The organism is Ochrobactrum sp. SSR (assembly GCF_030067775.1).
Classification (GTDB): domain Bacteria; phylum Pseudomonadota; class Alphaproteobacteria; order Rhizobiales; family Rhizobiaceae; genus Brucella; species Brucella teleogrylli.
Genome location: NZ_CP125970.1, coordinates 1,085,343 through 1,200,685, shown reverse-complemented (window position 1 = coordinate 1,200,685; position 115,343 = coordinate 1,085,343). Strand labels below are relative to the sequence as shown.

Here is a 115,343-nt window from a genome sequence, read left to right as displayed (position 1 = left end):
TCTTGGAGGACGCCGCGCGCTGTTCGCGCCACTCGCCATCCCAGATCTTGGAACCGCGCAGAACTGCATCCGGATTGACCACATTGACGCGGATACCGGCATCGGCACCTTCCAGCGCCAGACAGCGGGCCAGATGGATTTCAGCAGCCTTGGCCGTGCAATAGGCGGACGCATTGGGCGATGCGGCCAGACCATTCTTGGAGGCGACGAACACCACATTGCCGCCGATCTTCTGGCGGCGGAACAGACGGAACGCCTCCCGCGAAACGAGGAAATAGCCGGTCGCCAGAATGTCGATATTGCGGTTCCACATCGACAATTCGGTCGCTTCGACAGGAGCCGATGACGCAATGCCTGCATTGGAGACCAGAATGTCGATGCCGCCGAGTTCAACGCTGGCCTCGACAAAGGCGTTTGCGACGCCCTTTTCGTCGGTCACGTTCAGTTCGACGCTGCGCACCTGATCAGCGCCAAAACGCTTCGATAGATTGGCGTGAGCGGATTTGAGCGATTCTGCGTCAATATCCGCCAGAACCACGCAAGCGCCCTCGCCCGCCAGCCGCTCGGCGGTGGCATAGCCGATGCCGCCAGCGCCACCCGTGATAAGCGCAATGCGCCCGGCAAGGCTTTTCGGCTTCGGCATGCGTTGCAGCTTGGCTTCCTCAAGCAGCCAATATTCGATGTCGAAGGCTTCCTGTTCCGGCAGTCCCTGATATTCGGACACGGCAGATGCGCCGCGCATGACATTGATCGCATTGACATAGAACTCGCCGGCGATACGCGCTGTCGCCTTGTCGCGGGCAAAGGACAGCATGCCGACGCCGGGGATCAGGAAAATCACCGGATTGGGATCGCGCATTTTGGGCGAATTGTCGTGTTTGCAGGTCTCATAATAGCGCTTGTAATCGGCGCGATAGGCTTCGAGCGCATCCTCAAGCCCGGCAACGATGGCGTCCACATCCGGCTTGGCCGGATCGAAATTGACGACCAGCGGGCGGATTTTGGTGCGCAAAAAATGATCCGGGCAGGATGTGCCCAAAGCGGCCAGCGGGCGCAGTTCCTTCGCATTCACGAATTCCAGCACCGCATCCTGATCGTCGAAGTGACCGAGCTTACGCTCTTCCTTGCCGATAAGACCGCGAATTTCCGGCATCAGTCGCGCTGCAATGGCGCGGCGCTCGGAGGCCGCGAGACTTTGTGTGACAGCACCGCCGAAAGCGGGTTTGCCTGCCATCTTCTGGTCCAGCCATTCAATGGCTTTGTTGATGATGGCGAGCGTGGTTTCGTAACAGGTCTTCGCATCATTGGCCCAGGTGAAAAGCCCATGACTTTCAAGAACAACGCCTTTGGCCTTTGGATGCGCCTTGACGAAAGCCTCAAGATCGAGACCGAGCTGGAAGCCCGGGCGACGCCACGGCAGCCAGCCAATATCGTCACCGAAAATCTCGGCCGTCAGCTCGCGGGAATTCCTGGAGGCAGCAATCGCGATGATCGCATCGGGATGCATGTGATCGACATGGCTGAAAGCGACAAAACCATGCAGCGGCGTATCGATGGATGCGGCCCTCGGATTGAGGTTGAAGGTGCAATGCGGCAGGAAGCCGACCATGCGGTCCTCATCCTCGACGCCCTTATAGATGCCTTTCAGCGCATCGAGCTTGTCCTGATAAAGCGTGGCGAAACCGTCGAGCTTGATGGTGCCCACATCGCCGCCCGAACCCTTGACCCAGAGAACTTGAACCTTTTCGCCGGTCAACGGATCGATTTCCTCGACCTTGGCAGAGGTGTTGCCGCCGCCATAATTGGTGATGCGCTTGTCTGACCCGAGCAGATTGGAGCGGTAAAGCAGCTTTCCCGGCTCATCCAGCGTTGCCGCCTTGGCGTCGTCCCAGCGATTATCGAGCAGCCGATTGCTGTCCACCATGTCATCCTCCCAAGTCTGTATGGCCAATCGCGTCGCGCACCTTCCCATGCGCGAGCGATCATGTTGGCGGCAGATATGACGCATGAAACGAAATACTGTCAATCACAAACAATCATAACCGATCAAATATTTCACGCATGTGCGAATTATTGATTGTTTGTGATTGACATGCGCCACCAATTTGAGAATAGATGGAAGCAGGAGGAGCCATGCACGAAAGAGAGCGCCACCGCATCATCCTGAGCGCTGTTCAGGAAAAGCCGGTGATCACCATTCAGGATCTGGTGGAATTGACGGAGGCGTCGGAAGCGACCCTTCGGCGCGATATCGCATCGTTGCATATGCAGGGCCGCATCAAGCGTGTGCGCGGTGGAGCGGAAGCCATCCATCCGCCGCAGTTCGGCAGTCTGGCCGGGCGTCCCTTCAAGGTTTCGGAATCCGAAAATGGCGACCGCAAGCGCGCCATCGCCCGTGAAGCCGTGGCGCTTTGCGATGAAGGCGACAGCATCATTATCAATGGCGGCTCCACGACATTCCAGATGGTGCATTATCTGACGGCGCGCCGCCTTCAGGTGCTGACGAATTCCTTCGCCATTGCCGAACATCTGTTGCGGCAGTCGAAAAGCACGGTGATCGTGCCCGGTGGCGCGATCTATCGCGACCAGAGCCTGATCCTTTCGCCTTTCGACAATGACGTCATCCGTAATTTTTACGGTCGGCGCATGTTCATGGGCTGTCAGGGTATCAGCCCGCTCGGCGTGATGGAATCCGACGCACTGATCATCCAGAGCGAACAGAAACTGATGGGCCAGGCGGACGAGCTCGTCCTGATGGTCGATTCATCGAAATTCACCCGCCGTTCCAGCCTCATCCTTTGCCCGCTCGACCGTGTCAGCACGCTGATCACCGATGACGGCATTTCCGATGAGGCGCGGCGGATGGTGGAAAATGCGGGTATCCGGCTGATTGTAGCGCAGGCTTCCGCAAATGCCGGCAAGGGTGGCGAACAGGGGGATTCCGCCGAGGTTGCCTGAGCCAACTCTATTATCATCCCGGCCAATGCCGGGATCGTTGTGAAAATATGTCTTTATACTGGGAGGAATGAGACATGAAACTTTTCAAGAAACTCGCACTCGGTACTGCGCTGGCCGTCGCCTTCATGGCCGCCCAAGCACAGGCCGCCGACATCAAGATCGCGCTCGTCGCGAAGTCGCTCGGCAACGGCTTCTTTGAAGCCGCCAACAAGGGTGCGCAGGAAGCCGCCAAGGAACTGGGCGGCGTTGAGGTCATCTATACCGGCCCGACCACCACGACCGCCGAAGGCCAGATTGAAGTCATCAATTCGCTGATCGCCCAGGGCGTCAACGCCATCGCCATTTCCGCCAACGACCCGGATGCGGTCGTACCGGCGCTGAAAAAGGCCGCCCAGCGCGGCATCAAGGTGATTTCGTGGGATTCCGGCGTGGCTCCGGCTGGCCGTATCGTGCATTTGAACCCATCGTCCAACGAGCTGATTGGCAAGATGTGCCTGAAGCTTGTTGCCGACCACCTGCCAGACGGCAAGGGTGATTTTGCGATCCTGTCGGCCACCACCACCTCGACCAACCAGAATATCTGGATCGGCGAGATGAAGAAGCAACTGAAGGACTTCCCCGGCCTCAATCTGGTCACGACCGTCTATGGCGACGATCTTGCCGACAAGAGCTATCGTGAAGCACAAGGCCTCCTGAAGTCGAACCCGAACGTCAAGGTCATCGTGGCGCCGACCACCGTGGGCGTTCTGGCTGCTTCGCAGGCCGTGAAGGATGCGGGCAAGATCGGTGATGTCTATGTGACGGGCCTTGGCCTGCCGTCTGAAATGGCTGGCGCCATCAAGTCGGGCGCGACCAAGGAATTCGCCATCTGGAATCCGATTGATCTCGGCTATTCCGCAACCCAGATCGCCTATCACCTCGTCAAGGGTGATGCCGATGGCAAGCCGGGTTCCGAAATCGATGCCGGACGCATGGGCAAGATCAAGATCGGCGAAAACGGCGAAGCCGCGATGAGCGATCCTTTCGTCTATGACGAAAAGAACATCGACCAGTTCTCCAAGGTCTTCTGATCGGAAAGCGCATCCCGAAAGGATGCGCATTCATGAAAAGAGGCGGCATTCGCTGAACGGATGCCGCCTCCCATTCCCCGGATTCGATTTCAGGTGTCTGCAATGAATGCAGCTTTTCTCTCAAGCGGTGATTCCAGCGGTGAGCAGACGGTGCTTGCCCCGACGGATCAGCCCATTCTGGAAATGCGCGGCATTGCCAAGACATTTCCCGGTGTGCGTGCGCTCGATGACGTCAATATCGCGCTCTATCCCGGTAAGGTAACGGCATTGATCGGCGAGAACGGCGCGGGCAAGTCCACGCTCGTGAAAATCCTCACCGGCATTTATCAGCCCGATGAAGGCGAAATCCTCATCGACGGCAATCCGGTGCATCTGGCGACCGCACAGGATGCGACCGATCACGGCGTAACGGCCATTCATCAGGAAACCGTGCTCTTTGACGAATTGTCGGTGGGCGAAAACATCTATCTCGGCCATGCGCCGCGCACGAAACTCGGCTTCGTCAACTGGAAGGCCGTCTATGCCCGTTCGCAGGCGCTGCTTTCCTCGCTGGAAACGACGGTCGATGCCCGGATAAAGCTCAAGGAACTTTCCATCGCCCAGCGCCATCTGGTCGCCATTGCTCGCGCGCTGTCGGTGGATTCGCGCATCGTCATCATGGACGAGCCGACCGCGGCCCTGTCGCGCAAGGAAGTGGACGACCTGTTTCGCATCGTGGCGCGGCTGAAAGCGCAGGGCAAAGCCATCCTGTTCATCAGCCACAAATTCGATGAAGTCTACGAAATCGCCGATAATTATGCGGTTTTCCGCGACGGACACGCCGTCGGCCACGGTACGCTTGCCGATACGCGGCAGAACGATATCGTGCGTATGATGGTCGGGCGGTCTGTCGATCAGGCCTTCCCCAAGCAGAATGTCACCATCGGCAAGCCGGTGTTGAAGGTTGAAAACTATTCGCACCCGACCGAGTTTCGCGACATTTCCTTTGAGCTGCGCAAGGGGGAAATTCTCGGCGTTTACGGCCTTGTCGGCGCGGGACGCTCGGAATTCGCACAATCGCTGTTCGGTATCACCAAGCCATCGCGTGGCCGTGTGACGCTTGAAGATCGCGAGATCAGCATCCGCCGCCCCGGCGACGCGGTGGCGCATGGCATTGTCTATGTGCCGGAAGAGCGCGGACGCCACGGCGCGGTGCTGCAACTACCGATCTTTCAGAATGTTTCGCTGCCGTCGCTCGCCCGCACCTCGCGCAATGGTTTTTTGCGCATGGCCGAAGAACTGGCGCTGGCGCGTAAATATGCCGAGCGCTTCGACCTGCGCGCCGCCGCCCTTTCCGTCCCGGTCGGAACGCTGTCTGGCGGCAATCAGCAGAAGGTCGTCATCGGCAAGTGGCTCGCCACAAATCCGAAGGTCATCATTCTCGACGAACCGACCAAGGGCATCGATATCGGTTCCAAGGCCGCGGTTCACGCCTTCATCAGCGAACTCGCCGCCGAGGGTCTCAGCATCATCATGATCTCGTCGGAACTGCCGGAAATCATCGGCATGTCGGACCGCGTGATGGTCATGCGCGAGGGCCTGATGGAAGGCGTCTTCGAACGCGCAAGCCTCGACGCGGAAGTGCTGGTGCGCGCCGCCACGGGCAATGCCGAGGAGGCTGCGGAGTAGATCATGAAACAATTGCCGAAACAGCGGGAACTCCTGCTCCTCGTCATCATCGCGCTTCTGGTGGGCCTGTTCGCCAGCCGCGCGCCGGGCTTTGCCAGCGTCGGCAATCTGGCGGGCATCTTCAACGACACGTCGATCCTGATCATCATCGCGCTCGGCCAGATGGCGGTTATCCTGACCAAGTCGATCGATTTGTCGGTTGCTGCCAATCTCGCCTTTACCGGCATGGCCGTGGCGATGCTGAACGCGACCTATCCCGGTCTGCCGCTGGTGCTGCTGATCGTGCTTGCCATCGGCATTGGCGCTGTTCTGGGCGCGATCAACGGCATTCTCGTCTGGAAGCTCAACATTCCGGCGATTGTCGTCACGCTTGGCACGCTCACCATCTATCGCGGCATGGCCTTTGTGCTGTCCGGCGGCGCATGGGTGAATGCGCACCAGATGACAGCGCCCTTTCTCAACACGCCACGCACGCCTTTTCTCGGCCTGCCGCTCCTCGGCTGGACGGCAATCCTGATCGTCGCGCTCGTCTATGTGCTGCTGACGCGGACATTTTTCGGACGCGCCCTTTATGCGTCCGGCGGCAATCCGACCGCCGCCGTCTATACCGGCATCGATGTGGGTCGCACGCGCTTCTTTGCCTTCGTGTTGTCGGGGGCCCTCGCCGGACTATGCGGTTATCTCTGGGTGTCGCGCTATGCCGTCGCCTATGTGGATGTGGCCGCCGGTTTCGAACTCGACAGCGTTGCGGCCTGCGTCATCGGCGGCATCTCGACGCTTGGCGGCATCGGCACGGTAGCCGGTGCGGTTCTGGGCGCGCTGTTTCTCGGTGTCATCAAAAACGCTTTGCCGGTTATCGACATTTCACCCTTCTGGCAGATGGCGATTTCCGGTTCCGTCATCATTCTGGCGGTGATTTTCAATGCGCGGCAGGAAAAGCGGCGCGGACGCATCATCCTGCGCGATAAGGCCGCGAAGACTTATGAGGAGGTTGCGGCATGAGCGAGACCGATACCAACGACCAGCGCCGTCACATTCCAGACCGCCTAGGCACGCCCTTCTCGCGCATCTTCGCCAGCTGGGAAATGCTGCTGCTTGGCGTGGCGATTGCGATCTTCATCGCGAATTCCTTCGCCTCGCCCTATTTTCTCGATGCCTGGAACCTCTCCGACGCCACGTTCAACTTCACGGAAAAGGCGCTGATTGCCTTTGCGATGACGCTTCTGATCATTTCCGGTGAAATCGACCTCTCGGTCGCCGCGATCATCGCGCTTTCCTCGACGGCCATGGGCGCGGCCGCGCAGGCGGGCGTCGGCACGCCGGGTCTGGTCGCCATCGGCATCGGCACGGGCCTTGTCTGCGGCGCGATCAATGGCGGGCTGGTGGCCGGGCTGAAACTGCCATCCATCGTCGTGACCATCGGCACGATGAGCCTTTTCCGCGGTATTTCCTATATCGTGCTCGGCGATCAGGCCTTTGGCGGCTATCCGGAAAGCTTTGCCTATTTCGGACAGGGCTATGTCTTCTGGGTGATCTCGTTCGAATTTGCGCTGTTCGTTCTGTTCGCTGTGCTGTTTGGCGTTCTGCTGCATGCCACCAGCTTCGGACGCCGCGTCTATGCCATCGGCAACAATGAATTCGCGGCGCGCTTTTCTGGTATTCCGGTTGAAAAAACCAAATTCGTGCTGTTCCTGATGACCGGCGTGATGAGCGGTATCGCTGCCGTCTGCCTGACCTCGCGCCTCGGCTCCACACGCCCGTCCATCGCGCAAGGCTGGGAGCTGGAAATCGTCACCATGGTCGTGCTGGGCGGCGTTTCGATCCTCGGCGGATCAGGCACCATTGTCGGCGTGGTGATTGCCGCTTTCGTGATGGGCCTCGTGACCTTCGGGCTAGGCCTTCTCAATGTGCCGGGCATCGTCATGTCGATCTTCATCGGCCTTCTGCTGATTATCACCATTTCGCTGCCGATCCTGATCCGACAGTTCAGAGCGAGGCGCACGGCATGACGACGGAACGCTATGCATTTCGCATGACGCTCAATCCCGGCATGGAGGCCGAATATCGCCGCCGCCATGACGAAATCTGGCCGGAACTGGTAGAACTTCTGCACACGGCAGGCGTGTCGGACTATGCCATCTATCTCGATGAAGAAACCAATAGCCTGTTTGGCGTGCTGACGCGCAGCGCCGGACACGGCATGGCCGCCCTGCCCGACCATCCAGTGATGAAAAAATGGTGGGCGCATATGGCCGATATCATGGCGACGAACCCTGATAATTCGCCAGTTTCCGTCGATCTCAAGCCAGTGTTTCACATGTCATGAAGCGCATCGCCATTCTCGATATCGGCAAGACCAATGCCAAAGTCGTCATACTCGATGCGGCAGGCGGCGAGGAAATTGCCGCGCGCCGCATGCCGAACACTGTACTTCGCGACGGCCCCTATCCGCATTATGATATCGAGGCGCTATGGCGCTTCTTTCTGGCAAGTCTCTCGGAATTTGCGCTGGAGCCGGGTTTCGATGCCATTTCCATCACCACGCATGGCGCATCGGCGGCCCTCGTTGCTGAAGACGGCACGCTGGCAATGCCGGTACTCGACTATGAGCTTGAATATCCAGCCGAGATTCGTGCCGCCTATGCAGCCATAAAACCGGACTTTCGCGATACTTTTTCGCCGACCCTGTCGCTTGGCCTTAATCTCGGTGCGCAGCTTCACTATCTGAAAACGGCCTTCCCCGCCGATTTTGCGCGCACGCATTTCATATTCACCTATCCGCAATATTGGGCCTGGCGTCTGACCGGCATTGCCGCGTCAGAAGTCACGTCGCTTGGCTGTCACACGGATTTGTGGCTACCGAAGCAATCTGCTTTTTCGGCGCTTGTCGACCGTCTGGACATTCGCGAAAAATTCCCGCCGCTGCGCTCCGCCTTCGACGCGCTTGGGCCGCTGATGCCAGCGATCGCGATGGAAATAGGACTGCCCTTGCCCGTTACGGTACATTGCGGCATTCACGATTCCAATGCTTCGCTGCTCGCCCATCTGATGGATCGCGAAGGCGCGTTTTCGGTGGTTTCGACGGGCACTTGGGTGGTGAGCTTCGCCGTGGGCGGCAATCTCGACGGGCTAGACCCAAAACGCGACACGCTGGCCAATGTCGATGCCTATGGCTGTACCGTGCCTTCGGCGCGTTATATGGGCGGGCGCGAATTCGATCTGATGACCGAAGGGCTGCAAAGACCCTCCCCCACCGAATACGATGCCCTTGCCGCGCAGATTCTGCATCACGGGATCATGGCTCTGCCTTCCGCCGTTCCGAACTGTGGCCCTTTCCCCAACACGCATCTGCGTTGGCGCAATGCGGATCAGGCGAGCGATGCCGAACGTTATGCTGCCGCGTGCGTCTATGCCGCGCTGATGACGGAAAGCTGCCTTGGCCTGCTGGGTGCTAGGGGGCCTATTGTGGTCGAAGGCCCTTTTTCCGATAATGCTATTTATCTGAAAGCATTGGCGAATTTCTCGGGACGCGAGGTTGAAGCCATTGCCGGATCGACGGGAACGGCCACCGGTGCCGGGCTTCTGGCGGGTGCGACGCCGAAGGAAAAGCACGGCAGAACCTATCAGCCGGATAATGACGCTTCCGGCAATGTCTATGCCGCTTATCGCGCGCAATGGCTGGAAGCCGTCACGCCGCAACCAGCGCACTGACCGGCAACGCCCACTCCCAAAAAGTTGTCACGTGATTGTGAAATCGCGGGCCGCCGCCTGCGATCCAATTCGCTTGCCATATTCAAGACACTTGTCATAAGCTACAAATAATAAGGTAGCTTATAAATAAGTGGGCATACAAGTGGCGGACACCCGCGTTCTCGGTTTTCTGTTGCATGATGTGGCCCGCCTTCTTCGCAAACGTTTTGAGCAGCGCGCACGCGGAACTGGCCTGACACGGGCCCAGTGGCAAACGCTCGCTTTCCTCTCGAAGAATGACGGGATCATGCAACGCAGTCTGGCTGATCTGCTGGACGTGGAGGCTATAACTCTCACGCGCATTCTCGACCGGCTCGTTGAACAGGGATTTGTCGAAAGACGACCCCACCCGACCGATCGGCGTGCGCATCTGATTTTCATATGCGAGGCGGCTATGCCCCTTCTGGAAGATATGCGCGAACTCGGCGGCCAGACGCGGGCCGAGGCGCTTGAAGGTGTTTCGCAGGCGGAACAGGAGCAGTTGATCCAGACCCTCCTGTCGATGAAAGACAATCTCTCCCGGGCTTGCCGGACTCCCGTAAGTCCTGAAATCGTCAACGAAGATACAGATCATGACTGACACGTCCAATATCGTAAAGCATCCCGCCACTATCGAACGGGATGAGCCTGAAGCACGTCGGGAAACCCGCGCTGAAAGCACGGGTCCGACCGCACAGCCGCAAGCGGCCACCGACGCGTCCCAAAAGCCCGCCGCAAGCGAGATTGCCACTCGCCGCCGGTTAAAGCGCCGCCGCATGATGTTTTCTCTTCTGCCGCTGGCGCTTGTTGTCGGCGGCTATTTCTACGTTACCGGCGGGCGCTATGTTTCGACGGATAATGCCTATGTGCAGGCCGATATGGTGGGCATTTCGACCGATGTTTCGGGCCTTGTCGCTGGTATTGACGTGCATGAAAACGAGCTGGTCAAAGCCGGACAGGTGTTGTTTCGCCTGAAGCCGGATTCCTTTGCCATTGCGCTTGAAGGCGCTCAGGCCGAACTCGGCCATGTGCGCAATCAGATTCTTGCGCTTCAGGCCAGCTATCAGCAATCGCTTGCTGAAATCACGCAGGCCGAGGCCGATCTGCCCTTCTATCAGGCGACCTTCAAGCGGCAGCAGGATCTCGTGGCGACCAGCGCGTCATCGCGCGCGACTTTCGATCAGGCGAAACACGACCTCGATGCCGCCAAGCAGAAGGTTGCCGTGGCGAAGGCGCAGGCCCAGTCGGCGCTGGCTGAGCTCGGCGGCAATGCGGACCAACCGGTGGAGCAAAACCCGCTTTTTCTACAGGCCAAGGCCAAGCTCGATGAAGCCCAGCGCCAGCTTGATGACGCGACAGTTCGTGCGCCCTTCGACGGCATCGTCACCAATGTGAACAGCTTGCAGGTCGGCTCCTATCTGCAAGCCGCGCAACAGGCTTTTTCGCTCGTTTCATCCGATCATCTCTGGATCACCGCCAATCCGAAGGAAACCGAACTGACCGGGATCGAACCCGGCCAGCCGGTGACGATCTCGGTCGATACCTATCCCGATGCCCGCTGGGAGGGCAAAGTCGCCAGCATCAGCCCGGCTTCGGGTTCCAGCTTCTCGCTGCTGCCGGCGCAAAACACGTCCGGCAACTGGGTCAAGGTCGTGCAGCGCATCCCCATGCGCGTCAGCATCGACAATAAGAATGGCCAACCGCCGCTACGTGTCGGCATGAGCGTGAATGTGGAGGTCGATACCGGCCATTCGCGCGGTCTGCCGCGCTTCATTACCAATCTCTTCGGTGGCGGAAACCATGTCTAACGTCGCCATTTCCGGCGCGTCCATCGTCGCGCATCGCGGCGCGATCACCGCTTGCGTCATTCTCGCGGTCATCATGCAGGCGCTGGATACGACGATTGCCAATGTCGCACTGCCCTATATTCAGGGCAGCGTTTCGGCAAGCGCCGACCAGATCAACTGGGTGCTGACCTCTTATATCGTGGCGGCTGCGATCATGACGCCGCCGTCCGGCTTTCTGGCCGCCAAATTCGGTCGCAAGCGCGTGTTGCTGGCGGCTATTGCGGGCTTCGTGCTGGCCTCCGTCTTGTGCGGGCTTGCACAATCCCTGCCGCAGATTGTCGGTTTCCGGCTGTTGCAGGGCCTGTTCGGCGCTTCGCTGGTGCCGCTGTCGCAAGGCATTCTGCTCGATATCTATACGCTGGAAGAACGTGGCTCCGCCATGGCGCTTTTCGGCGTTTCGGTGATGGTCGGCCCGGTTTTGGGGCCTGTCATCGGCGGCTGGCTGACTGACAATATGAGCTGGCGCTGGGTTTTCTACATCAATGTGCCGATTGGTGCGCTGGCTTTCGGTGGCATCATGGTCTTTGTGTCTGAAACCAGGATAGACCGGACGGCGCGTCTCGACTGGACCGGCTTCGGCCTGCTCAGTCTCGCCATTGCCTCACTGCAATTGTTTCTCGACCGCAGCGAGCAGATGGACTGGTTTTCATCGAGCGAAATCGTCATCGAGTCGCTGGTTTGCGCGGCAGCCCTTTACCTGCTTGTGGTGCACACATTCACGGCAGAAAATTCTTTCGTCAAACCGCAGCTGTTTCTCGACCGCAATTTTGCGGTGAGCATGCTCTTCATCTTCATCATCGGCGTGACCTATCTGGCATCGCTGGCGCTGATGACGCCTTATCTCCAGACCTTGATGGGCTATCCAGTGACCACAGCCGGTATCGTGATGGGACCGCGCGGCATGGGCACCATGGCTTGCATGTTTCTGGTCGGCAAGCTGATTGGCCGCGTGGATTCACGTTATCTGCTTTTGACCGGTCTCGGACTGACGGCCTGGGCCATGTATGAAATGACGGGCTGGACGCCTGATGTTTCGCAATGGACCATTGTGCGGGTTGGCTTCATTCAGGGTGCAGGTCTGGGCTTCCTGTTCGTGCCCTTGACCACGATTGCCTTTTCCACCCTCCCCGCGCATCTGCGCGGCGACGGCACCGGCCTGTATAATCTGTCCCGCAACATCGGATCGAGCGTCGGCATATCGATTGTTGCAGCGCTGCTGACGGAAAATGTGCAGGCCAACCACGCCGCTATCAGCGCCTATGTCACGCCATTCAATCATAATTTCGATGGCGCTGTCGTTTCACAATATCTCAATCCGACAACAGCTGCCGGACGCGCGCTTCTGGACAATATCATCACCGAACAGGCGACAATCATTTCCTATATCGATGATTTCAAGCTGTTGATGCTGATGTCGCTTCTGGCGATGCCGCTCGTTCTTTTGCTCCGCAAGCCAAAGGTTGCGCAGGAAGTCGATCACAGCATCGCCATGGAATGAGATGAACGCTTACAGCTTGGCGAACTCGATATAGAAATCGTGAACGCCGGAGGCCAGAAACTGCACGGCAATGCAGGTCAGGAGAAAGCCCATGATCTTGGTGATCGCCTGCATGCCGTGATCGCCGAGCATTCTTTCGAGGAACGTTGCCGATGACAGCGCCGCATAAGCGATGCTGACCGTCAGCAGAATGGCCACGATCACGATAATATGGCCGATGATGGTGTGTTCGGCGGGAATTTGCGAACCAAAACTCATCACCACGGCAATCGACCCCGGACCCGCAAGGCTGGGCATGGCAAGTGGCGAAAACGAATAATCGATTTCCGCCTTCTTGATCTCGGAAGGCTCGACATTGACCTCCGACGAGGTGTCTTCACCAGAGAAGATCATTCGCAGCGCCAGGATCATGATGATGATGCCGCCTGCGACTCGGATGCCCGGAAGCGATATATTGAACAGCGCGATGATCCCCTGCCCCAGCAGCAGAAATGCCGTCAGGATCGAGAACGCGTAGATGCAGGCTTTGACAGCCTGTTTGCGCTTGTTCTCTACGCTCATCCGCTTGGTCAAAGCCATATAGAGCGGAATTGTCGTGAGCGGGTTCATGATCGGCAGAAGACCGATGAAAACAATAGAAACATATTTGATGAAATCGATAGTCAAGTTCACTGCACGGATACTCCGTTCTTAAATATTACGGTTGTCGGATGAGAGCCCTTACTTGGCTATTTGACCTACTCGTCAGGGGCCAGTCTTGGAATAAAGCGCGGCGTTTTCTGGTTTTGTAACGCGACTGTCAGGACCTGAAATAGAACCGCTGTAGACCAGCCGAAGAGCAAAACGCCATTCATTGCGGTCATCGGACCCATGAGATGCCAGCGTGCGAGCGGAACTATATCTCCATATCCGAGCGAGGTAAAATTCACGAAAGCAAAATAGAGCGCGTCTGCCCCGGCGGGTATGGCGAGAACCATGGTATAGGACGCCGACCATATTATGATTTCGATGACCTGTGTTGCCAGCAAAACCGACGCGGCAACCGACATTGTCGATATCAGCGCCAACATAGCGTATTTCCGCAGGGATTTATGGAGAAGTCGCGTCGTCCTGATAACCAGGATTGTTGCTAAAGCATGCAGAACAACATTGATCAGACCTATGGTGCTTCCAAATGCAAGTTGTTGAAATATTAGGAACATATAATATCTTCCTTTGTTTCCTTGTCTTGCGTAGCACTAAGCACTTTCGGTATCGATTACTCTCCTTTTTCGCCTCTTAGAAACGTTATATTTGATAAATTTGCTGTTACTGCCTATTGGGCGCGGCGTCGTGCATTCAGCGCGGCGAGCATCATCGGCTTGATCGAAAAACCACTATCCGCAGCCTTTTCCGTCAATATCCGCAGATAACCGCCTGCCGATCGAATCTGATCATAACGCTGGAGAATATAGGCAATTGCGATGGCCGTATTATAGTTTCCAAGCGTCTTTTTAGCCAAATCATAGAGTTTGGCGTCAATCCCGATGAAACTGCGTACTGTCTCTGCGGCATTCATCAGTCCATGCCATTGCCGGATAGGGCTGGATGAATAGGCTTCAATCTCCGGACAGGCGCGCAAAACCATATCGAGCGAGACCGTCGGTTCTGGCTGTGCCTTGTCGGTTATCATCTGGCACTGGTCGATTTGCGAAACGCTGTCCTTTTCAAAATAGGAATCTGGATTTGATTCAATTTGCTGCCGCTCATTTTGAGACTCATTGCCGCTCAAATTTTCGATATTTTGATGAATATTCAACAACTTATCGACTTCGACCAAAAGTGCCTCCATTGCGGCGACCAACAGAGCCAGTTCATCGCGTTCGGCACGACGTGGAATCGTATCAACAATGGCCCGAAAGCGCTGGTTGATTGCTGACCAATCACCGGAAAGCTTCTCGACCATAGCAAATTCAATCAGCTTGGCGATATCGCGACGCAGCAAGGTTAAGCGTTCACGCTGCTCGCGTAATCCAGCCTTCTCGGCCCTCACCTGTTCAGCGGAGGTTTCGAGTTCTTCGGCGCGCAACAGCAAAGGAGCGAGCGAAAAGCCAAATGCAATCTGCAACTCGCCGCCTTTGGCCCGACGTGCATAACGCTTGCCGTTCGGACTGTCCTGACGCGTGATGAAACCGGCATCGACCAGCGCGCTAAGATGACGCCGCAATGTAGCGTCCGCCATGCCATGGGCACGCAACGCCAATTGCTTGTTGGATGGAAAGACGACCAGTCCTTCATTGGCTTTGAGATGATTGTCCGGATGAAAGGACAGCAATGCTGACAGAACCGCCAGTGAGCGATCATTCAACCCATAAATCGTCTTTGCTTCGCACAGCCAGCGATGCATCTGCCACTTATCGACGGCAAGGTCTTGCGGCATTTGTCGGGCATTGCGTTGCGCTGCCAACAAGGCAGCCGTCATCGGTCGACTGCCAAACGGCGTCGAAGCCAAATGCATCTCCATTTTCTTTCACCTTCCACAAGGCAAAAGAAATCCACCCGCCGAAAAGACGCTTAAGACACTTGACAGTGATTCGTGGATTTGCGATTCTCTAGCTGCTAAACCAATGAGAAGGGCTTCCACGCGGCGACGTTTGGGGGCCTTTTTCTTTTGCTATCTCGTTCCTTTTCGCTTGAGCGATTTTCCAACCGGATTGTTGGCTACCACTCATCTCTTCAATTTAACGCCTGCATGACCCGCAAAACCGTTTCAGAGTTTCGCTGGAAATGCTCTTGATCGTCTCGATACAGATACGCAGATAATCGTACTCAGACACTGGACCGGGCTGCGGAAACCGCTTTCCAATCCGAAAGCTTGTTACTTCTCGTCGTTCTGGAAGGACGCATAAAGCGTATCCAGATTACGCGAGATCCATTCGGCAAAGCGAGGCCCATTGGCTGCACCAAGAGCCAGCGTTGTCGATTTGCCGTTCTGTTTGATTGTGGCGCTGACGGACTTGTCCGAAGCGGTCCATGTCGCACCGGGGCGCAAAGCGGCCTTGGTGACGGACTTCTTCTGACGGGCGCCCTTCAGATAACCGTAAAGCTGTTCGAAGCGATCAGCCGACGTTGCTGCCTTGAATGCAGCGGTCGCCATTAGTTCTTCTGCAGCGTCTTGTTTGCCGGGAATTTCGATCAGCTTACGCAGTTCAAGCCAGCGATCACGACCAATACCTTTGGCAGGGCCGATAGCCAGAAGAATGGCTTCTGGTATCGCCTTCGGAATGGTCAGCATCTTCGACAGGGTTTGATAGTCGATGGTCAAAGCGGCCTGAATAGCCTCACGCTCAAAGCCAAGCGCTTCCAGACGTGCCGCAAACAAAACCCGCTCGATGAAGCTGAGATTAGCGCGCGCCGAGTTTTCCTGACCCTGACTCAGAATATGTTCCAGATCGGCAAGCGGCTTGATGACGGCTTTGACCTTGAGGCCCAGTTCGCGTGCAACACGGGCACGGCGATGGCCAAAGACGATCATATAACGGTCGCTGGTCTCAGGATGCGGACGCACCAGAATAGGGCTGTCCTGGCCACGCTCGCGAATGGCTTCGAGAAGCTCCTGATATTCCTGATCGTCGGCTTCAGGCAGACGGTCGGCAACAAAGGACGCATCAAGATTGTTGGGATCAAGCTCAACGACAGTTTCGCCATCCAGCCTTTGTGAAGCCTGCTTGGCGAGTTCATCAATCGAAGCGGAAAGCGATTTGGCAGCGCCGAACCGGCGCGATATGGCATCGACCGGCTGGGAAGGCTGTTCCGCCGCCGGTTCGTTCCGCATCACGCTGTCAAATATGTTCTTCCGGGCCATTCTCTATTCCTCAAACCGGTCAGAGACCTGATTTTATTGCGTATTTGCCGTTTTAGACGGCAGTCTAACGCCCCCATGCTTCGTGGATAAGCCCGCAGATCTCCGAATTGACCGCTTCCATGGCTTCCATCGCGCGATCATAGGTGCCGCGGTTCATGGATGAACGTTCGACTTCGTAAAGCGTTTGCTTGGTCAGGCCGGCATCCGAAATCGCCGTCGATTTCAGCATCTGATGCTTGAGCATGTGAGAGGCCAGCATGCTCTGCATGAAACCGACCATCTGGGCCTGCGGCACGTCGGTCGGTTCATAACGGGTAATCAGATAGCGGAACCAGTCGAGTTGCACCGCCCCGCCTGCCTGTCGCACGGTCTTGAGAATATCGCCGAGCATCAGAAGGAACTGCGACATCGACATAAGGTCGAGCATCTGCGGATGAACGGTGATTAGCACCGATGTTGCAGCGGACAGCGCCGTCAGCGTCAGATAGCCAAGCTGGGGAGGGCAGTCGATAACGACCACATCGTAGGAATCATCGACTTCGGCCAGAGCCGTCGCGATGCGGTTCCAGAACATCTTGCCCTCGCCGCCATTCTGCATGGCCAAAGGCGTGTCATATTCATATTCCTGCAGCTCCAGCATGGCCGGAATAATATCGAGACCGGGAAAGTTCGTCCGGCGAATGACATCGCGGATGGGCTTCTTTTCGGAATCGTAACGAATGGCTTCGTAAAGCGACGGGAATTCATCCAGCTCTGGCTGGATACCGTGCAGTGCCGATAAAGAGGCCTGCGGATCGAGATCGATGGCAAGCACACGATGACCGGTCAAGGCGAGATGCTGCGCCAGATGCGCGGCAGTCGTGGTCTTGCCGGAGCCGCCCTTGAAATTCACAACGCCGATGACCTGAAGCTTTTCATGGCCACGGCGATGCGGAACATAACGCTTCACTTCGGCGCGACCATTCTGGTCAAGCCACAAACGCAGTTCATGCAGTTGGTCCACGCTATAGGCGCGGCGTCCACCTGTCAGTATAGTCGGCTCGACGCCTTTGCCCTCAAGGTGTAGCTTCTTCAGATTGCTGGGGGAGACGCCAAGGAAATATGCAGCTTCGGCCATAGAAAACTGACGCAGATTTTTCCGCGCATCCGGTGGGAAGTTTTCATGGCGCAGCAGATTGAGCTTGCGAGAGATTTCTCTCCCCTGCGTCAATATCATGTCGTCAAACGACACTGCTGCTGTTGAATTTGCGATATTCATTGACTTGGGATCCCTAGTGACGGCATCGGAACTAATACCGCCTAAATACCGTCATTATGTCCGATTCTTCTTGTATCGCAAGAGCTGCCCGAATTAACAAAGGGTTAGCAGGCAATTAAAAATTACGAAGAATTTTATCCTTCCGAATCGAATTGCTTTATCGAATTGTTTTTAAAGACTTTTATTGGAATTAGACGGCAGTCTATCATTGCAAGCGGCATGCTGGCGACCGCAGGTGGAGTCATTTATTGTCATCGTCCACGCTTTTAGGCGGGGATGGATGCCCGAATCGTCAAGTGCGCCTTGGCGTCCGATTGTCCGGTTCATATCCGGCAGGACGCGCCCCGCACAACGGTGTGGAAATGAAGTGACCAGCGCAAAAAGGGCAGGGCGCGTCAGCCAAATTGCTCCTGCAACGGGAACTGGATTTTTTCTCGGAAAAGCTGTTCAACTGTTCCGATGCACGATTCGAGTTTCCAGTCGAGTTTCACTGGCCCTTTCGAAAGGAACGATGATTTTTGTGCTTTTTGGTTAAGCGCTGTAGATTTTTTAACTTCTTCGCGCTACCATCCGAAGCGTTGCTATAGAGATCCTTTTTACAGCGCCCAGCTCGTCTCAACGGCAAATTTTCCCCTCATAGATCGGGTTTTGAACTAGTCGCGCTAGGAAAACCTAACGCGGAATTAGCTTTCATATGCGATAAAATCTTGTTTATTCTCATTGCATTGAAATTTTCCATTCCGCGGACGAAACGACCGGTTTTTTAACCGCTTTTGCCACGCCGTCGAAGCGGGCCTTTGTGGGCCTCCGATCACAAATGCAAAACCGTTATATGCGCGTCATCTAGCTTGCTTATGGAAACCTGACACTTTGTAGGAAGGGATTTCCAACATGCGCAAGCTTTTGCTCGCTCTCGCGTCCGCAACAATTTTGAGCGGCGCCGCCAATGCCGCCGATATCTATCCGCTCGACAGGGCCACGATTCTGGTCGGCTCGCCATTCGATTTCAAAGTGGAACTCGACAAGGTGGTGAAGCCGGAAGAGGTCAAGGTGACCGTCAACGGCAAGGATTACGAAACAGTGTTTGGCGCCAAAGCAGAATTCGTTGCGGAAGAAAAGGGGAGCGAGGACAAGGTTCTCGGCTCAGCCCTCATTCTGCGCGATCTGAAAATTGCAGAGCCGGGCGCCTATAAGGTTGAAATCTCGGCTGGCGACGAGACGAAGGCCGTCACCTGGGATGTGTACCCGACCGCGACAGAAGCGAAAGCCAAGAACATCATCTTCCTGGTGGCCGATGGTCTTTCGGTCGCGCATCGCACCGGCGCGCGCATCATGTCCAAGGGCATGGCGGGTGGCAAGGCCAATGGCCGTCTCAATATGGATGATGTTCCGCCGGTTGCCTTTATCGGCACGTCATCGACCCATTCGATTGCGACCGACAGCGCCAACACCATGTCGGCTTACATGACCGGCCACAAAGCGCGGGTGAACGCGCTTGGCGTTTATGCTGACCGCACTCCGGCGAGTCAGGATGACCCGAAGGTCGAAACAATCGGCGAAGCGCTACGCCGCCAGACGAAAAAATCCATCGGCATCGTTTCCACGTCAGAAGTCGAAGATGCAACGCCTGCCGCGCTGGTTTCCCACACGCGCAAGCGTTCCGACAAGGCAGACATTGTCGGCATGTTCTACGATGTGAGGCCCGATGTGCTTCTGGGCGGCGGTTCGGCCTATTTCCTGAGTAAGGATGTTCCGGGCTCCAAGCGCAAGGACGACAAGGATTATATCCAGCTGTTCCGTGACGCAGGTTATGCCATCGTTACCGACAAGAACGAGCTGGCCGCTTCCGGGCAGTCCAACCAGCAGAACCTGCTTGGCCTGTTTCACACCGGCAATATGGATGTGACGCTGGATCGCGACTTTCTGAAGAAGGGCACTGTCGACAAGTTCCCGAACCAGCCGGGCCTGGTCGACATGACCAAGGCGGCACTCGACAAGCTCTCCAAGAACCCGGACGGCTTCTTCCTGATGGTGGAAGGCGCTTCGATCGACAAGATGAGCCATCCGCTCGATTGGGAGCGGGCGCTGGTCGACACGATCGAGTTCGACAAGGCTGTCGGTGTGGCGCAGGAATTCGCCAAGAACAACCCGGATACGCTGATCGTCGTGACCGGCGACCACACTCATGGCGTGGCAATTATCGGTACGGTCGATGATGACAAGCCGGGCGATGAAATGCGCGCCAAGGTTGGCACCTATGATGCGGCTGGTTTCCCGAACTATGAGGACAAGGACGGAGACGGCTATCCGGATCGCGTGGACGTTTCGCGCCGCCTGTTCATGGCTGCCAATAACGGCCCGGATCATTATGAAACCTTCCGGCCGAAGCTGGATGATCCGTTCGTTCCGGCCATCAAGAACGAAAAGGGCGAGTATGTCGCCAATGAAGCCTATAAGGATGTGCCGGGCGCGGTCTTCGTGCAGGGCAACATCCCGAAAGACGAGGATACCGGCGTTCACGCGGTAGACGATATCGTCCTTCAGGCGACGGGTCCGGGTTCTGAAGGGCTGCGCGGCTATATGGAACAGAGCGATGTGTATCGCGTCCTTGCCGATGCTTTTGCTCTTGGCAAGCCGAAGTCCGAATAGGAAGGCTTATCCTGAAACAGGGCAGGCGGCTCGCGCCGCTTGTCCGCAATTGATGGAGCGTCCGATGTTCAACCGGAACCATCTTAGCCGCCGACAAGTGATGCTTGGCGCACTGGCCATGCCGCTGGCGACAGCTATCCCGCAGGCGCGGGCTGCCGAGCAACTCGGCTTCAACAATCTCTATAAGAGTTTCGGCGTGCTGGGCCTTGAGTTTTCTGATCAGGTCAAACAGTCCGCTGGAAAGCAGGTTGCCATCAGCGGCTTCATGGCGCCGCCCTTGAAGGCGGAAGCCAATTTCTTTGTGCTAACCGAGATACCAATGTCGATCTGCCCGTTCTGCTCGTCGGATTCCGACTGGCCGGACAATATCGTCGTGGTCTATCTCGCGGCGAAGCAGACTTTCGTGCAGTTCAACGCGCCGATCCTCACGCGCGGCACGCTGGAATATGGGTCGTGGACCGATCCTGAAACAGGATTTGTTAGCCAGCTACGCATGCGCGATGCTTCCTTCACAACGGTCTGACATGCCGACTGACCATGGTTCCGGCCTTTCGCTGGATATTTCCGCGCTGGAAGTGCGTTTTCCCGGCCTCCGTGAGCCAGCGCTTGCCATTGAGAATTTCCATTTGCCGCAAGGCGAGCATCTTTCAATCGCAGGCGCGTCGGGGTCTGGCAAAAGCACGCTGATCAACGCGATCACCGGGCTTGAGGCCGTCAAAACGGGGAAGGTGATGTGGGACGGCGCGGCATTCTGCAGCCTGTCGGCTTTTCAGCGTGACGCGTTCCGGGCTCGCAATATCGGGCTCGTCATGCAGGATTTTCATCTCTTTCCGGGCTTGTCGGCCATTGCCAATGTCCTGCTGCCCGCGAAACTGAGCCGGGTAGTCAAGCCGGTGCGGCGCGAACGGGCGCTGGAGCTTCTGGAAACAGTTGGCATTAAACGGCCCGACCAGCATATCGAAACGCTTTCCCGTGGCGAGATGCAGCGTGTCGCCATTGCACGTGCGCTGTTTCCCGCGCCGCGGGTCATCATTGCCGACGAGCCGACCGCCAGTCTCGATCAGAAGACCGGCGCGGAAATCGCAGAACTTCTGGTGCAGCTCGCGAGCGCCCAGGGGGCGACGCTGATTGCCGTCACGCATGATCCGCAATTGATGAAGCGCCTGCGGCGGCAGATTTTTCTGGAGGGTGGCCGCATAACGAAAGACGCTGCGGGGCAGGGCACGACATGATCGCTTTCATCCTTGCCGATCTGCGCCGGTTCTGGAGCGGAGCCATTGCGGTGATTATCCTGCTGGCGCTGTCCGTTGCCCTGAGCACGGTGGTGACATTGCAGGAGCGGGCTGTGCGTCTCGGCACGGCGCGCGCGTCGGAGAAATTCGATCTGGTCGTGGGGGCGGCTGGAAGCGACACCCAGCTGACCTTGTCATCGGTGTTCCTGCAACCATCGCCCTTGCCGCTGATGTCGGGCGCGATGCTTGGCAAGCTTACTGCTGATCCGCGTGTCGCTTTCGCTGCGCCGATTGGCTTTGGCGATAGCGCGATGGGCTTTCCCATTGTCGGGACAACGACGCAATTGATTGCAGCCCTGTCGCCCGTACTGGCGGAAGGCGCTATTTTTGCCCGGCTGGGTGAGGCGGTTATCGGGTCTGCGGTGGATTTGCCGATCGGCGGTCGGGTTAATCCGATGCACGGCACGGTGGAAACGGGCGGTCACGCCCATGCGGAATTGAGCTATCACGTCAGCGGAAAGATGGCTCCGACGGGAACCGCGTGGGATCGCGCGATCCTCGTTCCCATTCGTGCGGTGTGGCAATTGCACGGCATGGGCGGTCATGATGACGACCACGAAGATGCGGCTGTGAAGAACGCGCAAGGCTCGCTCGCGGTGATCGGGCCGAACGATACCCATATTCACGATGCCCGGATCGATGTCGATGCGCCGCTCGATGAACAGTTCGATGCCAGCAGCCCCGGCATTCCGGCGGTTCTGGTCAAGCCGAAGACGATTGCTGATGCCTATCGCCTTCGGCAGGAATATAGGTCCGATACGACATTATCGATCTTTCCGGCGGAAGTGCTGACGCGGCTCTATTCTACGCTGGGCGATGCGCGCAAACTTTTGCTCGGAATTGCCATCGGCACGCAGGTGATTGTCGTTTTCGCGCTGCTGCTGGTTGCGGTCATGCATATCGGTGCGCGCAAGCGCCAGATTGGTGCCTTGCGGGCATTTGGTGCGCCGGTCAGTGCGGTGGTGGCGATTGTCTGGGGTGAGCTGTTCTTCCTGCTGGTGCTCGGCATCGTGCTGGGCGTCGCTGTCGGCTACGCTGCCGCGCATGTCATCACAGCATGGCTGACGGCGGCAACGGCTGTGAGAATGCCTGTCGAATTTTCAGTGGATGACCTTTACGGCGCTGGTGGCTTTATTCTCGTTGCAGCCATCGTGTCTCTGGTTCCGGCACTTCTCACACTGCGCACGAGCCCGGCCTCGGCGCTGCGTTCGTGATTATCAAATAGAAAAGCCCCCACCCGGATGACCCGGATGAGGGCTTTTTCAGTCAGCGCTCGCTGATGATCTTACGAGCGGGGAGGAAGGATCGGCAGAGGCTCTGCACGACCGACGATGAATGCATAGGAGCATGCACCGACAACGGCCATGATGGCGGCCATCAGGAAGGACGGCGTATAGCTGCCGTTGAACTGATCCAGCAGGAAGCCGAACAGGAACGGGCTGATGATGCCCGCGATGTTCGAAGCAAAGTTCTGGATGCCGCCGATGGAAGCCACATGGCGCGAGCTTGGTGCAACGTCGGCTGGCAGGGACCAGATCGCGGTCGCTGCAATGGCAAGGCTGCTATAGGAAATCGCCAGGAAGAACAAAGCTGCATACAGCGATTCAACCAGCGCTGCCGGAAGAATGGCGGCACCGCCCAGCATGCCGCCCACCATGACGATCTTGCGAACCGTGGTGACATTGGCGCCGTTGCGGATGGCGCGGTCGGCCAGAAGGCCGGCGATCCAGGCAGTGACGACGGCGGCAAGGCCGGGGATCATGCCATAGAGGCCAAGTTCAGCGAGGTTCAGGCCGCGTGCGGTCTTCAGATAGGTCGGGAACCAGGTCAGGAAGAAGTAGATGACGAAGTTCAGGCAGAAGAAGCCGAGCATCATGCCCCAGACGGTGCGATAGCGGAACAGATCGGCCCAACGGATCTTCTGTGCTTCTGCGCTGTCATTATCATCGGTGCGGGCACCGTTCTGGATGATGTACTGGCGCTCCAGATCATTGGCGCGCGGATGTTCAGAAGGATCGCGATAGGTGACGTACCAGAAGAACGCCCACACGATACCGACAGCACCCAGAATGACGAAGGAATAATGCCAGGTCGCAAAAGCGATGATCGAGGTCACGATCGGCAGGGCGAGAACCGTGCCGACGCGCGAACCGGAATCGATCACAGCGGTTGCGAAAGCGCGTTCGCTTCTCGGGAACCAGCGCGAAGCCGCCTTGGTCGCTGCCGGATAGGCAGGGGCTTCACCCGCGCCGAGGAAGAAACGGACGGTGAAGAAGGTCCAGAAGCTGTTGGCAAGCGGCGTGACGGCGGTGAAGACCGACCACCAGACGGCGGCGAGCGAAAAGCTCTTGCGCGCGCCCAGCTTGTCGGTGATCCAGCCTGCAAACAGCATCATGCCGTCATAGGCCCAGAAGAAGGCACCAAGGATGAGGCCCTTCTGCGTGTTGGTCAGGTTGAGGCCCAATTCGGAATCGATGAAGGGCAGCGCCACGCTCATATTGGCGCGATCGAGATAGTTGATCGCGATGCCGATAAAGCACATGAAAAGTATGAAATACCGGAAGCGGCTGGCGCCGAATGGCGCCTTGTTTGATGTGTTCATTCCCAATATCCTCCCGGGATACGTCTTCGCAGTTCGAATGATGGTCAGAGCGTTTGCAGTGCTGTAACCGCCCTGACGGTTTGGTTTTGCGCTTATGACCGGCTGGGTCAGGCGGGCAAGGTCACGCCGTATTTTTCAGCCATTTCACCGAATGACTGCCATGTCACCGGATCGATGGTTACACCGCTTTTTTCGCGCTCTTCGGCAACGCGCCATTCGCGGTCGCCGGGAGCCATGACGGTGCAGCCTTCGCGGGCTGGTGAATTGCGCAATGTTTCGAGATAACGGGTCATGCCCGCATCGAAGACATCGCGTTCGATAAAGGCTTCCGGCTTGATCGCCAGAACGAAAGCCCCCATGCCGCGCGGCGTGGAGAAATCGGGGCCGCCCATAGGGGCAATATCGAAGCTGAGTTTCATGCCGGTCAGAACGGCACTGAGAATTTCCGCAAAACCGGCCAATGCTGCGCCCTTGAAGCCGAATTCGCCGCCAAGGGGCGCCAGCATTTCAACCGCTTCCGCATCGCGCGTATCCACACCGTTGAGATCGGAGGCGGTGCCCTGCGGCAGCTCAACACCGAGGCTGCGATAGAGCAGCACGCGGTTATAGGGGATCGAGCTTGTGGCCATATCCAGAAGCCACGGATTTTCGTCGGTGGTGGGTACGCCGACCGAAATCGGGTTGGTGCCGTGGAACCGCATTGCACCATCATGAAGGCGCACGAAACTGTCGGAATTGCAGACGGCGATACCAATGCGGCCCTGTCGCGCCGCTTCCAGCGCATAGGCTCCGGCGGCAGCGAAATGCGAGCTGTTGCGAATGGCAACAGCGCCGATGCCAAACTGATCGGAGAGTGCGATGGCGCGATCCATGGCGGTATAAGCTGCCAGCGCGCCATGGGCATCGTCGGCGTCGAGCGTTTCAATGGCGCCGAAACTGCGCACTGCCTTGAGATTGGGCGTCTTGTTGACGCGACCGCCCACGAGAGCGGTCACATAATGCGCGAGCAGGCGGACGCCGTGGCTATCCACGCCGTAGCGCGTGCCGTGCATCATCGCGCGCGTCGCCGCGTCAGCGGTTGCATCATTGGCACCGCATGCGGAAAAAACCTCGCGGCAGAACCGTTCAAGTGAGGCGAGCGAGAACGCCGCCTGGTCAACTGCCTGTTGCACTATGAAACTCCTCCGGCCATAATGTATTGTGCATGCACTATACGAATTTTTTGGGAGACGCAATCCGAGATATATTAGGGAGGAAAACCGGCATTTATGGGCGCGTCCACGGGACGTTCAGGGGGATAAACATCAGTCCGCAAATCATATTGGACTCAATGGGTTGCATGTGGGCTCATCGATCCCGACATAGGAGGCACCATGCCTGTGGGTATCGGGATAAACCGGACAAAATAACAAGAAGCCGGACGCATTCAGGGGAGGAAAAATGACATGATGCGTAACATCGCACCTAAACTTTACCAGCGCGCGCGTGACAGTCTCGCGGCGGATATCGCCAATGGCGCCATTCCAACGACCAAGCGACTGACGGAAAGCTGGGTCGCGGAATTGTTCGGCATCAGCCGGGTTCCGGCGCGGCAGGCGCTGGCGGAACTGGAACAGCGCGGCCTCATTCGCAAGGCGGAGGGGCGCGGTTATGCCATTGCCGAAGAAGCGGCGAACAGATCGCGCCAGTCTGGCAGTTCGAACGGCGACCCGCTTGTCAGGAAAAGCGCCGACAGCCGCATGCAGTTCATGCCCAGCTGGCAGCTCATCTATACCGAAATCGAAAGCGAGATTTTCGCCCGCACATCGCTGGCCGACTGGCGCGTCAACGCGCTGGCCTTGGCCAAGCATTATGGCGTCAGCCGTACTGTGGCGCAGGACGTCATGGCCCGGTTACAGCAGCGCGGCGTCATCCAGAAGGACGAGCGCGGGCGCTGGTTCGCACCGGCGCTCACCGACAAGCACATCCACGATCTGTTCGAACTGCGATGGGTGCTGGAGCCGCTGGCGCTCGAAAAGGCGCTGCCGCGTCTGCCCGAGGGATTTCTGGCGCGGGTTCGCCGCAATCTGGACGAAGCGGTCACCGCTCCGCTGGTCGCGGGCGAAACGCTGGACCGGCTGGAACAGGAACTGCATGTCGAGCTTCTCGGCCATTGCGACAGCGCGTCCTTGCTCGAGGCGGTCCGGCTGCCACAGACGCTGCTCGTCGCGCATCATTTCCTGTATCAGTGGACATCGGGGCTTTTTGCGTCCGAGCCGTTTCTGCCGGAACATCTTGAAATCGTGACGTGTCTACAGTCCGACAATCTGGCGGGGGCACAGCGCGCGCTGGTGCATCATCTGCAAATCTCGCACGAACGCGCCATGCTGCGCATCAATACGCTGGCCAGCACGATCCGGCCGCGTGAACTGCCCTATCTGGAACGGCAATCTTAGAGCCTGTTCCAAAAGTCGTCCTGTGTGGCTGCAAATGGCAATTTGAGATTTGCTTTCGCATAATCTGAACCGAAAAATCTGCAACTTTTCGGGATTATGCGAGGCTTCCGGTGCTCACGTACCTTTAAGTACGCTCCGCTCCGGTCCTCGAAAATCACCATTTTCGCACACACATGCTGCTTTTTGATTCAGGCTCTTAAGCTTTGGAGCGGTTCCAACCGAAACATCGGAACCGCTCTCTTATTCATTGCTTGCTGGAAGCTTTAGCCCTGAACAAGCGCCAATGCGCGCACGGGCGATCCCGTACCAGCGACGAATTTCAAAGGCGCGGCTATCAGGATCGCACCCTTTGCCGGCAGCTGGTCGAGATTGCTGAGGCTTGCAAGGCCATAGCGATTGGCTTCATGCAGCAGGTGATGCGCCGGGAAGGGCGGGGTCATGCCGCCTGCCGAACCGGCATCGGTGCCGATGGTTTCCTGACCCCAGCCGATGATCCCCTTGGAGAGCAGATAGCGGATCGCTTCCGCAGTCGGGCCGGGCGAATGCGGGCCATTCTCGTCGGCATTCAGGAATGTCTCGGTGGAGCCGTTGCGCTTGTACCAGTCGGTGCGCAGGATTACCCACGATCCCGCTTCAATCTCGCCATGCTCGGCTTCCCATTCCTGGATGCTTTCCACCGTCAGGAGATAATCCGGGTTGGCCGTTGCTTCCGCAGAGCGGTCGATCACATTGACCGGCGCGACGAAGTTCTGCGGCGGGATGGTGTCGGTCGTGTTGTTCGCGTGGTCCTTGCCCGTGACCCAATGGCAGGGAGCATCAAAATGCGTTCCCGTATGTTCGCCAAGTTCGATCCAGTTCCACGCCCAGAACGGACCGTCCTGATTGTATTTGCTGATCTCGTGGATCTTCACATTCGGAGTGTTTTTGCCGAATTGCGGCGGCAGATAAAGCACTGGCGTATCGGGCCCGAGCGGCGCGGTAATATCCACGACCTTGATCGATTGCGATACCAATGCGGATGCAAGTCCGGTGAGAACGGATGTCTCTTTCATAGTTTCCCTCGTCTTTGCCGCTCTCGACCCAGTGTGGGTGGAGCTGCGGATTTGTGCAATGGCTTCTTTGAGCCTTGAGGAGAAGGCTATGCAATATCATATGACTTTGCAAGTATTTAAGCGGTTCTCATGCGCCGATAAACATCACAAATTGCCGTGAAATCTTTTTTTAAGCGGGCTTTCCTTGCGGCGCCGGAATGGGGCGCCACAACAAGAAATATATGCATTTAGAAATAATTTGGCAGTGAGGTCGTTTTCTGCCCGGAGAAAAGGACGTTTCGCGGTCTTTCGCAGAGCTTTTGGACAATTTATTTAAGGCTTGAAATATTTTCCGGCAAACGCGATTCTTAGAGCACGGATTTTGGCTCGATTCCTGAGCCTGACCAGCGTGCTTTGAATAAAGGAAATGGGCGTGTCGGTGGATTTCGAGATCATAGTCAGCGACGATCATGAAAGCGAAAAGCCGGAACTGCGTCTCTGGCTGCGCATGCTGTCCACCACCAAGCTGGTCTCGCAGGAAATCCGGCGGCGTCTGCGCAATGAATTCGGCGCGACACTGCCGCAATTCGATTTGCTGGCGCAGCTCTATCGCGAGCCGGAAGGCTTGCGGCTGGGGGAACTGTCACGCCGCACGATGGTAACCAATGGCAATGTCACCGGTCTGGTGGAACGGCTGGAAACCGAAGGTCTGGTGAAACGTGAGACGCCGGGCGCCGATCGTCGCGTCACGGTGGCCCGTCTGACGGATCAGGGCATTTCGGTGTTCAGCCAGATGGCCAAAGCCCATGAAGGCTGGTTGCGGGAAATGATGGCCGATGTCGATCACGATATCATCCAGACCCTGCTGGCCGATCTCGATCCGCTGAAGAAGTCGGTGCGAAACCATCTTTCCGGAGCGGAAGACGAATAAGCCGTCTCCCGCCTGCCGGTTTTTATTTTGCCTGATCACTTGTTGCAAACATGGGTCCGCCCTTGATCGACGGGAAGCCATAGCCGTTGACCAGAACCAGATCGATATCGTCGGAATGGCGCGCAATGCCTTCTTCAAGCAGGGCTTGCCCTTCATGCGCCATGGCGGCGAGCAGACGCTGCATGATCGCCTCATCGCTGAAATTGCGAGGAATAATGGCGTTGCGCGCACGGTAATCATCGATCAATGCGTGGACGTCCGGATCGTTTGTGCGAACACCATCCGCATAGCGATACCAGCCGAGGCCAGCCTTGCGGCCAAAACGCCCGGCTTCGCATAATTTGTCGGCAACGTCGAAATAGGGAAGCTTCGGATCACGGCTTGCCGCCGCTCTCTTGCGCCGCGCCCAGGCGATTTCCAGCCCGGCCATGTCGTAAACCGCGAAAAGCCCCATCGGAAAACCGTAGGCTTCCATGGCGCGATCGATATCTTCGGGATAGGCGCCTTCGGCCAGCATTTTCTCGGCTTCCGTGCGATAGGCCGAAAACATCCGGTTGCCGATGAAGCCTTCGCAGACACCGGTGACGATGGGCAGCTTCTTGATCTTGCGGGCAAAAGCGATGCCGGTTGCAAGCGTCTCATCGGACGTTTCCGCGCAGCGCACCACTTCCAGAAGCCGCATGATATTGGCTGGCGAGAAGAAATGGAGCCCCAGCACCCGGTCGGTGCGGTTGGTGACGGCGGCCAGCTCATCCGGATTGAGATAGCTCGTATTGGTCGCCAGAATGGTTGCCGCAGGCAGCAACGCGTCAAGCTCGCGGAACAGCGAGGCCTTGACGGTGAAATCATCGAAGACGGCTTCGATGACGAGATCGGCATCGGCCAGTGCGGACATGTCGGCGCTGACGGACAGCTTCGCGCGTTGGGCGTCAGCGGCCTCAGCGGAAAGCCTGCCGGTATCGACAGCCTTCTGAATCATATCGCTGATCCGCGCATGGCCCTTGGCGGCGGCTTCTGCAGTCGTTTCATAGCCGATGACCTTGTAACCAGCAGCAAGACAGGTGACGGCGATGCCCGATCCCATCAGGCCGGTTCCGGCGATGCCGATACTGGAAAGAACACGAGGCTTTGCCTCCATGCCGTCCACTTTTCCAGCGGCGCGTTCGGCAAAGAACAGATGCCGCAAGGCGGCAGCCTCTTCGCTGTCGCGCAGGCGGATGAAGGTTGCGCGTTCTTCGGCCAGACCTTCGGCAATAGAGGCCGTTGTGGAAAGCTGCACCAGCCGCGCGGCTTCGCCGGGAGCCGTAGCGCCGCGTGCCTTTTTCAGGATTTTGGCCTTGGCTTGTTCAAAGGCTGTAGCATCCGGCGCGGTAACCGACAGATCGCCGGTCCGACGCAACGGCTTGCCGATCAGCGCATTGGCGAGCGCGATGGCGTCGGCCACAAGGTCGCCGACCGATATCTGGTCAATGAGGCCCAATTGCTGCGCTTCGTCCGGGGCGATCTGGCGTCCGGTGGCGATCATGTCGAGCGCTGCCAGCGGTCCGATCAATCGGGGCAGGCGCTGCGTGCCGCCAGCGCCGGGCACGATCCCGAGCTTGACCTCCGGCAGGGCAAAGGATGCGCTGGTCGATGCGATCCGCGCGTGAGCGGCAAGTGCAACCTCCAGTCCGCCGCCCAAAGCGGGACCGTTGATTGCGGCCACCACGGGCTTGTCAGCGCTTTCGATGAGCGTGATGACATCCGGCAATGTCGGTTCGACCGGCGGCTTGCCGAATTCGCGAATATCCGCCCCGCCGATGAAGATCTTGCCAGCGCCGCTCAGCACGGTAGCGCGGATCGCCGCGTCTTCTGACGCATGGCGAATGGCTGCGGCAAAACCTTTGCGCACCTCGGCGGAGGTGGCATTGACCGGCGGGTTATCGACCGTGACGACAAGAATGCCATCGACAACCGTGCCTGTCACAGCGGCGGAGAATTCGCTTCTATCGGTCATGGCGGTCTCAGTCCGGTATAACGGCAAAAGCCTGTATTTCGATCTTGGCCCGGTCTTCGACCAGCGCGACAACCTGCACCGCCGCCATGGCGGGGAAGTGCTTGCCGATCACATCACGATAGGCGCGACCGATGCCTTTCAGATTGGCGGTATATTCAGCCTTGTCGGTGAAATACCAGGTCATGGAGGCGATATGCTCCGGCCTGCCGCCAGCTTCCGCCAGAATGGCGACAATGTTTTTCAATGTCTGCTCGGTCTGCTCGACGAAATCGTCGGTCTCGAACTGTTGCTGTTCGTTCCAGCCGATCTGGCCGCCGATATAGACGGTGCGCCCACGCGCTTCAACGCCATTGGCATATCCGATGGGGCGGGCCCAGCCTTGCGGCTGCAGTGTCTTATGCATGTTGTGTCTCCAGAAAATACGTGCGGGGGCAGGCGTTAATTCGCCTTCAGCAGTTCGCGCGCGATAATGAGTTTCTGCACTTCCGTTGCGCCCTCATAGATGCGAAGTGCGCGTATCTCGCGATAAAGCCGCTCGACGATTTCGCCGCTTTTCACACCGCGACCGCCAAACATCTGCACGGCCTTGTCGATGGTTTGCTGGGCGTTTTCCGTCGCAACCATCTTGGCCATGGCGGCTTCCTTGGTGGTGTTCAGCTTCTGAACGTCGCGCCGCCATGCTGCGCGATAGGTCAAAAGTGCTGCGGCGTCGATATCGGTCGCCATGTCGCCAAGCGTGGCCTGCGTCAGCTGCAAGTCGGCCAAAGCGCCGCCGAACATCGGACGCGACCGCGCATGGGACAGCGCCTCGCTGGCTGCACGACGCGCAAAGCCAAGCGCTGCTGCCGCAACCGATGCGCGGAAAATATCAAGCGTGCGCATGGCGATCTTGAAGCCTTCGCCCGGCGCGCCGAGGCGGCGCGAGGCCGGGATACGGCAGTTGTCGAAGCGGATCGTCGCCAGCGGATGCGGCGCAATCACATCGATGCGCTCCGCGATGGAAAAGCCGGGATCGGTGGCGAACACGACAAAGGCCGAAATGCCCCGCGTGCCGGGCGCTTCGCCGGTGCGGGCAAAGACGGTGTAGACATCGGCGATGCCCCCATTGGAAATCCAGGTCTTTTCACCGTCGAGCACATAGTCATCGCCGTCGGCTTTAGCGGCGCAGCTCATCGCCGCCACATCGGACCCTGCCAGTTTTTCCGACAGGGCAAAGGCCGAAATCCATTCGCCGCTTGCCACTTTCGGTAGCACGGCCTGCTTGAGCTCGTCCGATGCGGTGAGGCTGATCGCGCCGGTGCCAAGGCCCTGCATGGCAAAGGCGAAATCGGCAAGACCATCGTGATAGGCCAGTGTCTCGCGGGCAATACAAAGTTTGCGGGAATCGATCCCTTCGCCGCCCGTCAGGCTGACGGCTGCTTCCAGCAGCCCGGCTTTGCCCAGCGCTTTCACCAAAGCGCGGCAGGCATTGTCCGTGTCGCTGTGATCGACATCGGCCAACGCCGGGCTTTGAGCAAAGGCATCCAGTTTTGCGGCCCAATCGGCATGAGCTTTGTCAAAAAACGGCCAGTCGAGATGCTCCCGCGTCAGCGGCAGTGCTGCGGAACTTTCCATCATCAGTTCCCCTCGAAAACGGGCTTCTGCTTGGCTGCGAAAGCCTCGAAGGCACGGCGGAAATCCTGCGTCGCCATGCAGATCGCCTGCGCCTGCGCTTCCGATTCCACCAGTTCTTCAATGCCCATGGCCCATTCCTGATTGAGCATGGTTTTGGTCATGCCATGCGCGAACCATGGACCGTCGGCAATATTGCGCGCCAGCGCTTCGGCCTTGCCCAGAAGATCGCCCTGCGGGTGCAGCGCGTTGAAAAAGCCCCAGCGTTCGCCTTCGTCTGCGCTCATGAAGCGCCCGGTATAAAGCAGTTCCGATGCGCGGCCCTGACCGATCAGTCGCGGGAGAATGCCGCATGCGCCCATATCGGCGCCAGCAAGGCCGACGCGGGTGAAGAGGAAAGCCGTCTTTGCTTCCGGCGTGGCGATGCGCAAATCCGAGGCCATGGCCAGAATGGCACCAGCGCCAGCGCAAATGCCATCAACGGCGGCAATGATCTGCTGCGGACATTTGCGCATGGCCTTGACGACATCGCCGGTCATGCGCGTGAAAGCCAGAAGATCGGGCATTGTCATATGGGTCAGCGGTTCGATGATCTCGAACACATCGCCGCCCGACGAAAAGTTTCCGCCAGCGCCGGTCAGCACGATGGTGCGCACATCGGAGGCATAGACGAGATTGCGAAACAGATCGCGCAGCTCGGCATAGCTTTCAAATGTCAGCGGGTTTTTCCGGTCCGGGCGGTTCAGGGTCAGCGTGGCAACGCGACCGTCTTCGCTTGTTTGCCATAGAAAATGCGTGGCCTGATAGTCCTTGAAAGGCTTCAGATTGCTCGCCATCGAAGTCGTGCCGTCGGTCATCCTGCCATTACCTCCCCACCGGCGATTGCAATCGCCTGTCCAGTTATCGATTGCGCGCCGGGCGATGTGAGCCACAGCACGGTTTCAGCCACCTCTTCTGGCTGTATCAGGCGTCCCTGCGGGTTCGCCTTGACGAATTCTGCCAGAACATCTTCCTCCGACCGTCCGGTCTTGGCGACAATGGCCGCAATCGAGCGTGAGATGATCGGCGTATCGGTAAAACCGGGGCAAACGGCGTTGACCGTCACGCCCTTGCGGGCGAGTTCCAGCGCCAGCGCGCGGGTCAGACCCACGACCCCGTGCTTTGCGGCGCAATAGGCCGAGACATAAGCATAGCCGCTCAGGCCCGCCGTGGAGGCGATATTGATGATGCGCCCGCCTTTGCCGCCCGCCTTGATGTCATCGAGGGTCGCCTGCGTCACATTGAAAACGCCTGTCAGATCGACATCGAGAACGCGGCTCCACATGTCGAGACTGGTTTTCTCAAACGGCGCGCTCGGTGCTTCTCCGGCATTGTTGATAAGAATGCTGACAGGCCCGAATGCGGCGCGCGCGCTGTCCAGCCCGGTTGCGATGGCTTCGCGGTTGGTCACATCGAACCCATCGGCAATAAAGCACCGTTGCCAGTCCAGAAGGGCGGCGGATGCTTCCAGCGGTTCGCGGCGGCGACCCGCCAGGGTCACATTTGCCCCGGCGCGCGCAAGACCGACCGCGATAGCGGCGCCGATGCCGCTACCGGCGCCGGTGACCAGCGCATGCTTGCCGGAAAGGGCAAGGCCAACAGCGGCATCGTTCATCGCAATCTCCCGTTACTTCGCACCTTGCGGCGCAGCTGCGGCGCGGGCGAGATTGGCTTCATACTGATATTTGGCGGAGCGATATTGCTTCGGCCATGCGATCGAGTTGATGCCGATTTTTGCCGCTTCATGCAATGCCCAGGACGGGTCGGCAAGATGCGGTCGGGCCACGGCGCAGAGATCGGCGCGGCCAGCCGCGATGATCGAATTGGCATGATCGGCTTCCGAAATCGCACCGACGGCAATGGTCGGAATGTGGATTTCGTTGCGGATCTTGTCGGAGAACGGGGTCTGGAACAGACGGCCATAAACCGGCTTTTCTTCCTTCCAGACCTGTCCTGACGAACAGTCGATCAGATCGGCGCCAGCAGCCTTGAACATGTCGGCAAAGATCGCAGCATCTTCCGGCGTGTTGCCGCCTTCAAACCAGTCGTGACAGGAAAGACGAACCGAGATCGGTTTGTCCTGCGGCCAGACTTCGCGGATTGCGTGGAAGACTTCCAGCGGATAGCGCGCGCGGTTTTCGTAACTTCCGCCATATTCATCCTCGCGCCGGTTGGTGAGCGGCGAGAGGAAGCTCGACAGAAGATAGCCGTGTGCACAATGCAGCTCCAGCCAATCGACGCCCGCTTCTGCGGCGCGTTTGGTGGCGGCGACAAAATCCGCTTTGACCCGGTCCATGTCGGCGCGGTCCATCGCCTTCGGCGTCTGGCTGTGCTTGAGATAGGGCAGGGCGGAAGCAGACAGAAGCGGCCATGAACCCTCTTCCAGCGGCTGATCGATCCCTTCCCAGGCAAGCTTGGTTGCGCCTTTACGTCCGGCATGGCCGATCTGCATGCCAACCTTGGCATTGCTGTTGCCATGGATGAAATCGACAACGCGCTTCCAGCCTTCGGCCTGCGCATCGTTCCAGATGCCGAGACAGCCCGGCGTAATCCGCGCATCGGGCGACACGCAGGTCATTTCGGCAAAGACCAGTCCCGCGCCGCCCATGGCGCGGCTGCCGAGATGCACCATATGGAAATCGTCGATCAGGCCATCGGTCGCGGAATACATGGCCATCGGCGACACGACGATGCGGTTTGGCAATGTCACGCCGCGCAGCTTGTAGGGCGTGAACATCGGCGGCAGGCAACGCTCGTCTTCCGTCACGTTCAGCCCCTGCTTGCGGGCGAACCAGCGCTCATAGCCTTCCAGCCAGTTCTTGTCGCGCAGGCGCAGATTTTCGTGGCTGATGCGTTGCGAGCGCGTCAGCATGGAATACATGAACTGTTCCGGCTCCAGCGTGTCGGCATAACGTTGGCCGACGACCTCGAACCATTCCATGGCGTTGCGCGCGGCGTTTTGAATGCGTGCAACATCGACCCGGCGGATTTCCTCATAGGCATGCAGGACTTCAGGAATGCCTTCCTTGCCGTGACCGAGTTTCTGGAACTGGTTGGCCAGTTCAATCGCGTCGTCGATGGCAAGTTTGGTGCCCGAGCCGATGGCGAAATGCGCGGTATGGGCCGCATCACCCATCAGCACCACATGGGAATTGCCGTTGAAGTGGCTCCACTTTCCGCAAATCAGGCGGTTGAAGTTCAGCCAGGCCGAGCCGCGCATATGGCGCGCATTGGTCATCAGCGGTACGCCTTCCAGCGTTTCCGCAAAAAGCTTTTCGCAGAAATCGATGGATGCGGTCTGGTCCATCTGGTCCAGTCCATGCGCCAGATAGGCTTCCTCGGTAGTTTCGATGATGAAGGTCGAGGTCTTGTCGTCGAACTTGTAGATATGCGCCTGGAACCAGCCGTGATCGGTCTTGCGGAAATCGAAGGTAAAGGCGTCGAACAGCTTTTCCGTACCGAGCCAGATATAGCGATTGGGCCGAACGATCAGATCGGGTTCGAACACGTCCTCATAGCGATTGCGAATGCGGGAGTTCAGGCCGTCCGAAGCGATGATGAGATCGGCGTCCGGGAAATCGAGATCGCTTTCCACGTCGGTTTCAAACTGAAGCTTCACGCCCAGCGCTTCGCAGCGCAGCTGAAGAATGTTGAGCAGGCGCTTGCGCCCGATGCCGACGAAGCCGTGGCCACTGGTGCGCTGGCGCGTGCCCTTGAACAGAACCTCGATATCGTCCCAGTGATTGAAGGCGTCCTGTATTTCAGCCGCACTTTCCGGGTCCCAGACCTTCATGGATTCCATGGTCGCGTCGGAAAACACCACGCCCCAGCCGAACGTGTCGTAAGGGCGGTTCCGCTCCACGACCGTAATGTCATGTTCCGGATGAAGTTTTTTCATCAGAAGGCCGAAATAAAGGCCGGCCGGACCTCCTCCAATACACACGATACGCATGTTGAGTTCCCTTTCCGATATGCTGCCGACCGATATTTGCCGAACGGAGCCGGTTAATTATTTTAAGCTTAAAATATAATTAGGGGTTCTGGCGCGTCAAGCGAAAAAATCATAGTCTTTCCCACATCGCGTTTGGGAGGCGAGAAAATGCGCCCAAACAGAAATATGCAAATGCAATAATTATAATCGTTCTGAAAAGCGCTATTGACACAGTTTAGAATTGGAAAATATGCTGATGCAAATGAATTGATATTCCGGCGAACGGAAAAGGGGAATTGTCATGGCGGAGCGCTCATTCGCCCGTGAGGTCGAGGATCTGAAGCTCGGCGAAGGCGATATTTTCAGTGGCGAGGGCATTCTCGCCATCACCAAGGCGCTGTTGCAGTCAGGCGTGTCCTATGTCGGCGGCTATCAGGGCTCGCCGATTTCGCACTTGATGGACGTTCTCGCCGATGCGAAGGACGTGATGGAAGATCTCGGCGTTCATTTCGAGATCGTCCGCATCGGAAGCTGCGGCTGCGGCCATGCTTTCCGCTTCCGTGATGTATCCGGTGCGCGGCGCAGTAACGTGGAAATCGACGGCTGGCACCAATGTCGCCTCCGACGCCCTGTCCAACCTTGCCTCTGGCGGGGTGACTGGTGGCGCGCTGGTCATCATCGGCGAGGATTACGGCGAAGGCTCCTCCATCATGCAGGAGCGCAGCCACGCCTATGCGATGAAATCGCAAATGTGGCTTTTGACGCCGCGGCCCAATCTGCCTTCGATCGTGGAAGCCGTTGAAAAAGGCTTCGAACTGTCGGAAGCCTCCAACACGCCGGTCATGTTGCAGGTGGGCATTCGCAGCTGCCATGTGCATGGTCAGTTTGTGGCGAAGGATAACAAGCGGCCCGCCCACACGCTGGCCGAAGCGCTGGAAAATCCAAGGCGCGATGTGAACCGCATCGTCCTGCCGCCTGCATCTTTCCTGCACGAGAAGGAAAAGCTCGAAAAGCGCTGGCCCGCAGCCGTCGAGTTTGTCAAAGCCAATCGTCTCAATGAATATTTCGGCCCGAAAGAGGGCGATGTTGGCATCATCCTGCAAGGTGGGCTTTACAACAGCGCCATGCGGGCCCTGCAGCAAATGGGGCTGGCCGATGTTTACGGCGAAAGCCGCGTTCCGCTCTATGTGATGAATGTCGCCTATCCGATGATAGACGATGAAGTCATCGACTTCGTCGCCGGCAAGAAAGCCGTGGTGATGCTGGAGGAGGGCGCGCCTGAATATATAGAGCAGGCGCTGCATACGCTGCTGCGCCGCCGTGATATCCAGACGAAACTGACCGGCAAGGATGTGCTGCCGCTGGGCGGCGAATACACAACGCCCGTGCTTTTGAAGGGTCTGACGGCATTCTTCGATGCGCATGCGCCCCAATTGCTCGGCAACCGTCCGCCGCTGCCCGATCCATCGCCGGTTCTGGCCGATGAGCGCGTCAAGGCGCTGGCAGAAGTGGTGCCGCCGCGCCCCGCCGGTTTCTGCACCGGTTGCCCGGAGCGCCCGATCTTCGCCGCCATGAAGCTGGTGGAAAAGGAGCTGGGCGAGCATCACGTGTCTGCCGATATCGGCTGCCACCTCTTTTCCATTCTGCCGCCGTTCAATCTCGGTGGCACGACCATGGGTTATGGCCTTGGCCCGGCCTCGGCTTCCGCTTTCAATGTGCCTGCGGGCAAACGCTCCATTTCGGTGATGGGCGATGGCGGTTTCTGGCACAACGGTCTCGCCACTTCAGTCGGCAATGCCGTTTTCAACAAGCAGGATGGCGTCATCCTTGTGGTCGACAATTACTATTCGTCGGCGACGGGCGGTCAGGATGTGATGTCCTCCAGAGCGATCAATCCGCGCCGCAAGACCAACAATTCCATCGTCGATGCAGTCAAGGGAATTGGTGCGGGCTGGGTTCGCCAGATCGACCGCACCTATGACGTTGCCAAGATGCGCGACACGCTGAAGGAAGCGCTGACGACGGAAGAAAAAGGCCCAAAGATCATCGTGGCGTCGTCGGAATGCATGCTCAACAAGCAGCGCCGCGTGAAGCCGCAATTCGCCAAGGCCGTCAAGGACGGCAAGCGGATGGTCAAGCAGCGTTTCGGCGTCGATGAAGATGTCTGCACCGGCGATCACGCCTGTATCCGCCTGTCGGGTTGCCCGTCGCTTTCGGTGAAGCATACCGACGATCCGCTGAAGGACGATCCGGTCGCGGCCATCGACAATTCCTGCGTCGGTTGCGGCAACTGCGGTGAAGTTTCGGAAGCGGCGGTTCTGTGCCCGTCCTTCTATCGCGCCGATGTCATTCACAATCCGACGGGTTGGGACAAGTTCATGCATCGCCTGCGCTCCGGTGTCATTGGCTGGCTGCAAAAGCGCCGCCGCGCGTCGCGCATCGTCTTTGCGGATTGAGGAACAGGTCATGGCCACACTGAATGCATCGCCGTCCGCTCTTCTGTCGCAGGACAAACCACTGTCAATTGCCATTCTCGCCATGGGCGGGCAGGGCGGTGGCGTTCTGGCCGACTGGGTTGTCGCGCTTGCGGAAGCCAATGGCTGGGTCGCGCAGACAACTTCCGTGCCCGGCGTGGCGCAAAGAACCGGTGCGACGATCTATTATCTCGAACTGTTGCGGGCCCGCGAAGGGGCGCATCCGATCCTGTCGCTGATGCCGACGCCGGGCGACGTCGATATCGTCATTGCGGCTGAACTGATGGAAGCGGGGCGCTCGGTTCTGCGCGGTCTCGTGACGCCAGACAAGACCTTGCTCATCACCTCCACCCATCGCTCCTTTGCGGTGGGCGAAAAGGAAAAGCCGGGCGATGGCATCGGCAATCCGGTGGTCGTCGAGGACGCAACAGCCTTTGCCGCGCGCAAGACCATCGCCTTTGACATGGAAGCGCTGGCAACGAAAAGCGGCAGCGTGGTGTCTTCAGCTCTGTTCGGCGCGCTTGCGGCTTCCGGCGCTTTGCCCTTCGACAAAGCCGCTTTTGAAACGACGATCAAGTCTGGCGGCAAAGGCATTGAGGCCAGTCTCAGAGCTTTTGAAGCTGCCTATCAGCGCGCGCTTGGCGGCGCGAATGACAAGCTGGCGGCAACGCCCGCAAAGCGGCTCGACCCTCTGCCCGAACGGTCCGATCATCCAGCGCTGGATAGGCTTATCCAGCGCATTCGCAGCGAGTTTCCGGGTGAATGCCATCCGATGTTTTTCGCAGGCATCAAGAAACTTACCGAGTTTCAGGACCCGGCCTATGCGGATGAATATTTGACCCGCTGCGCTGCCTTGCTCAAGGCCGATCGCGATAATGGCGGTGCGGCGCATGGTTTTGCCTTCACCGAACAGGCGGCAAAATATGTCGCTGTCGCCATGGCTTATGACGATGTGGTCCGGGTGGCGGATATCAAGGTGCGCGGCTCGCGGTTCGAGCGGGTGCGCAAGGAAATCGGCCTCAAGAAGGACCAGATCGCCTATACGACCGAATATATGCACCCGCGCATGGAAGAAGTGTGCGGCACCTTGCCGAAAGGCATCGGCGCATGGATTGAAAATCGCCCCAAACTCTTCGCGTGGCTCGACAAGCGTGTCAGCAAGGGTCGCCGGGTAAACACGGGAACGCTGTTCTGGTTCACCGGGCTTTATGTCGTTTCGGGCCTGCGTCGTTTCCGGCGCGGCAGCCTGCGCCATCAGCGTGAGGTCGAACATCGTGAAGCCTGGCTGGCACAGGCGCTGGCTGTCTTGCCCAAGAACTATGATCTCGCGGTCGAGGTTCTTGGTTGCCGTCGTCTGGTCAAGGGCTACTCCGATACGCATTCGCGTGGCCTGTCGAAATTTGACCGTGTCCTATCCGCCTTGCCTGTTCTGACTGAGCGGGACGACGGCGCGGCCTGGCTCCGGCGTCTGCGGCAAGCCGCCCTGCTGGACGAACAGGGCATCGCGCTCGATGGCGCGCTGAAGACAATCGCGACGCTCTGACAAAGAGCGCGCCCCGCCAATTCAAAATAAAAGGGGAAAGCTATGTCTCAAGCCCAGAGCATAGACGCGCCGGCTGTTGCCGGAAAGGAAATATCGGCAGGCAAAAGCCTGCTCGTCGTCGGCCTGTGCTGGCTCGCGATTTTCGCGGAAGGCTATGATGTCGGTGTCATCGGGGCCATTCTGCCCGCCTTGTCGGTCGATCCGGTCTGGCAACTGACGCCGATAGAGCTTGGTGCCATCGGCAGTTACACGGTGATCGGCATGCTGATCGGCGGCATTCTTGCTGGCACGTTGAGCGAGCTTCATGGACGCAAACCGCTGTTCATCGCCTGCATCACCCTGTTTTCGCTGTGCATGATCGTCAGCGCCATGGCGCCGTCCCCGTTCATCTTCGGATTGAGCCGGTTCATTTCGGGCATCGGTCTTGGCGGGATTATTCCGGTCGCAGCCGCGCTGACAGTGGAATATTCCCCGATCAAGAAGAAGAGCTTCAACTACGGTCTCATGTATTCGGGCTATTCAATGGGATTGCTTGCCGCAGCCTTGTGCGGTCGCGGTTTTCTTGAAGCGCATGGCTGGCGCACCATCGTGCTGATCGGCGCCATCCCGCTGCTGTTTGTCCCGATCTTCCTCGCATTCCTGCCGGAAAGCGTGGAATCGCTGGTCCAGCGCGGCAAGCATGATGCGGCGCGCAAGACGGCGGCACGCATGGGCGTTGGCGTTCCGGCGGCGATTGTCCGCAAGCATGGCAAGGTTGGCTGGCGCACGGTGTTCGGTGAAATCTTCTCCCCGAAAAAGGCGTTCGAAACCGCCTGCTTTTGGATCGCGCTCTTCATGGGTCTGCTGCTGGTTTATGGCCTCGCACAATGGCTGCCGCAGATCATGCGCAAGAACGGTTACGACCTCGGCAACAGCCTGCTGTTCCTCGCGGTCTTCAGTCTCAGCTCGGCAATCGGCGGTATTGTGCTTGGCACTTGGGCGGATCGCTTCGGTGTGCGCCGCACGGTCGCCTGTTCCTATGCGCTGGGTGCGCTCGGCATTGTGGCGCTTGCCTTCAAGGGTTCGCTCCTGATGAATTATGTGTTTGTGGCCATTGCCGGTTTCGGCACCGTGTCGGCATCGCTGGTTCTGACAGGCTTTCTGGCCCAGCGGCTCGATTCCTCGATTCGCTCCGCCGGAACTGGCTGGGCGCTGAGCTTCTCGCGCATTGGTGCGCTGTCGGGCCCGCTTCTGGGCGGCTTGATCGCAAGCCTCAATGTCGGCCCGCAGTGGAACTTCTATATCTTTGCTATCGTTGCCGCTTTGGCAGCTGTGGCAACCGCGCTGATCCCGTCACGCTCGACGGATTGATGGTCTGACAATTCCGGCTCGCTTTCTTGAAGCGGGCCGGTTTAAAGTTCGTTTTTACGGATATTGCGCAGCATTTTCTGCAAGGTGCCGACAAAGGCGCGATGCTCGTCTTCATCGATGCCTTCAAACAATTGCAACAGCAGATCATACATGACCGGCCATGCTTCGTTGAAGATGTTGCGGCCTTCTTCGGTCATCGAAATATCGCGGATGCGCATGTCTTCTGCGCGTGCCTGACGGCGGATGTACCCCTGCTCTTCAAGCGAATCGAGCGTGCGGCTCATCGTTGATTGTTCGGTCACGGTAAAGACCGCAAGCTCGTTGATCGTCGCCGAAGGGGTGACACTCAAGACGGCAAGCGTGCGCAATTTGACCGTCGTGATCTGGCGGCCTTTCAGCGCTTCCGCAAGGTTTGCATTATAGCGCGCCATCAGGCGGTTCATCAGGTAGGGCGCAAAACTGTTCAGGCCGATCTCGCCCAGCGAACGCGCGGGGTTCTCCTCCTGATGCTCGGAAGCCAGAACCGTACCTGAGAAGCGTTCCTCCATGAATTCCCTCGTCATCGATCATGGTTGCAACAGTCATGCGCCGGATGCATTTTGGCATCAGGCGCAACAAGGCGCTCTCATCGGTGTTAATATCGGTTGCGGAAAGATGCCAGTGAAAAGCGAGCCTGAAACGACAATCGCATCGACCTTCCCGCCCAGATCTCTGAAAACACCGCCGGTTTGACCGTCGGATCGCAGGTTGGTGTTAGGGGCAGAGAAATTGGACGGCGCGGCTTTCGGGATCGCAAAGCGTATCGATCACATTGCAATGATGCGTGCTGTCGATTTCCCAGGCGCTGGTCTCGATCCCCAATCCGTACCAGATGTTTGCCAGCAGCGTATTTTGCCGCCTGAATTCCATCAGCTCGTCGCCGCCGACACAGCAATGCACGGCGATGTCCGTGCGCGGGCGCTGGAGAGCTGCGCTTTCCGCGACAGCTTCTGCGGCATCCATATGGAAAATATCGTTCATTGCGGTCTTGAGCAGCGGGCGCAGATCATGCAGCCCGCTGATTGAAAGAACACGCCTGATCCGTTCTGCCGTTGCGGCGGCAATGGGCGCGTTTTCGCAGGCCATGCGGCTGACCAGATGCCCCCCGGCTGAATGGCCGGTCAAGGCAATGTCGCCGTCCACTTCCTGCGCCAGATGGTCGAGGAAGCGACCGATTTCCAGCGTGATGCCGGAAATCCGTGTTTCGGGGCAGAGCGTATAGCTTGGCATGGCCACGCGATAACCGCGCGCAAGCGCGCCTTGCGCCAGATGCGACCAGAAACTTTTATCCAACCCCTTCCAATAGCCGCCATGGACATACACAACGGTGCCCTTGGCCGAGCCGTCCGGCAGGAAAAGATCGTAGTGGTTGCGTGCGCCGTCGCCATAGGCAATGTCGGGTATCAAACGGCCCTGATCGCGCATTTTTTCGCGAAAGCTGGAGGCCAGTTCCGTCCAGCGCGGCGGATAGCTGGCGGAATCGCTGATAGCTTTCATATTGTCATAGGCGGTATCGAAGTCGTGAAGCACTGAATTCTCCTGCATATCCATGCGCAAGCCGCGTCAGGCGCGGGCTTCGCTAGCCGCCTGCGCACGCAGGGCGGATCGCTGCAATTTTCCGGATTCCGTCTTGGGCAGGCTGGAAACCCAGCATATCACGCGCGGATATTTATAAGGCGCGAGTTCGCTTTTGACATGGCTTTGCAGAGTTTCCTGCAAGTTCTGGTCGCCATTATAGCCCTCGTTCAGCACCACATAGGCTTTTACGATGCAGCCCCGTTCGTCATCGGGCGCTGCCACCACGCCGCATTCCGCCACGGCCGGATGCGCGAGCAGGCTGGCCTCGACCTCCGGTCCGGCAATGTTGTATCCGGCGGAAACGATCATGTCGTCATTGCGGGCCTGATACCAGAAATAACCGTCCTCATCCATGACATAGGTATCGCCGGTAATGTTCCAGCCGTTCTCGACATATTTGGTCTGGCGCGGGTCGGCCAGATATTTGCAGCCGAGCGGCCCGCGAACGGCAAGGCGTCCGGGCGTGCCGGGCGCGCATTCCTGCCCGTTGTCATCGATCACGCGCGCTTCATAGCCGGGGATTGGCTTGCCAGTCGCGCCGGGGCGAATATCCTTTTCCGGCGCGGAGATGAAGATATGCAGCATTTCCGTGGCACCGATGCCGTCCGCCAGCGAAAGCCCGGTGGCGCGTTTCCACGCTTCGAAAGTGGGGAGCGGGAGGGCCTCACCGGCTGAAACACATTTGCGCAGCGAGGAAAGATCATATTGATCGATCTTTGAAAGCACGGCGCGGTAAGCGGTCGGCGCGGTGAAACAGACAGTCGGCTTATATTCGCCGATGGCGAGCGCCAGATCATGCGGCGCGGTCTTTGCCGGAAGCACTGTGGAAGCGCCAATTCGGAACGGAAACAGGACCAGCCCGCCAAGACCGAAAGTGAAAGCCAGTGGCGGCGAGCCAATGAAGATGTCGTCTTCAGTCGCGTCCAGAATGTGATGCGCATAGCAGTCACAAACGATCAGCAGGTCGCGGTGGAAATGGATGGTCGCCTTCGGCAGGCCAGTGGTGCCGGATGTAAAACCGAGCAGGCAAGGATCATCGCCGCGTGTCGCGACCGCCTCGAAATCGCTGGATGCATCGGCCAGCAATGCGCCAAGCTCTCCGTCTGCATTGCCTTCCCATGTCACCAATGTTTTGACGAAACCTGTCTGCGCCACAGCATTTTGCATTTCGCCGATCAGAGCATGATCGCAAAAGGCAATGCTGATTTCGGCCTTGTCGATGATCTGGACCAGCTCGCGGGCGCGCAAAAGCGGCATGGTCGCGACCACGACACCGCCTGCCTTGATGATCGCCATATAGAGCGCAATCTTGGTCGGGTTATTGCCCGAGCGAATCATCACGCGATTGCCGGGTTTCATGCCAAGCTTGTCGGTCAGCACATTGGCGATCTTGTTGATCATCGCGGCAAGATCGCGATAGGTCCAGCGCACGCCCGGCGCCTGCAAGGCGATGCGGTCGCCTCTGCCGTTTGCCAGATGGGCGTCCACCAGCTCGGTGGTCGCGTTCAGCTGTTCCGGGTAACCGAGTTCTTCAAGGTTGATGATATCCGGTAGAAGTTCCGCAGCCGGGAGATTATCCAGAACGAATGTGTCCACATGAGCGCTGGGGTGCATGCTCGTCTCCTGTAGTGCCAGTAATTTGCGTTCGATTGCATGGTCAAACGTGCAAGTAACGTTCCTTGATGTCCGGGGTGTTCAAAAGGGCGGCGTTGTCGCCGCTCCACACCACACGGCCTTTCTCGATGACCACGTGACGGTCGGCAAAGCGCGCCAGCGCATCGACATTCTTGTCGATGACGAGGATCGCTTCGCCCTCATCCTTGATGTTGCGCAGGCAGGACCAGATTTCTTCGCGCATCAGCGGCGACAGGCCTTCCGTCGCTTCGTCCAGCACAACCATTTTCGGATTGGTCATCAGGGCGCGACCGACCGCCAGCATCTGCTGCTCGCCGCCGGAAAGCTGGTTGCCCATATTGCGCCGTCGTTCTTTCAGGCGTGGAAACATCCGGTAGATGCTCTCCAGCGACCATTTGCATGAGCGCGCATCCGCGCGCCGGGTGGCCAGTAGGTTTTCCTCGACACTGAGCGTCGGGAATATCTGTCGTCCCTCCGGGACCAGCCCTAGCCCCTCGCGGGCTATCGCATGGGGCGGCTTGCCGGTCACGTCATGACCATTGACGATGACCTTGCCGCCCTTGGGCGGCAGCAAGCCGAAGATCGACTTGATGGTTGTCGTCTTGCCCATGCCGTTTCTGCCGAGAATGGTAACGACCTCTCCCGCGCCGACTTCAAAATCGATGCCAAAGAGAATGCGGGACTGGCCATAGGCGTTCTGAAGCCCTTCAACTTTCAGCATCAGGCGGCCTCCTCTTCACCGAGATAGGCGGCGCGTACGTCCGGGTCGGAGCGTACGGCGGCGGGTGTTCCCGATGCGATGACGCGCCCGTAGACAAGCACGCTCACCTGATCGGCCAGCGAGAAAACGGCATCCATGTCATGCTCGATCAAAACCAGCGTGTGGGTCTGGCGCAGGGAGCGCATCAATTCGACCAGCACCACGGATTCCTCGTGGCTGGTGCCAGCCAGTGGCTCGTCGAGTAGCAACATCTGCGCTTTGGTGGCAAGCGCGATGGCAATCTCAAGCTGGCGCTTTTCGCCATGCGACAGCGCTCCAGCCCGGCGATGGGCGCGGTCGTCCAGCCGCACGCGGGCAAGTGCCGCCATGGCTTGCTCGTTGATTTCGGCCTCCTTGCTCGCCGCCCGAAAGAAGCGGAAGCTTGAGCCTGATCGCGCCTGAACGGCCAGCGCAACATTGTCCAGCACGCTGAAACCTTCCAGAACCGAGGTGATCTGAAAGGAGCGCGCAAGGCCCAAGTGAACACGCGCGGGCATGGCCAGACCGGAAATGTCGCGACCGTCAAAGACGACCGAGCCACGGTCACTTTTCAGATTGCCCGAAAGCTGATGGATCAGCGTGGTCTTTCCAGCACCGTTCGGGCCGATCAGCGCGTGAATTTCGCCGCGTTTGACGGTGAGATTGACGCCGTCCGTCACCTTGAGCGCGCCGAAGCTCTTGTGCAGGTCATGGACCTGAAGCAGTTCATCCGACATCGGAACCTCCACGCAGCTTGCGGATCAAGCCGCCAATACCGTCGCGGCTGAAAAGCACGACGAGGACGAGGAAAAGGCCGAGACCGAGTTTCCAATGCTCGGAGAAATGCGCCAGCACTTCTTCCAGCACGATGAAGGCGGTTGCGCCGAGGACTGGGCCGATCAGCGTGCCCATGCCGCCCAGCACGACCATGACGATCAGTTCGCCGGAGCGCTGCCAGCTCATGAAAGCAGGTGAAACGAACTGGATCTGGTTGGCGAGCAGCACACCGGCAATCGCCGCCGCCACACCGGCAATCACATAGGCGGTGAGCTGAAACGAGAAGGGCGAGAAGCCGATGGCGCGCATGCGCACCGGATTATCCCGCGTTCCGCGCAACACACGACCGAACCGGGAATGCACCAGCATACGGAAGGTGAGAAACGCACCGACCAGCAGCGCCAGCACGAAATAGAACAGCACCAGATTGCTGGAAAGCAGCGTATTGCCGAACAGCGTGGAACGTGTCGACAGCGTCATGCCGTCGTCGCCGCCAAAGGCCGACAGGGAGACCATGAAGAAGAAGGCCATCTGACCAAAGGCCAGCGTGATCATGATAAAATAAACGCCGCTGGTTCTGAGTGAAATATAGCCCGTGACGAGCGCGAAGAGCGCTGCAGCAATGATGGCCGCGACCAGCTGCAAGATCAGATCGTCAATGCCATAGCTGGACAGGATGCCGACCGCATAAGCGCCGATCCCGATATAGGCCGCATGACCAAAGGAAACGAGCGCGCCGTAACCCATGATGAAGTTGAGCGAAAGCGCGGCCAGCGCAAAGATCATGATGCGGGTGACGATCACGAGGAGGAAGCTGTCGCCGAGAACGGAGGCAAGAAGCGGCACGATTGCAAAGGCTGCAAAGACCAGCCACGGGCCTGCATCCAGCAAAGGCGAAGCTCGGCGCTTTGCCTTTTTCGGCATGGCGGTGTCGCGCGTGCTGTTATGGGTAATCTCGCTCATCGCGTTCCTCCCTGTGCCGGGAAGAGACCTGTCGGGCGGAAATAGAGCACGGCTGCCATCAGAATATAGGTGAGCATCGGCACCAGCGTGCGGCCCATTTGGGAGGCTGCGGCGGGGTCGAGCAGGTTGCGCAGCAGCATCGGCCCGAAGGTGCGGCCAAGCGTATCGACCAGGCCGACGGCGATGGCCGCAACAAAAGCGCCGCGCACGGAACCGACGCCGCCGATCACGATGACGACGAAGGTCAGGATCAGGATGGAATCGCCCATGCCGGGATCAACCGAGAGGATGGGCGAGACCATGCCGCCGGCAAAGCCCGCAAGCATCGCGCCAAGTCCGAACACCACCATGAACAGGCGGCGGATATTGATGCCAAGGGCCGACACCATGTCGCCATTGGTGGCACCGGCGCGCAGCAGCATGCCGATGCGCGTGTGATTGACGAGGACATAGAGACCTGCCGCCGTCAGAAGCCCAGCTGCGATGATCAGCAGGCGATAGACGGGATAGCGCAGGTTTCCGAAAAGCTGGATGGAACCGGAGAGCGATTCCGGCATCGGCACGCTGAGCGGCGCTGCACCCCATATGATCTTCACCAGTTCATTCACGATCAGGATCAGCCCGAAGGTCGCCAGAACCTGATCGAGATGGCTTCGTTCATATAGTCGTCGAAAGACCAGCACTTCCAGCACGATGCCGATGACAAGCGTGACGGGAAGCGCGATCAAAATGCCGTAGAAGAAACTGCCGGTCATGGCAGTGAAACTCGCGGTCAGATAAGCGCCGACCATATAAAGCACGCCATGCGCCAGATTGATCAGGTCCATGACGCCGAAGATCAGCGTCAGCCCGGCGGCGACGAGAAAGAGCAAAATGCCGAACTGAATCCCGTTAAGGGATTGCAGTAGAAAAAGATTGAGCATGGGGGATGTCCGGAACTCGTTGTACTGAAGCCCGGGCCACGCCAGACGGGCTGGCGTGACCTGTTTCAGACTTGGAAATTGAGAAGACTGGGCTCATCGGAGCGCCCTTCTTCCACCGGGTTACATCTTGCATTCAGCTGCGTAATTGTCCTTGTAGTCGTTGAAAACTGTTTCAACGTAGGACGTGGCGAACTGGCCATCGTCACGCTTGACGACTTTGGTCAGGTAGAAATTCTGGATCGGAAAGTGGTTGTCGCCAATGCTGAATTCACCGCGCGGCGAGGTGAATTTCGCGTCTTTCATGGCGGCGCGCAACGCGTCCTTGTCGGTGATATTGCCGTTGACCTGCTTGACGGCCGCATCAATCAGCATGGCGGCGTCATAGGCCTGCACGGCATAGGTTGCCGGAACGCGCTTGAACTTGGCCTCATAGGCTGTGGCGAATTCCTTGGCGGCGGCTGAATCGAGATCCGGCGCCCAGTTCGAACCGGCGAAGAAACCGACGGCTGCGTCTTGCTGTGCGGGCAGGGTCGTTTCATCCACGGTGAATGCGGAGAGGAACGGCGTGCCTTCAAGACCGGCCTGACGATATTGCTTGACGAAATTCACGCCCATGCCGCCGGGCAGGAAAGCATAGACCGCATCCGGCTGTTCAGCGGCGATCTGCGCCAGTTCTGCCGAATAGTCGAGCTGGCCGAGCGGCACATAGATTTCCTGCGCGACTTCGTTCTTGTAGGAATGCTTGAAACCGGCCAGCGCGTCCTTGCCCGCCTGATAGTTCGGGGCGATCAGGAAAACGCGCTTGTAGTTCTGCTTTTCGGCATATTTGCCGGAAACTTCATGCATCTGGTCGTTCTGATAGGAGGTGACGAACAGATTGGCGTTGCAATCCTTGCCAGCCAGATTGGATGTGCCTGCATTGGTCGAGATCAGGAACGCGCCGGAATCGGTCGCAGGCTTGACGATGGCGTTCAGCACGTTGGAGAAAATCGGCCCGACCACAAAATCCACCTTGTCGCGCTGGATCATCTGCTGGACCTTGTTGACGCCAATATCCGGCTTCTGTTCATCGTCCTGAATGATGATTTCCGCATCGAGGCCGCCGAGCTTGTTGCCGAGCTTCTCCATGGCAAGCAGGAAGCCGTCGCGGGATTGTTCGCCCAAAAGGGCGGACGGTCCGCTGAGCGTATAGATCAAACCGATCTTGATCTTGCCGTCTTCGGCCTGCGCGGTTCCGGTTAGCATGGTTGCGGCGAGCAGCGCGAAAGCCGCTTTCGTCGAAATTTTCATAGTTCCACCTCGATTGCAGATTTTTGCTTTGTTTTCTTATTCTTTCGCATTGTCCGATGCTGGAAATGCTTATTACCCGGCAGATGTACCCCCATACCTCTGCCGGGCGGATGCATTATTCTGCTGGCGCAGGCAAAAATTCAACCTCATGTGCCGGTGCAACGCGAACTATTTCGGCAGGATCACCGACATTGTTGATGCGAACGAACAAATCCCAGAGCTTCGCAGTGGGCGAAACCCAGAAAACGCACTTCACCGGCTGTTCGGTCTTGTTGAAAATGCCATGCGACACGTTGCGCGGCAGGCAGACGAGATCGCCAGCCTCTGCAACGGCTTCCTTGCCGTCGAGAAGCAGGTCGAATCGTCCCTCCAGCACATAGATGAATTCTTCCTGCGTGGTGTGGATATGCGGCGGAACGAAGGTGCCCGGAGGAAAGGTTGCGTGCCACGACATGGAGCTTTCGCAGACATGCTTGGGTACATAGGTCTGGCCCAGGATGTGCCAGACAACACCGTCCACGGAGGAGCCGGATTTGGTCACGCCAGCTGGAAGATCAGTCACTCTCATTCCCTTTCACAATAATTACAGATGTGAGTTTTCAGGCGGTCGCCCGGGTCATTTCCCGGTTGACCTGCTGCGTTGAAAAGCCAGCCTTTGCGGCATAGCCGCGAACGATCGCCTCGCGCTCGGCAAAGCTGATGACGCCATCCAGATCGGCAACGCCAGACGGTGCGCGGCGTTCGACCTCATCGATGACGCCTTCCGGGCCGCCCAGCCTGTTAAGCCGGACGATTTCCGCCGTCGCAGGCAGGCGGATGGCCTGATAGGCGGCAAGTGCTGCGCGGCCATGTTCGGCGGAGGCCAGATGATCAGCCAGCGTACGGGCGTCGATGATCGCCTGACTGGCACCATTCGACCCCACCGGATACATCGGATGGGCGGCGTCGCCGATCAGCGCCACGCGGCCATCGGTCCACCAGCGGGCGGGGTCGCGGTCGCACATCGGATATTCGAAGAATGTATCGGTGGCGCGCACCAAAGCGGCGAGGTCCACGACATTGATGCCGAACTTTTCGACATGGGGCATCAGCTCTTCATGCGTGCCGCGACGGCTCCAGTCCTCGCGTTTCGGCGCGGGCGATCCATCGGCGCCCGGACGATAGGTGACGACCCAGTTGTTGAGAATCTTGCCGGGCGTGGTGCCTCTGGCAATTGGATAAAGCACCAGCTTATAGGTAAAACCGCCGGCGACGATCATGGTGCGACCGTCAAGGAACGGATCGCTTTCCACCGCGCCGCGCCACATCATGACGCCGTTCCATTTGAGACCGGCTTCGTTCGGGAACATCTGCTGCCGGATGACGGAGTGGATACCGTCCGCGCCGATGATGACATCGGCAGTTGCGGATGCGATTTTCGATCCTTCGGCAAAGTGAATGGTCGCCGAACCTTCATTCTGGGCATAGCCGACGCAGCGCTGGTTGGCGACGATGGCTTCTGGTCCAAGCCGCTCGATCACCGCGTCATAAAGCAGTTTCTGCAAATAGCCGCGATGGATGGAAAACTGCGGCACATCATAGCCTGCATCCATGCCGCGGGGTTCGCGCCAGATTTCCTGGCCCTGCCGTGTGGCGTAAATCAGCTCACGGGTGCGGATGCCCGTAGCGTCGAGCGCGGGCAGGAGGCCGATTTCGGCCAGTTCACGGATCGCGTGCGGAAGAACATTGATGCCAACGCCCAACTCGCGGACTTCTGGCGCTGCTTCGAAAATCTGGCAGTCAATGCCCCGTGCATGCAGCATCAGTGCCATTGTGAGGCCGCCAATGCCTCCTCCGACGATAATCGCTTTCATTCGCGGTTCCCTTTTTCGTGGCTGCTCTCTGGCGCCTGGGTCCAACGATAAAAGCGGGAACAATGCTGTCTATCACCAAAACGCCACGCCTAACAGCAAACCGCCAGAAACACGCTTTAGGGCAAAATTTTCGCGATGCTTGCGCTCTCGGCGCAGCGTGATAGTTTAATCTTAAAATAAAACGCTCTCTAAATGAGATACGGGGAATATCGTGATGCCGACTACGAGCTATATGCACCGGCTTTCGCCGTCCATCGATCTCGTTCCAGGACACCATGTCCGGGCTGCTCCGGCCTTGCCGCATCTCGAAGAAATCCAGCCGGACCTACCGCACCGAAGTCGCCCACGGGCGCATGCGGCCCTTCGGCCTGACGGCAATCCGCGTCGGCGGCCATGCCCGCATCGAGGTGGACGCGCATAATGATATGACCTTGTTGCAGGTTCCGTTGCAGGGCATCTTCGTTTCACGCGACCGGCGCGGCGACGAGCTTTTGTATCAGTCGGGCATGAATGCGCAGCTGGTCGATGCGCATTCGGCCATCGACCTTGAGTTTCACCCGTCCACGCGCATGCTGATCTTCAGCCTCAACGATACCCAGATCGATATACTGGGCGGCAAGGAATTCATCGAGCAGTTTACCCATAACAAGCGGGTCGTGTCATTCGATACGCCGGTCGGCCATGCCTTCTATCATCTGGCGCATTTCGTCATGAACGAGATCGAGAAGGACAAGGAAGCTTTCTTCCATGGCGGTCTGTCGGAGCGGCTGGAGGACAGCCTGATGGCGTCACTTGCGGCGGCGCTCGATACGCAGCCGCGTGCACGACCGCTGATGAGCGCGGTGCCGAGCTATGTCCAGCGCGCCGAAAAATTCATGCTCGACAATCTCGACAAGCAGCTGACCTTGCAGGAGCTTGTCGATGCAACAGGCACCAGCGCCCGCACCTTGCACCGCACCTTCCGCAGTGTCCGGGGCAACACGCCGCTCGGTGTGTTCAAGAACATGCGGCTGGACAAGGTGCATGCGGAACTTGCCCGCGGATATGCCGGGCCCGGTGATATTACGCGCATCGCCATGGCCTGGGCTTTCAATCATATGGGCCTGTTCTCCGCCGATTACCGCCAGCGCTTTGGCTATCTTCCGTCGGAAACGGTGCGCCGCGCGCAATAGGGTTGCGGTTGCTACAAGTGGTCCTCCCGATAACAAAATGTTGCGCAATTGCGCCGGTCCGTGGCAACGGACCGTGCTTCCGTTGTGGGATCAAGCCCCTTAAAATTGGAGGTTCGAAACCGCTTCGGGAATGAACGAATGACACGACAGTTGCATCTCACCGCCTTCATGCGCCCCGTCAGCCTGCACACTGGCGCTTGGCGATATCCGGGAGCCTATCCCGACGCCAATTTCAATTTCCGCCATCTGAAGTCTTTTGCGCAGAAGCTGGAAGCCGCCAAATTCGACGCCTTCTTCATGGCCGATCATCTGGCCGTGCTGAACATGCCGGAAGAGGCGTTGAAGCGCAGCCACACCGTGACATCTTTTGAGCCGTTCACCTTACTGTCGGCGCTGGCGGCGGTGACGGATAGGATCGGTCTGGCGGCAACGGCCTCGACAACCTTCGATGAGCCTTACCATATCGCCCGGCGTTTTGCCTCGCTCGACCATATCAGTCAGGGGCGGGCGGCATGGAACATCGTCACGACCTCCAATCCCGATGCGGCGCTCAATTTCGGCAAGGAAGAGCATCTCGTTCATGGCGAGCGCTACAAGCGCGCGCGTGAATTTTTTGATGTCGTGACGGGATTGTGGGACAGTTTTGCCGATGACGCATTTTTGCGCGATCAGCAATCCGGCATCTTTTTCGACCCATCGCGTATGCATGTTCTCGAGCATAAGGGTGACGACTTCAATGTGCGCGGCCCGCTCAATATTGCGCGCCCGGTGCAGGGCTGGCCGGTGATCGTGCAGGCAGGCCAATCGGAGCCGGGACGCCAGCTGGCCGCAGAGACCGCCGAGGTTGTCTTCTGCGCGCCGCGCGGATTGTCGGATGCAAAGAAACTTTATGCTGATCTGAAGAGCCGAGTTGCAGCCGCTGGGCGAAATCCGGACCACCTCAAAATATTGCCCGCCGCCTTCATCGTGATAGGTGACACGATTGAAGATGCAAAGGAAAAGCGCGCAAAGCTTGATAGTCTGGTGCATTACGACAGCGCCATCGCATCGCTGTCGATTGCCATCGGGCACGATGTATCCGGCCTCGATCCAGATTCATATCTGCCTGAACTGCCCGATACCAATGCCAGCAAGTCGAGCCAGGAACAGGTGTTGAAGCTGGCGCGCGAAGAAAAACTGACGGTTCGCCAGCTTGCCCAGCGCTATGGCGGCTATTCGGGTCTGGCTTTTGTGGGCACGCCCGAAAGTGTCGCCGACGAGATGCAGCAATGGCTGGACGAGGCCGGTTGCGACGGCTTTACGGTGGTGTTTCCGTTCGTGCCGCAAGGGCTGGACGACGTGGTGGAAAGACTGGTGCCGGAATTGCAGCGGCGCAATATTTTCCGCAGCGATTATGAGGGTTCTACCCTGCGCGAACATCTCGGACTACCGCGCCCAAGAAACCAGTTTTTCGGATAGAAAAACCATAACGAAAACACCGCAACCGATCAGGCGTGATCGGCTACGGTGTTGTCAGTTTCGCTCGGCTCGGATCAGTTTGCTGCACCAAAGACGCTGTAGCAATTGCGTCCCTTGCCCTTGGCCTGATAGAGCGCGATGTCGGCATTGCGCGCCAGATCCTGTGGGGTGACGCCGTCACGCGGCGCAACCACCGCGCCGATGCTGGCAGAAACATCCAGAACGATGCCGTGAATGATAAACGGTTCGCGGAATGCGTCGACAATCTTTGCTGCAACGGTTTCAATCTCGTCTGGGCCGCTTAACGTTGGCAGAACGACAGCAAATTCATCGCCGCCAACCCGGACCGGCAGATCGCTGGCGCCAAGAGTGGAGCGCAGACGCCGCGCGGCCTCAATCAGCAGTGCATCGCCCATAATATGTCCATGCGTGTCGTTCACGGCCTTGAAGCGGTCGAGATCGATCAGCAGCGCGCCGACGGATTTTCCCTGCTTCAGCGCATCTTCGATCATCGGGATCGCCAGCTCATAGAGCGCGCCGCGATTATAGAGTTTCGTCAGCCGGTCAGTCAGCGCCAGACGCTTCAGGGCGATGGAATCGTCATTGAGAAACTTGTTGGTCTTTTGCAGGCGCAACAGCCCGCTGGCGATGCTGGCAAAGTCTTCCAGCCTGGCCAGTTCGCTTTTGGAAATCTGCCGGGGCTTGTTGTCGAGAATGCAAAGCGAACCAACGGTCAGGCCCGCATCCACCGAAACCGGCGCCCCTGCATAGAACCGGAAGAGCGGTTCGCCGGTGACATAGGGCATGGTGCAGAAGAAACGGTCTTCAACCATATCCTCGACCACGAAGCTCTTGCCGCTTTCCACCACGAATGTGCAGGCGGTCATCTCGCGCGGGCAGCTATCCACATGCTGACCGGCATTGGCCGCGACGCGTTGCCAGTCCTGATCGATGATGTTGAGCGCAGACGTGCTCGCGCCAAAAGCCTCCTTGACGAGACCGACAAGCGTGTCGAGTTCTGGCAGGCCGATGCTGGACAGGGAGACGAGGCTGCGAACGCTTTCGAGCCGTTCGACTTCATTGGCCGGAATGGAAAAGCTTCGTTCCGGCTGTGTGAAGCCCTGCGCACCTGTATTCATCATCGTCACCATCATGCATTTCTCATCCCGCCCAGATCATAGATAGGCAATACGACAGCAACAGCAAGCAAAGCCTGCTCATGGTGAAGAAGTTTGAACAAATTTGTAGTGTGCTTATGCCGCCTCGATATCGCGAACCGGCGGATTGCCGTAGAGGCGGCTATATTCGCGGCTGAATTGCGAAGGGCTTTGATAGCCCACCCGATGTCCTGCCGTGCCTGCATCCAGTCTTTCAACCAGCATCAGCCGCCGCGCTTCGCTCAGCCGCAGCTGCTTTTGATACTGAATCGGCGTCATGGCTGTGATCGACTTGAAATGGTGGTGGAAAGACGACGGGCTCATATTCACATATTCGGCCAGCTGTTCGATGCGCAGGGGTAGCGCAAAATGCTGGCGCAACCATCCGATGGCGCGCGCAATCCGGTTGGCCTGGCTGTCCACGGTGGCGATATTGATCAGGCGGTCGCCGCTGTGGCCGGTCAGCAGGCGATAGAGGATTTCCTGTTCGATCAGCGGCGCCATGACCGGAATATCCTCCGGGCTGTCGAGAAGGCGCAAGAGCCTGATCACCGCATCAACCAGCCCGGCAGGTGCAGCGTTGACGCTGATGCCCCACTGGTTTTCCGATTGGGAGATGCTTCTGCGAATATCACTGCGGCCAAGCAGATCGACCAGTTTTTCACTGTCGATGGCGAGTGAAAGGCAAAGATGCGGCGCCTCCGCGCTGGCTTCGACCACCCGCCACGTGACCGGCAGATCAAGCGAGGTGACCAGATATTCTCCCGTAGCATAATTGATCGTGGCCGACCCAAGGCGCAGCGACTTCGAACCTTGAAGAACCATGGCGAGACACGGGCGATAGCTGCCGTGGCAGGGAACGCTCGGCGTCGAACGCCTGCTCAAGGAGAGGCCGTCGATCGCGGTTCTGCACTCGCCATCGGTTTCGATGAAGCGCTTGGCGAGCGAAGCCAGCTCCCTATATGCATCGACGGGTAAGTTCATGGGCACCTCGGTTTGTCAACGATCCGACATGGTCTTCATTTATCCAGTTCGGAAAACGAAACCAAGAGACAGGGTAGGTCATGCGGGCCAGATTTGCAGGATTATGCAAGAAGCTTGCAGGATCGGTCTACCCTCTTTCCTCAGGTTCACGGCATAGTCAATCATCTCATCCTTCCCCAATTTTCCCTGAAAAACGGAGTTTATTATGGCTATTGCAAGAGGTTATGCCGCAACCGATGCGGATCAGCCGCTGGTGCCGTTCACATTTGAACGTCGTGAACCCAATGCCGACGATGTGGTCATCTCGATCCAGTATTGCGGTGTGTGCCATTCCGACATTCATACGGTTCGCAACGAATGGAAAAACGCCGTTTATCCAATCGTTCCCGGCCATGAAATTGCGGGCGTCGTCACGGCTGTCGGCGACAACGTGACCAAGTTCAAGGTTGGCGACAAGGTCGGCGTCGGCTGCTTCGTGGATTCCTGCGTTGGTTGCGCAGCACGCGACGTTGATAACGAGCAATATCTGCCGGGTCTCATTCAGACCTATAACTGCGATGACGCAGAAGGAAAGACGCGCACGCAGGGCGGCTATTCCGACCAGATCGTCGTCAAGGAAGGCTATGTGCTGTCCATTCCGGACAATCTGCCGCTCAATGCCTCGGCCCCGCTGCTTTGCGCCGGCATCACGCTTTATTCGCCGCTCCGCCACTGGAATGCGGGCCCGGGAAAGCGCGTGGCCATCGTCGGCATGGGCGGGCTTGGCCACATGGGCGTCAAGCTGGCCAGTGCGATGGGCGCACATGTCACGGTGCTGAGCCAATCGCTTTCGAAAAAGGATGACGGCCTCAAGCTCGGCGCAAAGGAATATTACGCCACCAGCGATGCTTCGACCTTCGAGAAGCTCGCAGGCAGTTTCGATCTGATCATCTGTACGGTTGGCGTCGCCATCGACTGGAATGCGTATCTCGGCCTGCTCAAGGTCAATGGAACCATGGTGAATGTCGGCGCGCCGGAACATATGGTGCCGGTCCATGCCTTCTCGCTCATTCCGGGCCGCAAGAGCCTTGCCGGTTCGATGATCGGTTCGATCAAGGAAACCCAGGAAATGCTGGATTTCTGCGGCGAACACAACATCGTCTCGGAAATCGAGATGATCAATATTCAGGATATCAACGAGGCTTACGAGCGCGTTCTGAAAAGCGACGTGCGCTATCGCTTCGTAATCGATATGGCTTCTCTGGCAGCCTGATAAAATAAGCGGCGGGATCTATTGGTCCCGCCTTTTTCATAGCGCCGCAGGAACAGGCTCTCAGAACTGGAGTACCTGGCTTAGCACCAGCACCGTGCCGACGGCACACGAACAGGCGAAAAGCGTCAGCTCCGAAGCGGTCAGCCGGTCGATCCAGATCGGTCGCTTCAATGGTCGGTTTGTTCGCGATGGTGTGTGGGCGTGCAATTCCGCTTTTGCCCCATTATCCTTTTTCATTGAACTGCTGTGCATTTTTCATTTTCTCCCCCATCCAACGCCAACTGCGTTGGGTCGCCGCAAGATCGGCGCATGTTTACTAAACATTAACCAATTTTCCGGCGGCGGGAAACAGCGAAATTGGATGAACCAACACGCCCGTTTGGCGAATGACCATGCAAGTCCCGCTACGCTTCAAGCGCGGTAGCTTGTCTGCATGGTTGCAATCGGGCCCGGCTTCTGGTCAAAGCCTGCAACGGTTTGCAGAAATGTCAGAACAAGACCCGAAGCAGGATTTGTTGAACCATGCCCGATAATGGCGCATCCGCACCATTCATTGCTGTCAATGGCGTCGGTTATGCGATAGCCGGGCGGCCAATCCTGCACGGTGTTTCGCTTCACTCCAATGCGCGCAGAATGGGCATTGTCGGCAGAAACGGCTCCGGCAAGAGCACGCTTGCGCGGCTTCTGGCGGGGCTGCTGAAACCAACGGAAGGCGCGATCCGTATCGCTGGCCACGATATTTATGAAGACCGCAAGGCCGCGCTTTCAACCGTCGGCATCCTGTTTCAAAACCCCGAACACCAGATCATCTTTCCAACGGTCATCGAGGAAATTGCATTCGGCCTGCGCCAGCAGGGCGCGACCAAAGCCGATGCGCGCACGATGGCGACCAAGGTACTGGCCGATTTCGGCAAGGACCATTGGGCCGATGCTGCCATCCAGTCGCTGTCGCAAGGGCAGAAGCATCTGGTCTGCATGATGGCGGTGGTCGCCATGCGCCCGGCGCTGATCATTCTCGACGAACCTTTTGCCGGTCTCGATATTCCGACACGGCATCAGCTGGCGCGCTATCTGAACGGCGGCGAGGCGCGCCTTCTGCACATTTCCCATCACCCGGAAGACCTGCACGGTTATGAGGAAGTGTTCTGGATCGATCAGGGCCAGATCCGGGAAACCGGGGATGCGCAAACGGTTCTGACCCGTTATGTTGAAGAAATGATCCTTCAGGGCAAGAGCGATGATCTCTCTCACCTCTCCCGTTAAAACACGCGCGCATCAATGGCCGGTGGCGGCCAAGGTGGCCGCGCTTTGCATCGCCACCACGACGCTTTTCATGGTCACGTCGGTCTGGTTCCAGCTTGGCGCGCTGGTGGTCTGTCTCGCGCTCTACGCCCTCCCGGGGCGCGTATTCTTTCGCGCCGGCTTGCAGGCCATGCGGCCGGTTCTACCCTTTGTTGCGGTGATTTTTCTCTGGCATCTGGCTTTCTACACCGCGCTTGAAGGGGTGGAGATCACGGTGCGCGTGGCCACGATGATTGCGCTCGCCAATCTGGTGACGATGACGACACCGCTTGAAGATTTCGTGCATCTGCTCCGGTTCTTAAACACGCCTATGCGCCGCCTTGGCCTGCCGACGAAAATTCTCGAAACGGCCATCCCGCTGGTGATACGCTTTACGCCGGTGCTGATTGTCCGGGCCAGACAGCTTGTTGAAGCCTGGCGCGCCCGGTCGCGCAGGCGTCCGGGCTGGCAACTGGTGCTGCCGCTGTCGCTGGCGGCGCTCGACGATGCCGATCATGTTGCCGAAGCATTGCGTGCTCGCGGCGGAACTCTCAAGTAAAGGCTCCCCTATGGAAAGAAATGTCGCCCACGTGGCTCTGTTTGCAGCGCTGATCTGCGCACTCGGATTTCTGCCAGCCGTTACGCTCGGCTTCGGCGTGCCGATTACCGCGCAAAATCTTGGCGTCATGCTGGCCGGTGCTGTGCTGGGGCCAAAACGCGGTGTTGCCGCTGTGGCGCTGGTCATTCTTCTGGTGGCAATCGGATTGCCGGTTCTGGCGGTCGGACGCGGCGGTCTCGGCGTTTTTGCCGGCCCGACGGTCGGCTTTCTGCTCGGCTGGATACCGGCGGTTTATGTGACCGGCCTTTTCATCGAGCGTGCACCCATCACCAATCTCGGCGTGTCCACCTTTCTCGGCGCGGTGCTGGGCTGTATCGGGGTGCTCTATCTGTTCGGCGCTATCGGCATGTCGCTGATCCTTGCAAAGCCTTTTCTTGAAGCGGTCAAGCTCCTTGCCATCTTCATTCCGGGCGATCTGGTCAAGGCTGTCATCACCGGTGTTCTGGTGTCGGCACTTGCCAAAATACGACCGCAGGATATTCATCGCGGTCAAACCATACGCTGAAAAGCTGTGCGTTCACGGTAACTTGTATCGCGCCGCAAAGCAGATCGGTATTCCTGATGCTTTCTCCAATTGGAGAGATTACGATAATTCTTCGTAGCGAATCGATGTCGAGCTTGGGAGACATTGCATGGCAGCAGAGACCGGTGCGGCGCGTACCATTCGGACCATTGTTGAAACCATTCAACCGCAATTGAATGTCAAACTGTGGGACGGCACCCAGATCGGCGCTTTCGACGGGCCAACGCTGGCGATCAAGGACCCCTCGGTCGTGCGTCAGGTGGTGTTGAAGCCGAATTACGACACGCTTATCAGTCTCTGGACCTCCGGCGCGGTGGATATCGAAAACGGAACCATCTTCGATGTCGCAGAAACAAAGATCGACGGTCATCTCAAGGAGCGCATCAAGGCGCTGCCGAAATGGCAGTTGCTGAAAGGCATTCCATCACTGCTCTTTGCCGGAAAGGCGAAGGACCAGGCGAATATCGACGGAAAGTCGCCCTTCGTCAGCGGCTCCAACAAGGAAGCGATCACCCATCACTACGATGTGTCGAACGAGTTCTATCAGCTGTTTCTTGATGAACGCATGGTCTATACCTGCGCCTATTTCACCGACTGGCAAAACAGTCTGGATCAGGCGCAGTATGACAAGCTGGACCTGATCTGCCGCAAGCTGCGCCTGAAACCGGGCGACCGCTTTCTCGATATCGGCTGCGGCTGGGGCGCGCTTTTGATCCATGCCGTGCAGAATTACGGCGTGATCGGAACCGGCGTTTCTCTGTCGGAAGCGCAAACGGCACTCGCCCGACAAAGGATCAAGGCTGCCGGGCTGGAAGACAAGATCACCATCCACATCAAGTCTTATACCGAGCTTGATCAGGAGTTCGACAAGATTTCTTCCATCGGCATGTTCGAACATGTCGGCATTGCCAATTATGATACCTATTTCAAGTCTGTGCGACGTTTGCTGCGGCCGGGCGGCCTCTATATGCATCACGCCATCACCCGCCGGATGAAGAAGAACAAGAAGAGCTTCAACCGCAAAAGTGCGGAACATCTGGCGCTGGTAAAATATATCTTCCCCGGCGGCGAGCTGGACCATCTGGGCATGACCGTCGAGAATCTTGAAGGCCATGGCTTCGAGGTGCATGACGTGGAAAATCTCCGTGAGCACTATGGGCGCACCTGCCGCCTGTGGGCGGAACGGCTTCATGCCAATTTCGACAAGGCTGTCGCCGAGGTCGGTTATCCGAAGGCGCGGCTCTGGATACTTTATCTCGCGGGCTGTGCGCTGGCGTTTGAACGCGGAACAGTCCAGATCAACCAGACACTTGCCTCGAAGCGTAAACGCGGCATTTCGGCTGTGCCGCAAACCCGCGCGGATATTTATCAGAGTTAAACAGGTGGAGCAGAAAGCCCCGCCTGCCGCCTGAAGGATTATCGGACTTCGCGGTCGATATCGCGCCGCAGCACGAAGGCCGTGGTGATGTCGTCCACGATATCATGGGCGGCAACGAGGTCGCGCACGCGGTTGAGGTCGTCGATTGTCGCCGCTTCCAGCTCGACAACCAGATCAAGCTGCCCGCTGACCGATGAGACGCGGCGGACTTCAGCGTGCTGCGCCAATATGTCGAGAAGCGCCAGCGCAGGCGTGCGTTTCAGGCTTACGAGCAATATGGCGCGGATGAAATTGGTATCGATCTCGCCAATATCCGCGCGATAGCCGCGAATGACGCCGCTGCGTTCCAGATTTGTGACGCGCTCGCTGGTCGCGCTGCGGGACAAGCCGATACGACCGGCCAGCGTCTTCAGCGCGATGCGCGCTTCCTTGGACAGAATTGCCAGTATTTCGCGATCTTTCGCGTCAAGTTCCCGCATCGTTACCCTATACGCATGACCGGACATATGCCGGTCCATTCCGACAAAGTGCCGGTTCTTCCGACAGGATACTTGATGCCCGAAAACGCATTGCGTGCCAAGGTTCTGATAAGAAATCTAAACTGGAAACGCACTATCCATGACCGATCTGTCCCATCCGAACCCGCAGTTTTCCGCAGCCGATGCCGAGAAGCTGGCCATTGAAGTCTTTGGTGTCACTGCCACGGCATCGCCGCTCGACAGCGAACGCGATCGCAATTTTCGTCTGGAGACCGGAACGGATGCCGACTGGATTTTAAAAATCGTCAATGCCAGCGAGCCGCAGGTCGAAAGCGAATTCCAGACCGCGCTTCTGCAGCATCTGGCCAGTGCCGATGCGAAGCTCGCGGTTCCGCATCTGAAGCCAAGCCTTTCGGGCGATGTGCTTGCATCGGCTGTGGCGAGCGGTGGCGAGCGCCATGCCATGCGGCTGGTCGGCTGGCTGCCGGGTGTTCCCCTCGCGGAAGTCAAACGCACGTTTGGGCTGATGCGCAATCTCGGTCGCGCGCTTGGCGAACTGGATCATGCCTTGCAGGGCTTCATCCATCCGGGCGCCGTGCGCGATCTCGATTGGGATTTGCGCCATGCGGCCCGTACGCGCACGCGCCTGCATTTCGTCGGCGATGCCGACAGGCGTTCGCTGCTTGAGCGCTTCATCGTGCGTTTTGAAAACCGCGTCGCGCCGAAACTGTCGCGCCTGCGTGCACAGGTCATCCACAATGATGCGAATGACTGGAATGTACTGGTCAGCACGAGCGACCATGAACAGATTGCCGGATTGATCGATTTCGGCGATGCCGTTCACACGGTTCTGATTGCCGAAGTCGCCATTGCCTGCGCCTATTCCATTCTCGACATGGAAGATCCAATTGGTGCGGCAGCGGCACTGGCCGCCGGATTCCACGAAAAATACCCGCTCAAGGCGGAAGAAATCGACGTTCTGTTCGATCTCATCGCCATGCGTCTTGTCACCAGCGTGACCTTCTCTGCTTCGCGCCACGACAAGACGGACGACAATCCATATCTGGCGATCAGCGAGGCTCCGGCCTGGCGTCTTCTGGAAAAGATGGACGCGATGAACCCGCGTTTTGCGACCGCTATTCTGCGCAAGGCCTGCGGCTTCGACGCTATCGAGGGTGCAGGCGCGGTTCGCAAATGGATTGCGGATAACAGCAAGACCTTTGCGCCGATTGTGCATCCGGCACCGGCAACCATGACCAAGGCGCTCGTGCCATATGGCGATGAAACGCATGTCATGACGGTTGCCTCCGCTGAACAGCGCGCCAGGGAAGCGACGGAATGGTGGGATAATTTCTGCACTTACAACAACGTTCAGCTCGGTATCGGCCCCTGGGGCGAAAAGCGCACTGTCTATACCGACACCGCGTTTGAATCGCGTTTCATCGAAGGGCAGCGCCGCATCCACCATTTGGGCGTCGATCTGTTCATGCCTGCCGGAACGCCGCTTTACACGCCGCTGGCCGCAACGGTCGTCAGCGTTGAAATCGAACGCGAACCGCTCGGCTATGGCGGTCTCGTCAAGCTTGAGCATCGCCCGGAAGGCTGCCCGCCTTTCGTGACCCTCTGGGGGCATATGGCACATGAGGCGCTCGGTCGTCTCAAGCCGGGCGAGAGGCTGGAAGCTGGCGATCTCGTCGGCCATATGGGCGATATTCACGAAAATGGCGGGTGGACCCCGCATCTGCATTTCGAAATGACGACGGATATCAATCTGTCGGCAACCGAAATTCTGGGCGTCGGCGAAGCGGCCTATCTCGACGTCTGGGCCGATGTTTTCCCGGATGTGGCGGGGCTGGCGGGCATTCCGCCGGAGACCTTCCATCAGGATGGACGCACCCGCGCAGAAATCATCGCGAAGCGCAAGGAAATACTGCTGCCGAACCTGTCGATTTCCTATTCCGAGCCGATCAAGTTCGTGCGCGGCGAGGGGACGTGGCTGATCGACAATTACGGTCGCGCCTATCTCGATTGCTTCAACAATGTTTGCCATCTGGGGCACGCCCATCCGGAAGTGGTGGAAGCCATCGCCCGTCAGGCGGCGCTGCTCAATACCAACACCCGCTATCTGCACGACAACATCGTGGCCTACGCCGAACGGCTGACGGCAACCTTGCCGGAAGGACTGACGGTCGCGTCCTTCGCCTGCTCGGGTAGCGAAGCAAACAGCCTGATGCTGCGCATGGCACGCAATCATACGGGCCGCAAGGAAGCCATCGTTCTCGACTGGGCCTATCACGGCACCACGCAGGAGCTGATCGATCTCAGCCCCTACAAATACAAGCGGAAGGGCGGTAAAGGGCGACCGGATCACGTCTATGAGGCGGTCATTCCCGACAGCTACCACGCGCCGGAAGACTGGCCGCTGGAGGAACATGGCAAGCGCTTTGCCGAGAGCATTGCCGAACAGATCGACACCATGCGCAAGCAGGGTCGTGCGCCGGCTATGTTCTTTGCGGAATCGATTCCAAGTGTCGCCGGTCAGGTATTCCTGCCAGAAGGCTACCTCAGGGAAGTCTACGCTATGGTTCGTGCCGAAGGCGGACTTTGCGTTGCCGACGAAGTGCAGGTCGGTTTCGGTCGCGTCGGCAGCCATTGGTGGGCGTTTGAAATGCAGGATGTGGTGCCGGATATCGTCACCATGGGCAAGCCGATTGGCAATGGCCATCCCATGTCGGCTGTGGTGACCACCCGTGAAGTTGCAGACAGCTTCAATAACGGCATGGAATATTTCAACACCTTCGGCGGCAATCCGGTGTCCTGTGCCGCTGGTCTTGCAGTCATCGACGTGATCGAACGCGACAAGCTGCGCGAGAATGCGCTGACTGTCGGAAACTATCTCATCAACGGTTTCCGTAAGATGCAGCAGCGCTTCGATATTATCGGCGATGTTCGCGGTCAGGGACTGTTCCTCGGTATCGAGCTTGTCACGGATCGCAAGACCAAGGCGCCAGCAACGGCGCTGGCCCGCAAGATCAATGACGGCGCGCGCGAACGCGGCATCCTGATGGGGACTGAGGGTCCGCATGACAACGTGTTGAAGATGCGCCCGTCCATGGTGTTCAGCCGCGCCAATGCAGATCATTTGCTCAGCGTTCTGGCCGACAGTTTCGAGGCTGCGTTGAAGTAAAGCCTCCAACATCAGGGCCGATTTTCAAGGCCGCATTCCGATCCGGTTTGCCGGGTGGGAGTGCGGCCTTTTCTTTTAAAATCGCGCCCTCGACCGCCGACAATATGCCGGTCATTTCCGGCAATGTGTCGGGCTGGCAGTCATATTGCAGGATGCTTGGAAACAAGGCCTGTGCCAAGCTCTGTCGATGAAGGTTGATGGCAAACCATAAGCCTAACAATAAGACCAATCCAGAGGAAACACCAAAGCCATGAATAGCAAGCTCAAGACCATGTTTGCGGCTGCAGCCGTAGCACTCGCCGCCGCCTTTTCCGCCATGCCAGCGCATGCGGATGAGCTGGAAAAGCTCAAGGAAACCGGTGAGTTACGCGTCGCCATGAGTGGCGCCTATCCTCCGTTCAGCTTCACCAATGCCGATAATCAGGTGGTAGGCTTCGATGCCTCCATCGGAACAGAAATCGCCAATCGTCTGGGCGTGAAGGTCAAGCTCGTGACCACGCCATTTGACGGTATCATTGCAGGTCTTCTGGCCAAGAAATACGATGCTGTTGTCGCCTCCATGACCATCACCCCAGAGCGTGAAAAGGCCGTCGATTTTGTGGGACCCTACTACCATGCGGGTCGCACGGTCGTGGTCAAAGAAGACGCCCCAATCCAGAAACTGGAAGACCTCAATGGCAAAACCGTGGGTGTGACCATGGGTGATGCCCATGAGAAGTGGGCCAAGGCACAGGGCGACCTCAATGTTCGCACCTATAAGGGCCTGCCGGAAATGTTGATTGATCTTGATGCAGGCCGCATCGATGCTCTTGTCATGGACAGCATTCCGGTGAAGATCGCGGTGAAGGAAACCGGCCAGAAGGTTCGCATTCTGGATACGCCGAATATCGAAGGCGGTCGTGAGGCGCTCGGCATTGCCATTCGCAAGAACAATCCGGAACTCAAGGCTGCCATGCAGAAGGCACTCGACGACATGCTCGCCGATGGCGGCTACGAGAAGATCTCGATGCAGTGGATCGGTAGCGATATTCGCTAAGCTGGCTTTTAATCCGGCCCGGTTTATCCGGGCCGGTACATGCGATCTTCCGGAGTAGTTCTATGGATCTTGCGTTAATGCGGCACGTCCTCCCGTTTTTTCTGGAGGCGGCATGGGTAACTGTGCAGATTTCCGTGCTTGCTCTTGTGTTGGGATTCGTCATTGCGGGCATTCTGGTCGTCGGACGCCTTTCTAACAGCTTTGTTCTGCGTTTTTTGTCCGGCGCCTATGTCAGCATTTTTCGTGGAACGCCCTGCCTCGTGCAGCTGTTCGTGCTTTATTTCGGTGGCCCGCAGATCGGGCTCGAACTGGAGCCCTATGCGGCGGGTGTCATCGGTCTGGGGCTCAATATCGGCGCTTACATGGCCGAGTCTATTCGCGGCGCAATTGCAAGCGTGGATCGGGGCCAGGACGAGGCAGCCCGCTCGATTGGGTTTGGCCGCGGCCAGACGCTGCGCCTCATCATTCTGCCACAGGCCGCACGCCTGATGATCCGCCCGCTCGGTGTGAATGCGGTTGCTCTGGTCAAGGGTTCGGCGCTGGTATCGACCATTTCCGTGGTTGAACTCACCTATACGGCGCAACGCTTCATCAGCTCGACCTACAAGCCATTCGAGATTTTCGCAGTTGCTGCGGTCATTTACATGCTCATCGTCTATGTGGTGGCGTCGCTTGTCGATCTGCTCGACAAGCGCTTCGCTGCACGCTGAGGGAGGACGCAATGCCAGCTCTCGATTTCAGTATCGTCGCTCCCTATACCGATCTGCTCTTGACCGGATTGTGGTGGACCATCGTTCTTGCGGTCGCATCCAGCGCGCTGAGCTTCATCCTCGGCATCGTCTTTGCGCTGGTTGTGCTTTATGCACCGGCTTTGTTCGCCTATCCGGTCCGCTTCTTCATGTGGCTCTTCATGGGAACGCCGCTGCTTTTGCAGCTCTATCTCATCTATTACGGTCTGGTGCAGATCGGGATCGACATTCCGGCCCTGTTTGCGGGCATTCTCGGATTGAGTCTGCATTTCGCGGTCTATAATGCGGATGTGTTCCGGGCGGGCATCGTCTCGGTCGATCCGGGGCAGACGGAAGGTGCGCGATCCATCGGGCTAAGTCAGGGGCAGACGCTGCGCTATATCATCATCCCGCAGGCCATCCGCAACACCATCCCGCCCATCGGCAACAACATGATCGTGCTGTTGAAAGACACATCGCTCGTGTCGATCATCGGCATTGCCGAACTGGTTCACAGCGCGCAGATCGCCATCAGTGAAACCTATAGTCCGTTTGAGTTCTATCTGACTGCCGCCGCACTTTATTACGTGGTCAACCTCGTCATGGAAGCGGGCCTGCGGCATATCGAAAGAAAAGTGGAGGTTACGCGATGAGCGCCTTGAAGCCTATGGTTGAAGTGAAAGGCGCCCGCAAAGCCTATGGTGCGCTGGAGGTTCTGAAAGGGATCGATCTTTCGGTATCGCGTGGCCAGATCATCGCGATCATCGGCCCGAGTGGTTCGGGCAAGAGCACATTGCTGCGCTCCATCAATCATCTGGAGACGCTGAATGGCGGCGAAGTCTGGCTCGACGGGTTGCAGGTCAACCAGCCGCTGAGCGGGCAGGCTTTTGAAAAGCACATCAACGCGGTGCGCCAGCAGATGGGCATGGTGTTTCAGCACTTCAATCTGTTTCCGCATCTCACCGTGCTGGAAAACATCACGCTGGGACCGACAAAGCTGAAGGGCATGTCCAAATCGGCGGCCCGCGAACTGGCGCTGGAACTGCTCAACAAGGTGGGGCTCGCCAGCAAGGTGGACGTCTACCCGTCACGCCTGTCCGGCGGCCAGAAACAGCGCGTTGCCATTGCCCGCGCGCTTGCCATGCAGCCGAAGGTGATGCTGTTCGACGAGGCGACCTCGGCGCTCGATCCGGAACTGGTCGATGAAGTGAATGCGGTCATGAAGCAGCTTGCAGCCGAGCATATGACGATGCTGATCGTGACGCATGAAATGCGCTTTGCCGGTGAGGTTGCCGACAGGATCATCTTCATGGACGGCGGCTTTGTGGTCGAAGAAGGCGCGCCCGCAGACGTGTTGCGCAACCCGCAGCAGGACCGGACGCGGGCCTTCCTGAAAAACTATATCGCTTCTTAAGCGTCACCTCGAAATGAAAGCCCCCGGACCAACCAAGTCCGGGGGCTTTTTTCTTAGAGCATTTCCAGCAAAAGTGCGTAGCGGTTTTGCGTAGGATAATGCGCAAAACAAATAGATAGAGCGGTTCCACGATTCCGTTTTAACCGGAACCGCTCTGGGAAAGCAGGGCTTGCGATCAGCCTTCCTTATGCTGTTGCGCGGCCAGTTCCTCGACGCTCATATCCGGCTCGTTGCGGGTCTTGTAGAGCGAGTAGAGCACACCGCTTGCGAGAATGCCGAGCGTTACCACCAGCGACAGCAGTGTGTTGATATGAACACCCAGCGGCACGAGGAAAATCTTGATACCGATCAGCACCAGAATGATCGCCAGCGATACCTGAAGATAGCGGAAGCGGTTCATGGCGGCGGCGAGTGCGAAATAGAGCGCGCGCAGGCCGAGGACGGCGAAGATGTTCGAGGTGTAGACGATAAACGTATCCTGCGTGACGGCAAACACGGCAGGGACGGAGTCTACGGCAAAGATCAGATCGACGGTCTCAACCATGATCAGCGCGACCGCAAGCGGCGTTAGCCAGGTGACGAGCTTGCCGGTTTTCGGGTGCGGCTTCTTGACGGTGAAATGGCGCCCGTGCACCTCGCTGGTGATATTGAAGCGCTTGCGCAGGAACCGGAAAACCGCATTCTGCTCGATATCGGGCGTTTCATCCTGATGGCGGAACATCTTGAAGCCGGTGAAGACGAGGAAAGCGCCGAACAGGAACAGGATCCAATTGAACTCATGCACCAATGCCGCGCCCAGCCCGATCAGAACCGCGCGGAAGGCGATGACGCCCAGAATACCCCAGAACAGCACGCGGTGCTGATAAAGGCGCGGGATGGCGAGAAAGCCGAAAATCGTTGCGATGACGAACATATTGTCCATCGCAAGGCTCTGCTCGATCAGATAGCCGGTGTAGAATTCGAGGCCCGCCTGCGCGCCGCGTTCCCACCAGACCCAGCCGCCGAAAGCCAATGCGATGACGACATAGAAGCCGTAAAGGAGCAGGCTCTCCTTGGCTCCGATTTCATGTTCGTCGCGATGCAGAATACCAAGATCGAAAACCAGCAAACCCACGACGATCGTGATGAATGCCGCCCAGAAGTATACAGGTGTGCCGAGAAAATCGCCCGAAAGGGCTAAAATAAGCGAATCCATCGCCGGACCATCTCCATTTGAACAAGTGGAGCAGCCCCGACATCGCCATAGCGGAAAACCATGACCAGAGGGGCCCGGCGCTGCCTTCTTCAAATGTGTATGTTTTTGCCCGGTTCAAGGGTGGAGTGTAAAATTTTTGTGAGGGGGTGTGGCAGTCTGGAGCGGATTCCCGCTCCAGACGGATTTCGTTGCAATATCAATGTTGTGGCGCGGGCGTTTCTTCTGCGTCCGGTTCCTTGATGCGGAACCATGCCACATAGAGCGCTGGCAGGAACAGGAGGGTGATCGCCGTGCCAGCGATGATGCCGCCCATCATGGCATAGGCCATCGGCCCCCAGAACACTTCGCGGGCAATGGGGATCAGCGCAAGGCTTGCCGCCGCCGCCGTCAGTGCAATCGGGCGCATACGGTGCTGGCTGGCGATCATCACAGCATCCCAGGGCTTCATGCCTTCGGTGATATGTTCCTCGATCTGCACAATCAGGATGACGGAGTTTCGGATCAGAATGCCGATCAGCGCCAGCACGCCTAGAATGGCGACGAAACCAAGCGGTTTGCCGCTTGGCAGGTGTGCTGCAACCACGCCGATCAATCCAAGCGGCGCAACCGCCACCACGAGGAACAGGCGCTGGAAACTCTGCAACTGCAGCATCAGCACAGTCGCCATCACAAACAGCATCAGCGGAACAACGGCTGCAATCGGGCCCTGGCTCTTGCCGCTTTCCTCAACCGTGCCTGCGGTCTGAATATAGTAGCCAGCCGGTAGCTTGTCGGCGAAAGCCTTGATCGCGGGGCCGAGGTCTTTCACGATCGTATCCGGCATGGTCTTGTCGATAATGCCTGCCGCGACCGTGATCGTCGGGATGCGTGACCGCCGGTAGATGACGGGCTGCTCAAGCTCGTAACGGAAATTGGCGATGGAAGCGAGCGGCACCGAGGTGCCGTTGCCGGTCGCAATTTGCAGGCTCTGCAAGGTGTCGATGGAATCGCGTTCGTGCTTTTGCGCGCGCACGACGACATCGATCAGATAGATCGAATCCCGCACCTGCGTGATGGTGATGCCGCCGACGACACCGTTCAGCGTCGTGGCAATATCCTTGGATGAAATGCCAAGCTTGCGCGCCTTGTCCTGCATGACATCGACACGGATCACGCGGCCGGGTTCATTCCAGTTATAATTGACCACCCCCAGTCTTTCGTCGGCAGTCAGGATGCCCGCGAAATCCTGCGCCAGACCGCGCAGTTTTTGAATGTCCGGGCCGGAAATGCGGTATTGCACGGGGCGTCCGACCGGCGGTCCAAGCTCCAGGAATTTCACATAGACGTCGGTGCCGACATAATCCTTGCGGAAGACCTCATCAAACTTGGCCTTCAGGCGGTCTCGCGCTTCGACATCCTTGGCGACGACGACCATCTGGCCGAAATAGGGATTGTTCGGCTGCACGTCGAAGGAGAGGATGAACCGGATCGCGCTTTGCCCGACATAGGTGCTCCAATGCTCGATATCGGGATTGCCTTTTAGCATGGTTTCTTCGAAACGCTCCATCTGCGCCCGGGTTTCGGCGATGGAGCTGTTTTGCGGCAAGGTCCAGTCGAGAACCAGTTCCGGACGATCCGACTGCGGGAAGAACTGCTGTTCGATGAAGCGCATCCCGAAAACTGAAACCGCAAACAGAAGGACGGTTGTCACGATGGTCACCCAGCGATAGCGCATCGCCAGCAACAGCGCCCTGGAAAAGGCTTCAAAGAAGCGGCTGCGCTTTTCCGCATGGGGCTTCATTTTCTTGGGCAGGAATGTGACGCCCAGCAGCGGCGCAAACAGCACCGCGACAATCCACGACACTACCAGCGAAACGGCGATCACCACAAAGAGCGTATAGGTATATTCACCCGCCTGACTGGAATTGAGGCCGATCGGGATGAAGCCCGCAATGGTCACAAGCGTGCCTGTCAGCATCGGAAAGGCCGTATGCGAATAGACGTAAGTGGCGGCCTTGTTGATCGGGTCGCCGAATTCCAGTCGCGCCACCATCATCTCGACCGCAATCATGGCATCATCGACCAAAAGGCCGAGCGCGATGATAAGCGCGCCGAGCGACACGCGTTGCAGTGAAATATCCAGAAGCGACATCGACAGGAAGGTGATCGCAAGCACGAGCGGGATCGACAGCGACACCACGAAACCGGCGCGCAGGCCAAGGCTGACAAAGCTGACCGCAAGCACGATGACCACGGCTTCGAACAGTGCGCTGGTAAAGCCGGACACGGCTTCCTTCACGACATGCGGCTGGTCGGCCACCTTGAACACCTTGACGCCGACAGGGAGTTCCGCCGTCACCTGCTGCATCATCTTGTCGAGCGCCGCGCCAAATTCCAGCAGATTTCCGTTCGGCTTCATACCGATGCCAAGCCCGATGGAATCCGCGCCATTGACGCGGAAGATGGATGTTGGCGGGTCGACATAGCCGCGCGTGATGGTGGCCACATCGGACAAGCGGAAGAACCGGTCATTGACGCGCAGATTGACCGCGCGCAGATCTGCTTCGGAATTGAACTGGCCGCTGACGCGGACACTGATCCGTTCCGGCCCGGCCTGAACGACGCCCGATGGCGTGATCGCGTTCTGGTCCTGCAAGGCCTGAAGCACGGCCTGCTGGTCGAGACCAAGTGCTGCGACCTGCCGCGTCGAAAATTCGAGATAGATCGCCTCGTCCTGCGCGCCAATCAGCTCGACCTTACCGGCATTGGGCAGCGTCAAAATCTTGGCGCGCACATCTTCCGCATAATCACGCAGCTGTCGCATGGACAGACCATCAGCGGTGAAGGCGAAGATATTCCCGAAAACATCGCCGAACTTGTCGTTATAATAAGGCCCATAAACGCCATCAGGCAGTTCCGGCTTGATATCGTCCAGCATATGCCGGACTTCATTCCAGGCGTCGGTGACCTGACGTTTGCGCACCGTGTCCTTCAGGAAAACGAAGACGACAGACTGGCCCGCGGTCGTGACGCTGCGCGTATAATCGAGCGTATCGAGTTCCTCGAGCTTCTTCTCGATGCGATCCGTGACCTGATTGAGCGTTTCTTCCACGGAAGCGCCCGGCCAGTTGGCCTGCACCACCATCGTCTTGACGGTGAATTCCGGGTCTTCTTCGCGACCGAGATCGAGATAGGACACGAAGCCTGCGACCAGAAACACGAGCATGAAATACCAGACCAGCGATCTGTGGTTCAAAGCCCAGTCGGACAGATTGAATCCCTTTTTCACAGGCCAGTTCCTTTCTGGTCCAGACGGACTTTCTGTCCTTCTTTCAATTCATAGACGCCAGCAATCGCCACATAGCTGCCGACCTCGACACCACCGGCAACGAAATTGCCGCCCTGCCGCGCGATAACCTGAACATCGTGCAGCGAGACGGTCTGTTTGTCGGGATCGATAATCCAGATGCTTGTCTTGCCGTTGTCCTCGCGCAGGGCCTGGATCGGCAGGCGCACCACATCCTTCTCCGGCGTCGCCAAAGCGGCGCGGATGGTCGCCCCGAGACGGAAACCGTCGGGAGGATTGTCGAGGGCAATTCTGACCCGGCGGCTGCGGGTCTGCGCATCCGCCTGCGGCGCGACTTCCCGCACAGTGCCGGTTCCCGTCACCGACGGATCAGCCTGAAGCTGCACATTGAAGGCAGCACCCGGCGCGAAATACTGTGTCATGCTGTCGGGAATATCGACCACGGCTTCACGAATGTCCGGGCGCGCCACCGTCATCACTGCCTGACCGGCGGCGACCACTTGTCCAACCTCGGCATTGGTTGCCGAAATTACCCCGTCATAGTCGGGGCGCAACACGGCATAGCTGCGCTGGTCCTGCGCCTTTTTCAGCCCGGCCCGGGCCTTTTCCAGTCCTGCACTGGCGCTGTCGCGCGCCTGTCTGGCGGCATCATAATCGGCCTGCGAAACATTGTTGCCTTGCAGCAAAATGCGCTGCCGCTCCTCGCTGGCCGAGGCATTGGCATATTGCGCCTCGGCGCTCGCCAGATCGGCCTTCGCCGACTGGATCGCCAGATCAAGCGTCGACGGATCAAGCGTTGCGACGCTCTCACCCTTCTGCACCAGATCGCCCACCTGCACCGGACGGCTGATGATGCGCCCAAGCACGCGGAAGGCGAGATCGGTCGAATAGCGCGGCTCGATCGTACCGGCAAACCCCGCCTGCGTGGCCGGTCGCGGTTCAACAACCATGTAGAGAACCGGGCGAACGGGTTCGGCCTCCGCTTCGCTTTCATCGCTCTTGCCGCAGGCTGCGAGCGCAAGCGTGGTCATCAGCACAGCGGCGCGCATCAGGGGAGGGCAATGGGCTTTCGGAATTCTCGCATCATTGCGCAACCGCCCCTTCCTGCGTCTGCATGATTTCGGTCGGCTCGCCCGACCGCAGCATCTGCGCGCCTTTCGTGACGATCAGTTCGCCGTCGTTCAAGCCGCCATCCACGATCACCCGTTCCTTTTCATAGGAAAGCACGGTGATTGGAACCAGCGTTGTAACATGGGTATCGTCAGCCACCCGCCAAACAGCGGGGCGTCCGGCGTCGGATGTCATGGCGCTCCATGGCAGGACGATGACTTGACGGCTATCCATATGCACTGTTCCGGTGACGGTCGCACCAAGCGCCATCTGTGGCGGGGTTTTGGCAATGCCAACCTTGACCCGGACCGTGCCGGTCTGCGCATCGACGACCGGAGAGATTTCGCGGATTTGTCCTTCTGCAACAATGGAAGCGTCCGACAGCAGCGCAATTGTCACGCCCATGCCGTCCTTGGCGTGGTTGACCAGCGTTTCCTGCACGTCGAAGACGGCATCGCGTGGTCCATCCTCGGCAATCGAAAACGCCGTCTGCGCGGCCTGTATCACCTGACCCGCTTCGATGTTGCGCGCCGTGACGACACCGGAAACCGGGGCGCGCAGTTCGGTGTAGGAAAGCTGGTCGCGCGCGTCGCTAAGCTGGCTTTCGGCGCTCGAAGCGCGCTTTGCGCGGTTTGCAGGGTCTGGTTTGCCTGATCATAGGTGCTGCGGGTCGTGAAACCCTGCGCGAGAAGCGCCTTCTGGCGTTTGAAATTGGCGTCCGCCTGAACGAGCTGCGCCTGCGCGGCATCCTTCGAGGCCTGAGCAACACGCAGATTCGCCTGCTGTTCGGCATCGTCGATACGGGCGATCAACTCGCCTTTGTCGACATGCTGGCCGATCTCGGTCTTGCGCTCCACGACCTGCCCGCCAAGGCGAAATGAGGTGTTGACCAGCGAGCGGGCGGCAATCGCGCCGGAAAGCGTCAATCGGGGCTGATAATCGCTTGCCGCCACCTTCATCACGGCAACCGGAACCACATTGCGGGAATCGGCACGGGCCGGAGCGCCAAATGTTATTGCCGAAATGCAGAATGCAAAGGCAGCCGTGGTTCCGAATATGACGCTTCGTCCGGAGCGGAGGAAACGGTAGGAAGGTTTTGCAATCATTGAACGATCCCGGTGGTTCGCATCTGCGGGAGAATGCAATCAAACGGCTTTCAACGAAAGCTTATTTTTTACGTAGGCGTCAATTCAACCGGGTCCATAGCGCACTTTAAAATTGCGAAACTGTAATAGGGCTTGATATCGCCTTTGTTGACACCCGCGCGACCGGATTGCGTCACGAAACCGTCATGAGCCACTTCTAGTATTCCGTGCAATTGCGCGGAGTCGTCGCGGCTTCGGGTGTTATCTTCAGCTTATGGTGTGAACATGTTCGAGAGTAGCCATCTGGACCGTATCAAGGCGGAAATCGCCGACAGTTTCGATGAAGAGCTGGAAATGCAGATCGAGGAAGAGCGGCTTGACGCGCTGGTCGCCGAGGGCATGTCCGGCCCCGCCGAACAGACGCTTGAACGCCGCCTTTATTTCCGCGAGCTGTTTCGTCTCCAGCATGAGCTGGTGAAGCTTCAGGACTGGGTGCAGCACAAGAAGCTCAAAGTCGTCGTGCTGTTCGAAGGCCGCGATTCCGCTGGCAAGGGTGGCGCGATCAAGCGCGTGACGCAGCGTCTCAATCCGCGTGTCTGCCGCGTCGTCGCGCTGCCTGCTCCCACCGAACGCGAGCGCAATCAGTGGTATTTCCAGCGTTATGTGCCGCATCTGCCGACCGCTGGCGAAATGGTCCTGTTCGACCGCTCCTGGTATAATCGGGCCGGTGTCGAGCGGGTCATGGGCTTTTGCACGAAGGAGGAACTGGAAGAGTTTTTCCGCTCCGTTCCCGAATTTGAACGCATGCTGGTGCGTTCCGGGATCATTCTCATCAAATACTGGTTCTCGATCACCGACGAAGAGCAGGAATTCCGCTTCAACATGCGTATCCACGATCCGCTGAAGCAGTGGAAGCTTTCGCCGATGGACCTCGAAAGCCGCGTTCATTGGGAAGACTACACCAAGGCCAAGGAAGAGATGCTGCACCGCACCCATATTGCCGAAGCGCCATGGTGGGTTGTCGAGGCCGTCGACAAGAAAAAGGCGCGCCTCAATTGCATCGCCCATCTTCTGTCGCAGATCCCTTATGAGGATGTGCCGAAGTCGGCCATCCATCTGCCGGAACGCGTGCGCCATGACGATTATGTACGTCATCAGACCCCGTCCGAAATGTATGTGCCGGAAGTGTATTAGAGGCTCGATGCGGGGCCGCTTTGTTCCGGGTATTGGTACACGACATTGAACATTATTCACGGTTCGCTGAAGGAACATAGTACCGGTCTGGTGGGGGCCTATCACAAGCGCCCCGATCATGCGGTTGTGGAACTCAAGGCAGACGAAGTGGATGCTGCGCTGGCCGCTAATGACGGCTGGGTGTGGCTGCATGTCGATCTGGTCGATCAGCGGTCACAGGGCTGGCTCTCGGAGCGCTGTGCCTTGCCCGCGTCGGCGCGGGCAATATTGGAAGGGCATGACGATAGCCTGGTGCTCAGCCATGAGGCAGGAACGATCCATGGCGTCATCGCCGACATGCATCAGGACATGGAGCGCATGTCCACCACAATCGGCCGTCTGCATTTTGCGGTGATGGGTGGGCTTCTGGTAACCGGCAGGCGGCATCCTCTGGAAGCCGTAGACAGGGTGCGCCATTCCTTTGCCAGCGGTTTTTGCCCGGCAACGGCCTATGAATTATTTGAGGCGGTGGTTACGGCCTTCTGCAAGAACACCGCAATCAGGCTCAATGAGGCGAGCAAAATGCTCGATACTGTTGAGGATCGGTTGGTGACCGAGCGGTTGAATGATGAACGCAGGGATCTTAAGGAAGTGCGCAGACTGGCGGTCTCGCTGCATCGTCCGGTGGCCGGTATGGTGGCTTTGTTTGAAGAGGAAGACCGTCTGGACTGGACCTTGCCTGAGATGGGGCATGCCGCGTTGACGCGGCTTTCCATGCGGCTCGAGCGCCTCGACCGTGAAATCGTTATGGTCAATGATCGTGCGCGGTTGTTGCAGGAAGAGATTGCAGCGGAACTGGCGGATGATTCAAACCGCAGCCTCAAAGTGATGGCGGTGATGAGCGCATTGCTGCTGCCCGGCACGCTGATCGCCGGTATTTTCGGGATGAACACTGCCGGATTGCCCTTCACGGGCGACGGGTCCGGTTTCGGCTGGGCGATTGTTCTGGGTGTCGGTGCGACAGCGCTGTTTTACTGGCTTCTACGCAAGGCTGGTATCAGCTTGCGGCTTTGAACAGCGGTATCCCGAACAGGAGGCGCCGTTTCGAAGGGCCTCCTGTTGGAATATATTTTACTTCTGGGTGGGCGCCGTAGTTTCTGCGCTTGCCGTTGTTTGCGGCTTTTCCATTTTTGTTGACGATTGCGCATTGTGGTAAGTGCAGTCTGCCATCGCAGCCGTAACCGACAGAGCGAGGACAGCGGTCGTTACAAATACGACTTTCATATCTGTCTCCATTCAGTGTTAGTTTCGTGGGGCATTACACCGACAACTCTAGCAAATACTGCCAGTCTTGTCTCATCACTTCATATTCTAGTGGATTGAATTTGACGTTTGAATCCCGGCTGACATAGATGCTGTTTCAAACGTCAAATTCGAAAAATCCACTAGATACATATACTTGCTAGTGGTCTTTTTGATTCCAACATTTGCTCAGCGCGTGAACCGAGGGATGCAAATGTTGGAATCAGACCACTAGTCTCTGGGCAGTTGCCGTGCGCCCCATTCGCTTTCGGGGATGGCGTGGCCGATGGCATAGCTGAAGGACTGGATCGACATGGCCTCCGCATTGACCTGACATTTGAAATCCACGCCATACCATTGGGCGCGGCTGCGAAAGGCGCCGTTGCTGACCGTCAGACCGCTGTTGGAAACCGAACCGCCCGCGCGCGCCAGCATGTCGGGGAAAGCGCCGGGCTGCTGGCGGCGGATCTGTTCAAGCGCCTCGATGCTGCAAATCTGGATGACGCGATCCGTGGGCGAGAGTTTGCCGAGCGCCTGTTTCACACGCGGGTCAGACAGGGCATCCTTGGAATAAAGCCTGCGCGCCTGTTTGAAGTTTTCAGCCTTTTTGCTCCGAAACGGCCTTGGTGGCCGGCTTTGCCTGTTCCGGTTTGGGCTGCGGAATAGGCGGGTTCTGAATAGGAGGGGCTGCCGCCTCGTTCGCGTTCTCCGCAGTTGCGGATTGAGCCTGCAGCTCCGCCGCTTCCTGTTCTTTGTCCTGCGGCTGCTCGTTCTTGGTCTCGGTTGTCGGGCGCGCAGTTTCGTCGGGCTTTTCGCTTGTTTCTGGTGCGGCGGGCGGAACGTCAGGTTCCTCCGGCGCCTCATCCTTCGGATCGTTGGAAGCGGACTCAAAGGCAAGCTTCTGGGCCTGCGCCTGCTGTTGCGCAGGAGCGGGCTTTTCCTGGTCCTGTTTGGGCTTGTCCTCGGCGGGTGGCGGCGGGGGAACAAGCTCTACATTGACGCTCTGTTCCTGCGCGGTTGGCAATTCCGGCAGGCGGACGAGCAGAACAATGGCCAGCAACAGATGCAGGACGATCGAGCTTGGAATACCCCAGCCGATTTCTGCAAACATTTTTCTGGCCAATTGCTGCATCGCTCAAACGATCATGGATATCCAACTACACCGGCACTCTCACGTGCCGATGGTGATACCACATTGGAGCGCCAACAACAGGTGTCGGGCGGAACTATTCACTCAAGGCTCGATGCAGCGCATCATCGCCGAAGCTTATGCGGCCTCCAGTGCCTGCTCGCATCGCAGCAACATGCCGTAGAGATCGCGCGGTTCATCCGGGTCCGCCAGCATGTCGAGTTCGGCATAAAGGCCGGTCTCTTCCAGTTTGCTGAAGACATAGCGCAGGGCGGAAAAATCTTCGGTTGCAAAGCCGACGCTGTCGAACAGCGTGATGGCGCGATCCGATGTTCTGCCCGGCAGTTTACCGGTGATCACTTCCCACAATTCCTTGACCGGATAATCTTCCGGCAATTGCTGGATTTCGCCCTCGATGCGGGTCTGTGGCGGATATTCGACAAAAATATCCGAGCGCAGGAGAATTTCCTTGTTCAGTTCGGTCTTGCCGGGGCAATCGCCGCCAACCGCATTGATATGCACGCCGGGGCCAACCATGTTGTCGCTCAAAATGGTAGCATATTGCTTGTCGGCGGTGACGGTGGTGATGATATCCGCGCCCTCGACAGCCTCCTGCGACGACCCGCAGATGGTGACCGAAAATCCCTTGTCCGCTAGATTGGCCGCACAGCGCTCGCTCGCCGAACGGTCGATATCGAACAGACGCAGCGTGTCGATGCCGAGCAGAGCCTTGAAGGCCAGCGCCTGAAATTCGCTCTGCGCGCCGTTGCCGATGATCGTCAGCGTTTTGGAATCCGGTCGCGCCAGATGTTTGGCGGCCACTGCCGACGTGGCGGCGGTGCGCAGCGCGGTCAGAATGGTCATCTCTGTCAGGAGCAGCGGATAGCCGCTGTCCACATCGGAGAGTACGCCGAAGGCCGCAACCGTCTGACGGCCCGTCCGGTTGTTTTTTGGGTGGCCATTGACATATTTGAAGCCATAAAGCGTGCCGTCGCTGGTTGGCATCAGTTCAATGACACCTTCCTGCGAATGGGAGGCGACGCGCGCCGTCTTGTCGAACTGTTCCCAGCGACGAAAATCTTCTTCGACAATTGCCGCCAGTTCCTTGAGGAAGGTTTCGACACCAACGGTCAGAACCAGCTTCATCATGTGATCGACGCTGACAAAGGGAACGATATTCAGCTTTTCATTGGTCATGGGAGTGAACCTTTATTCAATGGGCGGACGCGCCCGATCAGCGGGCGTTGTTTCCAGCCTTTGCCGCGAGGAATTTTTCAGCGATCATCGAAACGATCTGCGGCAGAACCTCGAAGGCGTAGGGCGCGTGGACGCGCTCCAGCTTCTGGTGGAATTCGCGACCCCATGGGCCGATATTGACCACCGGGAAACGTAGCGCGTTGGCGGCTGGATGATCGACGAGGCGCGACACCGGCGTGTTCTGCGACACGATATCCTGCCCAAGCGTTGCCTGACCGAGAAAGCTCATATCGGAAATGCCCTGGAAATGGGGCTTCCAGACCAGGCTCTGGTCGGGGAAGGCCGCAAAGACCTTGATCGTCTCGTCGATGGCCTCTCTGAAAAGGCGGTCATTGGTTTTGGTGTCGTCAAGATGGCTTGCCGGATAGTGCAGCCCGGCAAAGCCGACGACAATCGCCGGTCCGGCAAGGTGCGCAACACCCACCAGCCATTCGGTCAGCTGGCGGCTGACGGAAAGCGGATTGTCGATGCCGGAAAGGCGCTGTTCCTGTTCGTCATAGAGACGTTCGAAGTCGTTGCCTGCGATCTGTGCTGCCATGGCGCGCAGCTCTGTGAATGTCAAAAGCTTCGGCGCTGGCGGGGTTGCCCCGGCGCGCTTGCCGACCAGCTTGCCATAGGCTTCGGCCTGCGCGGTGAAGCGTGCGACCGCATCAACGGCGCCGGTGCGCACTTCATCCTGAAAGCGCTTGAAGAGCTCTTCCGCAGTCATGCCATGATAGAGCCAGTTGAGCGCGATCCAGAAACGTTCAGGCGTCGTGACTTCATAGCCGTCGCGCAAATCCTTTGCCTCAAGGCAGATGGGCGGCGGGGAAATATCGTTGTCGTCGCGGTCGGCCAGATCGGCATTGCCTTCGAAGCGCGTGAGAATACCAGCCGCCATGGCCTGTGCGCTGACGCCTTCATAAGGGTAGCTGGCGTGGGAGCTGCAACCGATGACGAGCGCGAAAGGCAGGAGCTTGCCGATGGTTCCGGCATAGACGGCGCGGCCTTCGCTGCCATCGCCCTGATCGGACGTTACATCAAGATTGATAGCCGACGAAATATCGAGATCGAAGTCCCGCGCAATATCCGGCAGCGCATTGCGCATCGACCGCATGCCCCGGCTTTCGCGCTCTTCGTCCGGTGTTACGATCAGGACCAGATTGCCACTGCGGTCGGGATCGGCCGCAAAACGCTCAAGGCAGGCAATACCGGCGGCGATGCCGCTTTTCATGTCCAGAAGGCCACGGCCCGGCAGGAAATCGCCGCTCAGAAGATCTTCCAAAGCGCGCTCTTCCTGGGCCGAGCGCGCGCGCTTGCCAAGGTCCTTGATCAGCGCGTCTTTCAGGTTGAGGCTGTCGCAGGAAAGCGATTTCAACTCGTGATAATTGTCGGTCGCAACCGTGTCGAAGTGGCCAGCGAGAACCACCGTGTCACGGCCCTTGCCGCGCACCAGCGCCACCACATTATGGGTCAGCGGATCGCCATGGCTGGCAACCGTGCGGATATTGGCCGGGTTCTCCTGGAAATAAGGAATTTCCTTGAGCAATTCGACAAAGCGACCAGAGAATTCCGCTTCACCGGGCGTGCCCGTTTCGCTACGCCAGCTGACCATGCGAAGAGCCAGCTCTTCGACATGCTGCGCATCGATATGGTTGTGCGCCATCGTTACGGCGTTTTGCGCGCCGTTTGAAACATTCGCAGTCATTGAGTAGTCTCCGTAATTTAGTGCGAAAGATGCTTTCGCAGGAAAGCGCGGGTCCGTTCCTCTTTCGGATTGGACAACATCTGGTCCGGCGGACCCTGCTCGACCACCACGCCGCCATCCATGAACATCACATGGTCGGATACTTCAGCGGCGAAGCGCATTTCGTGGGTCACGATCAGCATGGTCATGTGCTCTCTGGCGAGCTGCTTCATCACCTGATTAACCTCTTCCACCAGCTCGGGATCGAGCGCCGATGTGGCCTCGTCGAACAGCATCACCTTGGGCTGCATGGCGAGCGCGCGCGCAATCGCCACGCGCTGCTTCTGGCCGCCGGAAAGGCGCGCCGGATAGGCATTGCCCTTGTCCACCAGCCCGACCTTCGCCAACAGCGTGTTGGCGCGGTCCAGCGCTTCGGCGCGGGGCAGATGCTTGAGCCGCATCGGACCGATCATGATGTTCTGCAGCACGGTCAGGTGCGGAAACAGGTTAAACTGCTGGAACACCATGCCCATTTCCTGACGGATATGGTTGATGTGCTTTTCGAAGGCATGGCCCTTGAGCGGCTTGTTGACCTGATTGCCATCAAGCCAGATTTCTCCGCCCGAGGTTTCTTCCAGCATGTTGATGGAGCGCAGAAGCGTGCTTTTTCCCGACCCGCTGGGGCCGATGATGGATACGATCTTGCCGCGCGGAACCGTCAGGTCGATGCCCTTGAGAACCTCGTGGTTGCCATAGGATTTCCTGATCTGGCGCAATTCGATCATGGGTGTCTGAGTGTTCATCGGATAGCTTCCGCTTTCTTGGCCGCTTTGCTCAATGCCCATTCCATCAGAAGATTGACGGCATAATAGAGCACGGCGGCGACGAAATAGAATTCGAAGGGTCGATAGGTTTCGCTGATGGCGCGCTGTGCGTTCAGAACCAGTTCCGTGATGCCCAGGACGGACAGCACCGCTGTATCCTTGAGCAGGATGATGCTGTTATTGCCCACCTGCGGCAGCGCGGTCAGGATCGCCTGCGGAATGATGAAATAGCGCAGCGACATGCCCCGGCTGAAGCCCAGCGAACGGGCGGCTTCCATCTGCCCGGCGTCCACAGCTTGCAGCGAAGCGCGGAAAATATCGGCGTTATAGGCGGCATAATGCATGCCAAGGCCGAACACGCCGGTCCAGAAGGCCGGAACCATGATGCCGATCTGCGACAGGCCATAATAGAGAAGATAGAGCTGGAGCAGCAGTGGCGTGCCCATGAAGAGGAACACGATGCCGCGCACCGGTAGGCTGACGATTTTTGGCCCGTGCAATGTCACCAGAGCGATGACGACGCCCAGCACCACGCTGATGACACCGGCCAGAACGGTGATCAGCACCGTCCAGAGCAGGCCGATGAAGAGCAGTTCCAGATAGGAGGGAACGACCGTGAAATCGAGGCTCATGCTTCGGCCCTCCTATCTCGGTTGAAGAAGGTTTCCATGCCGCGAACGATCATCGAAATGACGGCAATGATGACGATGTAGGCGATGCCCGCGATCGTGAAGACTTCGAAGGGCTTATAGGTCGAGGTCACGAAACGCTGCGCGGAATAGGTCAGTTCAACCACGCCGATTGTCGAGACAAGTGCTGTACTCTTGGTCAGGATGATCGTGTTGACGCCGAGCGAACGGATCATCAGGGGTGCTGCCTGCGGCAGAATGAAAAGCCGCATGGTGTTGAAGCGTCCAAAGCCGATGCTGCGGGCCGCTTCGTTCTGCCCCTTATCGACGGCCAGAATGGCGCCACGTATGCCTTCCGACATATAGGCTCCGATGTTGAAGCCCATGGTGATCACGCCAGCCATGAATGGGCTGAATTCCAGACCGAATTGAGGGCCGCCGAAGAAGACCAGAAAAAGCTGCACCAGCAGCGGCGTGCCGCGCATGATGCTGACATAGCCCGTGGCGAACCAGCGGAACGGCTTGAAGCGCGAAAAGCGGGCAATAACCAGAACGGTTGCAACGACCAGACCGATCAGAAGCGATACGACTGTCAGCTGGACGGTGACCCAGCCAGACTGAACAATGAAGGGAAAAATCCGCTCGATAAGTGCGATATCCATCCTTCAACCTTTCTTCCCCATCGGTGGCTCGTGGAGATGGGCCACCGAATGGCCGGAGGAACAGCGCCGCTGTTCGCCCAAAGGGTGGTGGGCAGAAAGCGAACAGTACCAGATTTGGGGGATCAATTTCGAAGATGGGTTGCTTGTCACAACCCCTCTTCCGGAGAGGGAAGATTAGCGGATATCCGCGCCAATCCACTTTTCGGAAATGGCCTTGTAGGTGCCGTCGGCCATCATGTCGTCCAGAGCCTTCTGCATGGCGGCAGCCAGTTCCGGATTGTTCTTGCGTACGGCGATGCCGATGTCGTAGCGGGGCAGTTGGTCATCCTTGACCTGCTTGATCGGCGCATTGCTCTTGGTGATGGCAACCAGAACCGGTACGTCGTCGGCGACAACGGCATCGATACGGCCAGAGCCCAGATCAAGCAGCATTTCCGGCAGGCCCTTATAGGTGCGAACGTCGTATTTGCCCTGTTCGCGGACCCATTTTTCGGAGGTTTCGCCGAGCGTCACGCCGATGGTCTTGCCTTCAAATTCCTTGAGCGAGGTGGCAGCGTCGTCCTTGCGGACGAACAGCGCCAGACCCGAGCGATAGTAAGGGCCGACAAAGGCAATTGCCTTCTTGCGTTCTTCGGTGATGCCCATCGAACCGACAATGGTGTCGTAGCGACCGGTCACCAGACCAGCGATGATGCCGTCCCAGGCGGTCGTGACGATTTCTGGCTCGGCCTTCAGGCGGCGCGCGATTTCAGAGCCGATATCGACGTCGAAACCGACGACCTTGTTGGATTCATCCACAAAGCTGAAAGGAGGAAAAACGCCGGACAGGGCAATCGACATTTTGCCTGCCTTCTGGATCTTTTCCAGATCGTCGGCCTTGGCCGCGTTCATGGAAAAGGTGAGACCGAGCGCCAGAAGCGCCGTGGAGAAAAATTTCGCGGTATTCATGTAGGTCAGTTCCCCATTTGAAGCCCCGGACGCCGGGACCGTGAAATCGCCGTTTGCATGCGCTTGTTTTCGTGACCTTGTGACCGGTCCAAGCCGGGATTGGTCATGGGTTTCCATCGCGATCAACGTCTGGAAACCACCTGGGCAATCCCCTTGCAGAAAATGAATATCTGCAATCAGATTGACAAAAAAGAATATAAAGTGATTATTTTTATAAATTACTGCCGATATAGGTAGTCGCACTTACTAAAAAGAAAGAGGGGGTCATGGACGAGCTTGACAAGAGACTGATCACGGAATTGCGCATCAATGGACGCGCATCGGTGCCGCAACTGGCCGAGCTTCTTGGCGTGGCGCGCGCAACAGCCCAGAAGCGGCTCGACCGCATGGTGGCCAATGGCGACATCAAGGGCTTTACGGTCCGTGTGCGCGACGATATCGGCAAGGACCAGATCAGGGCTTTCATGCTGATCGAAATGTCAGGCTCTTCGCTCAAAGCCACGATCAGCGCCATCAAGCGCGTGCCGGGGCTGACGGGTCTGTTCAACACCAATGGCATGTGGGACGTGATTGCCGAGCTGGAAGTGGCGACGATTTCGGAACTCAACGAGGTGATCTCGACGATCCGCTCGCTTCAGGGCGTCAGCAAAAGCGAGACCAATATCATGCTTGGCCCCGCCTGACGCTGCGTGCTCATTCGCCGTCGAGCCGATCGGCGACCAGATCGGCATAGACCAGATAGCGAAGCGGTCCGGGCGTGATTGCATCGAAGGGATAGCATGTCGCAAGAACGAGGTGTTTTCCCGTGGCCTGCGGGTCGATGGGCGCTTCGTCCCAACGGGCCACAGCCATATGGGTCGTGCGATAGGTCACGATCTTTCCGTCACGGCGCGTGATGCGGATCAAATCGTTCGGCTCGACATTTTTCAGGAAAGCGAAATGGGTATCGCGATGGGCGGCATAGACCGCCGTGCCCTGATCTCCCGCTTCCGGCGTATTATCGAGGTGTCCGGGCCCGAAGGCGAGTGCCTGACCGCTCGCGCCTTTCAGCGCAATCGCTGCGGTTTCCAGTCGCGGCACTTCGATGCGCGCCACCGGCCATGTGTCGGCCCAGCTCCACGGCTTGACAGGCGCCCCCGTCTCCACACTCTGCGTGAAAGCGCGCTCCAGCAGGATTTGTGCGGCAAAGGCCTTGGCGTGAATCCAGAAGCCCTGTCCGGCGAGGACCAGACCGCCTGTGATCAGAACGCAGGCGAGAAGTGTCGAGAGGGAGCGCGCAAGCGCGCGCCCCTTCAGGATGGTCTGACGATTACTCATGGCTGCCTGCCTTTTCACGACGCGTGAACCAGAAGAGAAGGGCACCGATCAGCACGGCCAGCAAACCTTGCAGCATGAGAAGCGTTGCAGGTGTCGCCGTTTGCGGCAGTGGAAGACTCGGAACGGGTAGGGTCGGAGCGATCTCCTCAGCTTTACTGTCGACGCCACTCCAGTCGGCGTTTTCGCTGTCGGTTGGCTGTCCGGCATTCGCGTCGCGCGTGGCGCTGATGCCGAGCAATGTGCGATAGTCCCAGCCAGCGGGCAGATGCAGCGGAATATCGGCCTTGGTCAGCGGTATATTGGCGGCGCGTGATGGCGTGACATCCACGGCGATGAGACTGGTCAGGCGCGTCACCAGATGGTGATCGAGCGCAAGCCGCAGGATACGGGCGTCGGCGGCATCCTGATTGATCTCGCCAAGCGTGGCAGCGACTTCGGCATCGTCAATCTTGCGGCGCGCCCAGATTTTGGAAATGCCTTCCGCGTGACTTGCCTGATCAAGCGGCAGTGTCACGGTCCAGGGGTGGTCACCGACCATGCCGCTGACGGTCAGTTCGCCGGTCGCCTTGCCCATGCGGGCGGCAATGACAAGCGGCTCGCCGCGATAAAGATCAGGCAGCAATGTCGGCGTGAGGCTGACATTCTTTTCGGTAAACGCGGCGCGGATGTCAGTTACGGCTGGGTTTTCCAGCTTGTCGAACAGGGCACGCATGCGCTCGTCGACTTCCGCTGCCGAACCGATATGGGCGAAGCTCCCGCGACCAAGCTCGGCGGCGCGGTTCACCAGATAGCTGTTCGGGGCTGAACCAATGCCGACCATGAAGATGCGCGAGCGTCCGCGCCGGGCGGCGATTGTATCGAGTAGCTCCAATTCGTTGCTCACTTCGCCATCGGTCAGGAAAACGATCTGGCGCAAGCCCTTGCTCTGATGGCTGTCATCGAGGGCGGCGTGCAGCGGCGGCAGCATTTCCGTGCCGCCAGCGGCTTCAAGCTGGCCGACAAAGCTGCGCGCAGCGGCGACATTTTCGCCGGTTGCGGCAACGCTGTCCGGGAAAAATTTGGTCATTGTGTCATCGAAGCGGATGACGTTGAAATGGTCGTTCGGTTCCAGTCGCGACAGGGCATAATCGAGGCTGGCTTTTGCTTGCACCATGGAGGTGCCGCCCATTGAACCGGAATTGTCGATCACGAAGACAATCTCGCGACCGGTCTTCCTGGCCGGCGCCAGAACCGGCGGCGTGACATAGGCAAGCACAAAGTCTTCCTTGCCGACCCGTTCGCGAAACAGACCGACAGTTGGCGTGTTGCTCGCCGCAGCGCTCCATTCAAGCACGAAGTCGCGGTCGGCAATTGCGTCGCCTTGCAGTGTGATCTGGCGCGCGTCGCCATTCAGCCGGTCGATCTTGACGGGATGGTAGAGGCTTTTCAGTCCATCGACCGGGAACCCCGCATCCAGCTTGATTGCAAGCGTGACCGGGTTGGTCCGTGCACTGTCCGGTCCGATCAGTGCCGTATCGATCGGTGCAGCCTGAGTGTTCTGTGTCGTGCTGGCGGCGGATTGTCCCCAGCCACCATTCAGCTTGGCGCGCTGGTCGATTGCGGCCTTGTCCTGCGGATTATAGCGCGGGGCAACGACCAGCGGCACGCGCAGCGAAAAGCGATTATCGGCCAGACGCACTGCCTGCTGATATTCGATCTGTACAACGACCTTCTCATGCGGACCGATATTGGCGACGGCATTGGTGAAGACATTGAACCGCTGCTGTTCCACGAGTGCGGTTTTTTTGCCTTCGCTGCGGGCCTTCTCATAGATGGCGCGTGCGGCCTGCTTTCCCTTGATATCGGCCACGACGACGCGATTGCCGATGATCAGCTTCAGCGAATGAACGGCGCTGTCTTCAGGCAACGGAAACACATAGAGCGCCTCGACCCAGCCATCGGTGGGGTTTTCGAAAGCCTGTGTGAGACGCGCCCGCGCCGTCGGTCCGCTGACAGTGATATCCACATCGGTGGCGAGCCGCGGGGCCTCGACATATTGCCCGGCCTGTTCGGTCTGCATCAGCAGGCTGCCCGATTCCATTTCATTGGGCGATACGAAAGCGGAGGTTTCCGCACGCGCCTGCAAGGGGTGAAGCAGGGCAAGTATCACGCCGAGCGCGGGAAGCAAAATTGCATTCCCGAACCAGAGAAACTGGCAGAACCGGACGAGAAAATTTCTCCGGTTCCTTTGATGTGAAACAGTGATTGCGGTGTGCATGACGGGCTCCCTTTCCGTAATGGATGAACTGGAGCGATTGTCTGAAACGCGCTGTTGCCTCGCCAGCGTCAGCTTTGACCTCTTTCGTCCGCATCTTGCCGCAAAGCGTCTTGCCGCTGGCGGATATGTGTGGAATTGTGAAAGAAAGTACGCAATCAGGACATTGGCGCATGGTCCACGGGGACCCTTATCTGTCGGAAAATCAAAGCAGTAGCGTTGCGGCCCGGGTTCGCGAGGAAATCGCGCGGCGGCGTATTTCGCGCCAGCGACTCGCGGACGACGCGCGGATCAGCCTTTCAACGCTAGAAAAGGCGCTATCGGGGCATCGTCCTTTCACGCTCGCCACCATCATCCGGCTGGAACAGGCAATGGGTGTGGCCCTGCGCGAACCGGGCGCGGCGCAGGCGCCCAAGGCAGGCGACACCATCGAGCGCCCTGTTGCGAGCGGCACAGGCAGCGGCCATGCGCCGGAGGAGCTGGGTGCCTATTCGCGGCCCGCCGTTGCGTGGCTAGAGGGAACCTATCTGACCCTGCGTCCGTCCTTTGGCGATGCGGATGCGATCTTCGCCTATTGCACGGAAATCGTCTGGGATGACGAGGGAACGCGGCTGCGGTTCCGGGAACGGGAGCGCACCGATGCGTCTTTCTCCCAGCATGGCTCGGTATCTGTGCCGCATCGGTCGGGGCATATCTATCTTGTCACCAACACATCCGGGCAATATCGGATGGTGGTTCTGTCGCGACCCAGCATTACGGGCGAGATGTTCGGCCTGCTGACGACGTTGCGGGCGGGGCAGGGCGCGCAGCTGACGCCGGTTTCGACGCCGCTGGTGCTTTTGCCGCTATCTGCCTTTGAGGAACCCTCCTTCGGGCGTATCGCCAGGGACGGCGATCATTATGGCGCTTATTCGGCCCTGTTGGGCAAGGTGCTGGATGAGAATTATGCAGCCTTCATCGGCTGACACTCTATTCGCTTGAACGCCCCTCCGTCTTGTGCCAGCATTCAGGCGGAGGAGGATGGTCATGGTGTCGACACTGTCGCACATCAAGGAGATTGAGCGCGTCGCCATGGGCGGGGCCTCGGATCGTGATCGCCCTGTCATTCAATCCTGGTTGCGCTGCCTCAATGATTATCGGCTTAATCCCGCCCAGACGCAGGAAGCCTATATCGTGCCCGACACATTGCTGCGGGAACATCGCGAGCAGTCGGAAGAGCTCATCCGCATCGGGCGTACCGGCCTCGAAGCGCTTTTCAGACAAGTCGCCGATCAAAGCTACGTCCTGCTGCTGTCGGATGCGCGCGGCGTTACAGTCGAGTTCATGGGCGACCCCACTTTCGACAATCAGCTGCGCAAGGCGGGGCTTTATCTCGGATCGGAATGGTCGGAAGACAGGGCGGGAACCTGCGCCGTCGGGGCCTGCATGGTTTCAGGCAAGCCCGTCATCATCCATCAGGACGATCATTTCGACGCCTGCCATATCGGCCTGACCTGCACGGCGGCGCCCATTTTCGATACGTTCGGCGATCTGTCGGCGGTGCTCGATATTTCGCAACTGCGCTCGCCGACCGCGAAGGCCAGCCAGCAGCTGGCGCTGCATCTGGTTGCTTCCACTGCGCGGCGGATCGAGCTTGCGAATCTCATGACCCGGGCGCGCGAGGATTGGGTTTTGCGTCTGGCGCGACTGCCAGATTTTCTGGACGTCGATCCCGATGCCGCGATGACGATTGATGGCAACGGCGTAATCACCGGCATGACACATGGCGGTTTCGGCTCTGTTGCGCGCGGCATGAATCTGAGCACGGTCTCGACGAAGGACTTCATCGGGAAACCCATCTCCAGCGTCTTCGATATCGATATCGATCAGCTTCCGGCCCTGATGCGCGGACGCCCCAATGGCGAGCGTCTGCTCCGGGCGCGCAACGGTCTGGCGCTTTTTGCAAGCGCCATTGCGCCGGTCAGCAGTTTCCGTGCGCCTGCGACCAGCAGCATATCGGTGCGGCTGCCTGGGGCGCTGCGCCAGTTGAGTTTCGGCGACCCGGCCATGGAGGCGCTGCAGGCCCGCGCCGCCAAACTGGCGGATCGCCGTCTGCCGATCCTCATCAAAGGCGAAACCGGCAGCGGCAAGGAATATCTGGCGCGCGCCATCCATGATAGCACCGCCAAGCCCGGTCCGTTTATCGCGGTCAATTGCGCGGCAATACCCGAACAGCTGATCGAATCCGAATTGTTCGGCTATGTCCCCGGCGCTTTCACCGGCGCAATGCAGAAGGGGAAGACCGGGCTTATCGAAGCGGCCAATGGTGGCACGCTGTTTCTGGACGAGATTGGCGACATGCCACTCGCTCTTCAAAGCCGGTTGCTGCGGGTTCTTTCGGAAAACGAAATTCAGCCAGTCGGCGCGCTGAAACCGAAGCCGGTCAGGTTCCGGCTTTTGTCGGCATCGCATCGCGATCTGGCGGCGCTTGCTGCCGAGGGCCGTTTTCGCGAAGATTTGCTCTATCGGCTCAATGCCGCGACGCTGACCCTGCCGCCGCTGCGACAGAGACAGGATTTCGACAGCCTCGTTGATCACCTTCTGCGCCGTATCGGCGAAGAAGAGGGCGAGACAATCACGCTTGACCGCGCTGCGCGAAAGGCGCTTGCAGCCTATGGCTGGCCGGGCAATCTGCGCGAGCTGGACAATACGTTGCGTGTTGCAGCGGCGGTTGCAACAGACGCCACAATCACCACCGATTGCCTGCCCGAACATTTCCAGACTGTGACCGCGGCGGACAATGACCGTTCGGATCAGCAGGTTTTGCGCCGTCAACTTGACGAGTGCGGCAACAATATTTCCGCGCTGGCCCGAAAACTGGGTGTCAATCGTTCCACGATCCACCGCCGCCTGAAGCCCACACATTAATGCTGCAACAGGTGCAACACCTGTTGCACGATAGCTGTTGCATCATTTGCGGCTGCAATGCTTCTTCTGAATAAAATAATGCAAAAACAATAGCTTGGCGATTGCAAGCCATCTGGCACGCCGTTTGCTCATCCTTCTCCGACGGGCCTTGGGAGAAGTCCGCTATCCACATCCACGGGAGGAAATTGCAATGCTTGAGAAAACACCGACAGTCCGCGTACAGGCCTTTCTCGACAAGTTCGGCGCAGCACTGGAAGGCGGGCGGATCGATGAAGCGGTTTCGATGTTTGCCGATGATTGCTACTGGCGCGATCTGGTTGCCTTCACTTGGAACATCAAGACCGTGGAAGGGCATGATCAGGTGCGCGACATGCTGCAATCCCAATTGCAGCTGGTGAAGCCAACCAAATGGCTCGTCGCCTCTGGTGAAACAGCGACGGAAGCCGATGGCGTCACCGAAAGCTGGATATCCTTCGAGACGGAAGTTGCGCGCGGCTACGGTCTCATTCGCCTGAAGGGTGGCAAGATATGGACCCTTCTCACCGTCATGTCGGAATTGAAGGGGCATGAGGAAAAATCAGGCTTCACCCGTCCGCTGGGCGCGAAGCATGGTCACGACCTTGGCGCCAAGACATGGAAGGAAGAACGTGAGGAGGAAGCCCGCACGCTCGGCTATGAAAAACAGCCCTATGTGCTGGTGATCGGCGGCGGACAGGGCGGTATTGCGCTCGGCGCGCGCCTGCGGCAGCTCGGCGTGCCGACGATCATCGTCGAACGCAACGAACGACCGGGCGATTCATGGCGCAAGCGCTACAAGTCGCTCTGCCTGCATGACCCCGTCTGGTACGACCATCTGCCCTATATCGACTTTCCGAAAAACTGGCCGGTTTTTGCGCCCAAGGACAAGATTGGCGACTGGCTGGAATTCTATACCAAGGTGATGGAGCTGAATTACTGGACGCGCTCCACCGTCAAGTCGGCGAAATGGAACGAAGACGAGAAGGAATGGTCGGTCGTCGTAGACCGCGACGGCGAGGAAGTCATCCTGCGTCCAAAGCAACTGGTCTTCGCAACCGGCATGTCGGGCAAGGCGAATATTCCAAACGTCAAGGGACAGGATCGCTTCAAGGGCGAACAGCAGCATTCATCCCGCCATCCCGGGCCGGATGGTTACAAGGGCAAAAAAGGTCGTCGTCATCGGGTCGAACAATTCGGCGCATGATATTTGCGCAGCCCTTTGCGAGGCGGGTGTCGATGTCACCATGGTGCAGCGGTCATCGACGCATATTGTGCGCTCGGAGCCGCTGATGAAACACGGGCTCGGCGCGCTTTATTCGGAAGAGGCGGTGCAAAATGGCGTCACGACGGCCAAGGCCGATCTGATCTTCGCCTCGCTGCCTTATCGTATCATGCATGAGTTTCAAAAGCCCATCTATGACAAGATCCGCGAGATCGATGCTGATTTCTATGCCGCGCTTGAAAAGGCTGGTTTCCAGCTGGATTTCGGCTCGGACGGTTCGGGCCTGTTCCTCAAATATCTGCGGCGCGGCTCCGGCTATTATATCGATATCGGCGCTTCGCAGCTCATCATCGACGGCAAGATCAAGCTCGCTTCAGGGCAGATAGAGGAGATTACCGAAAACTCCGTGCGGCTTGCCAATGGAACCGAACTGCCTGCCGATCTGATCGTCTATGCGACGGGCTACGGTTCGATGAACGGCTGGGTCGCGGATATCATCGATCAGGAAACGGCGGACAAGGTCGGCAAGGTCTGGGGTCTCGGGTCGGAAACGCCGAAGGACCCCGGCCCGTGGGAAGGCGAACAGCGCAATATGTGGAAGCCGACGCAGCAGGAGGCGCTGTGGTTCCACGGCGGCAACCTGCATCAGTCGCGGCATTATTCGCAATATTTGTCGCTGCAGCTGAAAGCCCGCATGGAGGGCATCGATACGCCGGTCTATGAACTGCAGACCGTGCATCATTTGCGATAAAGCGATTGCGGTTTTCACGGATTAAAAAATTGGCCGGGGTTTGTGCCCCGGCCAATCCGTTTGTGTGATGCCTGCCTAAAAATTAAGCGGCAAGCGCTTCGTCTTCCGAAGTCGGAACTTCAGAAATGGTCTTCAGCACCTGGGAGGCAATCTGGTATGGGCAGCCCTGCGAGTTCGGGCGGCGATCTTCGAGGTAGCCTTTATAGCCGTTCTTGACGAAGGCATGCGGCACGCGGATCGAAGCGCCACGGTCGGCAACGCCGTAGGAGAACTTGTCCAGCGGAGCCGTTTCATGCTTGCCCGTCAGTCGCAGATGGTTGTCGGGTCCGTAGACGTCGATATGTTCCTGCAGGTTCTTGTCGAACTGGGCCATCAGGGCTTCGAAATAATCCTTGCCGCCAACTTCGCGCATGAACTTGGTCGAGAAGTTGCAATGCATGCCCGAGCCGTTCCAGTCGGTGTCGCCCAGCGGCTTGCAATGGAATTCGATGTCGATTTCATACTGTTCGCAAAGGCGAAGCAGGAGATAGCGCGCCATCCAGATCTGGTCTGCTGCGGTCTTGGAACCCTTGCCGAAAATCTGGAATTCCCACTGGCCCTTGGCCACTTCGGCATTGATGCCTTCGTGGTTGATGCCGGCGGCCAGGCAGAGGTCAAGATGTTCCTCGACGATCTTGCGGGCGATCGGACCGACATTGCTGGAGCCGACGCCGCAGTAATATGGGCCCTGCGGTGCGGGGAAACCATGCTCAGGGAAGCCGAGCGGACGACCGTTCTGATAGAAGAAATATTCCTGTTCGAAGCCAAACCATGCGTCGTCGTCGTCAAGAACGGTTGCGCGGTTGTTCGATGGGTGCGGCGTGACGCCATCCGGCATCATGACTTCGCACATGACGAGAGCGCCGTTCGTGCGGGCTGGATCGGGATAGACCGCGACCGGCTTCAAAACGCAATCGGAGCTGCGGCCTTCGGCCTGCATCGTCGACGAACCGTCGAAACCCCAGAGCGGCAGTTGCTCGAGCGTCGGGAACGCATCGAATTCCTTCACCTGTGTCTTGCCACGCAGGTTGGGTGTCGGAGTGTAACCGTCAAGCCAAATGTACTCGAGCTTATACTTTGTCATCGCCTAGTCTCTTTTATGACGGGTATTGAACCAACGCAGTAGGGCAGCCAACCGTCAATATGCTCTTCCCTGCTTATGTAAAATAAGAAAGCAAGTGTCATGCCAGTTTCGTAAAATGTATGTTTTCTGGCCGCGCCTTTGGCCTAAGGCCTTGAAAAGATAAAATTTATTAAATGGTCAAAATTTGAGGCAGGATTCCGCGAAGCGAAGCAAGGTCGTCAGGCGGGCAGCACTTAACCGGCGCTGAAAACGATTTTGATTATAAAATAGGCATTCGTCTAAATAATCGCCATTTGGCGTTGCACGCACAGCGCATAAAAAAAGGCGAAGCCGAAACTTCGCCCTTTGTTTCACGCATCATACGGAGACGGTCGCGACCGATCACAGCGTGTTCTTCTGCATGCGGCCATCCTTCATGATGACCGCCAGACTTTCGGCAGGCTTTTCCAGCGCGTGGATATCTTCAAGCGGGTTGGTGTTCACAACAAGCAGATCCGCTAGCGCGTCCTTTTCAATCACGCCCAGCTTGCCCGGATAAGGATTACGCAGGTTGGAAAGGGTCAGAAGTTCCGCATTGCCGGACGTTGCCATGCGCAGCGCCTCGGCGTTCGAATACCACTGGCTGAGATGGGTGAGCATGAAGCTCTGCCGCGGAGCCAGTTGGGGTGAAAACAGAATATCTGAACCCCATGCGGTCTTGACCCCGTGCTTGCGGATCAGTTCATACATACGGGGCGTTGCGGCGAACAATTGCTGGGCTCTTTCAGCAGAAGGGCCGGTCAGTGTGCCGGTATCGTCCATGCTGAGAAAGGGCTGCGTGCTGAGCCAGACATTCTTGTCGACAAACATTCGCGCGGTTTCATCGTCCATCAGATGCGCATGTTCAATACAGCCTACACCGACATTCAGCGAGCGCTGCACGGTGTGCGGTGCATAGGCATGCACCGTCATATAGGTGTTCCAGTCGCGCGCCACGTCATTGGCGGCGCGTATTTCGTTTTCGTCGAAAGTGGACATATCGAGTGGGCTGCGCGGGGTTGAAACACCGCCGCCACCGACCAGCTTCACCTGCGACGCGCCTTGCATCAACTGCTCACGGACCCGCATCTTGAGGCTGCCCGCATCGTCCACGATGGCCGCGCCGCCGATCTTTTCACCGAGGCTAAGCTCGTTGCCGCCACGCGGAACCTCGAAAGGCATTCTAAGGTCGCCGTGTCCGCCCGTCGTGGTGATCATCGCGCCGGATGGGTAAATACGAGGCCCCGGAATAATGCCGTTATCAATCGCCTGTTTGAAAGTGAACACCGGCCCGCCCATGTCGCGAACCGTCGTAAAGCCACGCTCCAGCGTGCGCTCAGCCTCCGCCGTCGATGAGGCGAATATGCCCGCAGGATCGCCGGTCAACAGCACATTCAAAGGCACGGCAGCATATAAAGTGTGCCAGTGCGCGTCGATCAGACCGGGCATCAGAACGCGACCGCCGCAATTAACCACCGTGGCGCCTTCGGGCGGCGCGCTGTTTGTCGTGTCCACGGCGACGATCTTGTTGCCTTCGACGAGAATCTGGACATCGGCGCGCAGGCTGTCCGACTTGCCGTCAAACAGGCTGACCTGCCGGAACAAGGTCTTGGCTGATGGACCGGCCGTCTGGGCGTGGAGTTTCTTCGGGGCGGCCGCCGCGATGGCGGTTGCTCCCAGCCCGGCAAGGAAGGAGCGGCGTGAAAAACTGTCCAACCGGCGGGAAACCTGTTGCAAGGACGGGCTGAAACAGGAGCAGCCGGAGCCATGGACGAAGGATTGATATTTTTGTCCCAGCCGAAACATAACGGTTCCTCCTCTGTTACCGGAATGGTAATTTACAATAGAATTGAACGCTATGCGGATGCTAGAAATTCTATGAAAATAAGTATTGCAGAGTCAATGCTTATGAATATTTCTACATTTTATTCTTGTAATCACGTCAATGCAAATTTGCGTCTGTTTCCACCAGAAGCGGCTCGTCATTCGACATCAGCGCGGCGATCCACGCAGCGGAAGGGGCTGCCGCGCAATAGACGATGACGGCGATCAGGATCGGAACGCCAATGAATGCGCCAGCAATGCCCCACATGAAACTCCAAAAGAACACCGCGAATATGACCGCGAAGGGCGAGATCGACAGCGATGCACCGGCCAGCCGGGGTTCAAGATAACTGCCGATCACGAACTGGATGACATTGAGGCTGAGAAACACCACCAGGGCAAATTGCCAGGAGTCGAACTGGACGATGGCGAACAGTGTTGGCAAGGTCGTCGCAAAGAGCGGCCCCAGCACCGGAATATAGTTGAAGGAAAAGGCGATTGCGCCCCAGGCGGTCGCCAGTTCCAGACCTGCACCCAGCGCAAACAACCAGACAATCAGGCCAGTGAGAACGCTGGCAAATGTGCGCACCAGCATATAGCGCCGCAGCTTGGCGCCGATGATGCGGTTGCAGAGCAGGATGGTCTTGCCATAGGGCTGGGCGCGGGGGGAGGTGAGGCGCTTGTTGAAGTCGTCCACTTCCAAAAGGCCCAGCATGAGGAAGATGAAGACGAGAAGCAGGAAGCCGGCAAAGCTGTTCAGCCGTCCCGCCATGCCCTGCATGAAACGAACCGCCCACAGAACATCGAAACGGTCAGCCAATGGCCCGACGAGCGCAATGCCATGCTCCTCAAGCCAGCCGGTCCAGCTGAGATAAATCGCCTGCAAGCGATCAGCATTGATGAAGAACCATTGTCCGAGTTTGCTGACGCCCCAGACCAGCGATGATCCGACGACGATCATCACGGCCATGGAGACCACCAGCGTTATCAGCAGGGCAAGGCCGCGCGGCATATAGCGCTGCAGAACAGACTGGCACGGCCAGACCATGGCGATGATGAACAGCGAAAAGACGAGCGGCGCGAAAACCGACTGCGCCACATACATCAGGGCAAGGACCAGTATGGCTGGTACGATGGCACCGAACGTCCGCGTGCCTCCCGTCATTCGCACGAAACCTCGCCTAGTAGTCCACAGCGTCGCGAATGATGGGGCAGGTCATGCAATGGCCGCCGCCACGACCGCGCCCAAGTTCCGCGCCAGTGATGGTGATGACTTCAATGCCCTGTTTGCGCAGCAGCGTGTTGGCATAGGTGTTGCGGTCATAGGCAAAGACGACGCCGGGCGAGGCGCAGACAAGGTTTGCGCCGCTATCCCATTGGGTGCGTTCACGCATGTAATCATTGCCGCCGGTTTCGACGACGCGCATCTTCTTCAGGCCCAGCGCATCGCGCACCGTATCGACGAAGCTGCCCTTGTCCTTGTGCAGTTCGACGCCACCCTTGCCATCAGGCCGATAGGAAAAGGCATCGATCCCATCGACGATATCCGGATAAATCAGCACGCAATCGCGGTCGGCGAAGGTGAAAACCGTATCGAGATGCATGGCAGCGCGCAGTTTTGGCATAGCGGCGACGATGACACGTTCGGCTCCACCCTTGGCGAACAGGGCTTGCGCGACCTGACTGATCGCCTGCCTGGAGGTGCGCTCGCTCATGCCGATCAGCACATTGCCCTTGCCGATGGGCATCACATCGCCCCCTTCCAGGGTGGCGAGGCCCCAATCCTTTGTCGGGTCGCCCCACCAGACATTGACCTTGCCCGCAAAGTCGGGATGGAACTTGTAGATCGAAGACGTCAGGATCGTTTCTTCATGGCGCGCTGGCCAATAGAGCGAGTTCAGCGTCACGCCGCCATAAATCCAGCAGGTGGTGTCGCGGGTATAGAGAGTATTGGGCAGCGGCGGCAGCAGATATTCATTGGCCCCGGCGGCATCGCGGATCAGCGCCAGTTGTTCGCCGCCGATATCCTCCGGAAATTCCGTCGTGGACAGGCCGCCGATCAGCGTTTCAGCAAGCTCGCGGTTTGACAGGCCTTCGAGATAGGAACGCACTTCATCGATCAGCCCAAGCCCGATCTGGTTGGGCACGATCTGATGATCGAGAATCCAAGCCTTGGCTTCCGGCACAGCCAGCGTCTCGGCGAGGAGATTATGCATTTCCAGAACTTCGATGCCGCGGTCGCGCATCTTGGTCATGAAGTCGAAATGGTCGCGCTTGGCGTTATCGACCCACATGACATCATCGAACAACAGGTCGTCGCAATTGCTGGGCGTCAGGCGCTGGTGCGCGCGTCCCGGTGCGCAGACAAGCACCTTGCGCAATTGACCGACTTCAGAATGTACACCAAGCGGAGTGTCGTTTGTCATGGTGCTTGAACCTCCCTACGCGTGATTATTCGCCGAACATTCAATGGGTGATGAGGCCGGTCAGCAGACCGTAGAAACCGATCAAACCGGCAATCACGGTGATGGCAAAGATGACCAGTTCCACCGTGGTGAAGAGCTGCACCTTCTGTTCCCGCCTTGCCCAGAAATAAAGGATCGTGCCGGGCACGAAGAGCACGGCCACCAGCAGCACATATTTCAGCCCGGCGGCGATGAACATGAAGATGGTGTAGATGGCGGCAATCCAGGCAAAAACCTGATCGCGCCCGCGTCCGCGCGCATCGGCCTCATAACCTTCGCCGCGACGGGTCACCAAAATGCCGTAGCCCGCCACAAGCAGATAAGGCAAAAGCGACGTCACGCTCGTCATGTCCAGCATGAAGTTGAAGGCGTCCCGTGACCAGTAGGTCGAGATGACGAACAGCGAGACGACGATATTGGTCAGCCACAATGCATTGGCTGGAACCCGGTTGTTGTTTTGCGCCGCGAACAGTTTCGGCATGTCGTCCGATTTTGCGGCGGCAAACAAAACTTCGGCGCAGATAAGCGACCATGCAAGATAGGCGCCGAGAACGGAAACCAGCACGCCGATGGAAATGAACACCGCGCCCCAATGGCCAGCCACCACTTCGAGGACGCTGGCGAGCGAGGGTTGCTGAACGGCAGCGATTGCCGATTGCGGCATCACGGCATAGGGCAGCAGCGTGACTGCAACCATCAGGCCCAGCACGCCGACAAAGCCGAGAATGGTTGCCGTGCCCACATCGGAGCGCTTCTTGGCGAAGCGGGAATAAACGCTGGCGCCTTCGATGCCGATAAACACGAAGACCGTGATCAGCATCGTGTCTCGCACCTGCGCGATCAGCGGCTTGGCAGGCATGTCCGGGCCGCCGAAGAAGTTTTCGGCAAACTGATCGTAATTGAATGCGAAGATCAAAATGAGAATGAAGACGATGATCGGCACGATCTTGGCCACGGTGACGATCGTGTTAATGAAAGTCGCCTGTTCCACACCACGCAGGATCATCATGTGAAACGACCAGATTCCGATCAGCGAGACGACGATGGCGGGCACGCTGCTGCCATCGCCGAAGATATCGGGGAAGAAGCGTCCGAGCGTGGAGCCGATCAGCACCCAGTAAAACACGTTGCCGAGGCAACTGCCGAGCCAATAGCCGAAAGCCGAAAGGAACCCCATATAGTTTCCGAAACCGGCTTTGGCATAAGCAAAGACGCCGGAGTCGATATCGGGTTTCTTCTCGGCTAGCACCTGAAAGACGCGCGCCAGCATATACATGCCGGTGCCAGCGATCAGCCAGGCGATGATTGCCCCAAAGGGACCTGTGGCCGCACCAAAACGACCGGGCAGGTTGAAGATACCTGCGCCGACCATCGATCCCACAACCATGGCGGTGAGCGCGAGAAGCGGAAGTTTCTGATTGTCGCCTGACGCCATAGTCCCCTCTCATTACAAAACGAATAAGAATAGATACGAAAGCAGTTCTGGGCAGAATATCGGGTCGTCTGATCTAGATCGGTTTCACTGAGGTTTGAAACCTTGCAAACACTCTAGTTTTTGGTGTTCAACTACATCTTATCCGACAGCCGCCAGTCACTTTTCACGATGCGCTCTGTACGACAGTTGGCTAAGATGCTCCCTCTCTATTGGTGGCTCCGAAGCTAATGCATGTCAAATGATAAGTAAACGGGCAAGATGACTGTAGCAGTTGCCAATAAGGCATATGTTTCAATTCGATACAGTCAGATTTATATATGCATAGGCGCGAAAAAGGGTTCGTCAAGACCAGTATCCAGAAATAAATTTTCCAGAACGGATCTCCGAATCTGCGGGATGGGAACCGGTTAGCGGCGCTCAACCATTTGCGATTTGGCGATGACCTTCACGACCCAGTCGGCAAAAACGCGCAGCCGGTTGCTGAGATGCCGGTTGGGCGGGTAAACCAGATAGATCGGCATCGGGTCGATCTCCCAGTCTTCGAGAACGGGCCTCAAGGTGCCTTTTTCCAGATCGTCCCGGACCATGAACAAAGGCGCCTGCGCGACCCCCAGACCGGCGCGTACCGCCGCCAGATAGGTGGTCGCTTCATTGGCGGCCACGACATAGCGCCCGTTGACTTCGATTTCCTCGGTGCCACGCCTGAACTGAAATGGCATTTGCTGCCCTGTGGACGGACGGAAATAGCCGACCGCATAGGTGCCGTTGGCAAGATCCGACGGGTGCCGCGGCGTGGAACAGCGATCCAGATATTCGGCGGAAGCGCAGGCGATGGAATGCATGTCGCCGATCCGTCGGGCGATCAGCGACTGGTCGGTCAATTCGCCAATCCGAATGGCGCAATCCACATTTTCCGCCACGTAATCGACCGGGCGATCCGATACGCCGAGATCGATCTGGATATCGGGATAGCGCTGGTGAAACTCGATCAGGGCTGGAATGACGATCAAATTGGCGACGGCGCTTGCCATTTCCACACGCAGGCGGCCTTTGGGCAAGGTCTGTGCGCTGGACAGGCTGCCGTCGAGTTCCTGCAGATCGGCCAGCAATCGCGCCGCGCGCTCATAGTAAAGTGCGCCGTCCGGTGTTACGAGAACACGACGGGTGGTGCGATTGAGGAGTTTTGCGCCCAGATGGGCTTCCAATCCCTGAATGAGATTGCTGATGGTTGCCTTGGGCATGCCGAGTGACGCGGAGGCGCGCGTAAAGTTTCCGGTTTCGACAACCCGGAGAAAGGCGCGCATGGCCGAAAGTTGGTCCATTGATCAATAACCGTCATTGTTCGAGATTTTGGATAGTGTAACCAATCTAGGGGGACTATTCCAGATAATAGACAATGCTAATATCTGACCATGGCGGTTTGCCGCTAGACATGAAAGCTAAGAAAGATGTGCGAGAAGTTTACGGTTGAAACAATGCAGGCTGGCAATTGCACCTGCACGGCACGCATTTATCGCGGCGCCAAATTGCTTTCACCGCCGCCTGTGGTGCTGCATCTCCATGGTGGGGCTTTCTCGACAGATTGTCCAGATACCTGCGAGGGTGTTGCCGAAGCTCTTGCCGATGCGGGAGCAGTGGTGGTCTCGCCGGAATATTCGTCGGCCTGTCTCAACCCGTTCCCGGCGGCGCTTGAGGTGGCCTATGCCATTCTGACTTCGATGCGTGCGCGTTGCCCGGAATTTGCACACAAGAAGTCGATGCTGTTCGTCGCCGGTGAAGAGGCGGGCGGTAATATCGCAGCCGGTTTGGCGCTTATGGCGCGAGATCAGAATCTGACGGATCTCAAAGGTCAGATATTGCTTTCGCCCATGCTCGACCCGTGCCTTGCGACGGCGTCTTTCCGCAAATACTGCCCGGAAAGTGCGGTGCAGGCCATGTCGGATGGCTGGCAGCATTATCTGGGTCAGTGCGGAGGGTTCACTCACCCCTACGCTGCGCCTGCGCTGTGTACGCGTCTTGCCGGTCTGGTGCCGACACTGCTCGTTACCAGTGCCGAATGTCCGATGCGCGACGAGACCCAGTCCTATGCCGAGCGGCTGCGTCAGGCAGGCGTCAAGGTTCAGTCCCATGTCCTGCCGGGTCAGGCTGGCTGGATACCGGAAAGTAACGTGGCGGACCGTGAGTGGTCGCCACAGAAAGAAGCTCTTGTCGGCCTGTTTTCGGATTTCTTCCAGCGGGCCGGTGCGAAAGCAATAGCAGCATAACGTCAGTTCGAAAGTCCTCCCAAGCTTTCATTTGACGATCAGAATGTAGCCGGCCCTGACCGGCAAGGAGATACAACATGACGTCGATCATTGGACGCCGGGCCCTGTGGGGCGCCGGCCTGAGTATCCTATTGTCTGCAGCTGGCGGTGGTGCCATTCTTTTTGGCGTTCCGCATCTGAAGGCGGATGCGGCGACGGATATTTCCGCGCCGCCTCCCGCGGTGCCGGTTTCGGTTGCCAAGGCGGAATCGCGCCGCATCTCGACCTGGGAAGAGTTTTCGGGTCGCCTTGAGGCAATCGAGCGCGTCGAAATTCGCCCGCGTGTCGGCGGAGCCATCCTGAAAGCGCATTTCCGTGAGGGCGCGCTGGTCAAACAGGGCGACTTGCTGGTCACCATTGATCCGGAGCCCTATGCCGCAGCGGTTGAAAAAGCCAGGGCGCAGGTTTCCGCCGAGGAAGCGCGTGTCGCGCTGGCCAAGACGGAACTGGATCGCGGTCGCCAGCTTGTAACCTCACGTACGCTCGCCCAGAGCGGTCTGGACCAGCGGTCAAGCGCCTTTGACGAAGCGCAGGCAAGCTTGCGGTCGGCCAAGGCGGCGTTGCGTTCGGCTGAACTCGATCTTCAATATACGGAAGTGCGCGCACCGATCTCCGGTCGCGTCGGGCGGCTGGAGGTGACAGCCGGTAATCTGGTTGCCGCAAGCTCCGCTTCGCCGGTGCTGACCACGCTCGTTTCGGTCGATCCGATCTATGCAAGCTTCAGCGCCAATGAAGAGGTTGTCACCAAGGCGCTTGCCAAGCTTGCCGCATCGCCGGGCGGCAGCGCCATCGAACGTATTCCCGTCCAGATCGGGACAGCTGCCGATGATGGCACGCCGATTTCCGGCCATATCCAGCTGATCAACAATGAAGTGGATGCCACCACGGGCACGATCCGCGTGCGCGCATCCATCGACAATCCGGATGGCAAGCTCATTCCCGGCCAGTTTGTGCGCATTCGCTTTGGCGAACCGGAACCGGGTGAAAAGCTGGTGGTGAGCGACCGCGCCATTGCCTCCGATCAGGACAAGAAATTCGTCTTCGTCGTGGGTGCGGACAACAAGGTTGAATACCGGCAGGTGGTGCTCGGTCGCAATTATGACGGCTTGCGCATTGTCGAAAGCGGCCTGAAGGCTGGCGAGAACATCGTCGTCAACGGCCTGCAGCGTATTCGTCCGGGCGTGGTCGTCGCACCGCAACCCGTAACCGAAACACTTGCCAAGAATTAACTGAAACGGCGCGTCTGACGACGCGCGCTAAACGCAAAAGCTCAGCCTATTCAATCCGCGAGAACGCATGTTTTCGCGGAACGGGAGAGTTTTCGCTCATCCGCCTAAAGGGGGATAAACAGATGAACTTCTCACGCTTCTTCGTAGACCGACCAGTCTTCGCTGGCGTTCTGTCGGTTCTGATCTTCGTGGCCGGACTGATCGGCATGACAGGTCTGCCGATTTCGGAATATCCGGAAGTGGTGCCGCCGCAAATCGTGGTCCGCGCGCAATATCCGGGCGCCAATCCCGCCGTGATTTCCGAAACTGTCGCGACACCGCTGGAAGAACAGATCAACGGTGTTGAAGGCATGCTCTATATGCAGAGTCAGGCGACAGCCGACGGTGTCATGACATTGACCGTCACCTTCGCGCTTGGCACCGATCCCGATCAGGCGCAGCAGCTTGTGCAGAACCGCATCTCGCAGGCTGAGCCGCGCCTGCCGGAAGAGGTGCGGACCCTTGGCGTCACCACCGCAAAAAGCTCGCCCGACCTGACGCTGGTGGTTCACCTCATCTCGCCCGATGGCCGGTATGACGTGAATTATCTGCGCAACTATGCCGTTTTGAACGTCAAGGATCGTATCGCCCGTATTCCGGGTGTCGGTCAGGTGCAGATATTCGGCGGCGGCGACTATTCCATGCGCGTGTGGATCGATCCGCAAAAGGCGGCCGAGCGCGGACTGTCGGCCAGCGATATCGCAAACGCAATCCGGCAGCAAAACGTGCAGGCCGCCGCTGGCGTGATCGGTGCTTCGCCGTCTGTTTCCGGCCTTGATCTCCAGCTTTCCGTCAACGCGCAAGGCCGCCTTCAGACACCCGAAGATTTCGCCAATATCGTCGTGAAATCGGGCAATGAAGGCGAAATCACCCGCCTCGGCGACGTTGCGCGTGTCGAGATGGGCGCCGCCGATTATTCGTTGCGCTCGCTGCTCGATAACAAGCAGGCGGTTGGTATGGGCGTGTTTCAGGCGCCGGGTTCCAACGCGCTGCAAATTTCGGAAAATGTTCACGCGGCCATGGCCGATCTGAAGAAGACCATGCCGGAAGGCGTGGATTTCGACATCGTCTATGATACGACCCAGTTCGTGAAGGCCTCGATTGAATCCGTCATTCACACCCTGCTGGAAGCCATCGTTCTGGTGGTGATCGTGGTCATCCTGTTTTTGCAGACATGGCGCGCGTCGATCATTCCACTGGTTGCGGTCCCCGTTTCCATCGTGGGTACGTTTGCGGTCATGTATGTGTTCGGCTTCTCCATCAACGCTCTCAGCCTGTTCGGTCTGGTGCTGGCCATCGGTATCGTCGTCGATGACGCCATCGTGGTGGTTGAAAATGTCGAACGCAACATTGAACAGGACTGTCGCCCGTCGAAGCGACCTATCGCGCCATGCAGGAAGTGTCCGGCCCGATCATCGCGATTGCGCTGGTGCTGGTTGCGGTGTTTGTGCCACTGGCTTTCATTACCGGCCTTACCGGCCAGTTCTATCGCCAGTTTGCGCTGACCATCGCCATCTCGACGGTGATCTCGGCCTTCAACTCGCTGACCTTGTCGCCTGCTTTGGCGGCGCTGCTGCTGCGTGGCCATGATGCGCCGAAGGATCGTCTGACCCGCATCATGGACAAGGCGTTCGGCTGGTTCTTCCGTGGTTTCAACCGCTTCTTCGGTGCAAGCTCGAATGCCTATGGTCGCGGCGTGGGCGCAATTCTCTCGCGCAAGTCGCTGGTGATGGGCCTTTATGTCGTGCTGCTCGGCGTCACCTTCGTTCTGTTCCGCGCGGTGCCCGGCGGCTTCGTTCCGGCACAGGACAAGCAATATCTGATCGGCTTCGCGCAATTGCCGGATGCGGCAACACTCGACCGTTCGGAAGATGTCATCCGCCGAATGACGGATATCGCGCTTAACCAGCCGGGCGTTGCCAATGCCATTGCCTTCCCGGGCCTTTCGATCAATGGTTTCACCAACTCGTCGAATTCCGGCATTGTCTTCGTCACGCTGAAGCCGTTCGAGGAACGCAAGACGCCCGACCTGTCGGCGGGCGCTATCACCATGCAGCTGAACCAGAAGTTCGGCTCCATTCAAGATGCGTTCATTGCCATGTTCCCGCCGCCGCCCGTGCAGGGTCTGGGAACCACCGGGGGCTTCAAGCTGCAGCTTGAAGATCGCAACGGTCTTGGCTTCCGCGCGCTGGACGATGCCACCAAGGCGTTTCTCGCCAAGGCCTATCAGACACCTGAACTGGCCGGTCTCTATTCGAGCTACCAGATCAACGTGCCGCAGCTTTATGCCGATCTGGATCGTGTGAAGGCGCGCCAGCTGGGTGTGGCGGTGACTGATGTGTTTGAAACCCTGCAGATCTATCTGGGTTCGCTCTATGTCAACGACTTCAACGCGTTCGGACGCACCTACAGCGTGCGCATTCAGGCCGATGCGAATTATCGCAGCCATGCCGAAGATATCGGCAAGCTGAAGGTTCGTTCGCAGTCGGGCGAAATGATCCCGCTGTCGGCGCTGATGAAAGTGGAGCAGACCGTGGGTGCGGAACGCGCCATCCGGTATAACGGCTTCCTGTCTGCCGATATCAACGGCAATCCGGCCCCCGGCTTCTCGTCCGGTCAGGCGCAGGCGGCCATCGAGCGGATTGCGCAGGAAACCTTACCTGCGGGCATCGCCTTCGAGTGGACCGATCTGACCTACCAGCAGATTCTGGCTGGCAATTCAGGCTTCCTCGTCTTCCCGCTGGCGCTGCTGCTGGTCTATCTAGTGCTGGCCGCGCAATATGAAAGCCTTGCTCTGCCCCTGTCGATCATCATGATTGTTCCAATGGGTATCATGGCGGCGCTCACCGGCGTCTGGCTGACGGGAGGCGACAACAATGTCTTCACCCAGATTGGCTTGATAGTCCTTGTGGGGCTATCGGCGAAGAACGCGATCCTGATCGTGGAATTTGCCCGCGAGCTGGAGCTTTCCGGTCGAAGTGTGGTGCAGGCCGCCGTCGAGGCCAGCCGGTTGCGTCTGCGCCCGATCCTGATGACCTCCATGGCCTTCATCATGGGTGTGGTGCCGCTGGTCACATCCACGGGTGCCGGTGCGGAAATGCGCTCCGCAATGGGTATCGCGGTCTTCGCGGGCATGATCGGCGTGACGGCCTTCGGCATCTTCATGACGCCGGTATTTTATGTGCTGATCCGAAAGCTGAGCGGCGAACGCCCGCTCAAGCATTCGGGGGCAAAGATCGAAGCACCGCATCTGGTGCCGGGCGAGTGATCGGAGCCGACAGAAAGATAAAAGGGCCGGAGCAATCCGGCCCTTTTCATATGGGTTATTGATTATCGCTGAAGGCGTGGATGATCGCGTCTTTCGAGCTGCCATTGGCAATAAGCGCCGCCAGCAGAATGCGCGCCTGACCGGGACGAAGTGTGCGGGCAGGGATCGCCCCTGCCGCCGCAAGATCGTATCCGCCGCCACCACCGCCATAGCTTGGCGTCAACAAACCTTCCGGGACGCGGCTCGATACCACGACTGGGATGCCTCTTTCGGTGCAAAGCTTGACGGCTTCGACAATTGCCGGCGTCGCATTGCCGGAGCCAAGTGCCGCCAGAACGATGCCACGCGCGCCTGCTGCAACACTGGCCGCGACATGGGTGGCATCGCAGCCGGGATAAATGGCAACCGTATCGACGCGGCTATCATCAAGCGGTGACGGCAGCTTCACATCCGGCAGCGCAGCTAGCATGCGTGTTGGATGAAACGCATCAGCACTGTCGCTGCTGGCCTTATAAACACCCCATGCAGGCAAAACCCGCCCGCCAAAAGCGATCAGCACGCCGCGCGCGGCATTGGCCGGATCCGTGGCAAGCCTGACCGCATCAGCCAGATTGGCAGGGCCATCGGCATGGGGACTATCCGCTGTAAACTGCGCACCGGTAAAGATAACCGGCTTTGCAAGCCGGTGCTGAAGCTGCACCAAAAGCGCGGTTTCCTCCATGGAGTCGGTGCCATGCAGGACGACAACGCCGTTGATGTCGGGTTTCTCCATCGCTTCGCCGACTGCATTGCTGATATGCTGCATGTCGGCCAACGTGAGCAGCGAGGAATCCTTCTCCATCAGGTTGATGGGGCGCAGATCGGCCTTGAGATCCGGCAATAGCGCAAGTAGGTCTCCGCCGGATAAGGTCGGCGTGCTCGCGCCATTTTCACCGCGTTTGCTTGCAATGGTGCCCCCGGTGGCGATGACCGCCACCACAGGCTTGATCGGCGATGTGTTCACGTTTCCCCTCGCTTGCTTAGTGTGCTTGCATCTATAGCACGTTATGTAGCAAGTCGATGGATACGGTCGCGCATCAGATACCATCCGATGATGAGGAGGGGGATGATGATCAGCAGCGAGGCGATGGTCATGGTTCCAACCGGATAATCGAACGCCATCAGCACCAGCACGCCAAGCAGGAAAGCAAGCGTCAGGATACCCGTATAGGGCGCGCCGAACATCTTGAAATCAGGCCGTTCGATTTCGCCGCGCCGCGCCAGATACCAGAGCTTCAGCTGGCAGAGAACGATGACGCCCCATGCGGTGATGATGCCGAGCGCGGAGAGATTGAGGGCAATTTCGAAGGCGTCCGAAGGCACGATGGCATTGAGAACGACGCCTATCACTGTCACGACGGCGGTGACCGCGATGCCGATAAAGGGAACGCCGTTCTTGTTCATCTTGGCGAGTGCGGCAGGCGCGGAGCCTGAAACAGCCATGGAGTGCAGAATGCGGCCTGTCGAATAGAGACCAGCATTAAGCGATGAGAGAACCGCCGTCAGTACCACGAGGTTCATGATGATATCCGCACCTTCGAAGCCAATCTTGCTGAAGAAGGTGACGAACGGGCTTTCACCGGCGGAATAGGCCGTATAGGGCAGCAGCAGCGAAAGCAGCAGAACCGAACCGACATAGAAGACGAGCAGGCGGAAGACCACGGTGCGGATTGCGCCGGGCATCACCTTGCGCGGGTCTTCGGTTTCGCCAGCCGTTGTGCCGATCAGTTCGATGGAGGCATAAGCGAAGACGACGCCCTGTATGATCACGAAGGCCGGTAATATGCCGTTCGGAAAGAAGCCGCCGCTATCGGAAATGATGCTGAAACCAGCGGCATGGCCGTCAATCGGCGTGCCAGAAACCACGAAATAAATGCCGACCGCCAGGAATATGACCAGCGACAGCACCTTGACGACACTGAACCAGAATTCCATCTCGCCGAAGACTTTCACCGACATCATGTTCATCGCAAGCACGATGAACAGGGCAGCCAGCGCAAACATCCACTGGTCGACCCCTTGCAGCCAGGGAACATAGTGCTTGAAGAAATTCATATAGAGCGCAACGGCAGTGACATCGGCCACCGAGGTCATCGCCCAGTTCATCCAGTACATCCAGCCAGCCGCAAAGGCCAGTTTCTCGCCGTAGAACTCGCGAGCATAGGAGACGAACGACCCCGAACTTGGCCGATGCATGATCAATTCGCCCAATGCGCGTAAAACTAGAAAGGCAAAGAAGCCGCAAAGCGCATAGACGAAAACGAGGGCAGGCCCCGCCTGCGCGAGGCGTCCGCCTGCGCCGAGGAAAAGTCCGGTGCCAATCGCCCCGCCGATGGCGATCATCTGGATTTGCCGCGGCTTCAGTGCCTTGTGGTAGCCGTTGTCTTCTTCGATAAATATTTCTCGTTCTATCGGCTTGGCCCCCAGACCGACCTTCACTGTATCAATCGACATTGCTCCTCCCGGGTAAGCGCTTTGCAAGCGCGTTTTCGATAGGGCCATTTCACAGCTTGAATCGCTAATTACAGCGCGCCGTTGGCCGTTCAATAGGGGTGTTACGTCACCCAATTATGAGGGTAATCTGTTAAGCTGTATGACAGATTAGGAGGTCTGTTAACGCATATTGAAATTAACGCGTCAAGTCACCGACAAGACCGGACCGGGCCACTTGAGGCTCTTCGCTTTCTCTTGGAAGCATTTATTGTTTTGAAAATAAGACGTTAGCTTTCAGCTTCCGTTCGCAGCAATTTTACCCGGCTCCCAAGATTGTCCCGGTGACAATTGTCCACAGGCACCGGCGAACTCGAAAGTGAGAGCGAATTCTGGCTTCTCCGCAGGAAACGTTTAAGCGGCGCTGTTTCCCGTGATGGCATTCACCGCAGTTTTGACCTTGCTCAGATGCGCTTCCATGGCAGCGCGGGCGTCGGCTTCCGAACCGGCTGCGATGGCGTCGACGATCCGGCGGTGTTCGATATTGGAGGCTTCGCGGCGACCTGCCATGAGATTGATGAGCTCGGATTGCTGGATGAGCGCATTGCGCGCATCGGCGACGATCTTGGCGAAAAGCGTATTGCCGGAGGCAACGGCTATGGCGCTGTGAAACTCGGAATCGAGCAGCTCCCACTTATGTGGATCGGTCTGCCGGTCCAGCCTGTCGCAAAGACCCAGCAGATGGGCGAGCTGCTCTTCGCTACGACGAAGAGCAGCCCAGCCTGCCGCCGGAATTTCGATAAACGGGCGCGCTTCAATCAGGTCGCGCGCGGAATAGCCATCATAGCTCAGTTCCGCTGCGGGCGTTGCGTTCAATACATAGGTGCCGCTGCCAGTGCGGGTTTGTGTGAGGCCGAGCGTTTGCAGCGAGCGGAGAGCCTCGCGCACGATGGGACGGCTGACACCGAACCGGTCCGCCAGTCGCGCTTCCGAGGGGAGGCGCGTGCCGACCTGAAGGCGACCGGATATGATCGCCGACCGTATGTCGTCGAACACGACTTCGGCGGCGTTCTTCCGGTTGACCGGATGTGTTTCCGATAGCCAGTCGGCCAATTCGCTCATGCCCCAGCCTCCATTCATTGTCATGCAACTGTCAAGTCGCTGTCAGTTGCATGGCAATTCACCTGCTAGGCAATTTGCGAGGCATTTTCAATCCCGACGGGCGAAACGCGCGGCTGCGAGCGATGCGGCAAAGGCGATGGCCAGCATGGCGAAGGTGAATTCTGTCACCGCGCTCCAGCCACCGGCGATCCAGAAGATACCGCCTGCGGAACCTGCAATGCTGGAGCCGAGATAATAGGCCAAGAGGTAAAGCGATGATGCGTGACCCTTGGTATGAAGCGCCAGCCTTCCGACCAGAGCGCTGGCGACCGAGTGGCTGACGAAGAAGCCGACGGTCAGGAACACGATGCCGGTGATGATGGCAGGCAAAGGTGCAAACAGGGTCAGCAACACGCCAGTCGCTTCAAGACCGAGGCCGATGGGGAGAACGATGAAGTGCCCAAGCCTGTCGCCCATGCGACCCGCGATCCAGGATGCGGCAATGCCGAAAAGATAGACCGAGAAAATGGCGCCGAGTGCCGTCTGGCTCAGACTGTAAGGTGCGGCGACTAGACGGAAACCGATATAGTTATAGATCGTCACGAATGATCCCATGACGAGGAAGCCGATGGCGAACAGCAGCGGCAGGGCCGGATTGCGAATATGGCCAACCCAGGCGCTAAGGTGAAACCGCGCATTCAGTCCCGGACGCGGGGTGAAATTCTGCGAAGCGGGCAGAAGCATCAGAAAGCCGATGGCTGCGGTAAGGCCGAGCAGCCCCATGCCCGCAAGGCCAACGCGCCAGGAGAAGAATTCAGCCAGCGTTCCCGTGATGACACGGCCCGCCATGCCGCCAAAGGCGTTGCCGGCGATATAGAGGCCCATGGATGCACCAAGGCCGCGCGGGTCGATTTCTTCGGCAAGATAGGTCATGGCGACCGCCGGGACGCCGCCCAGCAGCAGGCCCTGCAAGGCGCGCAGTGCCAAAAGCATGTGCCAGTCCGGAACCAGTGCAGCGGCGATGGTGCAAAGCGCGGAGCCGAGCAGGGAGGCGAACATCAGCGAGCGGCGGCCAAAACGTTCGGAAACGATGGCCGCAAAGAAAATCGCAAAGGCGAGAAAACCGGTTGAAACGGAAAGCGACAGCGAGCTTGCCGCAGGCGTGATGTTGAAATCATGCGCGAAGAGCGGCATCAAAGGCTGCACGCAATAGAGAAGCGAGAAGGTTGCAAAGCCTGACAGGAAGAGCGCGACACTGGCATTGCGAAACGCGGGCGTACCCTTGACCAGATAATGCTTTTCTTCCGGTGCCGCTCCGGATGGTGTCGGCGCGGTGACCAGCTTGAGTGTGCTGTCTGCTGTTCTGACGCTATCGAGACTGCGTTCTTGGACGCGGGACATGACTTTGCCTTTTCAAAACCTCCCGAGCCTTGATCTAGTCAAAAGCGCATCATTTGTCTAATATATGGAACAGACGATTGTGATATGTTTTGGATATACCGATGGAACTGCGTCACCTCAGATATTTTCTGGCCGTCGCCGACGAGGGCAATTTTACACGGGCAGCGGCCAATCTCGGTATCGGTCAGCCGCCTTTGAGCCAGCAGATCCGCGATCTGGAAAACGAAATCGGTGTGGCGCTTTTTCACCGCGTTCCCCACGGGGCTGAGCTGACGGCGGCGGGCACGGCCTTTCTTGAGGAAGCGAAGGCTGCTGTCGCTGCCGCCGAAAAAGCCAAGCTTGCCGCGCAAAGTGCGGCGCGCGGCGAGACCGGGCGTCTGGCTTTGGGCTTCACCGCGTCGTCCGCCTTTAATCCGGTGGTCAGCGGCACGATCCGGCAGTTTCGCGCCCGCTGGCCGGAGGTGCGGCTGACGCTCACCGAGATGAATACCAGCCTCCTGATGGAAAGGCTTGTGCGCGGCGAGGTCGATGCGGCATTCATTCGGCCCGGTCTGGAAAACCCGAAGGATGTGCGGATGAAGCGCCTGGCCGATGAGCCGATGCTGATCGCCTTGCCGAGCCATCATCCGCTGGCGACCCATGAGATATTGCCGGTTTCGGCGCTGGCGAACGAAGCTTTTGTGATGTTTCCGCGCATTGTCGGCCTTAGTCTTTATGACGATGTGGTTGCGGCCTGCCGCGACGCTGGTTTTGAAATGATCGTCGCGCAGGAGGCACCGCAAATGCCATCGGTCGTCAATCTGGTGGCCGCCGATCTGGGCGTTTCCATCGTGCCGACCGCTATAGCGCAGATCAGGCTTGCGGGCGTGACCTACCGACCGATTGAAGGCGAACCACTTTCCGCGCGTCTGGCGCTCGCCTCGATGAAGAGCAATCACTCGCCATTGATCGACAATCTGATGAGCCTTTTGCCCAATCTGTGACGACCTTGGGCTATTAAGTTGACAAGAACGATCACAAATCGGTTGATCGCGCCGGATAAAGAGAAAATAAACGCCGCACTATTCAAAAACTTGCTAACAGGCGTTAGGGAGGGCGCGTGTCCAAGCCTCTTTGAACGCAGCCCCAAAAGTGTAAGCCGAGAATTTCGATGAACAGTTTGCTGAAGCGCTTTGCTGCTTATTATGAACCGCACAAGGGTTTGTTTGCGCTTGATTTCTCAAGCGCCGTTCTTGCAGGACTGCTTGAGCTGGCCTTTCCGGTTGCGGTGACGCTGTTCATCGATCGCCTGCTACCGACCAATCAGCTGGGGCTAATCGCGCTCGCCGTTGCCGGGCTGTTGCTGATCTATATTCTCAATGCCGGTTTGCAGGTCGTCGTGACCTATTGGGGTCATATGCTCGGCATCAAGATCGAAACCGAGATGCGGCGCAAGGCCTTCGATCATCTGCAAAAGCTGTCGTTTCGTTTCTTCGACAATCAGAAGACCGGGCATCTGGTTGCCAAGCTGACCAAGGATCTGGAAGAGATCGGCGAAGTGGCCCATCACGGCCCCGAAGACCTGTTCATCGCCATCATGACGCTGATCGGCGCCTTTGTTCTGATGCTCTGGATTCATGTGCCGCTGGCGCTGATTACGGCGCTGGTTGTGCCGCTAACGGCGTTTGTGAATATCCGCTATGGCAGCCGGATGACCTCGAACTGGCACGCGCTTTATGGCCGCGTTGGCGAGTTCAATGCGCGGATTGAGGAAAATGTCGGCGGCATTCGCGTCGTGCAGGCCTTCACCAATGAGGACCACGAACGTAAGCTGTTTGCCGAGAGCAACCGCAACTATCTGACGACCAAATTGCGGGCCTACAAGATCATGGCGGCCTCGATGTCGCTGTCCTATCTTTCGATGCGCTTTGTGCAGATCATCGTCATGCTCGCGGGCGCATGGTTTGTCGTGCGCGGCCAGTTGACGGAAGGCGGTTTCGTCGGCTTCCTGCTGCTCATCGGTGTGTTCTTCCGACCCATTGAAAAGATCAATTCGATCATCGAAAGCTATCCGAAGGGCATTGCCGGGTTCCAGCGCTATTCGGCTTTTCTCGATACGGAGCCGGATATTGCCGACAGGCCGGACGCCATGTCCGTGCAGCGTTTGCATGGCGACATTGAGTATAAAGACGTCAGCTTCGGTTACCGGTCGGAAAAGCCGCTGCTGGCACATCTGACCCTGTCGATCCGGGCGGGCGAAACGGTGGCCTTCGTCGGTTCATCCGGCGCAGGCAAGACGACGATCTGCTCGCTTCTGCCGCGCTTTTATGAAGTGACCGACGGCGCGATCAGCATCGATGGCACCGATATTCGCGACATGACGCTGAAATCGCTGCGGTCCAATATCGGCATTGTCAGCCAGGATGTGTTCCTGTTTGCCGGAACGATCCGCGACAATATCGCTTATGGCAGGCTGGAGGCTTCGGAGGAAGAAATCCTCGAAGCGGCGCGGCGCGCCCGTCTCGACGGCGTGATTGCCGCCTTGCCCGCCGGGCTGGACACGGTTGTGGGCGAACGCGGCGTCAAGCTTTCGGGCGGCCAGAAACAGCGTCTGGCGATTGCGCGCATCTTCCTGAAAAACCCGCCGATCCTGATCCTCGATGAAGCGACTTCGGCACTGGATACCGAAACCGAACGGGCGATCCAGCAGTCGCTTGCCGATCTTTCGGAAGGTCGCACCACGCTGGTCATCGCGCACCGGCTTGCAACCATCGTCAATGCGGATCGCATTGTCGTGGTGGAGGAAGGCCGCATCATCGAGCAGGGCGTTCATGATGAGCTGGTGACCCGCTCGGGCGGGCGCTATCAGCAGCTTCATGCGGCGCAGGTCAACTGATCATTAGGTGGCGAATTAATTCGCTGCCTGTTTAACGCAACTGCGATTTTATCAAATATCCTGTTCCAGCAGGCTCGTTTCAGCGGCATAATCGTCCATCGTATCGGCAGGGAGACCGACATGGATGTAACGATTATAACGGGCGCGTCTGACGGTATCGGCGCTGAAACCGCGCGCCAGATAGCGCAACGTGATCGCGCCGGGGCCGCCCTCGTGCTGGCGGCGCGCAATGTCGACAAGCTCGAAAAACTTGCAGCCGAATTGCGGCAGCAGGGCAGCACCGTGCTTGTGGTGCCGACCGATGTTACCGACCGCGATGCCTGCATTGCGCTGATCGAAAAGACGGCATCGGCTTTTGGCCGGATCGACACGCTGATCGTCAATGCCGGTATGTCGGCCCATGCCAATTTCGCGGAGATCAAGCCGGAAGATCTGCAATGGATGCATGATCTGATGGAGTTGAACTATTTTGGCAGCGTCTGGCCGATCCATGCGGCGCTGCCTCATCTGGCAAAGACCAGAGGGCGCATTGCGGTGGTCTCTTCCGTCGCGGGATTGATCGGTGTGCCGGGACGCTCGGCCTATAGCGGCACGAAATTCGCGCTGTCCGGCTTTTGCGAGGCGCTCCGCTCGGAACTGGAGCCGAGTGGCATTTCCGTGACGATTGTTTATCCAGGCGTTGTGAAAACCGATATTCGCAAGGTCGGCTATGGCGCCAGCGGCGAGCCGCTCGGAACTAGTGGCGTGCGCGAAGACGACATGATGTCGGTGGAAGAAGCGGTGCGTCTGATGCTGTATGGTTTGCGGAGGCGCAAACGCGAGGTGTTGATGACCCGC

The 115,343-nt window shown here is 58.2% G+C and carries 92 protein-coding genes and 4 pseudogenes (2 of these 96 cut by a window edge); 43 read left to right on the top strand and 53 right to left on the bottom strand.

What is annotated here, in order from left to right:
• Positions 1-1,924 carry the 5' portion of a bifunctional rhamnulose-1-phosphate aldolase/short-chain dehydrogenase gene (locus QLQ11_RS17020; RefSeq protein WP_109366810.1) on the bottom strand. Its footprint begins 173 nt before the window's first position, so 1,924 of the gene's 2,097 nt are visible here — the first part of the coding sequence; the start codon lies at positions 1,922-1,924; the stop codon falls past the left edge of the window.
• A 209-nt stretch (positions 1,925-2,133) separates the two neighbouring features.
• On the opposite strand from QLQ11_RS17020, the gene QLQ11_RS17015 reads away from it, so the two are divergent.
• The 10 genes from QLQ11_RS17015 (at position 2,134) to QLQ11_RS16970 (ending at position 12,770) form a co-directional block, all read left to right on the top strand.
• Positions 2,134-2,958 carry a DeoR/GlpR family DNA-binding transcription regulator gene (locus QLQ11_RS17015; RefSeq protein ID WP_109366811.1) on the top strand — a complete coding sequence of 275 codons (825 nt, stop codon included), beginning with the start codon at positions 2,134-2,136 and terminating at the stop codon, positions 2,956-2,958.
• A 74-nt stretch (positions 2,959-3,032) separates the two neighbouring features.
• Positions 3,033-4,028, top strand: a complete 996-nt coding sequence (gene rhaS / locus QLQ11_RS17010) for a rhamnose ABC transporter substrate-binding protein (protein ID WP_109366812.1) — start codon at positions 3,033-3,035, stop codon at positions 4,026-4,028.
• Positions 4,029-4,130: 102 nt separating this feature from the next.
• Positions 4,131-5,696, top strand: coding sequence for a sugar ABC transporter ATP-binding protein (locus QLQ11_RS17005; RefSeq protein ID WP_167836088.1), 1,566 nt, complete (start codon positions 4,131-4,133; stop codon positions 5,694-5,696).
• 3 nt (positions 5,697-5,699) lie between these two features.
• Positions 5,700-6,698 (top strand): ABC transporter permease, encoded by a 999-nt coding sequence (locus QLQ11_RS17000; protein ID WP_109366813.1) that lies wholly within the window; start codon positions 5,700-5,702, stop codon positions 6,696-6,698.
• Complete coding sequence (locus QLQ11_RS16995; protein ID WP_109366814.1) at positions 6,695-7,705, top strand: ABC transporter permease; 1,011 nt, start codon at positions 6,695-6,697, stop codon at positions 7,703-7,705. Before QLQ11_RS17000 ends, QLQ11_RS16995 begins: the two co-directional genes overlap by 4 nt.
• Positions 7,702-8,022 carry an L-rhamnose mutarotase gene (gene rhaM, locus QLQ11_RS16990; protein WP_109366815.1) on the top strand — a complete coding sequence of 107 codons (321 nt, stop codon included), beginning with the start codon at positions 7,702-7,704 and terminating at the stop codon, positions 8,020-8,022. Before QLQ11_RS16995 ends, rhaM begins: the two co-directional genes overlap by 4 nt.
• Positions 8,019-9,407 carry an FGGY-family carbohydrate kinase gene (locus QLQ11_RS16985; RefSeq protein WP_109366816.1) on the top strand — a complete coding sequence of 463 codons (1,389 nt, stop codon included), beginning with the start codon at positions 8,019-8,021 and terminating at the stop codon, positions 9,405-9,407. The genes rhaM and QLQ11_RS16985 overlap by 4 nt, the downstream gene beginning before the upstream one ends.
• A 142-nt stretch (positions 9,408-9,549) precedes the next feature.
• Positions 9,550-10,026 (top strand): MarR family winged helix-turn-helix transcriptional regulator, encoded by a 477-nt coding sequence (locus tag QLQ11_RS16980; RefSeq protein ID WP_109366817.1) that lies wholly within the window; start codon positions 9,550-9,552, stop codon positions 10,024-10,026.
• Complete coding sequence (locus QLQ11_RS16975) at positions 10,019-11,233, top strand: HlyD family secretion protein (protein WP_109366818.1); 1,215 nt, start codon at positions 10,019-10,021, stop codon at positions 11,231-11,233. Before QLQ11_RS16980 ends, QLQ11_RS16975 begins: the two co-directional genes overlap by 8 nt.
• Positions 11,226-12,770 (top strand): DHA2 family efflux MFS transporter permease subunit, encoded by a 1,545-nt coding sequence (locus tag QLQ11_RS16970; protein WP_109366819.1) that lies wholly within the window; start codon positions 11,226-11,228, stop codon positions 12,768-12,770. Before QLQ11_RS16975 ends, QLQ11_RS16970 begins: the two co-directional genes overlap by 8 nt.
• A gap of 9 nt (positions 12,771-12,779) precedes the next feature.
• On the opposite strand, the gene QLQ11_RS16965 is transcribed toward QLQ11_RS16970, so the two are convergent.
• From QLQ11_RS16965 to repA, 5 genes are all read right to left on the bottom strand, one after another.
• The gene (locus QLQ11_RS16965) at positions 12,780-13,442 is read right to left on the bottom strand and encodes a MarC family NAAT transporter (RefSeq protein ID WP_109366820.1); all 663 of its coding nucleotides are present in this window, start codon (positions 13,440-13,442) and stop codon (positions 12,780-12,782) included.
• A 65-nt stretch (positions 13,443-13,507) separates the two neighbouring features.
• A complete protein-coding gene (locus QLQ11_RS16960; protein ID WP_283736238.1) occupies positions 13,508-13,840 on the bottom strand; it encodes a potassium channel family protein in 333 nt (110 codons plus the stop codon).
• A gap of 245 nt (positions 13,841-14,085) precedes the next feature.
• Complete coding sequence (gene repC, locus QLQ11_RS16955) at positions 14,086-15,273, bottom strand: plasmid replication protein RepC (protein WP_109366822.1); 1,188 nt, start codon at positions 15,271-15,273, stop codon at positions 14,086-14,088.
• Between the two features lie 354 nt (positions 15,274-15,627).
• Entirely contained in the window at positions 15,628-16,614 is a 987-nt protein-coding gene (repB, locus tag QLQ11_RS16950; protein ID WP_109366823.1) for a plasmid partitioning protein RepB, read from the bottom strand.
• 64 nt (positions 16,615-16,678) lie between these two features.
• Positions 16,679-17,872 (bottom strand): plasmid partitioning protein RepA, encoded by a 1,194-nt coding sequence (repA, locus tag QLQ11_RS16945; RefSeq protein ID WP_371835973.1) that lies wholly within the window; start codon positions 17,870-17,872, stop codon positions 16,679-16,681.
• Between the two features lie 891 nt (positions 17,873-18,763).
• Here repA and QLQ11_RS16940 point away from each other — a divergent pair.
• The 4 genes from QLQ11_RS16940 to QLQ11_RS16925 all read left to right on the top strand — a co-directional run bounded on the left by QLQ11_RS16940 (position 18,764) and on the right by QLQ11_RS16925 (position 23,027).
• Positions 18,764-20,521: an alkaline phosphatase gene (locus QLQ11_RS16940; RefSeq protein ID WP_109366825.1), complete on the top strand. Its 1,758-nt coding sequence runs from the start codon at positions 18,764-18,766 to the stop codon at positions 20,519-20,521.
• Between the two features lie 64 nt (positions 20,522-20,585).
• Positions 20,586-21,044: a hypothetical protein gene (locus tag QLQ11_RS16935; protein WP_121538412.1), complete on the top strand. Its 459-nt coding sequence runs from the start codon at positions 20,586-20,588 to the stop codon at positions 21,042-21,044.
• 1 nt (position 21,045) lies between these two features.
• Positions 21,046-21,753 carry an ABC transporter ATP-binding protein gene (locus QLQ11_RS16930; RefSeq protein WP_109366827.1) on the top strand — a complete coding sequence of 236 codons (708 nt, stop codon included), beginning with the start codon at positions 21,046-21,048 and terminating at the stop codon, positions 21,751-21,753.
• Positions 21,750-23,027 (top strand): ABC transporter permease, encoded by a 1,278-nt coding sequence (locus QLQ11_RS16925; RefSeq protein ID WP_109366828.1) that lies wholly within the window; start codon positions 21,750-21,752, stop codon positions 23,025-23,027. Before QLQ11_RS16930 ends, QLQ11_RS16925 begins: the two co-directional genes overlap by 4 nt.
• A 71-nt stretch (positions 23,028-23,098) precedes the next feature.
• Here QLQ11_RS16925 and QLQ11_RS16920 read toward each other — a convergent pair whose 3' ends face one another.
• A complete protein-coding gene (locus QLQ11_RS16920; protein WP_109366829.1) occupies positions 23,099-24,415 on the bottom strand; it encodes an MFS transporter in 1,317 nt (438 codons plus the stop codon).
• Between the two features lie 107 nt (positions 24,416-24,522).
• Positions 24,523-25,587, bottom strand: a complete 1,065-nt coding sequence (locus QLQ11_RS16915) for an Ldh family oxidoreductase (RefSeq protein WP_109366830.1) — start codon at positions 25,585-25,587, stop codon at positions 24,523-24,525.
• Positions 25,588-25,860: 273 nt separating this feature from the next.
• Here QLQ11_RS16915 and QLQ11_RS16910 point away from each other — a divergent pair, with 273 nt between their 5' ends.
• The gene (locus QLQ11_RS16910) at positions 25,861-26,850 is read left to right on the top strand and encodes a GntR family transcriptional regulator (RefSeq protein WP_109366831.1); all 990 of its coding nucleotides are present in this window, start codon (positions 25,861-25,863) and stop codon (positions 26,848-26,850) included.
• 263 nt (positions 26,851-27,113) lie between these two features.
• Here the strand turns inward: QLQ11_RS16910 and QLQ11_RS16905 are convergent, their stop codons facing one another.
• Positions 27,114-27,902 (bottom strand): cyclase family protein, encoded by a 789-nt coding sequence (locus QLQ11_RS16905; RefSeq protein ID WP_121538418.1) that lies wholly within the window; start codon positions 27,900-27,902, stop codon positions 27,114-27,116.
• Positions 27,903-28,308: 406 nt separating this feature from the next.
• On the opposite strand from QLQ11_RS16905, the gene QLQ11_RS16900 reads away from it, so the two are divergent.
• Positions 28,309-28,812 (top strand): MarR family winged helix-turn-helix transcriptional regulator, encoded by a 504-nt coding sequence (locus tag QLQ11_RS16900; protein ID WP_371830821.1) that lies wholly within the window; start codon positions 28,309-28,311, stop codon positions 28,810-28,812.
• A gap of 22 nt (positions 28,813-28,834) precedes the next feature.
• On the opposite strand, the gene QLQ11_RS16895 is transcribed toward QLQ11_RS16900, so the two are convergent.
• The 6 genes from QLQ11_RS16895 to QLQ11_RS16870 are packed head-to-tail and all read right to left on the bottom strand — an operon-like array spanning position 28,835 to position 36,410.
• The gene (locus QLQ11_RS16895; RefSeq protein ID WP_109366833.1) at positions 28,835-30,808 is read right to left on the bottom strand and encodes a 3-hydroxyacyl-CoA dehydrogenase NAD-binding domain-containing protein; all 1,974 of its coding nucleotides are present in this window, start codon (positions 30,806-30,808) and stop codon (positions 28,835-28,837) included.
• Between the two features lie 7 nt (positions 30,809-30,815).
• Positions 30,816-31,211 carry a RidA family protein gene (locus tag QLQ11_RS16890; protein ID WP_010659199.1) on the bottom strand — a complete coding sequence of 132 codons (396 nt, stop codon included), beginning with the start codon at positions 31,209-31,211 and terminating at the stop codon, positions 30,816-30,818.
• A gap of 35 nt (positions 31,212-31,246) precedes the next feature.
• Entirely contained in the window at positions 31,247-32,422 is a 1,176-nt protein-coding gene (locus tag QLQ11_RS16885; RefSeq protein ID WP_109366834.1) for an acyl-CoA dehydrogenase family protein, read from the bottom strand.
• Positions 32,423-32,424: 2 nt separating this feature from the next.
• Positions 32,425-33,276 (bottom strand): enoyl-CoA hydratase family protein, encoded by an 852-nt coding sequence (locus tag QLQ11_RS16880; protein WP_109366835.1) that lies wholly within the window; start codon positions 33,274-33,276, stop codon positions 32,425-32,427.
• Positions 33,273-34,073: an SDR family NAD(P)-dependent oxidoreductase gene (locus QLQ11_RS16875; protein WP_109366836.1), complete on the bottom strand. Its 801-nt coding sequence runs from the start codon at positions 34,071-34,073 to the stop codon at positions 33,273-33,275. The genes QLQ11_RS16880 and QLQ11_RS16875 overlap by 4 nt, the downstream gene beginning before the upstream one ends.
• A gap of 12 nt (positions 34,074-34,085) precedes the next feature.
• Positions 34,086-36,410: a bifunctional salicylyl-CoA 5-hydroxylase/oxidoreductase gene (locus tag QLQ11_RS16870; RefSeq protein ID WP_109366837.1), complete on the bottom strand. Its 2,325-nt coding sequence runs from the start codon at positions 36,408-36,410 to the stop codon at positions 34,086-34,088.
• Between the two features lie 280 nt (positions 36,411-36,690).
• Here QLQ11_RS16870 and QLQ11_RS16865 point away from each other — a divergent pair.
• From QLQ11_RS16865 to QLQ11_RS16855, 3 genes and pseudogenes are all read left to right on the top strand, one after another.
• Positions 36,691-38,845, top strand: a pseudogene (locus tag QLQ11_RS16865) (thiamine pyrophosphate-dependent enzyme).
• 10 nt (positions 38,846-38,855) lie between these two features.
• Positions 38,856-40,406: an indolepyruvate oxidoreductase subunit beta family protein gene (locus tag QLQ11_RS16860; protein ID WP_109366839.1), complete on the top strand. Its 1,551-nt coding sequence runs from the start codon at positions 38,856-38,858 to the stop codon at positions 40,404-40,406.
• 42 nt (positions 40,407-40,448) lie between these two features.
• On the top strand, positions 40,449-41,756 hold the full coding sequence (locus QLQ11_RS16855) for an MFS transporter (RefSeq protein WP_109366840.1): 1,308 nt from the start codon (positions 40,449-40,451) through the stop codon (positions 41,754-41,756).
• Positions 41,757-41,797: 41 nt separating this feature from the next.
• On the opposite strand, the gene QLQ11_RS16850 is transcribed toward QLQ11_RS16855, so the two are convergent.
• From QLQ11_RS16850 to QLQ11_RS16805, 10 genes are all read right to left on the bottom strand, one after another.
• Positions 41,798-42,304 (bottom strand): MarR family winged helix-turn-helix transcriptional regulator, encoded by a 507-nt coding sequence (locus QLQ11_RS16850; RefSeq protein WP_010659191.1) that lies wholly within the window; start codon positions 42,302-42,304, stop codon positions 41,798-41,800.
• A 205-nt stretch (positions 42,305-42,509) separates the two neighbouring features.
• On the bottom strand, positions 42,510-43,325 hold the full coding sequence (locus tag QLQ11_RS16845; protein WP_109366842.1) for an alpha/beta hydrolase: 816 nt from the start codon (positions 43,323-43,325) through the stop codon (positions 42,510-42,512).
• Between the two features lie 33 nt (positions 43,326-43,358).
• Positions 43,359-44,987: a benzoate-CoA ligase family protein gene (locus tag QLQ11_RS16840; RefSeq protein ID WP_109366843.1), complete on the bottom strand. Its 1,629-nt coding sequence runs from the start codon at positions 44,985-44,987 to the stop codon at positions 43,359-43,361.
• A gap of 43 nt (positions 44,988-45,030) precedes the next feature.
• Entirely contained in the window at positions 45,031-45,729 is a 699-nt protein-coding gene (locus QLQ11_RS16835; RefSeq protein ID WP_109366844.1) for an ABC transporter ATP-binding protein, read from the bottom strand.
• A complete protein-coding gene (locus QLQ11_RS16830) occupies positions 45,729-46,484 on the bottom strand; it encodes an ABC transporter ATP-binding protein (protein WP_109366845.1) in 756 nt (251 codons plus the stop codon). The genes QLQ11_RS16835 and QLQ11_RS16830 overlap by 1 nt, the downstream gene beginning before the upstream one ends.
• Positions 46,474-47,487: a branched-chain amino acid ABC transporter permease gene (locus tag QLQ11_RS16825; RefSeq protein ID WP_109366846.1), complete on the bottom strand. Its 1,014-nt coding sequence runs from the start codon at positions 47,485-47,487 to the stop codon at positions 46,474-46,476. Before QLQ11_RS16825 ends, QLQ11_RS16830 begins: the two co-directional genes overlap by 11 nt.
• The gene (locus QLQ11_RS16820; RefSeq protein ID WP_109366847.1) at positions 47,484-48,410 is read right to left on the bottom strand and encodes a branched-chain amino acid ABC transporter permease; all 927 of its coding nucleotides are present in this window, start codon (positions 48,408-48,410) and stop codon (positions 47,484-47,486) included. The genes QLQ11_RS16825 and QLQ11_RS16820 overlap by 4 nt, the downstream gene beginning before the upstream one ends.
• 120 nt (positions 48,411-48,530) lie before the next feature.
• On the bottom strand, positions 48,531-49,700 hold the full coding sequence (locus QLQ11_RS16815) for an ABC transporter substrate-binding protein (RefSeq protein WP_109366848.1): 1,170 nt from the start codon (positions 49,698-49,700) through the stop codon (positions 48,531-48,533).
• A gap of 115 nt (positions 49,701-49,815) precedes the next feature.
• Positions 49,816-50,262, bottom strand: coding sequence for a cupin domain-containing protein (locus QLQ11_RS16810; RefSeq protein WP_109367937.1), 447 nt, complete (start codon positions 50,260-50,262; stop codon positions 49,816-49,818).
• A 37-nt stretch (positions 50,263-50,299) separates the two neighbouring features.
• Positions 50,300-51,553, bottom strand: a complete 1,254-nt coding sequence (locus QLQ11_RS16805) for a flavin-dependent oxidoreductase (RefSeq protein ID WP_109366849.1) — start codon at positions 51,551-51,553, stop codon at positions 50,300-50,302.
• Between the two features lie 275 nt (positions 51,554-51,828).
• Here QLQ11_RS16805 and QLQ11_RS16800 point away from each other — a divergent pair, with 275 nt between their 5' ends.
• Both QLQ11_RS16800 and QLQ11_RS16795 read left to right on the top strand, forming a co-directional pair.
• A complete protein-coding gene (locus QLQ11_RS16800) occupies positions 51,829-52,725 on the top strand; it encodes an AraC family transcriptional regulator (RefSeq protein ID WP_371835972.1) in 897 nt (298 codons plus the stop codon).
• Between the two features lie 138 nt (positions 52,726-52,863).
• Entirely contained in the window at positions 52,864-54,183 is a 1,320-nt protein-coding gene (locus QLQ11_RS16795) for an LLM class flavin-dependent oxidoreductase (protein ID WP_121538422.1), read from the top strand.
• Positions 54,184-54,257: 74 nt separating this feature from the next.
• On the opposite strand, the gene QLQ11_RS16790 is transcribed toward QLQ11_RS16795, so the two are convergent.
• Both QLQ11_RS16790 and QLQ11_RS16785 read right to left on the bottom strand, forming a co-directional pair.
• The gene (locus tag QLQ11_RS16790; RefSeq protein ID WP_109366852.1) at positions 54,258-55,337 is read right to left on the bottom strand and encodes a sensor domain-containing diguanylate cyclase; all 1,080 of its coding nucleotides are present in this window, start codon (positions 55,335-55,337) and stop codon (positions 54,258-54,260) included.
• Positions 55,338-55,436: 99 nt separating this feature from the next.
• Positions 55,437-56,324, bottom strand: coding sequence for an AraC family transcriptional regulator (locus QLQ11_RS16785; RefSeq protein WP_283736234.1), 888 nt, complete (start codon positions 56,322-56,324; stop codon positions 55,437-55,439).
• A 205-nt stretch (positions 56,325-56,529) separates the two neighbouring features.
• Here QLQ11_RS16785 and QLQ11_RS16780 point away from each other — a divergent pair, with 205 nt between their 5' ends.
• Positions 56,530-57,576, top strand: a complete 1,047-nt coding sequence (locus QLQ11_RS16780; RefSeq protein ID WP_109366854.1) for an NAD(P)-dependent alcohol dehydrogenase — start codon at positions 56,530-56,532, stop codon at positions 57,574-57,576.
• Positions 57,577-57,636: 60 nt separating this feature from the next.
• On the opposite strand, the gene QLQ11_RS16775 is transcribed toward QLQ11_RS16780, so the two are convergent.
• The gene (locus QLQ11_RS16775) at positions 57,637-57,828 is read right to left on the bottom strand and encodes a hypothetical protein (protein WP_124915313.1); all 192 of its coding nucleotides are present in this window, start codon (positions 57,826-57,828) and stop codon (positions 57,637-57,639) included.
• Positions 57,829-58,098: 270 nt separating this feature from the next.
• On the opposite strand from QLQ11_RS16775, the gene QLQ11_RS16770 reads away from it, so the two are divergent.
• The 4 genes from QLQ11_RS16770 to QLQ11_RS16755 all read left to right on the top strand — a co-directional run bounded on the left by QLQ11_RS16770 (position 58,099) and on the right by QLQ11_RS16755 (position 61,377).
• Positions 58,099-58,839: an energy-coupling factor ABC transporter ATP-binding protein gene (locus tag QLQ11_RS16770; RefSeq protein ID WP_109366855.1), complete on the top strand. Its 741-nt coding sequence runs from the start codon at positions 58,099-58,101 to the stop codon at positions 58,837-58,839.
• A complete protein-coding gene (locus QLQ11_RS16765) occupies positions 58,814-59,416 on the top strand; it encodes an energy-coupling factor transporter transmembrane protein EcfT (protein ID WP_109366856.1) in 603 nt (200 codons plus the stop codon). The genes QLQ11_RS16770 and QLQ11_RS16765 overlap by 26 nt, the downstream gene beginning before the upstream one ends.
• A gap of 10 nt (positions 59,417-59,426) precedes the next feature.
• The gene (locus QLQ11_RS16760; RefSeq protein ID WP_109366857.1) at positions 59,427-59,981 is read left to right on the top strand and encodes a biotin transporter BioY; all 555 of its coding nucleotides are present in this window, start codon (positions 59,427-59,429) and stop codon (positions 59,979-59,981) included.
• A 127-nt stretch (positions 59,982-60,108) separates the two neighbouring features.
• Positions 60,109-61,377, top strand: coding sequence for a cyclopropane-fatty-acyl-phospholipid synthase family protein (locus QLQ11_RS16755; protein ID WP_109366858.1), 1,269 nt, complete (start codon positions 60,109-60,111; stop codon positions 61,375-61,377).
• Positions 61,378-61,415: 38 nt separating this feature from the next.
• Here QLQ11_RS16755 and QLQ11_RS16750 read toward each other — a convergent pair whose 3' ends face one another.
• Positions 61,416-61,856 (bottom strand): Lrp/AsnC family transcriptional regulator, encoded by a 441-nt coding sequence (locus QLQ11_RS16750; RefSeq protein WP_078338226.1) that lies wholly within the window; start codon positions 61,854-61,856, stop codon positions 61,416-61,418.
• 139 nt (positions 61,857-61,995) lie between these two features.
• Here QLQ11_RS16750 and QLQ11_RS16745 point away from each other — a divergent pair, with 139 nt between their 5' ends.
• The 5 genes from QLQ11_RS16745 to QLQ11_RS16725 all read left to right on the top strand — a co-directional run bounded on the left by QLQ11_RS16745 (position 61,996) and on the right by QLQ11_RS16725 (position 68,221).
• On the top strand, positions 61,996-65,043 hold the full coding sequence (locus QLQ11_RS16745) for an aminotransferase class III-fold pyridoxal phosphate-dependent enzyme (protein WP_109366859.1): 3,048 nt from the start codon (positions 61,996-61,998) through the stop codon (positions 65,041-65,043).
• 250 nt (positions 65,044-65,293) lie between these two features.
• Complete coding sequence (locus QLQ11_RS16740; protein WP_109366860.1) at positions 65,294-66,079, top strand: ABC transporter substrate-binding protein; 786 nt, start codon at positions 65,294-65,296, stop codon at positions 66,077-66,079.
• Between the two features lie 62 nt (positions 66,080-66,141).
• The gene (locus tag QLQ11_RS16735) at positions 66,142-66,789 is read left to right on the top strand and encodes an amino acid ABC transporter permease (protein ID WP_109366861.1); all 648 of its coding nucleotides are present in this window, start codon (positions 66,142-66,144) and stop codon (positions 66,787-66,789) included.
• An 11-nt stretch (positions 66,790-66,800) separates the two neighbouring features.
• Positions 66,801-67,460: an amino acid ABC transporter permease gene (locus QLQ11_RS16730; RefSeq protein ID WP_109366862.1), complete on the top strand. Its 660-nt coding sequence runs from the start codon at positions 66,801-66,803 to the stop codon at positions 67,458-67,460.
• Complete coding sequence (locus QLQ11_RS16725; protein WP_280176229.1) at positions 67,457-68,221, top strand: amino acid ABC transporter ATP-binding protein; 765 nt, start codon at positions 67,457-67,459, stop codon at positions 68,219-68,221. Before QLQ11_RS16730 ends, QLQ11_RS16725 begins: the two co-directional genes overlap by 4 nt.
• 175 nt (positions 68,222-68,396) lie before the next feature.
• On the opposite strand, the gene QLQ11_RS16720 is transcribed toward QLQ11_RS16725, so the two are convergent.
• From QLQ11_RS16720 to QLQ11_RS16705, 4 genes and pseudogenes are all read right to left on the bottom strand, one after another.
• Positions 68,397-69,416: a TerC family protein gene (locus QLQ11_RS16720; protein ID WP_109366863.1), complete on the bottom strand. Its 1,020-nt coding sequence runs from the start codon at positions 69,414-69,416 to the stop codon at positions 68,397-68,399.
• Between the two features lie 196 nt (positions 69,417-69,612).
• Complete coding sequence (locus QLQ11_RS16715; protein WP_283736233.1) at positions 69,613-72,684, bottom strand: efflux RND transporter permease subunit; 3,072 nt, start codon at positions 72,682-72,684, stop codon at positions 69,613-69,615.
• Complete coding sequence (locus tag QLQ11_RS16710) at positions 72,681-73,751, bottom strand: efflux RND transporter periplasmic adaptor subunit (protein ID WP_235858973.1); 1,071 nt, start codon at positions 73,749-73,751, stop codon at positions 72,681-72,683. Before QLQ11_RS16710 ends, QLQ11_RS16715 begins: the two co-directional genes overlap by 4 nt.
• A 34-nt stretch (positions 73,752-73,785) precedes the next feature.
• Positions 73,786-74,918 (bottom strand): annotated as a pseudogene (locus QLQ11_RS16705) (efflux RND transporter periplasmic adaptor subunit).
• A gap of 264 nt (positions 74,919-75,182) precedes the next feature.
• Here QLQ11_RS16705 and ppk2 point away from each other — a divergent pair.
• Positions 75,183-76,091, top strand: a complete 909-nt coding sequence (ppk2, locus tag QLQ11_RS16700; RefSeq protein WP_109367940.1) for a polyphosphate kinase 2 — start codon at positions 75,183-75,185, stop codon at positions 76,089-76,091.
• A gap of 45 nt (positions 76,092-76,136) precedes the next feature.
• The gene (locus QLQ11_RS16695; protein WP_109366866.1) at positions 76,137-77,144 is read left to right on the top strand and encodes a CorA family divalent cation transporter; all 1,008 of its coding nucleotides are present in this window, start codon (positions 76,137-76,139) and stop codon (positions 77,142-77,144) included.
• Positions 77,145-77,603: 459 nt separating this feature from the next.
• Here QLQ11_RS16695 and QLQ11_RS16690 read toward each other — a convergent pair whose 3' ends face one another.
• The 8 genes from QLQ11_RS16690 to QLQ11_RS16655 all read right to left on the bottom strand — a co-directional run bounded on the left by QLQ11_RS16690 (position 77,604) and on the right by QLQ11_RS16655 (position 84,487).
• The gene (locus QLQ11_RS16690; protein ID WP_371835971.1) at positions 77,604-77,915 is read right to left on the bottom strand and encodes a DUF930 domain-containing protein; all 312 of its coding nucleotides are present in this window, start codon (positions 77,913-77,915) and stop codon (positions 77,604-77,606) included.
• 55 nt (positions 77,916-77,970) lie between these two features.
• A complete protein-coding gene (locus tag QLQ11_RS16685) occupies positions 77,971-78,483 on the bottom strand; it encodes a hypothetical protein (RefSeq protein WP_371835970.1) in 513 nt (170 codons plus the stop codon).
• 156 nt (positions 78,484-78,639) lie between these two features.
• The gene (locus QLQ11_RS16680) at positions 78,640-79,698 is read right to left on the bottom strand and encodes an ornithine cyclodeaminase (RefSeq protein WP_109366868.1); all 1,059 of its coding nucleotides are present in this window, start codon (positions 79,696-79,698) and stop codon (positions 78,640-78,642) included.
• A gap of 37 nt (positions 79,699-79,735) precedes the next feature.
• The gene (locus QLQ11_RS16675) at positions 79,736-81,445 is read right to left on the bottom strand and encodes a M20/M25/M40 family metallo-hydrolase (protein WP_109366869.1); all 1,710 of its coding nucleotides are present in this window, start codon (positions 81,443-81,445) and stop codon (positions 79,736-79,738) included.
• 17 nt (positions 81,446-81,462) lie between these two features.
• Positions 81,463-82,227 (bottom strand): amino acid ABC transporter ATP-binding protein, encoded by a 765-nt coding sequence (locus QLQ11_RS16670; RefSeq protein ID WP_109366870.1) that lies wholly within the window; start codon positions 82,225-82,227, stop codon positions 81,463-81,465.
• The gene (locus QLQ11_RS16665; RefSeq protein ID WP_109366871.1) at positions 82,224-82,880 is read right to left on the bottom strand and encodes an amino acid ABC transporter permease; all 657 of its coding nucleotides are present in this window, start codon (positions 82,878-82,880) and stop codon (positions 82,224-82,226) included. Before QLQ11_RS16665 ends, QLQ11_RS16670 begins: the two co-directional genes overlap by 4 nt.
• Positions 82,877-83,539 (bottom strand): amino acid ABC transporter permease, encoded by a 663-nt coding sequence (locus QLQ11_RS16660; RefSeq protein ID WP_121538432.1) that lies wholly within the window; start codon positions 83,537-83,539, stop codon positions 82,877-82,879. The genes QLQ11_RS16665 and QLQ11_RS16660 overlap by 4 nt, the downstream gene beginning before the upstream one ends.
• 174 nt (positions 83,540-83,713) lie before the next feature.
• Positions 83,714-84,487: a transporter substrate-binding domain-containing protein gene (locus tag QLQ11_RS16655; protein ID WP_109366873.1), complete on the bottom strand. Its 774-nt coding sequence runs from the start codon at positions 84,485-84,487 to the stop codon at positions 83,714-83,716.
• 266 nt (positions 84,488-84,753) lie between these two features.
• Between QLQ11_RS16655 and QLQ11_RS16650 the strand changes: the two genes are divergently transcribed.
• Positions 84,754-85,170, top strand: coding sequence for an Lrp/AsnC family transcriptional regulator (locus QLQ11_RS16650; protein ID WP_109366874.1), 417 nt, complete (start codon positions 84,754-84,756; stop codon positions 85,168-85,170).
• Positions 85,171-85,180: 10 nt separating this feature from the next.
• Here the strand turns inward: QLQ11_RS16650 and QLQ11_RS16645 are convergent, their stop codons facing one another.
• Together QLQ11_RS16645 and QLQ11_RS16640 are read right to left on the bottom strand one after the other, a co-directional pair.
• Complete coding sequence (locus QLQ11_RS16645) at positions 85,181-85,804, bottom strand: class GN sortase (RefSeq protein WP_109366875.1); 624 nt, start codon at positions 85,802-85,804, stop codon at positions 85,181-85,183.
• A complete protein-coding gene (locus QLQ11_RS16640; protein WP_283736230.1) occupies positions 85,797-87,971 on the bottom strand; it encodes a marine proteobacterial sortase target protein in 2,175 nt (724 codons plus the stop codon). The genes QLQ11_RS16645 and QLQ11_RS16640 overlap by 8 nt, the downstream gene beginning before the upstream one ends.
• Positions 87,972-88,231: 260 nt before the next feature.
• On the opposite strand from QLQ11_RS16640, the gene QLQ11_RS16635 reads away from it, so the two are divergent.
• The 3 genes and pseudogenes from QLQ11_RS16635 (at position 88,232) to QLQ11_RS16625 (ending at position 92,956) form a co-directional block, all read left to right on the top strand.
• The gene (locus QLQ11_RS16635; protein ID WP_121538436.1) at positions 88,232-89,023 is read left to right on the top strand and encodes a helix-turn-helix transcriptional regulator; all 792 of its coding nucleotides are present in this window, start codon (positions 88,232-88,234) and stop codon (positions 89,021-89,023) included.
• A 61-nt stretch (positions 89,024-89,084) separates the two neighbouring features.
• Complete coding sequence (locus QLQ11_RS16630) at positions 89,085-90,965, top strand: sigma-54-dependent Fis family transcriptional regulator (RefSeq protein WP_121538438.1); 1,881 nt, start codon at positions 89,085-89,087, stop codon at positions 90,963-90,965.
• 190 nt (positions 90,966-91,155) lie between these two features.
• Positions 91,156-92,956: pseudogene (locus tag QLQ11_RS16625) on the top strand (NAD(P)/FAD-dependent oxidoreductase).
• A gap of 82 nt (positions 92,957-93,038) precedes the next feature.
• On the opposite strand, the gene QLQ11_RS16620 reads toward QLQ11_RS16625, so the two are convergent.
• The 6 genes from QLQ11_RS16620 to QLQ11_RS16595 all read right to left on the bottom strand — a co-directional run bounded on the left by QLQ11_RS16620 (position 93,039) and on the right by QLQ11_RS16595 (position 101,143).
• Positions 93,039-94,079 (bottom strand): glutamine synthetase beta-grasp domain-containing protein, encoded by a 1,041-nt coding sequence (locus tag QLQ11_RS16620; RefSeq protein WP_109366880.1) that lies wholly within the window; start codon positions 94,077-94,079, stop codon positions 93,039-93,041.
• Between the two features lie 381 nt (positions 94,080-94,460).
• Entirely contained in the window at positions 94,461-95,903 is a 1,443-nt protein-coding gene (locus QLQ11_RS16615; RefSeq protein WP_109366882.1) for an amidohydrolase family protein, read from the bottom strand.
• 136 nt (positions 95,904-96,039) lie between these two features.
• Positions 96,040-97,086, bottom strand: a complete 1,047-nt coding sequence (locus tag QLQ11_RS16610) for an AI-2E family transporter (protein ID WP_109366883.1) — start codon at positions 97,084-97,086, stop codon at positions 96,040-96,042.
• A 16-nt stretch (positions 97,087-97,102) separates the two neighbouring features.
• Positions 97,103-98,347: an arginine deiminase gene (gene arcA, locus QLQ11_RS16605; protein ID WP_109366884.1), complete on the bottom strand. Its 1,245-nt coding sequence runs from the start codon at positions 98,345-98,347 to the stop codon at positions 97,103-97,105.
• Between the two features lie 40 nt (positions 98,348-98,387).
• The gene (locus QLQ11_RS16600) at positions 98,388-99,821 is read right to left on the bottom strand and encodes a basic amino acid/polyamine antiporter (protein WP_121538440.1); all 1,434 of its coding nucleotides are present in this window, start codon (positions 99,819-99,821) and stop codon (positions 98,388-98,390) included.
• Between the two features lie 407 nt (positions 99,822-100,228).
• Positions 100,229-101,143: a LysR family transcriptional regulator gene (locus QLQ11_RS16595; protein WP_109366886.1), complete on the bottom strand. Its 915-nt coding sequence runs from the start codon at positions 101,141-101,143 to the stop codon at positions 100,229-100,231.
• 126 nt (positions 101,144-101,269) lie between these two features.
• On the opposite strand from QLQ11_RS16595, the gene QLQ11_RS16590 reads away from it, so the two are divergent.
• From QLQ11_RS16590 to QLQ11_RS16580, 3 genes and pseudogenes are all read left to right on the top strand, one after another.
• Entirely contained in the window at positions 101,270-102,085 is an 816-nt protein-coding gene (locus QLQ11_RS16590; RefSeq protein WP_109366887.1) for an alpha/beta hydrolase, read from the top strand.
• A 77-nt stretch (positions 102,086-102,162) separates the two neighbouring features.
• Positions 102,163-103,353 (top strand): efflux RND transporter periplasmic adaptor subunit, encoded by a 1,191-nt coding sequence (locus tag QLQ11_RS16585; protein WP_109366888.1) that lies wholly within the window; start codon positions 102,163-102,165, stop codon positions 103,351-103,353.
• A gap of 122 nt (positions 103,354-103,475) precedes the next feature.
• Positions 103,476-106,660, top strand: a pseudogene (locus tag QLQ11_RS16580) (efflux RND transporter permease subunit).
• 55 nt (positions 106,661-106,715) lie between these two features.
• Here the strand turns inward: QLQ11_RS16580 and QLQ11_RS16575 are convergent.
• The 4 genes from QLQ11_RS16575 to QLQ11_RS16560 all read right to left on the bottom strand — a co-directional run bounded on the left by QLQ11_RS16575 (position 106,716) and on the right by QLQ11_RS16560 (position 111,631).
• Complete coding sequence (locus QLQ11_RS16575) at positions 106,716-107,663, bottom strand: asparaginase (RefSeq protein WP_109366890.1); 948 nt, start codon at positions 107,661-107,663, stop codon at positions 106,716-106,718.
• Positions 107,664-107,704: 41 nt separating this feature from the next.
• The gene (locus QLQ11_RS16570; RefSeq protein WP_109366891.1) at positions 107,705-109,153 is read right to left on the bottom strand and encodes an amino acid permease; all 1,449 of its coding nucleotides are present in this window, start codon (positions 109,151-109,153) and stop codon (positions 107,705-107,707) included.
• Between the two features lie 390 nt (positions 109,154-109,543).
• Complete coding sequence (locus QLQ11_RS16565; protein WP_109366892.1) at positions 109,544-110,251, bottom strand: FadR/GntR family transcriptional regulator; 708 nt, start codon at positions 110,249-110,251, stop codon at positions 109,544-109,546.
• Positions 110,252-110,338: 87 nt separating this feature from the next.
• Positions 110,339-111,631 (bottom strand): MFS transporter, encoded by a 1,293-nt coding sequence (locus QLQ11_RS16560; RefSeq protein ID WP_109366893.1) that lies wholly within the window; start codon positions 111,629-111,631, stop codon positions 110,339-110,341.
• A 101-nt stretch (positions 111,632-111,732) separates the two neighbouring features.
• On the opposite strand from QLQ11_RS16560, the gene QLQ11_RS16555 reads away from it, so the two are divergent.
• The 3 genes from QLQ11_RS16555 to QLQ11_RS16545 form a co-directional block, all read left to right on the top strand.
• Complete coding sequence (locus QLQ11_RS16555) at positions 111,733-112,614, top strand: LysR family transcriptional regulator (protein WP_109366894.1); 882 nt, start codon at positions 111,733-111,735, stop codon at positions 112,612-112,614.
• 167 nt (positions 112,615-112,781) lie between these two features.
• Positions 112,782-114,506, top strand: a complete 1,725-nt coding sequence (locus QLQ11_RS16550; RefSeq protein ID WP_109366895.1) for an ABC transporter ATP-binding protein — start codon at positions 112,782-112,784, stop codon at positions 114,504-114,506.
• 120 nt (positions 114,507-114,626) lie between these two features.
• Positions 114,627-115,343 carry the 5' portion of an SDR family oxidoreductase gene (locus QLQ11_RS16545; RefSeq protein ID WP_109366896.1) on the top strand. It continues 114 nt past the right edge of the window, so 717 of the gene's 831 nt are visible here — the first part of the coding sequence; the start codon lies at positions 114,627-114,629; its stop codon lies beyond the right edge, outside the window.

Coding starts and splice junctions, on each gene's coding strand:
- QLQ11_RS16920 (WP_109366829.1), bottom strand. CDS start 24,415: ATGAACACATCAAACAAGGCGCCATTCGGCGCCAGCCGCTTCCGGTAT.
- repB (WP_109366823.1), bottom strand. CDS start 16,614: ATGGCCCGGAAGAACATATTTGACAGCGTGATGCGGAACGAACCGGCG.
- QLQ11_RS16890 (WP_010659199.1), bottom strand. CDS start 31,211: ATGCATAAGACACTGCAGCCGCAAGGCTGGGCCCGCCCCATCGGATAT.
- QLQ11_RS16630 (WP_121538438.1), top strand. CDS start 89,085: ATGGTGTCGACACTGTCGCACATCAAGGAGATTGAGCGCGTCGCCATG.
- arcA (WP_109366884.1), bottom strand. CDS start 98,347: ATGACAAACGACACTCCGCTTGGTGTACATTCTGAAGTCGGTCAATTG.
- QLQ11_RS16910 (WP_109366831.1), top strand. CDS start 25,861: ATGATGCGTAACATCGCACCTAAACTTTACCAGCGCGCGCGTGACAGT.
- QLQ11_RS16985 (WP_109366816.1), top strand. CDS start 8,019: ATGAAGCGCATCGCCATTCTCGATATCGGCAAGACCAATGCCAAAGTC.
- QLQ11_RS17015 (WP_109366811.1), top strand. CDS start 2,134: ATGCACGAAAGAGAGCGCCACCGCATCATCCTGAGCGCTGTTCAGGAA.
- QLQ11_RS16850 (WP_010659191.1), bottom strand. CDS start 42,304: ATGGAGGAACGCTTCTCAGGTACGGTTCTGGCTTCCGAGCATCAGGAG.
- QLQ11_RS16550 (WP_109366895.1), top strand. CDS start 112,782: ATGAACAGTTTGCTGAAGCGCTTTGCTGCTTATTATGAACCGCACAAG.
- QLQ11_RS16595 (WP_109366886.1), bottom strand. CDS start 101,143: ATGGACCAACTTTCGGCCATGCGCGCCTTTCTCCGGGTTGTCGAAACC.
- QLQ11_RS16655 (WP_109366873.1), bottom strand. CDS start 84,487: ATGAATACCGCGAAATTTTTCTCCACGGCGCTTCTGGCGCTCGGTCTC.
- QLQ11_RS16635 (WP_121538436.1), top strand. CDS start 88,232: ATGGTCCACGGGGACCCTTATCTGTCGGAAAATCAAAGCAGTAGCGTT.
- QLQ11_RS16665 (WP_109366871.1), bottom strand. CDS start 82,880: ATGAGCCTCGATTTCACGGTCGTTCCCTCCTATCTGGAACTGCTCTTC.
- QLQ11_RS16570 (WP_109366891.1), bottom strand. CDS start 109,153: ATGTCGATTGATACAGTGAAGGTCGGTCTGGGGGCCAAGCCGATAGAA.
- rhaM (WP_109366815.1), top strand. CDS start 7,702: ATGACGACGGAACGCTATGCATTTCGCATGACGCTCAATCCCGGCATG.
- QLQ11_RS16590 (WP_109366887.1), top strand. CDS start 101,270: ATGTGCGAGAAGTTTACGGTTGAAACAATGCAGGCTGGCAATTGCACC.
- QLQ11_RS16860 (WP_109366839.1), top strand. CDS start 38,856: ATGGCCACACTGAATGCATCGCCGTCCGCTCTTCTGTCGCAGGACAAA.
- QLQ11_RS16895 (WP_109366833.1), bottom strand. CDS start 30,808: ATGACCGATAGAAGCGAATTCTCCGCCGCTGTGACAGGCACGGTTGTC.
- QLQ11_RS16995 (WP_109366814.1), top strand. CDS start 6,695: ATGAGCGAGACCGATACCAACGACCAGCGCCGTCACATTCCAGACCGC.
- QLQ11_RS16770 (WP_109366855.1), top strand. CDS start 58,099: ATGCCCGATAATGGCGCATCCGCACCATTCATTGCTGTCAATGGCGTC.
- QLQ11_RS16660 (WP_121538432.1), bottom strand. CDS start 83,539: ATGGATATCGCACTTATCGAGCGGATTTTTCCCTTCATTGTTCAGTCT.
- QLQ11_RS16610 (WP_109366883.1), bottom strand. CDS start 97,086: ATGACGGGAGGCACGCGGACGTTCGGTGCCATCGTACCAGCCATACTG.
- QLQ11_RS16685 (WP_371835970.1), bottom strand. CDS start 78,483: ATGTTTGCAGAAATCGGCTGGGGTATTCCAAGCTCGATCGTCCTGCAT.
- repC (WP_109366822.1), bottom strand. CDS start 15,273: ATGGAGATGCATTTGGCTTCGACGCCGTTTGGCAGTCGACCGATGACG.
- QLQ11_RS17000 (WP_109366813.1), top strand. CDS start 5,700: ATGAAACAATTGCCGAAACAGCGGGAACTCCTGCTCCTCGTCATCATC.
- QLQ11_RS16930 (WP_109366827.1), top strand. CDS start 21,046: ATGCCGACTGACCATGGTTCCGGCCTTTCGCTGGATATTTCCGCGCTG.
- QLQ11_RS16600 (WP_121538440.1), bottom strand. CDS start 99,821: ATGGCGTCAGGCGACAATCAGAAACTTCCGCTTCTCGCGCTCACCGCC.
- QLQ11_RS16650 (WP_109366874.1), top strand. CDS start 84,754: ATGGACGAGCTTGACAAGAGACTGATCACGGAATTGCGCATCAATGGA.
- QLQ11_RS16795 (WP_121538422.1), top strand. CDS start 52,864: ATGACACGACAGTTGCATCTCACCGCCTTCATGCGCCCCGTCAGCCTG.
- QLQ11_RS16765 (WP_109366856.1), top strand. CDS start 58,814: ATGATCTCTCTCACCTCTCCCGTTAAAACACGCGCGCATCAATGGCCG.
- QLQ11_RS16855 (WP_109366840.1), top strand. CDS start 40,449: ATGTCTCAAGCCCAGAGCATAGACGCGCCGGCTGTTGCCGGAAAGGAA.
- QLQ11_RS16900 (WP_371830821.1), top strand. CDS start 28,309: ATGGGCGTGTCGGTGGATTTCGAGATCATAGTCAGCGACGATCATGAA.
- QLQ11_RS16805 (WP_109366849.1), bottom strand. CDS start 51,553: ATGAAAGCGATTATCGTCGGAGGAGGCATTGGCGGCCTCACAATGGCA.
- QLQ11_RS16775 (WP_124915313.1), bottom strand. CDS start 57,828: ATGCACAGCAGTTCAATGAAAAAGGATAATGGGGCAAAAGCGGAATTG.
- QLQ11_RS16675 (WP_109366869.1), bottom strand. CDS start 81,445: ATGACTGCGAATGTTTCAAACGGCGCGCAAAACGCCGTAACGATGGCG.
- rhaS (WP_109366812.1), top strand. CDS start 3,033: ATGAAACTTTTCAAGAAACTCGCACTCGGTACTGCGCTGGCCGTCGCC.
- QLQ11_RS16745 (WP_109366859.1), top strand. CDS start 61,996: ATGACCGATCTGTCCCATCCGAACCCGCAGTTTTCCGCAGCCGATGCC.
- QLQ11_RS16645 (WP_109366875.1), bottom strand. CDS start 85,804: ATGAGTAATCGTCAGACCATCCTGAAGGGGCGCGCGCTTGCGCGCTCC.
- QLQ11_RS16725 (WP_280176229.1), top strand. CDS start 67,457: ATGAGCGCCTTGAAGCCTATGGTTGAAGTGAAAGGCGCCCGCAAAGCC.
- QLQ11_RS16925 (WP_109366828.1), top strand. CDS start 21,750: ATGATCGCTTTCATCCTTGCCGATCTGCGCCGGTTCTGGAGCGGAGCC.
- QLQ11_RS16960 (WP_283736238.1), bottom strand. CDS start 13,840: ATGTTGGCGCTGATATCGACAATGTCGGTTGCCGCGTCGGTTTTGCTG.
- QLQ11_RS16885 (WP_109366834.1), bottom strand. CDS start 32,422: ATGGAAAGTTCCGCAGCACTGCCGCTGACGCGGGAGCATCTCGACTGG.
- QLQ11_RS16800 (WP_371835972.1), top strand. CDS start 51,829: ATGTCCGGGCTGCTCCGGCCTTGCCGCATCTCGAAGAAATCCAGCCGG.
- QLQ11_RS16555 (WP_109366894.1), top strand. CDS start 111,733: ATGGAACTGCGTCACCTCAGATATTTTCTGGCCGTCGCCGACGAGGGC.
- QLQ11_RS16935 (WP_121538412.1), top strand. CDS start 20,586: ATGTTCAACCGGAACCATCTTAGCCGCCGACAAGTGATGCTTGGCGCA.
- QLQ11_RS16815 (WP_109366848.1), bottom strand. CDS start 49,700: ATGAAAATTTCGACGAAAGCGGCTTTCGCGCTGCTCGCCGCAACCATG.
- ppk2 (WP_109367940.1), top strand. CDS start 75,183: ATGTTCGAGAGTAGCCATCTGGACCGTATCAAGGCGGAAATCGCCGAC.
- QLQ11_RS16820 (WP_109366847.1), bottom strand. CDS start 48,410: ATGCTCAATCTTTTTCTACTGCAATCCCTTAACGGGATTCAGTTCGGC.
- QLQ11_RS16790 (WP_109366852.1), bottom strand. CDS start 55,337: ATGATGGTGACGATGATGAATACAGGTGCGCAGGGCTTCACACAGCCG.
- QLQ11_RS16750 (WP_078338226.1), bottom strand. CDS start 61,856: ATGCGGGAACTTGACGCGAAAGATCGCGAAATACTGGCAATTCTGTCC.
- QLQ11_RS16835 (WP_109366844.1), bottom strand. CDS start 45,729: ATGCTGAAAGTTGAAGGGCTTCAGAACGCCTATGGCCAGTCCCGCATT.
- QLQ11_RS16710 (WP_235858973.1), bottom strand. CDS start 73,751: ATGCGCGCCGCTGTGCTGATGACCACGCTTGCGCTCGCAGCCTGCGGC.
- QLQ11_RS16880 (WP_109366835.1), bottom strand. CDS start 33,276: ATGACCGACGGCACGACTTCGATGGCGAGCAATCTGAAGCCTTTCAAG.
- QLQ11_RS16615 (WP_109366882.1), bottom strand. CDS start 95,903: ATGTTTCGGCTGGGACAAAAATATCAATCCTTCGTCCATGGCTCCGGC.
- QLQ11_RS16875 (WP_109366836.1), bottom strand. CDS start 34,073: ATGAACGATGCCGCTGTTGGCCTTGCCCTTTCCGGCAAGCATGCGCTG.
- QLQ11_RS16825 (WP_109366846.1), bottom strand. CDS start 47,487: ATGAGCGAGATTACCCATAACAGCACGCGCGACACCGCCATGCCGAAA.
- QLQ11_RS16970 (WP_109366819.1), top strand. CDS start 11,226: ATGTCTAACGTCGCCATTTCCGGCGCGTCCATCGTCGCGCATCGCGGC.
- QLQ11_RS16680 (WP_109366868.1), bottom strand. CDS start 79,698: ATGACCAATGAAAAGCTGAATATCGTTCCCTTTGTCAGCGTCGATCAC.
- QLQ11_RS16755 (WP_109366858.1), top strand. CDS start 60,109: ATGGCAGCAGAGACCGGTGCGGCGCGTACCATTCGGACCATTGTTGAA.
- QLQ11_RS16565 (WP_109366892.1), bottom strand. CDS start 110,251: ATGAGCGAATTGGCCGACTGGCTATCGGAAACACATCCGGTCAACCGG.
- QLQ11_RS16760 (WP_109366857.1), top strand. CDS start 59,427: ATGGAAAGAAATGTCGCCCACGTGGCTCTGTTTGCAGCGCTGATCTGC.
- QLQ11_RS16720 (WP_109366863.1), bottom strand. CDS start 69,416: ATGGATTCGCTTATTTTAGCCCTTTCGGGCGATTTTCTCGGCACACCT.
- QLQ11_RS16840 (WP_109366843.1), bottom strand. CDS start 44,987: ATGCACCCCAGCGCTCATGTGGACACATTCGTTCTGGATAATCTCCCG.
- QLQ11_RS16785 (WP_283736234.1), bottom strand. CDS start 56,324: ATGAACTTACCCGTCGATGCATATAGGGAGCTGGCTTCGCTCGCCAAG.
- QLQ11_RS16830 (WP_109366845.1), bottom strand. CDS start 46,484: ATGTCGGATGAACTGCTTCAGGTCCATGACCTGCACAAGAGCTTCGGC.
- QLQ11_RS16585 (WP_109366888.1), top strand. CDS start 102,163: ATGACGTCGATCATTGGACGCCGGGCCCTGTGGGGCGCCGGCCTGAGT.
- QLQ11_RS16870 (WP_109366837.1), bottom strand. CDS start 36,410: ATGCGTATCGTGTGTATTGGAGGAGGTCCGGCCGGCCTTTATTTCGGC.
- QLQ11_RS17005 (WP_167836088.1), top strand. CDS start 4,131: ATGAATGCAGCTTTTCTCTCAAGCGGTGATTCCAGCGGTGAGCAGACG.
- repA (WP_371835973.1), bottom strand. CDS start 17,872: ATGAATATCGCAAATTCAACAGCAGCAGTGTCGTTTGACGACATGATA.
- QLQ11_RS16940 (WP_109366825.1), top strand. CDS start 18,764: ATGCGCAAGCTTTTGCTCGCTCTCGCGTCCGCAACAATTTTGAGCGGC.
- QLQ11_RS16905 (WP_121538418.1), bottom strand. CDS start 27,902: ATGAAAGAGACATCCGTTCTCACCGGACTTGCATCCGCATTGGTATCG.
- QLQ11_RS16730 (WP_109366862.1), top strand. CDS start 66,801: ATGCCAGCTCTCGATTTCAGTATCGTCGCTCCCTATACCGATCTGCTC.
- QLQ11_RS16740 (WP_109366860.1), top strand. CDS start 65,294: ATGAATAGCAAGCTCAAGACCATGTTTGCGGCTGCAGCCGTAGCACTC.
- QLQ11_RS16780 (WP_109366854.1), top strand. CDS start 56,530: ATGGCTATTGCAAGAGGTTATGCCGCAACCGATGCGGATCAGCCGCTG.
- QLQ11_RS16620 (WP_109366880.1), bottom strand. CDS start 94,079: ATGACAAAGTATAAGCTCGAGTACATTTGGCTTGACGGTTACACTCCG.
- QLQ11_RS16560 (WP_109366893.1), bottom strand. CDS start 111,631: ATGTCCCGCGTCCAAGAACGCAGTCTCGATAGCGTCAGAACAGCAGAC.
- QLQ11_RS16975 (WP_109366818.1), top strand. CDS start 10,019: ATGACTGACACGTCCAATATCGTAAAGCATCCCGCCACTATCGAACGG.
- QLQ11_RS16735 (WP_109366861.1), top strand. CDS start 66,142: ATGGATCTTGCGTTAATGCGGCACGTCCTCCCGTTTTTTCTGGAGGCG.
- QLQ11_RS16670 (WP_109366870.1), bottom strand. CDS start 82,227: ATGAACACTCAGACACCCATGATCGAATTGCGCCAGATCAGGAAATCC.